The sequence below is a fragment of the Streptomyces sp. NPDC000075 genome, from assembly GCF_040301925.1.
Lineage (GTDB): Bacteria > Actinomycetota > Actinomycetes > Streptomycetales > Streptomycetaceae > Streptomyces > Streptomyces polychromogenes.
The window spans coordinates 196,007-310,511 of sequence record NZ_JBEPFL010000001.1 but is presented as its reverse complement, the minus strand read 5'-3'; the positions used below and the strand labels follow the sequence as shown (position 1 = coordinate 310,511).

Annotated in this window: 91 protein-coding genes and 3 pseudogenes (1 of these 94 only partly in view); 39 read left to right on the top strand and 55 right to left on the bottom strand. The window is 73.3% G+C overall.

What is annotated here, in order from left to right:
* The first annotated feature begins 269 nt into the window (after positions 1-269).
* Positions 270-1,694 (top strand): amidohydrolase family protein, encoded by a 1,425-nt coding sequence (locus tag ABT403_RS01230; protein WP_344167397.1) that lies wholly within the window; start codon positions 270-272, stop codon positions 1,692-1,694.
* Between the two features lie 70 nt (positions 1,695-1,764).
* On the opposite strand, the gene ABT403_RS01225 is transcribed toward ABT403_RS01230, so the two are convergent.
* Positions 1,765-2,601: a hypothetical protein gene (locus ABT403_RS01225; protein WP_344167400.1), complete on the bottom strand. Its 837-nt coding sequence runs from the start codon at positions 2,599-2,601 to the stop codon at positions 1,765-1,767.
* A gap of 310 nt (positions 2,602-2,911) precedes the next feature.
* Positions 2,912-3,193, bottom strand: a complete 282-nt coding sequence (locus ABT403_RS01220) for a hypothetical protein (protein WP_344167403.1) — start codon at positions 3,191-3,193, stop codon at positions 2,912-2,914.
* Positions 3,194-3,449: 256 nt separating this feature from the next.
* Here ABT403_RS01220 and ABT403_RS01215 point away from each other — a divergent pair, with 256 nt between their 5' ends.
* Entirely contained in the window at positions 3,450-4,592 is a 1,143-nt protein-coding gene (locus ABT403_RS01215) for a PP2C family protein-serine/threonine phosphatase (RefSeq protein ID WP_344167406.1), read from the top strand.
* 55 nt (positions 4,593-4,647) lie between these two features.
* On the opposite strand, the gene ABT403_RS01210 is transcribed toward ABT403_RS01215, so the two are convergent.
* A complete protein-coding gene (locus ABT403_RS01210) occupies positions 4,648-5,388 on the bottom strand; it encodes a class I SAM-dependent methyltransferase (protein ID WP_344167409.1) in 741 nt (246 codons plus the stop codon).
* A 255-nt stretch (positions 5,389-5,643) separates the two neighbouring features.
* Here ABT403_RS01210 and ABT403_RS01205 point away from each other — a divergent pair, with 255 nt between their 5' ends.
* Both ABT403_RS01205 and glpK read left to right on the top strand, forming a co-directional pair.
* Positions 5,644-6,492 (top strand): MIP/aquaporin family protein, encoded by an 849-nt coding sequence (locus ABT403_RS01205; RefSeq protein ID WP_344167412.1) that lies wholly within the window; start codon positions 5,644-5,646, stop codon positions 6,490-6,492.
* 38 nt (positions 6,493-6,530) lie between these two features.
* Positions 6,531-8,048: a glycerol kinase GlpK gene (glpK, locus tag ABT403_RS01200; RefSeq protein WP_344167416.1), complete on the top strand. Its 1,518-nt coding sequence runs from the start codon at positions 6,531-6,533 to the stop codon at positions 8,046-8,048.
* 52 nt (positions 8,049-8,100) lie between these two features.
* Here glpK and ABT403_RS01195 read toward each other — a convergent pair whose 3' ends face one another.
* The 3 genes from ABT403_RS01195 to ABT403_RS01185 are packed head-to-tail and all read right to left on the bottom strand — an operon-like array spanning position 8,101 to position 11,677.
* Positions 8,101-9,321 (bottom strand): MFS transporter, encoded by a 1,221-nt coding sequence (locus tag ABT403_RS01195; protein ID WP_344167419.1) that lies wholly within the window; start codon positions 9,319-9,321, stop codon positions 8,101-8,103.
* On the bottom strand, positions 9,318-10,625 hold the full coding sequence (locus ABT403_RS01190) for a DegT/DnrJ/EryC1/StrS family aminotransferase (RefSeq protein ID WP_344167422.1): 1,308 nt from the start codon (positions 10,623-10,625) through the stop codon (positions 9,318-9,320). Before ABT403_RS01190 ends, ABT403_RS01195 begins: the two co-directional genes overlap by 4 nt.
* On the bottom strand, positions 10,619-11,677 hold the full coding sequence (locus ABT403_RS01185; RefSeq protein ID WP_344167425.1) for an NAD-dependent epimerase/dehydratase family protein: 1,059 nt from the start codon (positions 11,675-11,677) through the stop codon (positions 10,619-10,621). The genes ABT403_RS01190 and ABT403_RS01185 overlap by 7 nt, the downstream gene beginning before the upstream one ends.
* 721 nt (positions 11,678-12,398) lie before the next feature.
* Between ABT403_RS01185 and ABT403_RS01180 the strand changes: the two genes are divergently transcribed.
* From ABT403_RS01180 to ABT403_RS01160, 5 genes are all read left to right on the top strand, one after another.
* Entirely contained in the window at positions 12,399-13,604 is a 1,206-nt protein-coding gene (locus ABT403_RS01180) for an acyl-CoA dehydrogenase family protein (protein ID WP_344167428.1), read from the top strand.
* Between the two features lie 108 nt (positions 13,605-13,712).
* Positions 13,713-14,171 (top strand): RrF2 family transcriptional regulator, encoded by a 459-nt coding sequence (locus tag ABT403_RS01175; protein ID WP_344167431.1) that lies wholly within the window; start codon positions 13,713-13,715, stop codon positions 14,169-14,171.
* A 138-nt stretch (positions 14,172-14,309) separates the two neighbouring features.
* A complete protein-coding gene (locus ABT403_RS01170) occupies positions 14,310-14,408 on the top strand; it encodes a putative leader peptide (RefSeq protein WP_351647471.1) in 99 nt (32 codons plus the stop codon).
* Positions 14,409-14,646: 238 nt separating this feature from the next.
* Positions 14,647-15,762 carry an aliphatic sulfonate ABC transporter substrate-binding protein gene (locus ABT403_RS01165; protein WP_344167434.1) on the top strand — a complete coding sequence of 372 codons (1,116 nt, stop codon included), beginning with the start codon at positions 14,647-14,649 and terminating at the stop codon, positions 15,760-15,762.
* Between the two features lie 437 nt (positions 15,763-16,199).
* Entirely contained in the window at positions 16,200-17,066 is an 867-nt protein-coding gene (locus ABT403_RS01160) for a glutathione S-transferase C-terminal domain-containing protein (protein WP_344167437.1), read from the top strand.
* 22 nt (positions 17,067-17,088) lie between these two features.
* Here the strand turns inward: ABT403_RS01160 and ABT403_RS01155 are convergent, their stop codons facing one another.
* Positions 17,089-19,155 carry a nuclease-related domain-containing DEAD/DEAH box helicase gene (locus ABT403_RS01155; protein ID WP_344167440.1) on the bottom strand — a complete coding sequence of 689 codons (2,067 nt, stop codon included), beginning with the start codon at positions 19,153-19,155 and terminating at the stop codon, positions 17,089-17,091.
* A gap of 356 nt (positions 19,156-19,511) precedes the next feature.
* Here ABT403_RS01155 and ABT403_RS01150 point away from each other — a divergent pair, with 356 nt between their 5' ends.
* The 3 genes from ABT403_RS01150 to ABT403_RS01140 all read left to right on the top strand — a co-directional run bounded on the left by ABT403_RS01150 (position 19,512) and on the right by ABT403_RS01140 (position 22,723).
* On the top strand, positions 19,512-20,915 hold the full coding sequence (locus tag ABT403_RS01150) for a sulfatase family protein (protein WP_344167443.1): 1,404 nt from the start codon (positions 19,512-19,514) through the stop codon (positions 20,913-20,915).
* Between the two features lie 62 nt (positions 20,916-20,977).
* Positions 20,978-21,898 carry a formylglycine-generating enzyme family protein gene (locus ABT403_RS01145; protein WP_344167446.1) on the top strand — a complete coding sequence of 307 codons (921 nt, stop codon included), beginning with the start codon at positions 20,978-20,980 and terminating at the stop codon, positions 21,896-21,898.
* Positions 21,899-22,003: 105 nt separating this feature from the next.
* Complete coding sequence (locus tag ABT403_RS01140; protein ID WP_344167449.1) at positions 22,004-22,723, top strand: DUF4232 domain-containing protein; 720 nt, start codon at positions 22,004-22,006, stop codon at positions 22,721-22,723.
* A gap of 15 nt (positions 22,724-22,738) precedes the next feature.
* On the opposite strand, the gene ABT403_RS01135 is transcribed toward ABT403_RS01140, so the two are convergent.
* The 4 genes from ABT403_RS01135 to ABT403_RS01120 all read right to left on the bottom strand — a co-directional run bounded on the left by ABT403_RS01135 (position 22,739) and on the right by ABT403_RS01120 (position 32,291).
* Positions 22,739-24,976, bottom strand: a complete 2,238-nt coding sequence (locus ABT403_RS01135; RefSeq protein WP_344167452.1) for a sulfatase family protein — start codon at positions 24,974-24,976, stop codon at positions 22,739-22,741.
* Positions 24,977-25,135: 159 nt separating this feature from the next.
* Positions 25,136-26,110 carry an ABC transporter ATP-binding protein gene (locus ABT403_RS01130; RefSeq protein ID WP_425580316.1) on the bottom strand — a complete coding sequence of 325 codons (975 nt, stop codon included), beginning with the start codon at positions 26,108-26,110 and terminating at the stop codon, positions 25,136-25,138.
* Positions 26,107-29,022: a hypothetical protein gene (locus ABT403_RS01125; protein ID WP_344167455.1), complete on the bottom strand. Its 2,916-nt coding sequence runs from the start codon at positions 29,020-29,022 to the stop codon at positions 26,107-26,109. The genes ABT403_RS01130 and ABT403_RS01125 overlap by 4 nt, the downstream gene beginning before the upstream one ends.
* Positions 29,019-32,291 (bottom strand): FtsX-like permease family protein, encoded by a 3,273-nt coding sequence (locus ABT403_RS01120; RefSeq protein WP_344167458.1) that lies wholly within the window; start codon positions 32,289-32,291, stop codon positions 29,019-29,021. Before ABT403_RS01120 ends, ABT403_RS01125 begins: the two co-directional genes overlap by 4 nt.
* A gap of 197 nt (positions 32,292-32,488) precedes the next feature.
* On the opposite strand from ABT403_RS01120, the gene ABT403_RS01115 reads away from it, so the two are divergent.
* Entirely contained in the window at positions 32,489-33,238 is a 750-nt protein-coding gene (locus ABT403_RS01115) for an ABC transporter ATP-binding protein (protein WP_344167461.1), read from the top strand.
* A 187-nt stretch (positions 33,239-33,425) separates the two neighbouring features.
* Here ABT403_RS01115 and ABT403_RS01110 read toward each other — a convergent pair whose 3' ends face one another.
* Positions 33,426-34,739 carry an ankyrin repeat domain-containing protein gene (locus ABT403_RS01110; protein WP_344167464.1) on the bottom strand — a complete coding sequence of 438 codons (1,314 nt, stop codon included), beginning with the start codon at positions 34,737-34,739 and terminating at the stop codon, positions 33,426-33,428.
* Positions 34,740-35,014: 275 nt separating this feature from the next.
* On the opposite strand from ABT403_RS01110, the gene ABT403_RS01105 reads away from it, so the two are divergent.
* Positions 35,015-36,298 carry an IS701 family transposase gene (locus tag ABT403_RS01105; protein WP_425580329.1) on the top strand — a complete coding sequence of 428 codons (1,284 nt, stop codon included), beginning with the start codon at positions 35,015-35,017 and terminating at the stop codon, positions 36,296-36,298.
* A gap of 40 nt (positions 36,299-36,338) precedes the next feature.
* Here ABT403_RS01105 and ABT403_RS01100 read toward each other — a convergent pair whose 3' ends face one another.
* Positions 36,339-37,835, bottom strand: coding sequence for an APC family permease (locus tag ABT403_RS01100; protein WP_344168401.1), 1,497 nt, complete (start codon positions 37,833-37,835; stop codon positions 36,339-36,341).
* A 258-nt stretch (positions 37,836-38,093) separates the two neighbouring features.
* On the bottom strand, positions 38,094-38,804 hold the full coding sequence (locus ABT403_RS01095; protein ID WP_344167467.1) for a TetR/AcrR family transcriptional regulator: 711 nt from the start codon (positions 38,802-38,804) through the stop codon (positions 38,094-38,096).
* Between the two features lie 124 nt (positions 38,805-38,928).
* Between ABT403_RS01095 and ABT403_RS01090 the strand changes: the two genes are divergently transcribed.
* Positions 38,929-40,155 (top strand): saccharopine dehydrogenase family protein, encoded by a 1,227-nt coding sequence (locus ABT403_RS01090; RefSeq protein ID WP_344167470.1) that lies wholly within the window; start codon positions 38,929-38,931, stop codon positions 40,153-40,155.
* 11 nt (positions 40,156-40,166) lie between these two features.
* Here the strand turns inward: ABT403_RS01090 and ABT403_RS01085 are convergent, their stop codons facing one another.
* Entirely contained in the window at positions 40,167-41,564 is a 1,398-nt protein-coding gene (locus tag ABT403_RS01085) for a helix-turn-helix domain-containing protein (RefSeq protein WP_344167473.1), read from the bottom strand.
* Positions 41,565-41,641: 77 nt separating this feature from the next.
* Positions 41,642-41,830: pseudogene (locus tag ABT403_RS01080) on the bottom strand (PucR family transcriptional regulator ligand-binding domain-containing protein); the annotation flags it as partial.
* A gap of 315 nt (positions 41,831-42,145) precedes the next feature.
* Between ABT403_RS01080 and ABT403_RS01075 the strand changes: the two are divergent.
* Positions 42,146-44,536, top strand: coding sequence for a xanthine dehydrogenase family protein molybdopterin-binding subunit (locus tag ABT403_RS01075; RefSeq protein ID WP_344167479.1), 2,391 nt, complete (start codon positions 42,146-42,148; stop codon positions 44,534-44,536).
* A gap of 50 nt (positions 44,537-44,586) precedes the next feature.
* Here the strand turns inward: ABT403_RS01075 and ABT403_RS01070 are convergent, their stop codons facing one another.
* A complete protein-coding gene (locus ABT403_RS01070; RefSeq protein ID WP_344167482.1) occupies positions 44,587-46,203 on the bottom strand; it encodes a purple acid phosphatase family protein in 1,617 nt (538 codons plus the stop codon).
* Between the two features lie 155 nt (positions 46,204-46,358).
* Here ABT403_RS01070 and ABT403_RS01065 point away from each other — a divergent pair, with 155 nt between their 5' ends.
* On the top strand, positions 46,359-46,523 hold the full coding sequence (locus ABT403_RS01065) for a hypothetical protein (RefSeq protein ID WP_344167485.1): 165 nt from the start codon (positions 46,359-46,361) through the stop codon (positions 46,521-46,523).
* Positions 46,524-46,597: 74 nt separating this feature from the next.
* On the opposite strand, the gene ABT403_RS01060 is transcribed toward ABT403_RS01065, so the two are convergent.
* The 5 genes and pseudogenes from ABT403_RS01060 to ABT403_RS01040 all read right to left on the bottom strand — a co-directional run bounded on the left by ABT403_RS01060 (position 46,598) and on the right by ABT403_RS01040 (position 52,800).
* Positions 46,598-47,938 (bottom strand): serine/threonine-protein kinase, encoded by a 1,341-nt coding sequence (locus ABT403_RS01060; RefSeq protein ID WP_344167488.1) that lies wholly within the window; start codon positions 47,936-47,938, stop codon positions 46,598-46,600.
* Positions 47,935-49,854, bottom strand: coding sequence for a caspase, EACC1-associated type (locus ABT403_RS01055; protein WP_344167491.1), 1,920 nt, complete (start codon positions 49,852-49,854; stop codon positions 47,935-47,937). The genes ABT403_RS01060 and ABT403_RS01055 overlap by 4 nt, the downstream gene beginning before the upstream one ends.
* Positions 49,855-49,856: 2 nt before the next feature.
* Positions 49,857-50,309: an effector-associated constant component EACC1 gene (locus tag ABT403_RS01050; RefSeq protein ID WP_344167494.1), complete on the bottom strand. Its 453-nt coding sequence runs from the start codon at positions 50,307-50,309 to the stop codon at positions 49,857-49,859.
* Positions 50,310-50,446: 137 nt separating this feature from the next.
* A pseudogene (locus ABT403_RS01045) lies at positions 50,447-51,933 on the bottom strand (CehA/McbA family metallohydrolase).
* Positions 51,934-52,050: 117 nt separating this feature from the next.
* A complete protein-coding gene (locus tag ABT403_RS01040; RefSeq protein ID WP_344167497.1) occupies positions 52,051-52,800 on the bottom strand; it encodes a DJ-1/PfpI family protein in 750 nt (249 codons plus the stop codon).
* 261 nt (positions 52,801-53,061) lie between these two features.
* On the opposite strand from ABT403_RS01040, the gene ABT403_RS01035 reads away from it, so the two are divergent.
* Entirely contained in the window at positions 53,062-53,790 is a 729-nt protein-coding gene (locus tag ABT403_RS01035) for a hypothetical protein (RefSeq protein WP_344167500.1), read from the top strand.
* A gap of 145 nt (positions 53,791-53,935) precedes the next feature.
* A complete protein-coding gene (locus tag ABT403_RS01030) occupies positions 53,936-54,631 on the top strand; it encodes a sigma-70 family RNA polymerase sigma factor (protein WP_344167503.1) in 696 nt (231 codons plus the stop codon).
* Here ABT403_RS01030 and ABT403_RS01025 read toward each other — a convergent pair.
* Genes ABT403_RS01025 through ABT403_RS01005 form a run of 5 tightly spaced genes read right to left on the bottom strand, consistent with a single transcriptional unit; the run spans position 54,582 to position 57,432 of the window.
* Entirely contained in the window at positions 54,582-54,761 is a 180-nt protein-coding gene (locus tag ABT403_RS01025; protein WP_344167506.1) for a hypothetical protein, read from the bottom strand. The genes ABT403_RS01030 and ABT403_RS01025 overlap by 50 nt on opposite strands.
* 13 nt (positions 54,762-54,774) lie before the next feature.
* Positions 54,775-55,548, bottom strand: a complete 774-nt coding sequence (locus ABT403_RS01020) for a metallophosphoesterase family protein (protein WP_344167509.1) — start codon at positions 55,546-55,548, stop codon at positions 54,775-54,777.
* Complete coding sequence (locus ABT403_RS01015) at positions 55,545-55,805, bottom strand: hypothetical protein (protein WP_344167512.1); 261 nt, start codon at positions 55,803-55,805, stop codon at positions 55,545-55,547. Before ABT403_RS01015 ends, ABT403_RS01020 begins: the two co-directional genes overlap by 4 nt.
* The gene (locus ABT403_RS01010; protein ID WP_344167515.1) at positions 55,792-56,394 is read right to left on the bottom strand and encodes a nucleotidyltransferase family protein; all 603 of its coding nucleotides are present in this window, start codon (positions 56,392-56,394) and stop codon (positions 55,792-55,794) included. Before ABT403_RS01010 ends, ABT403_RS01015 begins: the two co-directional genes overlap by 14 nt.
* A 3-nt stretch (positions 56,395-56,397) precedes the next feature.
* A complete protein-coding gene (locus ABT403_RS01005; protein ID WP_344167518.1) occupies positions 56,398-57,432 on the bottom strand; it encodes an NAD-dependent epimerase/dehydratase family protein in 1,035 nt (344 codons plus the stop codon).
* A 219-nt stretch (positions 57,433-57,651) separates the two neighbouring features.
* Here ABT403_RS01005 and ABT403_RS01000 point away from each other — a divergent pair, with 219 nt between their 5' ends.
* Complete coding sequence (locus tag ABT403_RS01000) at positions 57,652-58,014, top strand: STAS domain-containing protein (protein WP_344167521.1); 363 nt, start codon at positions 57,652-57,654, stop codon at positions 58,012-58,014.
* Positions 58,015-58,076: 62 nt separating this feature from the next.
* Here the strand turns inward: ABT403_RS01000 and ABT403_RS00995 are convergent, their stop codons facing one another.
* The 5 genes from ABT403_RS00995 to ABT403_RS00975 form a co-directional block, all read right to left on the bottom strand.
* Positions 58,077-59,342 (bottom strand): cytochrome P450, encoded by a 1,266-nt coding sequence (locus ABT403_RS00995; RefSeq protein WP_344167524.1) that lies wholly within the window; start codon positions 59,340-59,342, stop codon positions 58,077-58,079.
* Positions 59,343-59,441: 99 nt separating this feature from the next.
* Positions 59,442-60,008 (bottom strand): cysteine hydrolase family protein, encoded by a 567-nt coding sequence (locus ABT403_RS00990; protein ID WP_344167527.1) that lies wholly within the window; start codon positions 60,006-60,008, stop codon positions 59,442-59,444.
* Positions 60,009-60,032: 24 nt separating this feature from the next.
* Positions 60,033-61,502, bottom strand: coding sequence for an aminotransferase class I/II-fold pyridoxal phosphate-dependent enzyme (locus ABT403_RS00985; protein ID WP_344167530.1), 1,470 nt, complete (start codon positions 61,500-61,502; stop codon positions 60,033-60,035).
* Between the two features lie 71 nt (positions 61,503-61,573).
* On the bottom strand, positions 61,574-61,987 hold the full coding sequence (locus ABT403_RS00980; protein WP_344167533.1) for a CBS domain-containing protein: 414 nt from the start codon (positions 61,985-61,987) through the stop codon (positions 61,574-61,576).
* 189 nt (positions 61,988-62,176) lie between these two features.
* Positions 62,177-62,644, bottom strand: a complete 468-nt coding sequence (locus tag ABT403_RS00975) for a nitroreductase family deazaflavin-dependent oxidoreductase (RefSeq protein WP_344167536.1) — start codon at positions 62,642-62,644, stop codon at positions 62,177-62,179.
* Positions 62,645-62,740: 96 nt separating this feature from the next.
* Between ABT403_RS00975 and ABT403_RS00970 the strand changes: the two genes are divergently transcribed.
* Positions 62,741-68,044, top strand: coding sequence for a sacsin N-terminal ATP-binding-like domain-containing protein (locus tag ABT403_RS00970; protein ID WP_344167539.1), 5,304 nt, complete (start codon positions 62,741-62,743; stop codon positions 68,042-68,044).
* Here the strand turns inward: ABT403_RS00970 and ABT403_RS00965 are convergent.
* From ABT403_RS00965 to ABT403_RS00955, 3 genes are all read right to left on the bottom strand, one after another.
* Positions 68,033-68,695 (bottom strand): HAD family hydrolase, encoded by a 663-nt coding sequence (locus ABT403_RS00965; RefSeq protein WP_344167542.1) that lies wholly within the window; start codon positions 68,693-68,695, stop codon positions 68,033-68,035. The genes ABT403_RS00970 and ABT403_RS00965 overlap by 12 nt on opposite strands.
* Before the next feature lie 39 nt (positions 68,696-68,734).
* Positions 68,735-70,243, bottom strand: coding sequence for a DUF4246 domain-containing protein (locus tag ABT403_RS00960; RefSeq protein ID WP_344167545.1), 1,509 nt, complete (start codon positions 70,241-70,243; stop codon positions 68,735-68,737).
* 152 nt (positions 70,244-70,395) lie between these two features.
* The gene (locus ABT403_RS00955) at positions 70,396-70,794 is read right to left on the bottom strand and encodes a hypothetical protein (protein WP_344167548.1); all 399 of its coding nucleotides are present in this window, start codon (positions 70,792-70,794) and stop codon (positions 70,396-70,398) included.
* Between the two features lie 198 nt (positions 70,795-70,992).
* Here ABT403_RS00955 and ABT403_RS00950 point away from each other — a divergent pair, with 198 nt between their 5' ends.
* The gene (locus ABT403_RS00950) at positions 70,993-71,550 is read left to right on the top strand and encodes a hypothetical protein (RefSeq protein WP_344167552.1); all 558 of its coding nucleotides are present in this window, start codon (positions 70,993-70,995) and stop codon (positions 71,548-71,550) included.
* A gap of 39 nt (positions 71,551-71,589) precedes the next feature.
* On the opposite strand, the gene fabG is transcribed toward ABT403_RS00950, so the two are convergent.
* A complete protein-coding gene (fabG, locus tag ABT403_RS00945; RefSeq protein WP_344167556.1) occupies positions 71,590-72,381 on the bottom strand; it encodes a 3-oxoacyl-ACP reductase FabG in 792 nt (263 codons plus the stop codon).
* A 547-nt stretch (positions 72,382-72,928) separates the two neighbouring features.
* Here fabG and ABT403_RS00940 point away from each other — a divergent pair.
* Positions 72,929-73,519, top strand: coding sequence for a snapalysin family zinc-dependent metalloprotease (locus ABT403_RS00940; protein WP_344167559.1), 591 nt, complete (start codon positions 72,929-72,931; stop codon positions 73,517-73,519).
* Positions 73,520-73,992: 473 nt separating this feature from the next.
* Positions 73,993-74,778, top strand: a complete 786-nt coding sequence (locus ABT403_RS00935; protein ID WP_344167562.1) for a hypothetical protein — start codon at positions 73,993-73,995, stop codon at positions 74,776-74,778.
* A 45-nt stretch (positions 74,779-74,823) separates the two neighbouring features.
* Here the strand turns inward: ABT403_RS00935 and ABT403_RS00930 are convergent, their stop codons facing one another.
* The 3 genes from ABT403_RS00930 to ABT403_RS00920 form a co-directional block, all read right to left on the bottom strand.
* Positions 74,824-75,777 carry a virginiamycin B lyase family protein gene (locus tag ABT403_RS00930; RefSeq protein WP_344167565.1) on the bottom strand — a complete coding sequence of 318 codons (954 nt, stop codon included), beginning with the start codon at positions 75,775-75,777 and terminating at the stop codon, positions 74,824-74,826.
* A 233-nt stretch (positions 75,778-76,010) separates the two neighbouring features.
* Entirely contained in the window at positions 76,011-76,853 is an 843-nt protein-coding gene (locus ABT403_RS00925) for a DUF4232 domain-containing protein (protein WP_344167568.1), read from the bottom strand.
* Positions 76,843-77,370, bottom strand: a complete 528-nt coding sequence (locus ABT403_RS00920; RefSeq protein WP_344167571.1) for a SigE family RNA polymerase sigma factor — start codon at positions 77,368-77,370, stop codon at positions 76,843-76,845. The genes ABT403_RS00925 and ABT403_RS00920 overlap by 11 nt, the downstream gene beginning before the upstream one ends.
* A 116-nt stretch (positions 77,371-77,486) precedes the next feature.
* On the opposite strand from ABT403_RS00920, the gene ABT403_RS00915 reads away from it, so the two are divergent.
* Positions 77,487-78,194 (top strand): DUF4232 domain-containing protein, encoded by a 708-nt coding sequence (locus ABT403_RS00915; protein WP_344167574.1) that lies wholly within the window; start codon positions 77,487-77,489, stop codon positions 78,192-78,194.
* 40 nt (positions 78,195-78,234) lie between these two features.
* On the opposite strand, the gene ABT403_RS00910 is transcribed toward ABT403_RS00915, so the two are convergent.
* Positions 78,235-78,942 (bottom strand): SDR family oxidoreductase, encoded by a 708-nt coding sequence (locus ABT403_RS00910; RefSeq protein WP_344167577.1) that lies wholly within the window; start codon positions 78,940-78,942, stop codon positions 78,235-78,237.
* A gap of 68 nt (positions 78,943-79,010) precedes the next feature.
* A complete protein-coding gene (locus tag ABT403_RS00905; protein WP_344167580.1) occupies positions 79,011-80,171 on the bottom strand; it encodes an acyltransferase family protein in 1,161 nt (386 codons plus the stop codon).
* Positions 80,172-80,415: 244 nt separating this feature from the next.
* On the opposite strand from ABT403_RS00905, the gene ABT403_RS00900 reads away from it, so the two are divergent.
* Complete coding sequence (locus tag ABT403_RS00900) at positions 80,416-81,324, top strand: LysR family transcriptional regulator (RefSeq protein ID WP_344167583.1); 909 nt, start codon at positions 80,416-80,418, stop codon at positions 81,322-81,324.
* A gap of 287 nt (positions 81,325-81,611) precedes the next feature.
* A pseudogene (locus ABT403_RS00895) lies at positions 81,612-82,620 on the top strand (transposase); the annotation flags it as partial.
* Positions 82,621-83,129: 509 nt separating this feature from the next.
* On the opposite strand, the gene ABT403_RS00890 reads toward ABT403_RS00895, so the two are convergent.
* The 3 genes from ABT403_RS00890 to ABT403_RS00880 all read right to left on the bottom strand — a co-directional run bounded on the left by ABT403_RS00890 (position 83,130) and on the right by ABT403_RS00880 (position 85,883).
* Complete coding sequence (locus ABT403_RS00890; protein ID WP_344167586.1) at positions 83,130-83,594, bottom strand: bacteriocin immunity protein; 465 nt, start codon at positions 83,592-83,594, stop codon at positions 83,130-83,132.
* Positions 83,595-83,686: 92 nt separating this feature from the next.
* Entirely contained in the window at positions 83,687-84,163 is a 477-nt protein-coding gene (locus ABT403_RS00885) for a cupin domain-containing protein (protein WP_344167589.1), read from the bottom strand.
* A gap of 154 nt (positions 84,164-84,317) precedes the next feature.
* Entirely contained in the window at positions 84,318-85,883 is a 1,566-nt protein-coding gene (locus ABT403_RS00880; protein ID WP_344167592.1) for an alpha-L-arabinofuranosidase B, read from the bottom strand.
* Positions 85,884-86,158: 275 nt separating this feature from the next.
* Between ABT403_RS00880 and ABT403_RS00875 the strand changes: the two genes are divergently transcribed.
* The 4 genes from ABT403_RS00875 (at position 86,159) to ABT403_RS00860 (ending at position 89,361) form a co-directional block, all read left to right on the top strand.
* Positions 86,159-86,521 carry a DUF1304 domain-containing protein gene (locus ABT403_RS00875; RefSeq protein WP_344167595.1) on the top strand — a complete coding sequence of 121 codons (363 nt, stop codon included), beginning with the start codon at positions 86,159-86,161 and terminating at the stop codon, positions 86,519-86,521.
* Between the two features lie 87 nt (positions 86,522-86,608).
* Positions 86,609-87,022 (top strand): guanyl-specific ribonuclease, encoded by a 414-nt coding sequence (locus ABT403_RS00870; RefSeq protein ID WP_344167598.1) that lies wholly within the window; start codon positions 86,609-86,611, stop codon positions 87,020-87,022.
* 195 nt (positions 87,023-87,217) lie between these two features.
* Positions 87,218-87,436 carry a hypothetical protein gene (locus tag ABT403_RS00865; protein ID WP_344167601.1) on the top strand — a complete coding sequence of 73 codons (219 nt, stop codon included), beginning with the start codon at positions 87,218-87,220 and terminating at the stop codon, positions 87,434-87,436.
* Between the two features lie 122 nt (positions 87,437-87,558).
* On the top strand, positions 87,559-89,361 hold the full coding sequence (locus tag ABT403_RS00860; RefSeq protein ID WP_344167604.1) for an ABC transporter ATP-binding protein: 1,803 nt from the start codon (positions 87,559-87,561) through the stop codon (positions 89,359-89,361).
* A gap of 55 nt (positions 89,362-89,416) precedes the next feature.
* Here ABT403_RS00860 and ABT403_RS00855 read toward each other — a convergent pair whose 3' ends face one another.
* Together ABT403_RS00855 and ABT403_RS00850 are read right to left on the bottom strand one after the other, a co-directional pair.
* Complete coding sequence (locus tag ABT403_RS00855) at positions 89,417-90,649, bottom strand: cation:proton antiporter (protein WP_344167607.1); 1,233 nt, start codon at positions 90,647-90,649, stop codon at positions 89,417-89,419.
* Positions 90,650-90,770: 121 nt separating this feature from the next.
* On the bottom strand, positions 90,771-92,021 hold the full coding sequence (locus ABT403_RS00850) for a DUF418 domain-containing protein (RefSeq protein WP_344167610.1): 1,251 nt from the start codon (positions 92,019-92,021) through the stop codon (positions 90,771-90,773).
* A 313-nt stretch (positions 92,022-92,334) separates the two neighbouring features.
* Between ABT403_RS00850 and ABT403_RS00845 the strand changes: the two genes are divergently transcribed.
* Together ABT403_RS00845 and ABT403_RS00840 are read left to right on the top strand one after the other, a co-directional pair.
* Complete coding sequence (locus ABT403_RS00845) at positions 92,335-92,958, top strand: response regulator (RefSeq protein WP_425580330.1); 624 nt, start codon at positions 92,335-92,337, stop codon at positions 92,956-92,958.
* Entirely contained in the window at positions 92,955-94,079 is a 1,125-nt protein-coding gene (locus ABT403_RS00840) for a sensor histidine kinase (protein WP_344167616.1), read from the top strand. Before ABT403_RS00845 ends, ABT403_RS00840 begins: the two co-directional genes overlap by 4 nt.
* A gap of 61 nt (positions 94,080-94,140) precedes the next feature.
* Here the strand turns inward: ABT403_RS00840 and ABT403_RS00835 are convergent, their stop codons facing one another.
* The 4 genes from ABT403_RS00835 to ABT403_RS00820 form a co-directional block, all read right to left on the bottom strand.
* On the bottom strand, positions 94,141-95,613 hold the full coding sequence (locus ABT403_RS00835) for a non-reducing end alpha-L-arabinofuranosidase family hydrolase (protein ID WP_344167619.1): 1,473 nt from the start codon (positions 95,611-95,613) through the stop codon (positions 94,141-94,143).
* Between the two features lie 100 nt (positions 95,614-95,713).
* Entirely contained in the window at positions 95,714-96,544 is an 831-nt protein-coding gene (locus ABT403_RS00830; protein ID WP_344167622.1) for a carbohydrate ABC transporter permease, read from the bottom strand.
* Entirely contained in the window at positions 96,541-97,455 is a 915-nt protein-coding gene (locus ABT403_RS00825; protein ID WP_344167625.1) for a carbohydrate ABC transporter permease, read from the bottom strand. The genes ABT403_RS00830 and ABT403_RS00825 overlap by 4 nt, the downstream gene beginning before the upstream one ends.
* 4 nt (positions 97,456-97,459) lie before the next feature.
* A complete protein-coding gene (locus ABT403_RS00820; protein WP_344167628.1) occupies positions 97,460-98,752 on the bottom strand; it encodes an extracellular solute-binding protein in 1,293 nt (430 codons plus the stop codon).
* 230 nt (positions 98,753-98,982) lie between these two features.
* On the opposite strand from ABT403_RS00820, the gene ABT403_RS00815 reads away from it, so the two are divergent.
* The 5 genes from ABT403_RS00815 to ABT403_RS00795 all read left to right on the top strand — a co-directional run bounded on the left by ABT403_RS00815 (position 98,983) and on the right by ABT403_RS00795 (position 106,295).
* Positions 98,983-99,996, top strand: a complete 1,014-nt coding sequence (locus ABT403_RS00815; RefSeq protein ID WP_344167630.1) for a LacI family DNA-binding transcriptional regulator — start codon at positions 98,983-98,985, stop codon at positions 99,994-99,996.
* A 9-nt stretch (positions 99,997-100,005) separates the two neighbouring features.
* A complete protein-coding gene (locus tag ABT403_RS00810; protein WP_344167632.1) occupies positions 100,006-102,225 on the top strand; it encodes a beta-glucosidase in 2,220 nt (739 codons plus the stop codon).
* Complete coding sequence (locus tag ABT403_RS00805) at positions 102,222-103,691, top strand: glycoside hydrolase family 43 protein (protein WP_344167635.1); 1,470 nt, start codon at positions 102,222-102,224, stop codon at positions 103,689-103,691. The genes ABT403_RS00810 and ABT403_RS00805 overlap by 4 nt, the downstream gene beginning before the upstream one ends.
* A gap of 81 nt (positions 103,692-103,772) precedes the next feature.
* Positions 103,773-104,744: a glycoside hydrolase family 6 protein gene (locus ABT403_RS00800; protein WP_344167638.1), complete on the top strand. Its 972-nt coding sequence runs from the start codon at positions 103,773-103,775 to the stop codon at positions 104,742-104,744.
* Between the two features lie 108 nt (positions 104,745-104,852).
* Positions 104,853-106,295, top strand: a complete 1,443-nt coding sequence (locus tag ABT403_RS00795) for an endo-1,4-beta-xylanase (protein WP_344167641.1) — start codon at positions 104,853-104,855, stop codon at positions 106,293-106,295.
* 48 nt (positions 106,296-106,343) lie between these two features.
* Here the strand turns inward: ABT403_RS00795 and ABT403_RS00790 are convergent, their stop codons facing one another.
* Positions 106,344-108,818, bottom strand: a complete 2,475-nt coding sequence (locus ABT403_RS00790; protein WP_344167644.1) for a glycoside hydrolase family 9 protein — start codon at positions 108,816-108,818, stop codon at positions 106,344-106,346.
* A 357-nt stretch (positions 108,819-109,175) separates the two neighbouring features.
* A complete protein-coding gene (gene araD / locus ABT403_RS00785) occupies positions 109,176-109,913 on the bottom strand; it encodes an L-ribulose-5-phosphate 4-epimerase AraD (protein ID WP_344167647.1) in 738 nt (245 codons plus the stop codon).
* A 237-nt stretch (positions 109,914-110,150) separates the two neighbouring features.
* On the opposite strand from araD, the gene ABT403_RS00780 reads away from it, so the two are divergent.
* Positions 110,151-111,227: a LacI family DNA-binding transcriptional regulator gene (locus ABT403_RS00780; RefSeq protein ID WP_425580317.1), complete on the top strand. Its 1,077-nt coding sequence runs from the start codon at positions 110,151-110,153 to the stop codon at positions 111,225-111,227.
* Positions 111,228-111,316: 89 nt separating this feature from the next.
* Here the strand turns inward: ABT403_RS00780 and yjfF are convergent, their stop codons facing one another.
* The 3 genes in view from yjfF to ABT403_RS00765 are tightly spaced (each overlapping or abutting the next) and all read right to left on the bottom strand, a layout consistent with a single transcriptional unit that may run on beyond the window.
* Positions 111,317-112,339 carry a galactofuranose ABC transporter, permease protein YjfF gene (yjfF, locus tag ABT403_RS00775; protein WP_344167653.1) on the bottom strand — a complete coding sequence of 341 codons (1,023 nt, stop codon included), beginning with the start codon at positions 112,337-112,339 and terminating at the stop codon, positions 111,317-111,319.
* Entirely contained in the window at positions 112,336-113,433 is a 1,098-nt protein-coding gene (locus ABT403_RS00770) for an ABC transporter permease (protein WP_344167656.1), read from the bottom strand. The genes yjfF and ABT403_RS00770 overlap by 4 nt, the downstream gene beginning before the upstream one ends.
* Positions 113,430-114,505, bottom strand: partial view of a sugar ABC transporter ATP-binding protein gene (locus ABT403_RS00765; protein WP_344167658.1) — the 3' portion only. It continues 487 nt past the right edge of the window; only the last 1,076 of its 1,563 coding nucleotides appear in the window; the start codon falls outside the window, past its right edge; it ends in the stop codon at positions 113,430-113,432. Before ABT403_RS00765 ends, ABT403_RS00770 begins: the two co-directional genes overlap by 4 nt.

Below are 114,505 nucleotides of genomic sequence, written 5' to 3'. Positions count from 1 at the left end.
CTTCGATACAACGTTCACGGGTCCCACCTCCTCAGGCTCTGTCACGGCGTTCCGCACACTACCCGGTGCGGCGCCGTCCGCCCAACCGGTTTTCGCGGGCGGTGCGAGCCCGCGCCGAGGCGTTTGCGGAAAAAGTTTTCCACCGGCGTCTATCGAACGGTCATCCGCTGGGCATGCTGCGTGTACTCGCTCCCGCCCCGGCCCGACGCCTCCGCCGGCGTCCCGCCCCGGCGGGCCTTCCGTTCTGAGCCCCCGGGAGGTAACACGCCATGCAGTCGTCCCCCACCGCTCCCCCGGCCCCCACCCGCCGCCGTCTCCTCGCCGGACTCGGCCTGGCCGCCGCCGCCCCGCTCACCCTCGGCGCCGCCGCCCCCCGCCCCGACCGGCCCTCCCGGCCGCCCGTCCAGGGGGGCGGGACGGTCCTGCTCCGCAACGCCTCCCTGGTGCTCACCATGGACCCCGCGCTCGGCGCCGGCCCCCTCGGCGCCGTCGAGGACGCGGACGTGCTGATGCGCGGCGGCGCCATCGCCGCCGTCGGCCCGGCGCTGGCGGCGCCGCCCGGAGCCTGGGTGGTGGAGGCCTCGGGCAAGCTGGTCATGCCGGGGTTCGTCGACACCCACAACCACCTGTGGCAGGCCATGATCCGCGGCGGCTGTACCGACCGGGACTTATTCGGCTGGTTCCAGGCGTGTACCGACCCCCAGCGCGGCCTGCTGACCCCCGGGGCCCTCCACAGCTTCGTCCGGCTCGCGGCCCTCGACGCCGTGCAGTCGGGGGTGACGACGCTGGTGGACTGGGTGGACATCTTCTCGTACGACCTCGTCGAGAGCTACGTGCGGGCCCTGGCCGGGACGGGGCTGCGGTTCACGTACGCCATGTTCCCGCCGGCGCCCGACGGGGCGCTGGCCGCGAAGGTCAAGCGGGAGCTGGTCGACCCGGTACCGCTCGGCTCCTTCCAGATCGCCACCCATGCGGCCCGGGCCGCCGAATCCCTCAACCGCGCCCACTGGGAGACCGCGCAGGGGCTGGGGGTCATGCTCAACTCCCATGTCCTGGAACGCCCCGAGCAGCGCGCCGACGACCCCGTCGGCGTGCTGGCCGACATCGGCGCGCTCGGGCCCCGGCTCCTGATGAACCATGCCGTCCACCTGACGGACGCGGAGATCGCGGCCGTCGCCGCACACGACGTGCGCCTGGCCCACTGCCCGCTGAGCAACATGCGGCTGGCGTCCGGCATCATGCGCCTGTCCGACCTCGGACGCCGTGGCGTCAAGGTCGGGCTGGGCCTGGACGGCGGGACCAACGACACCTCCGACTTCCACACCCTCATGAAGACGGCGATCGGCCTCCAGCGCGCCCGCACCACCGAGGCCGGGGTCTTCCCGCAGGTGCCGGACGTCCTGCGGATGGCCACCCTGGGCGGCGCCGAGGTCCTCGGCCTCGCCGACCGGATCGGTTCCCTGACCCCCGGCAAACGGGCCGACGTGCTGGTCATCGACCCGGCCGCGCTGAACTTCGCGCCGCGCTTCGACTGGGTCGGCCAGATCGTCTTCAACGGGCGGCCCGAGAACATCGACGCCGTGTTCGTGGACGGCCGGGCCCTGAAACTCGGCGGCCGGCTCGTCGACGTCGACACGGCCCGCGTGGTCCGCGAGGCCGAGGCGGCGGCCACCCGCCTGCGCGCGGCCGGTTAGGGCGTCCGTCGCGGAGCGGGAACCGCACCGGCCGCCGCACGGGCCGGCCACCGCACGGGCCGGCCGCCGCTCAGGCCGGGTAGACGACCGATCCCAGCGGCGGGCAGGGGCCGAGCACCCGGCCGGCTCCGGGGCGTTCGACGAAGGCCCGCGCCGCCGCGTCCCGTTCGCGCCGGGCGTCCAGTTCGTCGGCGTGCCAGGCGTCGCGCCGGGCACGGCCGTAGTCCCACCCGCCGTCGATGAGGTCGAGGCTGGTGTTGCCGGAGCTGCGCTGGAACTCCGCCTTCAGCGCGGACTGCTGGAGCGCCGTCTGCACGGCGGCCAGCTCGATCCGGGTGGCCAGGACGCCGGGGCTGTCCGGCTCGCGGGTCGGCAGGGGGGCCGCGGGGAGCGACGACACCCCGGTGTCGGAGCGGCCTATGTTGTCCACCGTCGCGTCCTGGGCCTCCCGCACCATGACGTGCATCTCCCGGTGGAGCCAGTAGAGCTCGTCGAGATCGGCCGCGGTGACGCGCATCCGCTCGTACACGAAGCGCAGGCGCGGGTCGTGGTGCAGGGGGCGCAGGGGGCCGGCGTGGAAGGCCACGCAGTCGTTGTAGCCGAACGTCACCGCGGCGTCCAGGTGGTAGAGGGTCCGCTCGGCCTCCCCCCGCGTGAGGGCCATTCCGGCGAGGCTCGCGTGGCCGGCGGCGGCGAGCCACGCGGCGTCGGGGCCGAGGGCGGTGGCGCGCGCGACGAGGTCGTGGAGTCCGGCGGCGACGTCGACGGGCTGCGGGGCGCCGAGGAAGGCGTGGGCGAGGGAGGAGAACGCGTCCCGCGCCCGGTTGGCACCGGTGGCCTCCTGGGTCAGGTGCGTCACCAGCAGTTCGTGCAGACGGGGGATCAGTGAGTGGACGGTGTCGGCCATGGATCTCCTCGGAGCTCGACGGTGAAGCGCCGACGGGGAGTTGAGTCCGCGCCGGGCTCCCGGCCCGGCGGAACCGGGCCTCGTCGCAGACCTTACGGGAGGCGGCGCGGGGCCTTTTCACGGGTGAGGGGGGATACGCGGGAGCCATACCGCTCCACCCACCCCAGACGAACTCCGGCTCCCGGGCCGACAGTTCGCGCAGGACCGGGCCGAGGGCCTTGAGGGCGTCCGCGACCGCGCCGGCGCAGTGCACGGCGAGCTGGTCGACCAGGGCCTGTTTCGAAAGTGATCAGGACAGTTGCCGGACGGCTCACAGTCCTCGGATGGCTTCGTCCAGATCAGAGCCGTAAGAGGCCCAGCAGATGACCGAGCCGTCGTCGTCGAGCTGGCCCATGAACCAGTCGTCGTCAGCTCTCACGAGGCACAGGTCGTGGAAGGAGAGGATGACGGCGGGCTGGAGAAGGACGTAGTCGGCGAGGCCGTGAACCTCGACGACGACGAGTCGTTCGAGGGATAGCAGGGCCGCTTCGGGATCCCCTGATGCCGAGCGCACCCGCTCGATCGTCCACCCGTCGGGGAGGCCTGTGTTCACTGCCGCATAATCGCACCGGATGGCGTCTCACAGCCACTCGTTTATGTCGGCTACCAGCACGGTTGCTTCGTAGCGAACGGCCAGCCTGTCATACGGGGTGGCGACCGCGCGGTGGCGCTTGAGGCGGTTCATAGGCGCGCTGCCGTTCGGCGCGGGCCGGGATCGACCGCCCGTCGGCCACCGGTGCGCCGGGCGCGGGGCGCGGGGCGGCGGTGGGCGACAGGACACGCTCCGGCGCCTGAGGTATCCCTTGGACATGGGCCCCCGCCGACGCACCACCGCCGCGCGCCCCTCCCGGCGCGGCGGGCGGCTGCTGCTGGCCGCGCCGCTGGCGCTGATCGCGGCCGTCACGACGGTCGACGTGCTGGCTCCCCCTGAGGTCCATCTGGGGCCGTTCCTGATCGCCGCGCCCGCGGTGACGGCCTCGTTCGCGGGGGCGCGCACGACGGCCTGCGTCGGTGCGCTCGCGGTGCTCGCCCAGTCGGTGGTGGCGCTGGTCCGGACGAGTCTCACGGACCTCAACCACACGTTCCAGATCATCGCGCTGGTGCTGATCTCGGTCATCGCGACCTTCTTCGCCCACCTGCGCGAGCGGGACGAGAACCGGGTGGTGCGGCTGCGCTCCATCGCCCAGGCCGCGCAGAGCGTCGTCCTGCGCCCGCTCCCCGACCGGGCGGGGCCCCTGCACATCGCCTCGGTCTACCTGGCGGCGGAGGAGGAGGCGCAGATGGGGGGCGACCTGTACGCGGCGGCCCGTACGGCGTCCGGCACTCGGCTGCTCATCGGGGACGCCCGGGGCAAGGGGCTCGACGCGATCAGCGAGGCCTCGCTGGTCCTGGGCGCCTTCCGGGTCACCGCGCGCCGCGAGGAGGAGCTGCCGGAACTGGTCGGGCACCTGGAGGCGGGAGTCGGCTCGGCGGAGGAGGCGGGGGGTGCGGCGCGGGCGGGGCCCGGTGCCGGGGAAGGCGCCGAACCCGCGGAGGAGGCCTTCGTGACCGCACTGGTCCTCGACGTCCCCGACGGGGAACCGGTGGTGCGGCTGGTGAACTGCGGCCACCCGCCGCCGATCCTGCTGCGGGCCGGGCGGGTGATCCCCCTGGAGACGGCGGGCGCGAGCCCTCCGCTGGGGCTGGCCGACCTGGTCTCGCCCGAGGTGACGGTGGAGACCTTCCCCTTCGGGGTCGGCGACGTGCTGCTGCTGTACACGGACGGCGTGGTCGAGGCCCGCGACCGCTCGCGCGCCTTCTACCCGCTGAGACAGCGGCTCGCCGCCTGGTCCGGGGACGACCCGCCGGCCCTGCTGGAGCATCTGCGGGCCGATCTGGAGGCGTACGCGGGCGGCCACCTCGGCGATGACGTGGCGCTGGTCGCGGTCGAACGGCTCGCGCCGAAGCCGTAGCCGTGGGAGCGGGCCCGGAAGGGGCGGGGCCCGGCCGGCCCCGCCCCCGTGCGCGTCAGGCGGTGCAGCGGATCATCGTCAGCGGCGGGTTGCCGTCGTGGTCCGCCCAGAACTCCTCGCCGAACTTCTCCACGCCGGCGGCCGAGACCGACAGCGGGACCCACTCGACGCCGGTGAACCCGGCGGCCGCCAGGGCCGACTCGTAGGTCTCCCGCGACGGGACGACCGCCTCGAAGGAGACCGGCGGGTCGAGCAGGGCGGTGAGGCGGATGCCCTTGCCGATCTCGTTGTCCTTGCCGGTGCCCTCGAACAGGAACCCGTACTTCTCGAGCGACGGGCCGTCGAAGTCGTAGGCCGGGTTCTGCACGAACAGGTAGAACCCGCCACCGGGCACGATGCTGCGGCGGATGTTGCGCGTCATGCGCTCGACCTCGGCCACGTCGGCCGCGTAGTTGAACGCCTGCACGGCGACGGCGACGTCGAACGGCTGGTCGAACTCCCGCAGGGTGGCGGTGTCGCCGACCTCGTAGTCGATGCCCAGGGGCTCGGCCGCCTCCAGGCCCTTGGCCGCGTCGACCATGGCGCCGGAGATGTCGAAGCCGAAGACGCGGGACGCACCGCGCCGCTTGAGCTCCCGGCTGTAGAAACCGGTACCGCAGGCGATGTCGAGCACGGACTTGCCCGTGACGTCACCCACCAGGGCGAGGAAGCTCGGCACCTCGCCGTAGCGGATGAGGGGAAGGGTCTTGAATCCCTCGAACGCTTCCCCGATACCGTCGTACAACTGACCACTCATCGTGGTTCCCCCTCGATTTGCGGCGTCGGCTCCCATGACGAGCCGCGGCCCTCGGTGGAGAGTCTCCTGCCCCGGCGGCGGGAGTTCGCACTGGTGGAACGTACGAAGATCACGGGGAGTTCGCCCAGATGACTCCAACGAGCCACGGCGCCGTCGCCGTCTCCCCGCGCCCGATCACCCGGCCGGACTTACGATGTCGCTAGAGCACTCGGGGCAGTCGACGGCCGGTCCCTGGCCGGCGGGAAGAGGGCACCCATGGCTGAGCGGCTCAAGAAGTCGGGCCTGATCGGCGAGCTCTCGGCGGAATTCGCCGGGACCATGATCCTCATCCTCTTCGGTGTCGGCGTGGTGGCCCAGGTGGTCGCCGGCGGCGGCCTCACGAATCCGCCCGGCGGCCTCGGGAACCACGACAGCATCGCCTGGGCCTGGGGCCTCGGCGTCACCCTCGGCGTCTACGTGGCCGCCAGGCTGAGCGGGGCCCACCTGAACCCCGCGGTGACCGTCGCCCTGGCCGCGTTTAAGGGGTTCCCCTGGAAACACGTGGCCCCCTACGCACTGGCCCAGACGGCCGGCGCCTTCGTGGCCGCGCTCATCGTGCGCTGGAACTACTCCGAGGCGCTGGCCAAGGTGGACCCCACCCACACCATCAAGACGCAGGGCGTCTTCTCCACCCTCCCGGCCAACGGCAACCCGAACCTGCCGGTCACCGAGTGGGGCGCGCTGCGCGACCAGATCATCGGCACCGCGATCCTGCTCCTGCTGATCCTCGCGGTGACGGACCTGCTCAACACGCCCCCCGGCGCCAACCTCGGCCCGTTCATCGTGGGCCTGATCGTGGTCGCCATCGGCATGGCCTTCGGCACCGACGCGGGCTACGCCATCAACCCGGCGCGCGACTTCGGGCCCCGGCTGGCCAGCTTCCTCACCGGCTACGGCGGAGCCTGGCGCGACCAGTACGGCCACTTCTACTTCTGGGTCCCGATCGTCGGTCCGCTGATCGGCGCTCTGCTGGGAGCGGGTCTGTACAAGTTCTTCATCGGCCGGTTCCTGCCGACCGCCGAGCCGGAACCGCCCGGACGGGTACCGACACCGGACGAGAGCTGAGCCGATCCGCACAGCGGACCCGAGAGAGGCGGCACCCCATGGCTGACTTCGTCGGCGCAGTGGACCAGGGCACCACCAGCACCCGCTTCATGATCTTCGACCATGCGGGCAACGAGGTGGCCAGGCACCAGCTGGAGCACTCCCAGATCCTGCCCCGTTCGGGGTGGGTCGAGCACGACCCGGTCGAGATCTGGGAGCGCACCAACTCCGTGATCCAGAACGCCCTGCGGCACGGAAACCTTTCCGCGACCGACCTGGCGGCCATCGGCATCACCAACCAGCGGGAGACGACCGTCGTCTGGGATCCGCGCACCGGCCGCCCCTACTACAACGCCATCGTCTGGCAGGACACCCGGACCGACTCCATCGCGGCGGCGCTGGAGCGCTCGGGCCGGGGCGAGGTGATCCGGCGCAAGGCCGGGCTGCCGCCGGCGACCTACTTCTCCGGCGGCAAGATCCAGTGGATCCTGGAGAACGTCGACGGGGTCCGTGAGGCCGCCGAGCAGGGCCACGCCCTCTTCGGCAACACCGACTGCTGGGTCCTGTGGAACCTCACCGGCGGCCCCGACGGCGGCATCCACGCGACCGACGTCACCAACGCCAGCCGCACCATGCTGATGGACCTGGAGACCCTCGACTGGGACGACGAGCTGCTGGGCTTCTTCGGCGTGCCCCGGTCGATGCTGCCGTCCATCAACCCCTCCTCCCACCCCGAGGCGTACGGGCACGCCCGCACCTCCCGGCCGCTGCGCGCCGCCATCCCCATCACCGGGGTGCTGGGCGACCAGCAGGCGGCCACGGTCGGCCAGGTCTGCTACGCGCCGGGCGAGGCCAAGAACACCTACGGCACCGGCAACTTCCTGGTGCTCAACACCGGTACCGAGCTGGTGCGTTCGCAGCACGGCCTGCTGACCACCGTCGCGTACCAGTTCGCGGGGCAGCCGGCGGTCTACGCCCTGGAGGGGTCGATCGCCGTCACCGGCTCCGCGGTGCAGTGGCTGCGCGACCAGCTGAAGATCATCACCGATGCGGCGGAGACCGAGCGCCTGGCCTCGGCGGTCGAGGACAGCGGCGGCATCTACTTCGTGCCCGCCTTCTCCGGCCTGTTCGCCCCGTACTGGCGCTCCGACGCCCGCGGCGCGATCGTCGGCCTGGCCCGCTACCACGACAACGGCCACCTGGCGCGGGCCACCCTGGAGGCCATCTGCTACCAGAGCCGCGACGTGGTGGAGGCCATGGAGCAGGACTCCGGCGTCCACCTCGACGTGCTCAAGGTGGACGGCGGCGTGACCGCCAACGACCTGTGCATGCAGATCCAGGCCGATGTGCTGGGGGTCCCGGTCAGCCGTCCGGTCGTCGCCGAGACGACCGCGCTCGGCGCCGCCTACGCCGCGGGCCTGGCGACCGGCTTCTGGCAGGACACGGACGAACTGCGCACCCACTGGCAGGAGTCGAAGCGGTGGGAGCCGCAGTGGTCCGAGGAGCGGCGCGCCGAGGGGTACGCGGGCTGGAAGAAGGCCGTGGAGCGCACCCTCGACTGGGCCAAGGTGGAGTAGCCGCACCCCTGCCGGCCCGCCCACCTGACCCCACGGCCGTCCGGCCGTGGGGTCAGGTGCGCCGCAGGCGTGGGGCCAGGGCCGCCATCACCGCCATGAGCGCCGGCAGCACCAGCATCGCCCACCGCAGGGTCGTCGCCTCCGCGAGGGCGCCGATCACCGGGGGTCCCGCGAGGAAGCCGACGTAGCCGACCGCCGAGACGGCGGCGATGGAGGAGCCGGTGCGTTCGGGGCGCAGGGCGGCCGCGTGGGCGAAGACCAGGGGGATGACCGCGGCCATGCCCAGGCCCAGCAGGGCGTAGCCGGCGAAGCCCGCCTGCGTCGTGGGGGCGAGGATCGGGATGAGGGCCCCGGCCCCCGCCAGCAGGGCGCACAGCAGGGTGAAGCGGACGGTGCCGAGGCGGGCCCGCAGCCGGTCGGCGGTGAGCCGGCCGATGACCATGCCCGCCGAGAAGACGGCGTACCCCAGGCCCGCCGCGCCGGGTGAGGCGCCGGTCTCCTCTTTCAGGTACACCGCGCCCCAGTCGTTGACCACGCCCTCCCCCATCAGCGCGCAGAAGGCCACGAGGCCGGGGATCCACAGGCCCGGCCCGGGCAGGGCCAGCAGGGGGTCCGGCCTGCCCCGGCCCCCGGCCCCCGGCGGGTCGGGGGCCAGGGCCGTGGCCGCGGCCCCCGCCACCACCAGCAGGACGAGGGCCGCCACGGTGAAGTGCGCCCGGATGCCGACCCCGGCGGAGGCGGCCAGTCCGCCGGCGGTGGCGCCGGTGATGCCGCCGAGGCTGAACATGGCGTGGAAGCCGCCGAGGACGGGGCGGCCGTAGGCCCGTTCGACGAGGACGCCCTGGGTGTTCATGGCGACGTCGACGGCCGTGTTGCCGCAGGCGAACAGGGCGAGGGCCGCCGTGAGCACCGCGAGGTCCGGGACGTGGGGCAGGCTCGCCAGGGCGCCCAGGTAGGCGGCCATGCCCGCGCACAGGACCGTGCGGCTGCCGTACCTGGACACCAGGCCGCCGACCAGCGGGAGCCCGAGGAAGGCGCCGCCGCTCAGGCCGACGAGGGCCACGGCCAGTTCCCCGGCGGACAGGTCCAGCCGGCTCTGGACGGCGGGCACCCGGGCGGCCCAGGTGGCGAAGGCGGCCCCGGTGACGAAGAAGACCGTGCCGACGGCCAGCCGCATCGTCCGCGGACTGCGGCCGCCGTGGCGGCAGGCGGCCGGGGCGTGTCCGCCCAGGGTCTCGGGCTCGTCGCGCATCCGGTTCCGTCCGTCCGTCATCGTGCCGAGTCGGCCGTCCGCCGGGTCAGGGCGATCAGTCCCTCGCGTTCCTCGACAAGGACCTTGTACAGGACATCGGCGTAGCGGCGCATCGTCGCCGTGTCGTTGGGCGGGCCGAAGGAGCTGAAGCTCTGTCCCAGGACGAGGCGGCGCAGGCAGACCTCCTCGGCGACGGGGTACTCCGCCGGGTCGTAGTGGTGTCCGGGGCGGGCGTGTCCGCAGCTCCAGGGGCAGCCCCGGCCGTAGCCGCGCATCTCCCGGAACAGGGTCTGGCCGGGGACCGGCTGGGGCTGCCAGCGCATGATGCCCAGTCCTTCGGCGTTCACGGCGCGGGCGAGGGCGTCGCGGAAGGCGGCGACGGGGAGGTCGTCGAGGCCGAGTTCCTCGGGCCGTACGAGGAGCGGGTAGAAGAAGTAGACGTGCGTGCGGTCCTCGGGGACGACGGGCGTGCGGATCCCGGGGACGCCCTCCAGGGCCCGGGTCAGGGCCGCCCCGTTGGCCTGCCGGACGAGGGACATCTCGGGCAGGCGGGTGAGCTGGGAGCGGGCGAAGGCGGCGGCGAGGACGTCGATGCGGTAGTTCCAGCCCATCATGCGGGCGTTGTAGTCGCGGCTCTGGCCCGGGAGTTCCTCGCCGAACATCAGCACCCGGCGGGCCAGCCGGTGCCGTTCCTCGTCGCGGGTCGCGAAGAGGCCGCCCTCGCCGAGGGCGGAGAGGGTCTTGGACCCGTTCAGGCTGGCGCCGCTCATCGCGCCGAGGGACCCGACGGGGCGGCCCCGGTACTCGGCGCCGTGCGCCTGGGAGGCGTCCTCGATGAGGACGAGCCCGTGCCGGTCCGTGACCGCCCGCAGGGCGTCGTGGTCGGCGGGCAGGCCGTTGAGGTCCACGGCGACGACGGCCCGGGTGCGGTCGGTGATCCGCTCCTCGATCCGGGCGGGGTCGATGTTGAACGTGGCGAGGTCGGTGTCCACGAAGACCGGGATCGCGTTGGCCTGGAGCACGCAGGAGGCTGAGGCGAGGAAGGTGTCGGCCGGCACCAGTACCTCGTCGCCGGGCTCGACGCCGGCGGCCGCGATCGCCATGTGCAGGGCCGCGGTGCCGGAGTTGGCGGCGAGGACGTACGGCATGCCGGTGAACTCGGCCCATGCCGCTTCCAGTTCGGTGACGGTGCGCATGGGCCAGTGCCAGGGGGTCGCCTGGTCCAGGGCGTCGAGCACAGCCTTGCGGTCGGCGTCGAGGACCTGCGGCCAGGGGGCCGGCCCGTTCCCGGCGAGCAGCGGGGAGCCCCCGTCGACGGCTAGCACGTCCCGGCCTCCTCACGGGCCCCGACGGCGGCGGGTGGCGTGAGCCTGCGGCGGGCCGGTGCCTCGCGGCGGAAGACCGCCCTGGCGGTGGGCAGTTCGGGGAAGGGGCCGAGCAGGGCGGCCAGGCCGGTGAGCCCCTCGGCCAGGGTGACCCGCGGGGTGAAGCCCAGCCCGCGCAGGCGGGTGACGTCGGCCAGGAGCGTGAAGCTGTCGGCCAGGCTGGAGGTGTCGGCGTCCAGCAGGGCCGGGCGGCCGGTGGCCGCGCCGACCGCACCGGCCAGCTCGCGCATCGAGACGGCGGTGCCGGTGCCCAGGTTGTAGGTCTCGCCGTCGGCGCCGCGTGCCGCGAGGGTCAGCAGGGCCCGGCACAGGTCCTCGACGTGGATGAAGTCGCGGCGCTTGCGGTCGATGTCGCCGACCACGGGGATGGGCCGCTCGTTGAGGTGCCAGCGCAGGAACTGGGAGACCTCCCCGCCGGCCCGGCGCGGGTCCTCGCCCGGGCCGTAGACGACGAAGGACCGGCCGATGACCACGGGCAGTCCGGCGGTCGCGTACAGGCTGCGCAGGGCCAGTTCGCCGGAGAGCTTCGAGGCCCCGTAGGGCAGGAAGGGCCGGGTGGGGTGGTCGTCCTCGCGGATGGGGCTGTGGCTCGGGGTCCCGTAGACGATGGCGGAGGAGAGGTAGACGAGGCGGCGCACGCCCAGTTCCAGGCAGGCGTTGCCGACGTTGCAGGTGCCGAGGGCGTTGAGGCGGAAGTCGCGGCGGGGATCGGCCACGGACTCGGTGCCGCTGGCGTTGCCGGCCAGGTGGAAGACGGCGTCGGCGCCCTGGAGCGCCAGGAGGGTCTCGCCGTAGTCGCACAGGTCGGTGCGGACGTGGGAGACGCCCGGCAGGGTTTCCAGGCCGGGGGGCAGGGGGGCCTGGTCGACGACGGTGACCTTCCGGGACAGCAGGCTGAGGGCGGTGACGAGGTGGCGGCCGACGAAACCGGCTCCGCCGGTGACGGCCACTTCTTCGTAGGGGGTTTCGGGGATGTCGGGGCCGTGGTGCACGATCGCTCCGTTCGGGGGTCAGGGCGAGGGGGGCGGCGGCGGGCGCGGACGGGCACTGACCGGAGGTCACCCGGGGCGCACCGGCCGGCGGGCACCCGGTGGTGCCCGGTGCGGCGGTGCCGTTCAACCCTGGCCCGGACCCGCGGTGCTCACGCCCCTGATCGGTTACGGCCCGACCAGTTGACCACGCGTCCTCCCCGGCGGCGCAAGGGGTGCCGGGCGAACTGGCCGAGACCGTCCGCCGGACGGCCGCTCGGGGGCGAGAAGAGCGGAGCCGGTCTGTTTCGGCGACGGCCGAGCCCGGACGGAGGCATTCCGCCCGAACCGGAAGCGGGTGCCGGGCCCTGCGGCGGGAGATCCCGGATGGCCGGTTCGACGGGGTTGACCTCGGCCCCGCCGCACGCGGCCGCCGCCGGGCCGAACTCCCCAAGGCGGAGGGGGCCCTGACGGCGCGTCTCACATGGCGGGACCACGCTGTCCGCGATCCGGTCACGGTCTTGCAGACGGCCGGGCCGGGCAAGTATTCCTATCAATCCGATGGGAAAAGTGGGGATAGGGCCCCGCCCCAGCCCCCGTTCACCGCCCACGCCTCCCGGCGGCCGGCGGGCACCACCCGACAACGTCCCGGAGCAGCCGATATGACCACCACCGTGCCCGCCGAACGCGCCCTCCGCCCGACCCCCGCGCCCCGGTGCGGCGCCCGGGCACGCCGGTGACGCCCGTGCCGACGACGACCCCGGGCACCGCGGGCCCCTCGCCCTCCGCCACCCGGCGGCGCGCGCTGCTGCGGACCGCCCGCGACGTGGCGGACGACCTGGCGGCGGACGCCATAGCCCGCGACCAGGCGGGCGAGCCGCCGGCCGACGAGTCGGCCCGGCTGCGCGAGGCCGGCCTGCCGGCCGCCCTCACCCCGCCCCGCTCCGGCCGCGGCACGGACTGGCGCACCGGATGCGCCGTCATACGGGAGGTCTCCGCGGCCGACAGCGCCATCGGCGAGCTGCTGGCCCGCCACTACGTCCACGCGTGGAGCGGACGCTTCTACGCGACCGACGAGCGCGCCGCCGCCCTCGAAGAGGACTCGGTGCGCGAGCAGTGGCTGTGGACCGGCTCGGTGCGCGCCCCCGCACCCCAGGACGACACCGAGCGGCCGGACCTGACACTGCGGCCGCGCACCACGGGCTACGTCCTGGACGGCCGCCGCCCCCTGGACACGGCACTGACCACCGCCGACCAGCTCGTGCTGGACGCCGTGTGCACGGCGACCGGTGACGTCCTGGTCGTACGGATCCCGCCCGGCACCCGGGGCGTGAGCCTGGAACCCGCCCGCGACCGCCTCGGCCAGCGCGCCGCCGGCGCGGGCGAGGTGGTCCTCGACCGCGTCGCCGTCGCGGCCGGGCAGGTGCTGGGCCGCCGCCCGCGCGACGAGGAGACGGCCGCGCCCTTCACCGCGCTGGCCGAGCCCGCGCTGCGGCTGGCCCTGTGCCACGTGGGCCTCGGCATCGCCGAGGGCGCCCTCGTCGAGACGCGCGACCTCAGCCGGAGCGGACGGGCGCACCGGCTGCCCGGCGAGGACCCGGACCTCTTCCTCACCTACGGGGAGCTCGCCTCCGCGGCCCAGACGGCCACCGCCGTCGTCGACCGGGCGACGGAGGTGACGGCGCAGGCCCTCGACGCCGGGACGCGACTCGACGCGGAGGAGGCGGCGGGCGTCGCCGCCCTGGTCGCCACCGCCGAGACCGTCACGTCGAAGGCCGCCCTGCACGTCACCGCCCGGGTACTGGAGTTCGCCGACGCCCCGGGACTGGACCGGTTCTGGCGCAACGCCCGGGTCCTGACCTCCCAGCGCCCGGTCGCGCACCGCCTGCGCTCCATCGGCGAGCACTACCTCAACGGCTCGCACCGCGCCGTGGCGGCGGCCTTCCGCTGACGCCGCGCGGCCCCGGCGGCCGTGGCGGCGGCCGGGGCCGCGCACGAGCCCGGCGGCCGGGGCCACCCGTGCGGGACGGCGGCCGGAGCCGTACGGGATAATGTCCGCATGCGGATCTCAGCCAGGGCGGACTATGCGGTACGTGCCGCGCTGCAGCTCGCCGCGTCCCAGGACGACGGCCCGGTGAAGGCCGAGGCCATCGCCGAGGCACAGGACATCCCGCACAAGTTCCTCGAGGGCATCCTGGGCGACATGCGCCGGGGCGGCCTCGTGCTCAGCCAGCGCGGCGGCAACGGCGGCTACCGGCTGGCCAGGCCGGCCGGGACCATCAGCATCGCGGACATCATCCGCGTCGTGGACGGACCGCTCGTCTCCGTGCGCGGGGTCCGCCCGCCGGACCTCTCCTACACCGGCCCCGCCGAAGCGCTGCTCCCCCTGTGGATCGCGCTGCGGGCCAACGTGCGCGAGATCCTCGACGGGGTCTCCCTCGCCGACGTCGCCTCGGCGGACCTGCCCGCCGACGTGTCCGCGCTGGCCCACACCCCGGGCGCCTGGACCAACCCCTGACACCCTGATCCACCTGCGGTTTCCCAGTCTGCGAGACGACGGCGTCCAGTATGTGGTCAGCCTCTTGGGGCGGGTGCCCCCGTCTGCCAATATGCCTACCAACCAGGTGGGAAAACTAGGAATCCAAGGGAGGCGATCATGCGCGCACCACATCGTGCGGACCGGACGCCGTCCCTGATCTCCCGCCGGCACATCGATCTGGTCCGTACGTCCAGCGCCATCTGTCAGCCTTCCTGACACCCTCCTCACCGGGCCGGGCCCCTGGCGGAACACCGCCCCGGCTCCGCGCCGGCCGCACCCCGCGCCGGGCGGACACCTCCCCCGGCCGCCCGACGGCCCGCCGTTCCCGTGCCACCGCGATCCCGCCGAACCCGGCCGGGAGCAGGCGCCCCGCGCACCGACGGCCTCCGGCGCCCACCACCCGCACGTCCCCGTACGCACGTCCCCACCACCCATCCCCCGAAAGGACACCTCCGTGTCTGCCGCAAGATCGCTCACCGCCCTCCGCGCCCTCGCCGTCACCGCCGCGCTCCCCCTGCTCCTCACCGCTTGCGGCTACGGCTCCGAGGCGAAGAAGGAGGACGAGCCGAAGGCGGCCGGCGCCAGCGCGGACGGCGGCCAGAAGCTCTCCGCGTCCGAGGTCCGCATCGGCTACTTCCCGAACCTGACCCACGCCACCGCCCTGGTCGGCCTCCAGGAAGGCCTCATCGCCAAGGAGCTCGGCGGCACCGCGATCAAGCCGCAGACCTTCAACGCCGGCCCCTCCGAGATCGAGGCCCTCAACGGCGGCTCCCTCGACATCGGCTTCATCGGCCCCTCCCCGTCGATCAACGGCTACGTCAAGTCCAAGGGCTCCAACCTGCGGATCATCTCCGGATCCGCCTCCGGCGGCGTCAAGCTCGTCGTGAACCCGGACAAGATCAAGACCCTGGACGACCTCAAGGGCAAGAAGATCGCCACCCCCCAGAAGGGGAACACGCAGGACATCGCGTTCCTCAACTGGATCTCCGAGAAGGGCTGGACGGTCGACCCCGAGTCCGGCAAGGGCGACGTCTCCGTCGTCCGCACCGACAACAAGGTCACCCCCGACGCCTTCAAGCAGGGCTCCATCGACGGCGCCTGGGTCCCCGAGCCCACCGCCTCCAAGCTCGTCTCCGACGGCGGCTCCGTCCTCCTCGACGAAACCTCCCTGTGGCCCGACAAGAAGTTCGTCATCACGAACATCATCGTGTCCCAGAAGTTCCTCAAGGAACACGCCGACGTCGTCGAGGCCGTCCTGCGCGGCACCGTCAAGACCAACGAGTGGATCAACGCCAACCCCGACAAGGCCAAGGCCTCCGCCAACGCCAAGCTCAAGGCCGACAGCGGCAAGGAACTCGACGCCAAGATCCTCGACCCGGCCTGGCAGTCCATCCTCGTCACCGACGACCCCCTCGCCTCCACCCTCAAGACCGAGTCCGACTGGGCCGTGAAGGCCAAGCTCCTGGAGAAGCCCGACCTCACCGGCATCTACGACCTCACCCTGCTGAACAAGGTCCTCAAGACCGCCGGCAAGCCCGAGGTCTCCGACGGCGGCCTCGGCACCAAGTAACACCCGGTCACGCCCGGCACGGCGGCACCGGCTCCCGGGGCACGGCCCCGCACGGAGCCGGTGCCGCCGTGCGCGGCGGACACCGGCCGGCGCCCGCCGTGCGGGCGGCACGGCGGTCTTGACAGCGCCCGGGCTCCGGCCGAGACTCCAGAACGGCGAATCCTGGTGAACCGGTAGGGAATCATGGGCTGTTCTGCGCGGAACCACGGCACCGACGGCGGGCGCACCGCCGTACCGCCGCTGCCGCGCCCCCTGTTGACCTCCCGCCGCCACATCGACCTCCTGCGCGTGTGCAGTGCGGCGAATCCCCCGCACCACGGCGGCCCCGCGCCCCGTCCCTGACCTTCCGCGCACGCATCCGCCGGTCCCGGCCGTACCGGAGCCGTCACCGGCCGTCCTCCTCGCACGCCCGTGAACGAGCACCCCCAGGGAGACGCATGTCCGCCATTTCCCCGAAAGCCGTGCCGTCCTTCCGCAGCAGGATCGGCCGTGACGCGCGCAGCGGCTACCCGGCCGTCCCGCACCGCTACCGGCTGCACCTCTCGCCCTCCGGGCCGTCCTGTCTGCGCATCGCGATCACCCACGGTCTGCTCGGCCTGGACGAGGCCCTCCCGGTGACCCCGCTGCCCGCCGTGCCCGACGCACCCGACGGCGGGCACCTGGCGCTGCGCCCGCTGTACCAGGCCAGCGCGCACCTGTACCCCGGACCGGCCACGGCCCCGGTGCTCAGTGACGACTGGACCGGACGCATCGTCAGCACGCACGCCCCGGACATCCTCGAAGACCTGGGACGCCGTTTCGACACCCGTGGCCTTCGCCTGCACCCGGACGGCGCCGACCGGCGGATCGAGGCCGTGGGCCGGCTCTGCGAGCAGGGCGTCAGCGCGGCCGCGCAGCGCGCCGGCCGCTCCGGCACCGACCCGGCGGTGCGCGAGACGGCTCTCGCCGTCCTGCTGCGCTCACTGGGCGCGCTGGACCGGCGGCTCGCCTTCGCCCCGTACGTCCTGGGCGATGAACTGACCTCCGCCGACGTGCAGTTGTGGGTGACCCTGGTCCAGCTGGACACGGTGCACCGCTGGCACCTGGACGCGGAGGCGGTGTACCGCCTCACCGACCACCCGCGTCTGTGGTCCTACGCCCGGCGGCTGGCGGCGCATCCGGCCTTCGCGCCCCACCTCGACCTCGACGCCGTCGCCCGCCGCCACCACGCCCAGTGCCGGGGCGAGGAGGCGGCCGGGGCGGCGGTGCGCATCGTGGACTGGCCGGAGCGGGTGACCGGCCCGGCCGCCGTCACCGGGCCCTGACCGCAGGGGCGTCACGCGGGTGTCACGCGGGCACCGCCCGGCCGCCGACGCTGCCGAGCCACAGCAGGTCGCGTGCCCGGGTCATCGCCACGAAGAGCCCGCTGCGCAGCAGTTCCGCACGCTCCAGGGCACTCTGCGGGCTCTGCGTGCCGGCCGGCGTCCCGCCGGCCTGCGCTCCGTTGGCGATGCCCGCGTCGTACCGGGGCAGGAAGACGTTCTTGAACTCCAGCCCCTTGGCCCGGTGATAGGTGCCCAGCTTCACCGCGTCCACGGGACGGCCGTCGTAACGCTCCAGCGGGCACACGCGGACGCCCGACCGCTCCAGCAGCCGCCGGTAGTGGGAGACGCCGCCCGCCGAGGGGCACAGGAGGGCGGTGTCGGCGAGCGCTCCGGCGGGCAGGGAGCGCAGGGCCTGCACGAGTTCGCCGTCGTGGGCGTCGGCCGTGGCCCCGGTGACGCGGACGACGTCCCCGTCGTGGTGGGTGAGGTCGACGTCGCGGCGGCCGGGGGTGCGCACTCCGTCGAGGTCCTCGAAGGAGTCGTCGGCCACGAGGGTGAGGGCCGCGTCCAGGATCCGGCCGCTGTTGCGGTAGTTGGTGCGCAGCACCTGCCCGCGGTCGCCCCGGATGTCGATGCCCGCGTCGGTGAGCCGGAAGCCCCCCGGGTACACGCTCTGCTGTCCGTCGCCGACGAGCAGCAGGCCGTTGGCGGCGTCGCCGACGAGGGCGTGCAGGAGCCGTACGCCGACGAGCGTGAGGTCCTGGACCTCGTCGGCGATGACGGCGGCGTACGGGGGCCGCTCGCGGGGGCGTGCCGCTTCGGCGAGGGCGAGGGCGAGGACGTCGTTGAAGTCGTGGACGTCACGCTCGCGGAGCTGTGACGCGTACGCCTCGTACAGCTCCCACACGGCTTCCCGTTGCGTACCGCTCAGGCTCACTTTCCGCCGTCGCCTGGGGACGGTCCTGTACTCCTCGAAACGGGTCAGGCCCCGCCCTTTGATGACGTAGTCGATCTCCTCGCGCCAGTAGCCGGGCGCCGGGTCGATCCGGGCCAGCGGGCCCTCGCGGCCGACGTCCTTCCAGGCGAGGCCGAAGGCGGTGTCGGCCTTGTCCTTGTTCAGCCGCACCGGTACGCCCCGCTCCTGGAGGAACGTCCGCGCCCAGGAGTGGAGGCTGCTGAACTCCACCCGGCCCGCGACGGCCGGGGCCATGGTCTCGAAGAAGGTGGCCTGTACCCGGGGCAGGTTGTTGGCGAAGGTGACGTACAGGAGGCGGCCCGTGGTCCGCCGGGCCAGGTGGGCCGTCCGGTGCAGGGCGACGACCGTCTTGCCGGTGCCCGTGGGTCCGCTGATGCGTGCGGGGCCGCCCCAGTCCCGGCGCACGAGGCCCACCTGATCGGGGTGGAGGAAGGTCATCCACTGCTCGATCGGCGCCCCCATGGCCTCCTTCAGGGGCTGGTCCCGCAACCCCTGAAGGTCGAACAGCCCCTCCGGGACGCCGTGTCGCGGGAGCCCGGACGCGGCGTGCGCGCGCCGGTCCACCGACGCGCCCTCGTGCTCCGGGAACATCCGCTCCAGGTGGTCGGCGATCGCCCGGACCGACGCGGGCCGCAGCCGGTTCCGCTGCGCCAGCAGCACGGGGCCGGCCTCCTGTTCTCCCAGGACCAGGATCCGGCCTCGTTCGGTGGGGGCCCTCCGCCCGGCGAGCACCATGACCGGCTGGACCGCCACCGGTGACATCCCGAGGGCCGCCACCGCGCTCTCGGCGGCCTTCGTGCCGGCGAGCAGCGCGGCCGCGCGCTCCTCCCTCGGCTCGTCGCCGGCCGTGACGTCGATGACGAAGACGCCCCCGGGCCCCACCAGCAGCACGTCCGCCCCCGGGGCCCGCGTCCCGGGCCACCGCCGGGTCACGAGCAACCGCCATCCGCGCGCGGTCAGGACCAGTAACCGCGCCAGGATCCGCTGCCCGTCCTCCCCGGCGTCCGTCCACCGCAGGGCCTGCCGGCGGGCGGCCTGCCAGTCCTCCCGGAGCAGCCGCTCCCGGCGCCGCTCCTCCTGCGCCCCTCGCGGTGCCGTCCCGAACGTCCCCATACCGAGCCCCCCTCGTACGCGGAGCAGAGAGCATAGGCCGGAACGGGACGGGAAGGCAGGGCGCGTGCGGAGGCACGGCGGGGTCCGTCATTTCATCCGCCGTACATGGAACCGGGGTTCCGCCGCGCCTACGCTCGTCGCCATGGCAGCAGGAATCCCCGCCGCGCGCCGCCACGTCGACCACGGGCCGGCGTCCGGCGCCCGCTGTACGGCCGCACCGGCGCGCTGACCGCGCCCCTCGGCCCTCCCCACCGGGACCCCCACCGGCCTCCGCGCCCGGCTCCCGCCTCTTCCCCCGCGCACCGCGCCCCCGCCGTGCGCCCACGCGCGCCTTCGCATCCAGGAGGAACAGCAGCATGAGCGAGAACCGACGACACCCGGTGAGCCGCCGGGGCTTCCTCGGCGGCGCCGCGGCCGTCGCGGCCGCCACGGCCGTCCCCGCCGCCGCACAGGTCGCCGCGGCCGGTCCCGCAGCGGCCGCAGGCCGTCCGAACATCCTGCTGATCGTCACCGACGACCAGCCCAAGCACACCGAGTGGGCCCTGCCCAAGACCGTGGCCTGGCTCGCGGACCAGGGCGTGAAGTTCACGCACGGGCACGTCACCACCCCGCTGTGCGCCCCCTCGCGCTCCAGCGTGTTCTCCGGACGCCACGCCCACAACCACGGCGTCCGCAACAACAAGGCCGCGCACGCGCTCGACCAGAGCACCACCGTGCAGAAGTACCTCCGGCAGGCGGGCTACCGCACCGGCCTGTTCGGCAAGTACCTGAACTCCTGGACCCTGGCGGACAACCCGCCGCACTTCGAGGAGTTCGCCCTCCTCCAGCCCGCGTACGTCGACGCCCAGTGGAACGTCAACGGCACCGTCCAGACCATCAACGGCTACACGACCACCATCGTCAAGAACCGCACCCTCGCTTTCCTCGACAAGGCCGCCACCGACACCCGGCCCTGGTTCGCCTACGTCACCCCGTACGCCTCGCACGGCCCGCGGACCCCCGAGGCGAAGTACGCGGACACCGCCGTACCGGCCTGGAACGGCCGCCCCTCCGTCCCCGAGGAGGACCGCGCCGACAAGCCCCCGTACATCCGCGAGGCCACCGGCACCCTCGCCGACGGCCGGGCCATCCGGGCGGAGCAGCTGCGGACCCTGCTCTCGGTCGACGACGCGGTGCAGGCCTTCAAGGACAAGCTCCAGGCGCTGGGCCAGCTGGAGAACACGCTGGTCATCTACATCGGCGACAACGGGTTCAGCTGGGGCGACCACGGCTGGACCGCCAAGTCGGTGCCCTACCGCCCGGCGCACGAGGTGCCCTTCTACCTCTCCTGGCCGGCCGGCGGCCGGGGCGCGGGGACGCAGGACGACCGGATCGTCGCCAACATCGACATCGCGCCCACCCTCCTCGACGCGGCGGGCATCACCCCCGCCGCGCCCCAGGACGGCCGCTCCCTGCTCTCCTCCCACAGCCGCGACCACCTGCTGGTGGAGTGGTGGAAGCAGGGCACGGCCACCGGCGGGACCCCGACCTGGTCCTCGTACGTCGCCAAGGACGAGCAGTACACGGAGTACTACGACCTGAGGACCGACGCGAGCGGCACGGTGTCCGGTACCGGGCAGGTCACCTTCCGCGAGTACTACGACCTGGCCGCAGACCCCTACCAGTTGACCAACCTGCTGCACGGGGCCACCCCCGCGCAGGAACAGGCCCTCGGCATCCCCGCCCTGGCCGACCGGCTGCACGCCGACCGCACCGCCTGATCACCCGCCGGCCGGACACCCCGCCCCGGGGTGCCCGGCCGGGCCCGTCCCATGGAGCCGACATGCCCGACTGCTGCACCCCCGGCCACGCCCACGCCCCCGTGCTCACCCTCGCCCCGCCACCCCGCGCGGCCGCGCCCTCGCGGGTGGCCCGGCAGCTGGTCGCGCTGCCCGGCGGCCGCTTCCTGATGGGGACCGACGACCCCGACGGGTTCCCCGCCGACGCCGAGGGGCCGGTCCGCGAGGTGGCCGTCAGGCCGTTCCGGATCGCCGCCACGACCGTGACCAACGCCGCCTTCGCCACCTTCGTCAAGGCCACGGGACACGTCACGGAGGCCGAGCGCTTCGGGTTCTCGTTCACCTTCGGCGCCTTCCTCGACGACCGGGTCGCCGCCGTCTCGCCTCCGGTGGCGGGCGTTCCGTGGTGGCGGGCCGTGGAGGGGGCGTCGTGGCGCAGCCCCGAGGGGCCCGGCTCGGACGTCACCCGGCGGCAGAACCACCCCGTCGTCCACGTCTCCTGGAACGACGCCCTCGCCTACTGCGCCTGGTCCGGCACCCGGCTGCCCACCGAGGCCGAGTGGGAGTACGCCGCCCGGGGCGGACTGGAGCAGCGGCGCTACCCCTGGGGCGATGAACTCACCCCCGGCGGCCGCCACATGTGCAATATCTGGCAGGGGGAGTTCCCCGTGCGCAACACCGCCGCCGACGGCTACGTCTCCACCGCCCCCGTGAAGTCCTTCCGGCCCAACGGCTTCGGCCTCTACAACACCGTCGGCAACGTCTGGGAGTGGTGCGCGGACCCGTTCACCCCCGGTGAGGAGGCCTCCCGCGCGATGCGCGGGGGCTCGTACCTCTGCCACGACTCCTACTGCAACCGCTACCGGGTGGCGGCCCGCAGCTCGAACACCGCCGACAGTTCGACGGGGAACATCGGGTTCCGGGTGGCGGCGGATCCCGTCGGGGCTTCCGCCGTCCTCCCGTGACGAGTTGACCGGCGGGGCCGTGCGTGCCGGGGCCGCCGTCCGGGTCATAGTGGATCACACCCGGGCGGCTTTCCGCCCCGCACGTACGACACGGGGAGTTCTCTCATGCGCATCCACCGGAGCCGGACCACGGCCCTGGCCACCCTCGCCGGGCTCGCCCTGGCGCTCACCGCCTGCGGGGGCTCCGGCTCCGCGGGCGGGGCGGCCGGGCCGCCGGCCACGAGCCCCGCCCCGGCGCCGTCCGGCTCCGCCCCGGCCCCCGGCCCGGACCCGGACCCGGCGCCGTCCGGCACCGCCACCCCGACGGCCGCCACCCCGACGGCCGCCGCAGCGAGCCCGTCGCCGGACGGCAAGGGCACGGGCGCCGCCGGGGCCGCCACCGACGACTCCTACGCGTACACCCACCCCTGTTCCGCGCGGAACATCACCGTCAAGGTCACCGCGCCGCAGGGCTTCCCGGCGACGGTCCGCGTCGTGACGGTGACCAACAACGGCGCGGCCACCTGCGGGCTCGACCTCCACCCCGCCGTCGGCTTCAGCGCCAAGGGCGCCGCCCTCGGTGTCCAGGCGACGCCCCCCGACGGCCTCGGTGGCGCGCCGGCCCACCCGGTGCGCCCGGGGGCCACCGCCTACGCGGCCGTGGACCTCAATCCGTCGGGGGGCGCCGGGCCGGTCGCCGACGAGATCAACATCCTGGCCGACCCCGCGCACATGCCGAACGCGGACGCCACCAGCCTGCCGCTCGCCACCCCGGCGGCCGTGTCCCGTCCGAGGGTCGGGGTGTACCACTTCAGCGCCCGGGACTCGTTCAACTCCCTCCGGTAGGAGCCCCGGACGGGCTCAGGCCACCGTGACGCGGGCCAGGGCCCAGGAGGTGTGGTCGAAGGACGTGCGGTTGTTGGCGTCCTCGACCACCAGGCGCAGCACGCGTACGCCGCGCACGTCCAGGTCGACCGCGACCGGGCCGCCGGCCGCCGTGAGCGTGGGGGTGGTCAGCAGCAGGCGGCCGTCTCCGTAGACCTTGGCGCGGGTGGCGCCGAGCGTGCTCTGCCGGGCGGAGAAGTCGTCGATGCCGACGAGGGCGGTGAACCGGGCGGCGGCCCCGCCGAGGTGGTAGGCGATCTCGCTGGGCGCGTGGACGCCGAGTCCCTTGGGGTAGGTGGTGCCCCCGAAGGAGATCGGCGGGCCGTCCCCGGCGGCGTTCTTGCCGTTCGAGGCGTCGCGTTCCACCGGTCCCCAGCCGTTCGTCGCGCTGATCCAGGTGAGGTCGGAGAGGTAGGAGTCGCGGGTGGGGGCCGGCGGCGGGGTGGGGACGGTCCCCGTGGCCGGGTAGCGGACCGGACCGCCCGGCGCGAGGGCGGTGCCTTCGGCGGTGAACGTCCAGGTGGTCGCCGGGGCGGCGTCCGCGGGCGGGGTGACCTGCCAGGACGCGGTGAGCCGGCCGCCTGCCGGGAGTTGCTGGGCGGTGGTCGGGGAGGCGGGGGTCACGGTCCATCCGGCGGGGGCCCGCAGGGTGAGCCCGGCGGTGGTCCAGGGGCGCGCGGAGCCGTTGTCGAAGGTGGCGGTGACGGTGAGGGCCTCGCCCGGGACGGCCAGGGCGGGCAGGGTCAGGCGGGTGCCGAATCCGGCACGGGGGTAGGGGTCCTTCCAGGAGGCGCGCATCAGTGCCACCAGTTCCGCGGTTCTGGCCGGGTACGTGGCGGCGAGGTCGCGGGTCTCACCGGGGTCGGCGGCCAGGTCGTACAGCTCGACCTGCCACTTCGCGTCGGGCAGGGCGTGGTCGCGTTCGGGGGCGAAGCGCACGGCCTTCCAGTTCTCGCGGCGGAGGGCCTCGGCGAGCCAGGTGGCGCGCTGGGCGTCCTGGGCGTTGGCGCGGCTGGTGACGCCGAGCTCGTCGCGGAACCAGTACAGGTGTCCGTGGCGGGCGGCGTCGGGGCTGCCGGCGAGCAGGGGCGCGGCGGAGAGTCCGTCCACGTCGGCGGGGGCGGGGGCCCCGCCGAGCTCGGCGAGGGTGGGCAGGACGTCGGTCAGGGGGGTGGGGCGGTCGGTGGTGCCCTGCCGGACCCGGCCGGGGCCCCAGGCGATGAGGGGGATCCGTACGCCGCCCTCGTAGAGGTTGCGCTTGTAGCCGCGCAGCGGGCCGTTGGCGTCGAACAGGTCGGGGTTGACGCCGCCCTCCTCGTGGGGGCCGTTGTCGCTGGTGACGAGGAGGACGGTGTCCTGTTCGAGGCCGAGGGCGCGCAGCCGGTCGACGACCTTGCCGACGAGGGCGTCGAAGTAGCTCACCTGGGCGGCGTGCCCCTTGTTCGCGGCGCTCCAGCCGCGGTCGGCGTAGGCGCCGGTGTCGGGGACGTCGCTGGGGGCGTGCGGCACGTTCGGGGTGAGCAGGAGGAGGAAGGGCTCCGCCGCGTGGTCGTCGATGAACTGCAGGGCGTGGCGTTCCAGCAGGTCCGGTGCGTACACGGCCTTCGCGCCGCCGGCGTTGGCGGGGATGGCCTCCTTGGCGTCGTTGTGCCAGAGGTACTCGGGGTAGTACTGGTGGGCGTGGCCGTGGTCGATGTACCCGTAGAACTCCTCGAAGCCGCGGGCGGCCGGGTGGCTGTCCTGGCCGGGAGCCTCCGGCCCGAAGCCCCATTTGCCGATCACGGCGGTCCGGTAGCCACGGGCCCGCAGCACCTGGGCGAAGGTGGTGTCGGCGGCGGTGAGGGAGCCCTGGCCGCCGGAGGACGGGTTGGCGCGGACGGTGGCGTGGCCGGTGTGGAGTCCGGTCAGGAGGGAGCCGCGTGAAGGGGCGCAGACGGCGGCGGTGGAGTAGGCGTCGGTGAAGCGGAGCCCCTCGGCGGCGAGCCGGTCCAGGCGGGGAGTGGTGATCAGCTTCTGTCCGTACGCGCCGAGTTCGCCGTAGCCGAGGTCGTCGGCGAGGACGACGACGAGGTTCGGCAGCCGGGCGGCGGGGGCGTCCGCCGGGGCCGTCACCGGCGTGGTCACGGCCCGGGCCGCCGGCGCGGCGGTGGCGGTCGTGGCGGTGAGGCCGAGCGCTGCGGTCGTACCGGCCAGGAACGTACGGCGGCTGGGCATGGCGGGATGCTCCTCTGGTGCGGGTCGCGGACGGGGCGGGTGCGCCGATCATGGGCCGCGCGGGGCCGCCGGAACCATGCACGGGGTATGAAGACCTTGTGACGGCGGCCATCCCCAGCCGTCCGCCCCCACGGCCCCCGCCGGACACGGGCGGCGGGGTCAGCGGCCTCCGTCCGGCCTCAGCTCGATGTGGTCCGCGGCCAGGTCCACGGCCACGCGGTGTTCCATGCCCAGGGCCGCCAGGAACTTCGCCGGGAGCTGGACCCGTCCGGAGCGGTCGAGGACCACGTACTCGCGTTCGCTGACGGACTCCTCGCCGTGCTCGTCGGTGACCAGGCTGCGCAGGACCTCGCTGCTGGTGCGGCCGTCGCGGATGGCCACGGTGCGGCGGACCTCGCCCGCCACCATGGGGTCGTGCGTCACGATGACGACGGTCACGCCGAGTTCCTTGTTCACGGTGCGGAAGGTCTCGAAGACCGCGGCGGCCGTCTCCGAGTCCAGCTCGCCCGTGGGCTCGTCGGCCAGCAGCACCTTGGGGTCGTTGGCCATCGCGACGGCGATCGCCACGCGCTGCTGCTGCCCGCCGGACAGCTGCGCCGGGTGCCGGTGCGCCAGGTCGCCGATCCCGAGGGCGTCCAGCACCTCCGCGACCCGGGCGGCGCGGCGCGCGCCGGCACCGCGCCGGCCGCCTCCGCCTCCACCTCCGCCTCCCCTCAACTGCATGGGCAGGGCCACGTTCTGGGCGGCCGTCAGGAACGGCAGCAGGTTGCGGGCGGTCTGCTGGAAGACGAAGCCGACGGCCTCGCGCCGGTAGCGCAGCCGGTCCCGCGCCGAGAGCTCCAGCAGGTCGTAGCCGGCGACGGCCGCGCTGCCCGCCGTCGGGACGTCCAGGCCCGCCAGGATGTTCAGCAGGGTGGACTTGCCGCTGCCCGAGGCCCCGACGAGGGCCACCAGATCACCCTGGGCGACGGTGAGTTCCAGTCCCTGGAGGGCCTGGACCTCGACGCCGTCCGCGCTGAAGATCCGTACCAGGCGGTCGCAGGCGATGGCGGCGTCCACGGCCGGGGTGCGGGACTCCGTGGCGGCCTCCGCCCGGCGGCGCAGTTCCTCGTACGTCGGCTGGTCGGTGTTCAACGCTGGTCTCCCGCTCTCAACTCGGTGGTGATCTGCCGTCGCCCGGACGTCGCCGCCTCGACGAGCACGGCCGCGGCGACCAGGGCGGCCAGGCCCAGCGCCGGTGTCAGTACGGCTCCGGCGAAGAGCCCCACACCGGTCGGCGCGCTCGCGCCGACCAGCGTGGACAGGTCCATCGCCGGGCCCAGCAGCGCCACCGCGGCCGCCGCCGTCAGGGCCCCGCCCAGCGTGGCGGCCAGGGTCTGCGGCAGGGCCTCGGCGAGGATCAGCGCCACGCCCTGGCGGCGGCGCAGCCCCATCGTGCGCAGCCGGGCCAGCAGCGCCGCGCGTTCGGGGACACTGCGGAGGAGCGTGAGCAGGACGGCCAGCAGCGCGAAGCCGGCGGCCGCGGCCACGCAGGACCAGAACAGGCGCTCGGCCGAGCCCTGCAGGGGATCGGCGCCCAGCTCGGCGACGTACTCGGCGCTGGTGCGCACCAGGTACCGCTCCCCCGCGTCCGGGTCCTGCCGCGCGGCGGGCTCCGGGGCCGGGTCCGGCGACGGGGTCGACGGGGCGGCCGAGGGCGCCGGGGAGGCCGCTGGAGGCGTCGCCGACGGCGCCGGGCGGGCGGCGCGGGTCAGGGCGCGCAGCCGCTCCGCGTCGACGGAGCCGGTGGCGAGCCACCGGTTGGGGTGGGCCGCGCCGCGGATCAGGGCCGTGGCGGGGCCCGCCGGCAGGACGACCGTCTCGCCGCCCGGGCCCGAGGGGGCGGGGGTGCAGTCGATCACGCCGGCGGAACGCACGCGCAGTTCCCCGCCCGTGCCCGGCCGCAGGGTGTGGGTGCCCGGGGCGGCCTGCCGGGCCAGGCCGGCGCTGAACAGCACCGGCACCGGGGCCTCGGCGGAACCCGTGCCGCCCCCGCCCAGCAGGGCGGGGGCGAAGGCGCCGCAGCCCAGGGCCCGGGAGAGGGCCGCGTAGGCGGCGGGCTCCGCGACGACGAGGGTGACGCGGGTGCGGTCCCGGGAGGTGCCGAGGACCCAGGAGTCGTCGTCCGTCCACAGCGCCACGGACGTCCTGACGCCCGGCAGTCCGTCCGCGGCCTTGACCAGCCCCTCGGGGAGGGTGCCGGCGCCGACGGCGGAGATCGCGGCGTCGCCGCCGATCGTCCGGTGCGCCCCGGCCAGGCGGGCGGCGTCCACGGATCGCAGGACCGAGGCCCCGAACCCGCCGGTCGTGACGGCCAGGAGCAGCGCGATGAGCGGCAGGACGGAGGGTCCGGTCCGGCCCCGGGCGGGCGCGGCGGAGCTCCGTCCGCCCGGGCCTCGGGCGGCGCGGGCCAGTCCGAGGAAGCCGACCAGCCCGCGGCTGCGGCCGGCCGCCCGGGCCAGCCCCGCGGTGACGAGGGGCAGGATCCGGGCCAGCAGCAGTCCCCCGCACAGGGCGAGCAGCAGCGGGGCGGCGATCAGCAGCGGGTCCACGCCGCTGCCGGAGGGGGCGACGCCCCGGCGGCGGACCTCCAGTACGGCGGCGCCCGTGGCCGCGAGGACGAGCAGTTCCGCGACGGGCCTGCGCCACCGCGCGGCCGGGCGCGGCGGGGACAGCAGGACGGCCGCGCGGACGGGGAAGGCCAGCAGCGCGAGCAGGGTGACGGCGGCGGCGGAGATCAGCGAGGCCGCGAGCCGGGGTGTGGGCAGCAGCAGGACGGCGAGCGCGGTGGCCGCCGCGGCCGCCGGGAGGACCGTGACGGCGCCCTCGCCCAGGAGCCGGCCGACGATCCCGGCCCGTGAGCCGCCCCGGGCCAGCAGCAGCCTCAGCTCGGGTTCCCGGCGGTCCGCGGCGAGCGCGCCCGCCAGGCACAGGACGACGAGGGCGACCCCGGCGACCCCGGCGGGTCCGATGGCGGCGAGCGGAGCGGCGGCCCGGGCGCGGGCCCGGGCCTGGGTGAACAGCTCGGGCAGCCGCGAGTTGGTGCGGAGCATCTCCCGCCCGGTCTGTGAGACCAGTTCGGCGGCGACGGGCCCGGTGACGTACGAGGCGATGTCCCGCTCGGTGGCGGCGAGCCGGTCGGCCCGCAGCCGGCCGGTGTCCACCGGAAGCCGCCAGAAGTCCTCGGCGGTGGAGCTCCAGCCGTCCAGGCGGGGCAGGTCGGCGGCTCCGACGAGGGCGTCGGCGGCCCAGTAGGCGTTGTCCCCCTGGTGGTACGCGCAGGCGAAGGCGAGGCAGCCCAGGTCCACCCAGAAGTCCTCGGTCTCGTCCGCGACCGCGTAGAGGCCGACGACCTCCGCGCGGGGACCGCCTCCGGGCACGGGCGAGGTCGTCAGGACCGATCCGAGGCGGGCGCCGATGGTCCGGGCGGCGCGCTGCGAGAGCGCGATCTTCAGGGGAGGTCCGTCCTGGGCGGCCGTGCCGGGGGCCGCGGGGGCGTCGGCCGGCCAGTTCCCCTCCACCAGCCGTACGTGGGCCCGGGCGTCGCGTACGTACAGCAGGCGCATCACGGGCGGCAGGCCGGACGGGGCGTCGAGTTCCGGGTTCAGCAGTCCCCGGCCCTTGACGGTCCAGGTGCCGTACACCACGGTGTCCGGGTCGACGTGGAAGCTGCCCCCGGTGTGCGCGAGGAGGGTTCGCCGCGTCGTGTCCAGGAGGTCGGTGCCCTGGTCCCGCTCCGGGGGCGGCGCGGTCGCGGTCAGGCTCGTGTAGCCGGGCCCGCCGCGCTGGAGGAAGGAGCGCAGTGCCTGGTCGGCGCCCCGGTCCTGGGCCCTCGGCAGCGCGGCGGCCAGCAGGACGGCGACGAACGCCAGCACGGCGGCGAGCAGGGTGCCCAGTTTGGCCGCCCGCAGCCGGGTGGCGACCCACGGCGCGGGCCCTGCGGCGGCCGGGGCCGGCCTCGGGGTGGCGGAGGGCCGCGGGGTCGTGGGCGGCGGCAGGGTGGTCACATCTCCTCCACGGGGCGCAGCCGGGCGGCGATGTCGCGGCCCCGGGGGCCGCTGAAGGCGGCGGCGAGCAGGGGTACGGCGGCGATGGCGGCGGCCGTCAGCAGGGTCTGCCAGAAGGGCATGTCCACCCGTACGGGCGGGAACGGCCGCTGGGCGGCGGGTGTCAGCACGACCAGGGGCGCCATCAGGTGGACGAGGGCGACCCCCAGCCCGGTCCCGACGGCGGTCCCGAGGAGGATCAGCACGCCCCCCTCGGCGGCGGCGGCCCGGGCCAGCGACCGGCGCGGGGTGCCGAGCGCGAGCAGGACCGAGAACTCCCGGGCCCGTACGCGTCGTTCGGCGGCGGTGGCGGCGGCGAAGCCGATGGCGGCGAGGACCGCGCAGGCGGCGGCGAGGGCGGCCAGCGCGCTCTGCGGGCCGGCGCTCAGCGGGTCGTCGAGCAGGCCCGCGGTGATCTCCCCGCTCAGCTGGACGCGTTCGGTCCGCACCCCCCGGCGGAGCGCGTCGGCGGCGCGGGCGGGGACGGGGTCGGCGGCGGAGACGGCGGGCAGCCACCATTCGGTGGGCTCGGCCGGCTGCTGTCCGGCGGTCTCCAGCAGGAACCGGCCGAGGGTGCGCAGGTCGACGGCGAGCGCGGTCCGTCCGGCCGTGGGGAGGGCGTCCACGGCTCCGGTGATCCGCAGCGGGACGGTCACCCCGTCGAGGGTGATGTGCACCGTGTCGCCGGTGGCGGCGCCGAGGGAGCTCAGGTAGCGGGTGGTGGCGACGGCCGGGACGGGGGTGGCGGGCGGGGCGGCGGGCGTGGGGAACAGCAGGGCGTGGACGCCCTTGTCGGTGCCGAACCCGCCCCAGTAGCGCAGCTTCAGCCAGTCGGTGGAGCCGTCGGCGGCGGGTGAGAGGACGGGGACTCCGGCGGCGCGGGGGCCGTCCGGGGGCGCCAGTCGCCAGCCCCCGGCGGGGCCGGGTGCGGCCGGTGCGGGGACGGCGGTGGCCGCACCGTCCACGGTGTCGGAGACGGCGATCCGGCGCAGGGTCAGCTCGGCGCCGTCTCCGGCGGGGCCGCCGTCCCCGGCGTACGTGAGGTGGACGCCGGCCAGCGCCAGCGGGGTCGCGGCCGAGCCGATGGGGGCGTCGGTCAGGGCGTCCAGCGGGAAGCGGAGGGTGGTGTCGCCGCCGGGGGGCAGGGTGGCCTGCGGTGTCGTGTGGGTGGCCCCGTACCGGTCGCGCAGGAGCAGGCTCACGGCGGCCCGGCTCATCCCGGTGGACCGGACCGTCACGTCGAGGTCGACGCGGCGGGGGGAGCCGGGCAGGGGGACCCCGGGGGCCTCGGCGGGGGTGGCGAGCGGGGCCAGCAGCTCCCGCAGGTCGCGTCCGCCGCGCAGGTCCGCGCGCAGCGGTACGTATCGGCCCGTCTTGGCGGAGTCCAGCGCGAGGAGTTCTGCGGTGCCCCCGCCGGGCAGCGGCTGGTCCCGGCGGACGACGGGGATCAGCCGGTCGGCGCCGGGGAGGGCCCCGTAGCGGCCGCCCTGTCCCATCGGGGACATGCCGCTGCCGGAGATCCGCAGTCCGCCGGCGGTCGCGAAGTCCGCCTGGTCGCGCTGGGAGGTGGTCCAGGCGGCGTGCTGGCCGAGGGCGAGGACCCCGCTGGAGACGGCGAGCACCAGCAGCAGCACGGGCCCGGTGGCCCGGCCGGGCCGTCGGGCGAACTGCCAGCCGAGCAGGGCGGGGCCGAGGCTGCGGCCGCGCGCCGCCAGGCGCCCCCCGGCCCGGGTGGCGAACGGCAGCAGCCGCAGGACCAGCAGCGTGCCCGCGCACAGGGCGAGGACCGGGGCGGCGACCAGCACGGGGTCCACGCCGAGGCCGCCGTCGGCGGGGGCGGCGCCCGAGGGGGCGTCGTCGGTGCCGCCGTGCTGTGAGAGCTGCTGGTGGCAGAGGACGGCGAGGGCCACCACGGCCAGGTCCAGTCCGGAGCGGGCGGCGCCCGTGACCAGGGCCTGCCGGCCGCCGGCCCGGCGCAGTACGGCGGCCGAGGCCCCGCGCAGGGCGGAGGGGAGGGTCGTGAGCAGGACGCAGGCCAGGGCGCAGCCGGCCGCGACCGGCCAGACGAGCCAGGTGTCCGGGATCTCCAGGTGGACGCGCCCGACCGGTCCGAAGCGGCCGAAGAGGCGCAGCAGGGGCGGTGCGAGCAGTGGTGCCAGGACGGCGGCCGGGAGGGCGAGCAGCAGTGCCTCGGCCGCGCTCAGCACGCCGAGGCGGCGGCGTGAGGCGCCGCGGGCGGTGAGCAGGACGCGCTCCGGTTCCTGGCGGACCGTCATCAGGTGGGAGACGAGCAGGAGGGTGGCGGCCGCGAGGACGGCGAGCTGGAGCGCGCCCACCAGGAGGGTGGAGCGGGCGACGAGCAGTCCGGAGTCCAGCCGGGCGAGCAGTTCGGGCAGGTCGGTGGCCACCTGGAGCGAGCCGGTGCGCTTCAGCGCGGCGCCGGCGGGGCCGGTCGCGGCTCCGACGGCCCGGGCCTCGGCGGTTCCGATCGTGCCCAGGTCCGGGGTCAGGAGGGTGCCGCGGTAGTTCTGCGGGAGGCCGCCCGTGGTGAAGGCGGTGTCGTCCACCATGAACGGGCCGTAGGTGGTGAAGCTCGCGACGTGGATCTCGCGGCCGCCGAGCGGGTCGAGCCGCCAGTACCCGGCGTCCGGATCGGCGGCCCGGTACACGCCGGTGACCAGGACCGTCAGCGGGGACCCGCCGAAGCGGTCGTCCAGCCGGACCTGCGCGGGCAGCGCGGAGTCGGTCAGGCCGAGGCGGGCCAGGGCCGCGCGCGGGACGGCGGCCTGGGGCGGCGCTCCGGATCCGACGGCGGCGGTCACCGGCTGCGGCCACCGGCCGGCGAGCAGCCGTACGCTGTCCCGGCCGAGGGCGGCGAACAGGGTCAGGTCGGCGTCGCGGCCGGAGACGGCGGGGCCGGGCAGCCCGTAGGAACGGCTGAGCGCCACGCTCCGCGAGTCGACCGGGAACCGTCTGAAGACCTGGTCGGCGTAGGCCCGTACGGCGGCGTCGTCCTGGGCGCGGGCGGAGGCGGGGCGGCCGCTGGTGATCACGACGGCCGTCCCGGCCCGTTCGGGGCCGGTCAGGGCACGGCGCAGCCCCTCCTCCCCCACGCCGCGGGTGAAGGCGGTGAGCGCGGTCAGAGCCGTCGCGGTGATCAGTACGGTGAGCAGCGCGGCGACGGCGAGCGGCCATCGCCCGCGCAGCCGGCGCACGACGAAGCCGAGCACGTGTTCCGTTCCTCCCCCGTCCGGACTTTCGGTACCGGATAGCGGACGATGCTGTCAGATTCGGACGGAGAGAGGAAGGGACTTGCGTGACGGGAGTGGCGAGTGCGCAAATGTGAGCACAAAGCGACAGCGGCGCCGTACGCACGGGAGGCGGGCCCGGGGCGCCGCTCGGACAACTCCCCGGGGGACCACATTTCATGACGCAGAATCAGCCATCACCCACGGCCACGCCGGAGCGGGAGGCCGCCGGCACGCCGATCGTGGTGGTGGACGACGTGCACCACAGCTTCGGCAGCGGACCGCAGGCCGTCCACGCCCTGCGCGGCGTGTCCTTCGAGATCCGCCGGGGCGAACTCATCGCCCTCCGGGGCCGGTCGGGCTCCGGCAAGACCACCCTGCTGAACCTCGTCGGCGGCCTCGGCACCCCGACCGGCGGCCGGATCACCGTCGACGGCACCGACCTGGCGTCACTCGGCGAGACGGGCCTGCTCGCCCTGCGGCGCGACCGCATCGGCTTCGTCTTCCAGTCCTTCGGCCTGATCCCCGTCCTCACCGCCGCCGAGAACGTCGGCGTGCCGATGCGGCTGCGCCGCCTGCCCGCCAAGGAGCGCGAGGAACGTGCCCGGACCCTGCTCGCCCTCGTCGGCCTCGCGGACCACGCCGAGCAGCGCCCCGGCGAGCTCTCCGGCGGCCAGCAGCAGCGCGTCGCGGTGGCCCGCGCCCTGGCCAACGACCCCGACCTGATCATCGCGGACGAGCCCACGGGCCAGCTGGACCTGGAGACCGGCCGGTCGATCATGGAACTGCTGCGCGCGGTGGTGCGCGGCAAGGACGTCACCGTCCTCGTCGCCACCCACGACCCCAACCTGATCGAACTCGCCGACCGCGTCGTGGAACTGCGCGACGGCCGCATCGTGGAACCCGGCGCGAACGACGGCACCCCTTAGTACTCCAGTGCGACTTCGCGATCTTGTGTTGGTCGCATGTGGCCGAGGGCTTCGTTGGTGGGTTCGGGGATCGAGGTTCGTGAGCGTCGGGGCAGGCGCCAAGCCGCATCGTGTACCGGATGGGCGGAGCAGAGCCGGCCCGGATGACCACAGCCGGCACACGATGGGATGCAGAGGCGAGCGTTCGCTACTCGGTCGCGGCTGGCGCTTCCCGCTCCCTCTGGCGCTCCTCGTACCGCGAGGGCGCGCGGAGTATCCAGGACCACGACTCGTACTCGTCGACGGGTCCCACCCGCTCGGCGCCCTCAATGCAGCGCGGATCGTCCCGCTCGGCCAGTCCGTAGACGGCCCAGATCCGGGTCTGCTGGTTCTCGTCATCGAGCAGACCGGCCAGAGTGTCTCCGATGACGGGTTCCGGATTCAGGCTGTAAGCGAGCCCGTAGCCGGCGACGTGGCGTACGGAGGAGTCGGTGTCCCGGGCCAGTGCAAGCAGGGCATTCAGCCCCTCGGAGGTGAACGTCTTCCGCCCAGACCTCTCCGAGTTCACGACGCTCAGGGTCGAGGGCACTCGGGCACGTACCCGCGAGGCAGGGTGGGCAAGGTAGGAGAGCCCCAGCGGCTCGATCCTCGGGTCCTCATGGTGGCTCAGGCCGGCCAGGGTCTCGGCCAGGACGTCCGGGTGTCCCTCTTCCCGTGCCCAGGAGAGGAGGAGCTCGAGCGTGCACTGCTCGAACGGACTCGGGACGTCCGTCAGCTCAGCCTCGAGGTTGAGGCAGACCAGGACCTCCACGCCGAAGCGGCGATGCAGGGGATCGGGATGGTTCCGCAGTGCCGCCGCGGCCTCCCAGGTCTCGTCGTCCTGCCTGCGGGCAACGGTGTGGACGATCTCCGACCAGACGGCGTGTTCATAGTCCGGGTAGTCGAGTGCGCACGCGCGGGCCGCCAATTCGTCAATGCCCAGGTGTAGTCCGAAGTGCTTCTCGAGGAGAGTGAGGATCCCTGTGTGGCCGTCGCGGACGGTCAGTCCGCCGAGCCGGAGCTCGTGGTACTCGGTGGTCCATTCCCTGTCCCGGATGCGAACCCGCTCGACCTTATCCGAGGTGCCGGTCCGCTCCCGGAGCATGGCGACCGGGCCCTTCTCGTGCCACCGCCGGGCGTGTGCCAGCAGTTCCGCGCGGGTGGCCTCGCTGGTCAGCGCCGCGTCACCGAGCAGGGAAAAGACGAGACCGATGGAACCGCTGTCGGTGCCCTGCAAGAGGGGCGTGGTCCCGTCGGGCAGCTGGCGGTCTGTATCCGCGCCGCCCTTCACCAGATAGCTGGCGATCGTCGAGTTGAACGCTGAGATGCCCAGGCAGAGTGCGGGGGTGCCCTGCTCGTCGAAGACGTCGGGGTCCGCCCCGTCCTCGAGCAGTATCCTGACCGCGTTCTCGTCCCCGTTCCGCACTGCTGTGACGAGTGGATCCTCGCCCATCCCCAACCCCCTGTTGCACTCGATCGCCACGCAGCCGCAGGCCGGGAGAGGCATAGTCGGTCGAGTCCGTGACGCCGTCCCGGGCCGGAGCCATGGGCTGAATATCTGAGTGTCGGGCCGCTGACGGCATGTCGCATCGGCGGTCGATCCCGAGCCTCGTCCTACGCGGATCCCACCGGCTGAAGCAGCCTGCCGCATCCAGTGGATCTGGAGCGGCCACCGCGTGAGCATCAAGGGTGGTGTGGACTCCTGAAGATCGTGCTGTGGCCGCGGACCACAGCATAGATGCCGCCCGTTGGCGTGCCATGTTCGACCAGGCCATGGCCCGGATCGCGGGCCGGTTCAAGCGGGTGGAGCCCCTAGCGACGGCCCGCGCCTTCGTGCTCGCCCTGCTGTCCGGCGTCGAGCGGAAGAACTGCTGGCGGCTGGCCGAGCAGGCCGGTCACGCCCGCCCCGGGCCAATGCAGCGGCTGCTGCGAAGCACCCGCTGGGACGCCGATGCGGTCCGCGACGACATCCGCACCTACGTCCTCGAGCACCTCGGTGCCGAGGACGGCGTCCTGATCGTGGACGAGACCGGCTTCCTGAAGAAGGGAACCGCCTCGGCCGGCGTGCAGCGTCAATACACCGGCACCGCAGGCCGGGTCGAGAACACCCAGGTCGGCGTCTTCCTCGCCTACGCCTCCAGCAGAGGACGGGCGTTGATCGACCGTCGGCTCTACCTGCCCGACGCCTCGTGGTGCCAGGATACCGAGCGCCGAATCCGCGCCGGCGTGCCCGACCAGGTGGAGTTCGCGACCAAGCCCACGCTGGCCGGACAGATGATCACGGCAGCACTGGACGGCGGGATCGACGTCTCCTGGGTGACCGGCGACGAGGCATACGGCCAAGACCCCGGCCTGCGCGCCCTGTTGGAGTCCCGTGGCATCGGCTACGTGCTGGCCGTCGCCTGCAGCACACGGGTGCAGATCAACCACGGGCGAACCACTGCCCGCGCGGATGCCGTCGCCGACCGCCTGCCCGCCTCGGCCTGGCACCGGCAGAGCGCCGGAGCCGGGGCGAAGGGGCCGCGCTACTACGACTGGGCCTGGATCGAGACCGGCACCGACGGCCATCGACACCTGCTGATCCGCCGCAACCCGCACTGCGGCGAACTCGCCTACTACCTGTGCTGTTCCCCGAGGCGAGTGCCGCTGTCCGAGCTGGTCAAGGTGCCCGGGACCAGGTGGTGCATCGAGGAGTGCTTCCAGGCCGCGAAAGGCCAGGTGGGACTGGACCACTACCAGGTCCGCCACTGGACGGCCTGGCACCGGCACATCACCCTGGCCATGCTCGCGCTGGCCTTCCTGGCCGCCCTCGCCGCCGACGCGACACCGGCCAGGACCGCCGATCCGAACCGACCCGCCCGCAGCACCGACCCGATCGACCTGACCGTCCCGGAGATCCGTCACCTGCTCGGCGCCCTGCTGATCCCGGCGAACACCTCCCCGCGCAGGCTGCTGCACTGGTCGAACTGGCGCAGACACCACCAGGCCACCGTCCGCCGCAGCCACTACCAACGACGACTCGCGGCCCCCTCAACCGGATAGATCACGAATTCGCACTGGAGTATTAGGCGTGTTGTCCGGGTCAGGCCGGAGGGACCGCGTCGCCCGGGCCGGCCCCGGTCGGTGACTCCCGGTGTGTGCCCGGCCGTTCGCGCCAGAAGGCGCCCGAGGCCGCCCGGCGCAGCAGCATGAGCACCACTCCGGCCCCGGCCAGGAAGAGGGCGATGACCAGGGGTGCGCCCAGCCCGAACCAGGCCGTCGAGGTGGCCGCGTTGCGGGGGTCGGCCATGTCGGCGACGGACTCCACGAGCAGCCAGACCAGCAGCGCCGAGCCGATCAGCGGCCCGGCGCCGAGCAGCAGGAAGGGGCGCAGCCCCCGGGTCAGCCGCTTGCGGTACCAGACGGCGCAGGCGATGCCGGTGAGGGCGTAGTAGAAGGCGATCAGCAGCGACAGCGCGGTGAGGGAGTCGGCGAGGGCGTTCTCGCTGATCCGGTGGATGACGACGTACCAGACGGTGGCGGTGCCGGCGACCCACCAGGTACTGGTGCCGGGCGTGCCCCGGCGGGGGTCGACGGCGGCGAAGCGGGCGGGCAGCGCGTGGCGGCGGGCCATGGACAGGGCCGTGCGGGAGGCGGGGATGATGGTCGTCTGCGTCGAGGCGAGGGCCGAGGTGCTGACGGCGAGAAGCAGGATCCAGTCCCAGCCGCCGAGCACCTCGTGGGCGAGGGCGGCGAAGACGTCCTCCTCGGTGTCGGCCCGTCCCGCCAGGTAGGCCGTGCCGGCGTAGGCGACGACGGCGAAGGCCACGGACAGGTAGGTGGCGAGCAGCACGACCGTCGACCAGATGCCCGCCCGGCCGGGCGCGTTGGCGGAGTCCTTGGTCTCCTCCGTCAGGTTGAGGGCGGATTCCCAGCCCCAGTACGCGAACACGCCGAGCAGCAGCCCCCCGGTGAGCGCGGATCCGCCCGCGCCGAAGGGGTTGAGCCAGCCGGCGGCGGGGCGGACGGCGTCCAGGCTGCCGGTGCCGGCGTAGACCCGGTACAGGGCGACGGCGGCGAACACGACGAGGCAGACGACCTGGAGCAGGACGAGCGCGTTCTGGAAGCGGGCGGAGGCCTCGGTGCCGCGAACGCACAGCCAGGACATGACCAGGATCAGCAGGACGGTCAGGGCCTCGCGTGCCAGTGCGTTCCCGGCCAGGCCGTCGGCGCCCACGGCGAGCAGCCCGAAGCCCACGGCCACGTCCGCGAGCGAGCCGACGACGAGCACCCCGGTCATCGCGATGGCCCAGCCGCCGAGCCAGCCGGTGGTGGGGCCCAGGGCGCGGGTGGCCCAGGAGAAGGTCGTACCGCAGTCCGGGTCGGACCGGTTGAGGAAGTGGAAGGCGGAGGCGATCAGCAGCATCGGGACGAAGGAGGCGAGCAGGACGCCGGGGGCGTACACGCCGGCCAGGGCGACCAGGGGCCCGATGACGGCGGCCAGCGAGTAGGCGGGCGAGGTGGCGTTGAGGCCGATGGCCAGTGCGCCGAAGAAGCCGATCGCGTCCGCCTTGAGCGCGCCGGCCGGGACGGCCGCCATAGGAGCGGTCGTGGCCGTGGTCGTAGCCGTGGCCGTGGTCGTGGCCTTCGGGGCGGTCGCGGTGGCGGTTCGGGCGGCCGTCTCCGGCGGGGTGTCTGCGGCCATCGTCCCTCGCTGTACTGAGTGCGGTGTGCTGGCTGCGCCGCTGCCGGGCGCGGTGTGAACAGGGCGTGAACTGCGACGAGGAAACCCGTGCGGCCGCTCGGGGGTCAATGGTGTTGGCATAAGGCTCCCGGCGGGCGGGACGGGCGGCCGGGTTCAGCGGGCGCGCAGGGCCTGGAGCCGGGCTTCGGCGCTCGTCAGGAGCATGTCCAGGGCGACCGGGTAGGCGCTGTGGTTCATCCGGGCGGCCAGCAGCCGCCGGGTGGCCGCGATGTGCGGGTACTCGTCGGCGGGCAGCCGGGCGTAGGTGGACTCCCACTGCCGCTCGTCGGAGATCCGGGCGGCCTCGGACAGGGCCAGGGCGCCGGCGTCGAGGGCGGCGAAGGCCAGGCTCTGGTCGATGAAGGCGTGGTAGATCAGGACCGCCTCCGGGTCCGGGAAGCCGGCGGTGCGCAGGATGCCGAGGACGGCCTCGTCGGCGGCGATCTCGCGGGGGCGCCCGGTGACGCGGCTCGCGGTCAGCACGGCGGCCTGCGGGTGGGCGAGGTAGGCGCCGTGGATGCGCAGCCCGAGTTCGCGCAGGTCGGAGCGCCACGTCCCGGAGGCCGACCAGCCCTCCAGGGCCCGTCCGATCAGTTCCTCGCCGATGGCGAGGGTCAGGCCGTCCATCCCGTCGAAGTACCGGTAGAGGGTGCTGGGGTCGGCGCCGAGGGCGGCGCCGAGCCGGCGGGCGGAGAGGCCCGCGCTGCCGTGTTCGCGCAGCATGCGCAGGGCGGTGTCGACGATCAGCCGTTCGGACAGGACGACGCCCTGCCGGGTGGGACGCCGCCGCTTGCGGGCGTCCTCGGGGACCACTTGCTTCGCCATCGGGAACCCTCCGACCGTACGCCGATCCTTATGCCAACACCATTGACCTTATCTTGCGGGCCCGGCTTTCATCCCTCCCATGGGGCACGGACCTCCGTGGACCCCGCCGAGAGAGGGTTTCGTCATGCGTGTTCTGCTTGTGGGCGCCGGCGGCGTCGGTACCGCGATCACCCGGATCGCCGCCCGCCGGGACTTCTTCGACCACTTCGTGGTCGCCGACTACGACCTCGCCCGCGCCGAGGCCGCCGTGGCCGCGCTCGACGACTCCGCCGGCCGGTTCACGGCCCGCCGGATCGACGCCTCCGACGAGGCGGCGGTGGCCGCGCTCCTCACCGAGGAGCGGTGCGACGTCCTGCTGAACGCCACCGATCCCCGCTTCGTGATGCCCCTGTTCGAGGCGGCCCTGGCCGCGGACAGCCACTACATGGACATGGCGATGTCGCTGTCCCGGCCGCACCCCGGCCTGCCGTACTCCGAGTGCGGGGTCAAGCTGGGCGACGAGCAGTTCGCCCGGACGGAGGCGTGGGAGAAGTCGGGCCGGCTGGCGCTGGTGGGCATGGGCGTGGAACCCGGCCTGTCGGACGTGTTCGCCCGCTACGCGGCGGACGAACTGTTCGACGAGATCGAGGAGATCGGCATCCGCGACGGGGCGAACCTGACGGTCGAGGGCTACGACTTCGCCCCGTCGTTCAACATCTGGACGACGATCGAGGAGTGCCTGAACCCGCCCGTGGTTTACGAACGCGACCGGGGCTGGTTCACCACCGAGCCCTTCAGCGAGCCGGAGGTGTTCGACTTCCCGGAGGGCATCGGCCCGGTCGAGTGCGTCAACGTCGAGCACGAGGAGGTGCTGCTGGTCCCGCGCTGGGTGGAGGCGCGGCGCGTCACCTTCAAGTACGGGCTGGGCGAGGACTTCATCGGCAAGCTCCGGACCCTGCACGCGCTGGGCCTGGACTCGACGGCACCCGTCACGGTGCGCGGCGCGGACGGCAGCCCGGTACGGGTCTCCCCGCGCGACGTGGTGGCCGCCTGCCTGCCCGACCCGGCGACGCTCGGCGAGCGCATGTCCGGCAAGACCTGCGCGGGCACCTGGGTGAAGGGCACCAAGGACGGTCTGCCGCGCGAGGTGTACCTGTACCACGTGGTGGACAACCGGTGGTCGATGCGCGAGTACGGCTCCCAGGCCGTCGTGTGGCAGACCGCCGTCAACCCGGTGGTGGCGCTCGAACTCATGGCCGGCGGCGTCTGGGCGCGGTCCGGGGTGCTCGGCCCGGAGGCCTTCGCACCGCGCCCGTTCCTGGACCTGCTGACGGAGTACGGCTCCCCGTGGGGCCTGCGCGAACAGGGCTGAGCACCCGGTCCTCAGCCGGCCTTGAGGGCCGCAAGGAAGTCGAGGCGGGTCTCCAGGAGGGCCAGGTCGCGGCCGGTGAGCTGCTCGATGCGGGCGATGCGGTGGCGCAGCGAGTTCACGTGCAGGTGGAGCCGGGCGGCGCAGGCCGTCCAGGACGCGTCGCAGTCGAGGAACGCCTCAAGGGTGGCCAGCAGGTCGGTCCGGTGGCGGCGGTCGTGCTCGCGCAGGGGGCCGAGCAAGCGGGCGGCGAACGCCCGGCGGGCCTCGGCCGGGATGAGCGGCAGCAGCGTCAGGATGTGGGCGGTGAGGTCGTCCGCCCCGCGTACGGCGACCCGTTCCGGGGTGTCGTGGGCGATCCGCAGGGCGTGGCGGGCCTGTTCCAGCGCCCGGCGCGCGTTCCCCGGTTCGTCCGCGGGGGCGCCGAGGCCGACGGAGACGCTCTCCGCCGGGCCCAGCCAGCGCCCGAGCACGGCGCCGAGCCGCTGCTGGAGGGCGCCGGCGTCGAGGGCCGGGCCGGGGAGCGGCGACGGGGCTTCGGGGACGAGGACCAGCAGCACGGCGTGTTCCCCGTCGACGGTGCCCGCGATGTCCTGCGCGGTCACCGGGACCGGGCCGTCCGGCTGGATCAGGGCTTCCTCCAGGAGCGCGCGCAGGGCGGCGGCGGGAACGGGGCGGCCGCCGTTCCAGCGGCCGCCCGCGACCACGAACTGGCAGCGCTTCCAGGTGGACACCCCGCTGACGACGGCCTGGGCGGTGGCGCTGAGCCGGACGGGTATCTCCTCGGCCGGGATGGGGCTGCGCATCAGGTCGAGGGCCCGGCCCGCCAGGTCGTGGAGCGCCGCCTTGTCCCGCTCGTGCGCGGACCGCGCGTCGGCCAGCACCTCCACGACCCGGTCCAGGAGCCGTGCCTCGTGCACGGGCCAGGCCGAGGTGTCGGCCTCCACGGCGAGCAGCCAGTCGCCCAGTTCGGCGGCGTACTCCGCCCCGGCCCGCGGCCCGGCGGTCGCCCCGTCGGGTACCGGCAGGAGCGAGTGGAGCCGGTTCCCCACCGTGACGCGGTGGGGTGCCGCCGCATCCGAGCGGCGTGCGGCGAGGTACCTCGCCGCCAGCGCCCTCGCGGTCCCCGCCCGCAGGGCGGGCCCGGCCCCGGCGATCTGACGGCCCGCCGGGGACAGGACGCGCACGTCGTGGCCGAGGTCCTGGCGCAGGAGCTCCAGGACGGAGGCGGGGGCGCTCCGGTCGGCCAGCATCCGCCGGTGGCGCTCGACCACGGCCGCGAGGGTGCCGGTGTCCCGGCGGTGCAGCCGGCCGAGGACGAGTTCCGTGACGGCCGCGAACGAGGTCTCCGGCCGCACGGCGAGGAGCGGCAGGCCGTGGCGCCGGCAGGCGCGGACGAGGTCGTCCGGCACCGTCCGTGTTCCACCTCGCCGGCCGCGAGGGCCGTGACCCCGGCGCGGTCGAGGACGCTCACGAAGGGCTCGGCGTCCCCGTCGCGGCGCCACCAGGCCAGCCCGGTGAGGACGAGTTCCCCGCCCTCCAGGAACCGCCCCGGGTCGGCCAGGTCGATGACGGGGACGGCGCGCACGGGCCGGTCGAGCGCGCCGTCGCCGCCCTCCCGCCCCACGAGGAGCACCAGCCCCAGCTCTTCGGCGTCGAGGAGGTCGCGTAGTCGCATGATCGCCAGCTTCTCACACCGCATTCCTCGCCGGACCTACGTCGTCGCAGCTCAACGCGGTGCGGCGGTGGGAACGCACGGTCGTCCACAGCCGGGGGGAGAGCCGGTTTCGAGCGATCGGTGACTGCCTCGCCCCCGGCCCGCACGGTCTACTTCTGGACGTGCGGCCGGGCCCGGGAAGCCCCGCCGAACGGCGTGCCGCGCACGGGGGTCGCGGCACCGTCGGGCCCCTGCCGCCGCACGGCAACAGGAAGATCCCGGACGCGGCCGCGCGGCCGCGGCGCGCCGGGTACCTCAGGAAGAGACGGTCTGATCATGGCTGAAACCACCAACGGCATACCCTCCGGAGTCACTCAGGGCTCCCGCACCCGGGGCGGCATCGGCGAGTCCACGCTCCGCCCGGACGGCACGCTCAAGGTCACCGGCGAGTTCGCGTACTCCTCCGACATGTGGCACGAGGACATGCTCTGGGGCCAGATCCTGCGCAGCACCGTCGCCCATGCCGAGATCGTCTCCATCGACACCTCCGACGCCCTGACCGTGCCGGGCGTCCACGCCGTGATGACGTACGACGACCTGCCGGCCGAGGTGAAGTACTACGGCATGGAATTCCGGGACACCCCGGTCCTGGCCCACCGGAAGGTCCGTCACCACGGCGAGCCGGTCGCCCTCGTGGCCGCCGACCACCCGGAGACGGCCCGCCGGGCCGCCGCGAGGATCAGGATCGAGTACCGGGAGCTGCCGCTCGTCACCGACGAGGCCTCGGCGCTGGCGCCCGGCGCGGTCCTCGTCCACGAGGACCGCGACGACCACCACAGCGCGTACGTCCCGCACCAGAACATCGTGCACCACCAGCCGGTCGTCCGCGGCGACGTGGAGGAGGCCCGCAAGCGGGCCGACGTGATCGTCGAGGGCGAGTACACCTTCGGCATGCAGGACCAGGCCTTCCTCGGCCCGGAGTCCGGCCTCGCGGTGCCCGCCGAGGACGGCGGGGTCGACCTGTACGTGGCCACCCAGTGGCTGCACTCGGACCTCCGGCAGATCGCCCCCGTCCTCGGGCTGCCCGAGGAGAAGGTCCGGATGACGATGGCCGGCGTCGGCGGCGCGTTCGGCGGCCGCGAGGACATCTCCATGCAGATCCTGGCCAGTGTGCTGGCGCTGCGCACCGGCAAGCCGGTGAAGATGGTCTACAACCGGTTCGAGTCCTTCTTCGGCCACGTGCACCGCCACCCCGCGAAGCTCCGCTACGAGCACGGCGCCACCAGGGACGGCAAGCTGACCCACATGAAGTGCCGGATCGTGCTCGACGGCGGCGCCTACGCCTCGTCCACGGCCTCGGTCGTGGGCAACGCCGCCTCGCTCTCGGTGGGTCCGTACGTCATCGACGACGTGGACATCGTGGCGGTCGGCCTCTACACCAACAACCCTCCCTGCGGGGCGATGCGCGGGTTCGGCGCGGTCCAGGCCTGCTTCGCGTACGAGGCCCAGATGGACAAGCTCGCGGCGAAGCTGGGCATGGACCCGGTCGAGTTCCGCCGGCTGAACGCCATGGAGCAGGGCACCGTCATGCCCACCGGCCAGCGGGTCGACTCCCCCGCCCCGGTCGCCGAACTGCTGCGCATGGTCAAGGACCGCCCCCTGCCGCCCGAACGGCAGTGGGAGACCTCGGACGGCGAGGCCGACCTCCGGGCGCTGCCGGGCGGCCTGTCGAACACCACGCACGGGGAGGGGATCGTCCGCGGCGTCGGCTACGCCGTCGGCATCAAGAACGTCGGCTTCTCCGAGGGCTTCGACGACTACTCCACCGCCCGCGTGCGCCTGGAGGTCGTGGGCGGCGAGCCCGTCGCGATGGTGCACACGGCGGCGGCGGAGGTCGGCCAGGGCGGTGTCACCGTCCACGCCCAGATCGCCCGTACCGAGCTCGGCGTCCAGCGGGTCACCATCCACCCGGCGGACACCCAGGTCGGATCGGCCGGTTCCACGTCCGCCGCCCGGCAGACGTACATGACGGGCGGTTCCGTCAAGAACTCCTGCGAGCACGTCCGCGCGAGGGTCCTGGAGATCGGCCGGCGCAAGTTCGGCTCCGCGCACCCGGCATGGGCGGCTCCCGGCCTCCTGCTGGAGGGCGGCAAGGTGGTCACCGCCGGCGGCGAGGTCCTCGCCACCCTCGTGGACGTGCTGGAGGACGAGGTCGTCGAGGTCGAGGAGGAGTGGCGGCACTTCCCCACCGAGGCCTTCGACCGGGTCACCGGGCAGGGCAAGGGGCACGTCCAGTACTCCTTCGCCGCGCACCGCGCGGTGGTGGAGGTCGACACCGAACTCGGCCTGGTGAAGGTCGTCGAACTGGCCTGCGCGCAGGACGTCGGCAAGGCCCTCAACCCGCTGTCCGTCGTCGGCCAGATCCAGGGCGGCACCACCCAGGGGCTCGGAGTGGCGGTGATGGAGGAGATCATCGTGGACCCGAAGACGGCGAAGGTGCGCAACCCCTCCTTCACGGACTACCTGATCCCGACCATCCTCGACACCCCGGTCATCCCGGTGGACTACCTGGAACTGGCCGACCCGAACGCCCCGTACGGGGTGCGCGGCATCGGCGAGGCCCCGACCCTGTCCTCCACCCCGGCCGTCCTCGCGGCGATCAGGAACGCGACGGGGCTCGAACTGAACAGGACCCCGGTCCGGCCCGAGCACCTCACCGGGCTCTGACGGACGGCGGCGCGCGCCGCCGGGCCGCCGCGCGCCGCCGCACCACCGGTTCAGTGCCGGGCGTCCGCCCGGGGCCGCTCCAGGGTGAAGGTGTCCACCGGGGTCAGCTCCCCGTAGGGGCCCTCGAAGGTGTAGTACGTGACGTGCATCCGGGTACGGCCGCTGCCGCGGGTGCCCGGGTCGACGTCGAAGGCGGCGAAGCCGTGGCCGTGGACCCGGTCCTGGACGGCCCGCCAGGGGGCGTCCTCCGTGATGTAGACGGGCTTGCGGTGGCGGCCCTCGGGTTCCTTGCTCACCTCCACCACGACCCGGCCCTTGGGTTCCTCGAACAGGTCGTCCTGGGTGGTGGCGAAGTTGCCGCCGCCCCCGATGATCATGTGCACGGTCCCCTTGCCGGTGTCGGCGGTGTCGGTGGCGGTGGAAACCGGGAGCGGGGTGCGGACGTCGCCCGGCAGGACGCCGCGGACCGGGAGCGAGCGCTCGTAGTAGTGCTCGTGGCCGCAGAGCACCAGGTCGACCCCGTAGGCGTCGAAGAGCGGGCCCCACTCCTGGCGCACGCCGAGGTCGCTGCCGCCGCTGCGGTGGCTGGAGATCATCGGATGGTGCATGAAGACGACGATCCAGTCGATGTCCCTGCCGGCCCGGGCCGCCTGCAACTCCCGCTCCAGCCAGCGTCGTTGGGCGCCGCCGGAGTATCCGCGCAGATACATCTCGCCGCTGTCCACGATCGCCACGTCGTCGTTGGCCAGGCTGATGAAGCGGACCGAGCCGACGGTGAAGGCGTACCACAGGCCCCGGGTCTCGGCCTCGCCGGCGGACGTCGCGCCCGGGAGCGCGAAGTAGGTCTGGTAACCCGTGAGCCCCAGGGGGCCGTTGCCCTTCTCGGTCTCGCCGTTGCCCACGCAGGGCATCCAGGGGCGCAGCCGTGCCGAGCGGCTGTTGCCGATGAACCAGTCGGCCCAGGTCGCCACCCGGTCCTCACCGATGGCTCCGGCGACGCCCGCGTAGCACAGGTCACCGTTGACGAGGTTGAACAGCGGGCCGACCCGTTCCACCGCGGCCACGATGTCGGAGGACGCCTCGGTGCCGCCCTGGGTGCTGGTGTACAGCGGGAAGGGGCCGAGCGGCGGCGGCGTGTCCTTGGTGGGCCACTTGAGGGTCCGGCGCAGGTTGGGCGTGCCCTGGTCGCCGAAGCTGGTGAAGGTGAACGCGGTGCGCCCGCGCGGCGCCGTGGTGAACGATCCGGTCTCCTGCGCGGCGCCGTCGTGCCCGGCGGAGTACAGGTAGGTGGTGTCGGGCCGCAGCCCGGTGATACGGGCGTGGTGGACGTACACCTCGCGCTGGGAGAGCCCGTCGCGGTAGGTACGGGTCTCGGCGTCGACGGCGTGTCCGGCGCCCCCGTCCGGTGAGCCGAGGTGGACGCGCGGCCGGCGGACGGACTGGGGGCTGATCCAGGAGACGGTCATCTCGGTGGCGGGATCGGACCCGAACTGCAGGTGCAGCCCGGCCACCCCCGGCACCCCGATACGGCTGGGCGTGCGCTGGAGCAGCGGCGACGCGGCGGCACCCGGCGGCCCGGCCGCCCCGGCGCTTCCCGCACCCCCGACGACGGCGGCGGCCGCACCGGCGGTCGAGCCCGCCAGTAACGCCCTGCGCGGAATGGACATGGAACCCCCGTTCCTCAAGGAAATCGATCGTGTGCACCCTAGGCCCGATCGACCGCCACAACGCCCGCCGGAACCACTCTTGAACGAAAATTTTCCGGCGTCCGCCCGCCGCAGGCGTCTTGACGCGCCCGTGTCCCACCGCGTCCGATGGCCGGATGACCATGTGGGGAGTGTGCGTGTTCGTGAGCGGCGGCGTGGTGCTCATGGCGGGGAGCAAGGGGGACCGCGGCTGGGGGAACTGGTCGCACGGGCAGCGCATCGTGTGCTCGGCCGGTCTCGTCCTCGTACTCGTGGGACTCGCCAGCGGCTTTCCTGGCTAGGGGTGTTGTCCACGGCCGGATTCCAGGCACGCGTCCCCGCCCCCGGCACCGGGGCCGGCGGAATGCCGCAGTGGTCAGCGCCTGCCGCGCCGGACCGGCAGGAAGCGGTGCCAGGGGCGGCGCGGGAGCCGCGGCAGGGGTGGCAGGTCCGCGGGCAGCAGGGGCGTGTGGGTGCGCAGGGCCTCGCTCGCCGGGAAGGGCTCGGCACCGTCGGCGCCGCCCGCGCTCTGGGCGCCCGGGGCGGTCGGCGGACCGCCGTGGGGAGGTGCGGCGGCACGGCCCCCGGGCGTGGTCGCGGGCTCGGGGAGCGGCTCCCGCCCGGGCCCGTACCCGTCCGCGGCGCGGATGGGCCCCGTCCGCGAGCTCGGGTCCGGCGGTGACGGCGTCTGTTCGGAGGACGTCCCGGCGTGCACGTCGGGGCCGGGTGCCGCGGGCAGGGCGGAGGGGCCCGCGCTGTCCCACGCGAAGACCCTTCCCGCGTGTTCCCGCGTCTGGCGCCGGATCGCCTCGGGCAGCCATTTCCCGTGGGCCAGCAGCCGGGACACCTCGTCCGTCTCCGCCGCGGGCAGTGCGTTGATCAGATCGGCGACGGAGGGCCGGGACACCGGATCCTTGTCGAGGCAGGGGCGGATCAGGGAGGCCATCTCTTGCGGCAGGCCACTGAGTTCCGGTTCGTCGTGAACGATCCGGTACATCACCCCGTAGGTGTTCCCCCCATCGAAGGGACCGGCACCCGTGGCGGCGTACGTCAGGGTGCACGCCAGGGCGAACACGTCGCTCGGGGGGCCCGACTTGTGGCCCTGGAACTCCTCCGGCGACATGTATCCAGGGGTTCCGAGGACCATCCCCGAGCGCGTGAGGTGGGTCGCGCCGCCGAGGGCGGAGATACCGAAGTCGATCACGCGCGGGCCGTCCTCCGCCAGCAGTACGTTCGACGGCTTCAGGTCGCGGTGCACGATCCCCGCCTCGTGGATCGATTCCAGTGCGCTGAGCAATCCCAAGCGCAGGGCCAGCAGCGCCTCCCGGGGCAACGGTCCGAAGGTGCGGACGGCGTGGTGCAGGGAGGGGCCCGGCACGAACTGGGTCGCCATCCACAGACGTTCCTCGTCCTGGCCTCCGGATGCCAGAACCGCCGCGGTGAAATGCCCGCCGACCCGCGACGCCGCCCTCAGTTCACGCTGGAACCGGGCACGGAACTCCTGGTCTTCCGCGAGCTCCTCGCGCAACACCTTGACCGCGGCCAGACGACCCCCGCCGGAACGGCCGAGATACACCTTGCCCATGCCGCCGGCTCCCAGCCGGCCGAGCAGCCGGTAGGGGCCGATCCGCGCCGGGTCCGAACGCTCCAGCGGGGAGGCGTCCCCGGGCCCGGTCCCCGCCCCGTCCGGTACGCCGCGCGTCTCCCGCCCGCTCACCGCGTGCCTCCGCGCGGGCCGGCGCCGAAGAAGATCTGGTCCTTGAGCCGCCGGTCCGCCTTCCGGCGCCAGAAGGCCAGCAGGACGCGGTTCTCGACGGTTTCGGGAGCGTTCGGGCCCAGGACGCGGGTGAGCTCCGGAAGAACGGCGTGGAACTGGCGGATGGCCTCACCCACCTCACCCCGGACCCCCGTCCAGTGGGCCAGCCGCGCCCTGCTGACCAGCGTGGCCCGGTCATCGGAGCCGAGGACCCAGGCGATGTCACCCACCAACAGGCCGAAGAGCCGCACCGCTTCCGCGGCCTGCCCCGTCTCCCCGGTCCAGTGGGCGAGCTGGCTGCGTGCGAGCAGGGTCTCGCGGTCGTCGGGGCCCAGTACCCGTTCGAGATCCGGTACCGCGGCCGCGAAAAGCCTCCGCGCCCGGCGACGCCGTCCCGCCGCACCCGACCAGTGGGCCAGTCGCGAGCGGCTGAGCAGGGTGTGCCGGTCATCGGGGCCCAGGGCCCAGGAGACGTCCGGCACCAGGCCCGTGAGCAGCCGCACCGCGGCCTTGCTCCCGCCGGCCCGGCCCGTCCACTGGGCCTGGTTCACGCGCCCGGTGAAGGTCTCGCGGTCCTCCGCGCCCAGGACCCGTGACAGATCGGGTACGAGGTCACCGGTCATACGCGCCGCCGCTGCGGGGTCATCGGCCTCACCGGTCCAACGGGCCAGCCGACCACGGCCGATGAGGGTCTCACGGTCGTCGGGACCGAGCACGCGCGACAGGTCGGCGAGAACGGAGGAGGCGAGGCTGAGTGCCTCGTGATACCTGCCCGACTCACCCGTCCAGTAGGCGAGTTGGCTCTGGCCCGCGAGCGTGGCGCGGTGGTGCGGGCCGAGCACGCGCGTCATGTCGCCGACGGCGGCGGCGGACAGCCTGAGCGCCTCGTCGGTGTCCCCCTCGCGCCCGGTCCAGTAGGCGAGGTCGATCCGCCCGACGAGGGTGGCGGGATCGTCCGGCCCCAGCATGCGCGTGAGATCCGGCACCACTTCGCTGAGCAGACGCATGGCCTCGCCGGTCCGGCCTTCCTCACCACGGCGTCGGCCGAGGTCCCACCGGGCCAGCAGCCCTTCCCGGGAGCCGGGGGCCCCGCCCGCCGCCGCCTCGGAGACCGGTCGGCGTCCGGGTCGTGGACGGGGCCGGGACAGAACCAGGAACTCCGCCGTGTCCGTTCCGCATTGCTGGGGCTCCGGCAGGCCTTTGGCCGGCAGCACCCGCCTGAGGTGCCGGAACAGCGCGCCCAGCGTGACCTCGGCCGACGGCGTACTGGGGATGCCGTCCCGCAGGGCCAGCAACAGCTCTCCGGTGAACGCGGTGTGCCGTTCGCCGTCCTGGAACCGTGCGGGCTCGTTGGCGGCCGCCGACGTCAGCGTGTAGGTGCCGGCGATCTCCATCTGTTCGATGAGCGGCTCGTACGTTCCGGACAGCCCACCCGTGATGGCACGTCCGGAGAAACAGCAGTCGAGGACGAGCACCCGGTTGCGCGCCGGACTGGCCAGGAACGCCTCGCGGATCCCCTGGAAGGGGAAGGCCGTGAACGACGGTGCCTCGCTGACGGACTTGGCCAGCCCCAGGTACAACTCGCGCCGCTCGTGGCCGATCAGGCCGTGACCCGCGTAGTAGACGAGGAAGACGTCTTCGGCCTGGCGCGCGGCCTCCAGCAGGGGCAGCCCGAGGTCCCTCGGTGTGGCCGGGTCGAACACGGTGCGGGTCGTCTCGGCGGAGAAGGCCCCCGGCCGGCCTTCGGTGAGCAGGCGCTGAAGGTCCCGGACGTTGTTGCGTACGGCCGGGACGCCGGGCAGCAGGTCGTCCTCGGTGTACTCGGCCGTGCCGACCAGAACGGCCCGCGAACGGGCCGGGTCGGGCGGGCGCATCATGCTCAGCCCTCCGCTTCGGACGCCTCACCGAGTGCGGGGGCCGCTCCACCGGGGAGCGCCCCCCGGCCCGTATCGGGGTCCGGATGCAGCGCCGTGCGCAGGAGCCTCTCGACCTCGTCCAGGTCCTTCGCGTGCTGGACCGTCAGTTCCGTACGCGTTCCGTCGGGGGCGACCACGTTGACCCGCACGTTGCTGCGGCGCGGCTGGCGCACGTAGACCGCGACCGCCCTGGCCAGTGCCGTCAGTGCGCCTCCGGCGCCGACCGCCACGATGAGGGTGTCGCTCCAGGCGCCCAGTTCGCCCGCACCGGGCGCGGACGGCGCGATGTTCACCCGTCCGCGTAACGGCGCCTCGTCGCTGAGCCAATCTCTCAGGTCGGCAAGGGAGTCGGGCCCTCCGGAGCCTTCCGTCGCCAGCAGGGATCGCAAGGAGACCGCCTCTCCACAGCACGTCATGTCTCACCGGGCCCGAGGATGGACGGCCCCGTGTTCCGCTCCTCGCCAGTGTGCCACCGGGAGGATCACGGCGGGAGCCGAAAGGTCCGCGCGCCCGTTTCAGGCCGCCCGGAGCCTCGGGCCCGGCCGTCGGGTCCTCAGGGGCGGAGCAGGATCGGGTTGGTGAGGGCCGCCGGTGGGCCGGGGAGGGGTGGGGTCGGGGAGGGGTGGCGGACTTCCGCGCGGACGTAGGCGGTGCGGGCGGGTGTCGTGCGCCATTCCAGGGAGGCCGCCGCGGGCACGGTGAGGGCCGGGCCCTGGTCCGTGACCAGGCGCAGCTCGCAGCCCTCCGCGCCGGTCACCGACAGCCGGACGACGACCTCCGTGTCCGGACCGGGCGCGGCCAGGGTCTCCCCGATGCCGGCGTGGGCGCCGCGCGGGGTGACGGCGGTGAAGTCCACGCGGACGGCGGAGGATTCGGCGGCGTAGGCCCGTCCGGCGCGCAGTCCGGCCAGGATCGCCTCGCGCGACAGGTCGTCGGCCAGGACGACGGTCTGGGGTCCGCCGATGCGGTCCGGGTCGCGGTGGTAGTCGCTGTGCGCGAGGGCGGGCAGCCGGCGCTCGCCGGTCGCGCCGGACAGCGTGGCGTCCCAGGAGGCCAGGGACATCTCGTCGTCGGCGGTCCAGGGGCCGTTCCACACCTCGACGGCGTCGGCCTCGCCGAAGCCGAACTTCCAGGCGCAGCCGATGCAGCCGGCGTGCGGGTGGGCGGGGACGACGAGGCCGCCCGCCTGCCGGACGGCGCGGGCGAAGCGTGCGAAGCGGTGGTCGCGGGCCCGGTAGCGCCAGTCGATGAAGGTGCCCGGGTCGGTGCCCACGGCGAGGACGTGGCCGGTGCGCGTGGTGACCTCCTCGCCGGTGAGGACGAGCAGACCGGCCGCGGCGGCGCCCGCCCAGGCGGTGTGGGAGCTGTGGGTGTTGTGGTCGGAGGTGTTGATGAAGTCCAGGCCGGCGGCGCGCGCGAGGGCGATGATCTCGGTCGGGGTGCGGCGGCCGTCGGAATGCACGGAGTGGATGTGGCAGTCCCCCCGGTACCACGCCCTGCCCCGTCCGGGGATGCGCCGGGGCGGGTAGACCGCGGGGACGGGGGTGCGGGTGTGCCGTGGACGAAGGTGACGGTGATCTCGTAGGACAAGCCCTGCGGGGCCACGGTGTAGGGGCCGAGGGCCACCTGCCAGCGGCCGGGGTCCAGCGGGCCCGGCAGGTAGCCGGGGGTGGCCTCGTCCGTGCGGAGGAAGAACTCGCTGCGGGCGCCGCCGGACCAGCCGCGGAAGCCGCGGCCGCCGAGCGCGGTGCCGTGCTGGTCGAACAGGCCGATGTCGAGGGCGTTGCCCGGCGTGCCGGGCGGGGTGGGCGGCTTGTCGTAGCGGTAGGAGACGCGTAACTCGCGGACGCCCGGCGGGACGTCCACGGGCACGTACACGAAGTCCGGTGCGCCGGGCGGGATGGTGCCGCGCAGGGTCGTCGTGGTCGTGTCCGGCTCGGGTTCCGCGCCCGCGCCGGCGGCGGGCCGGAGGGAAGGGGCGGCGACGGCACCGGCCGAAGCGGCCGCCTGTGCCAGGAGTGCTCGTCTGCTGAGGGCCATGGGGCCGAGGGTCGCGGAAGGAGGTGAATCCGGTGTGAACGCCCGGGCCGGCGGCCGCGTGACGAGGGGGCCGGGCGGACGCCGGGCGCGCCCGGACCGGCCCCCCTCAGGGACGGCTCAGCGGGACCACACCGTGCCGCGGGCCTCGTGTTCGAGCATCGCCTCGACGCTCGTCGCCGTGTCCGCTCCCAGTTCACGGCGGACGAGCCACAGGGCGAGTTCGAGCCCCGAGGTGACGCCGGCGGCGGTGACGAGGTCGCGGTCGTCGACGACGCGCGCGTTCTTCAGCACGCCTCCCTGCGCCTCGAGGTCGGGGCGTGCCTTGTGGTGGGTGGTGCAGGGGCGTCCCCGGGTCAGTCCGGCGGCGGACAGCAGCATGACGCCGGTGCAGAGCGCGCTGACGGTCAGGCCCGGGCGGGGTGCCTCGCGCAGGGCGCGGATGAGCGTGCCGCGCCGGATCTCGGCCCAGACGCCCGGTTCCTCGCGGCGGGCGTAGCCGCCGCCCGGTACGACGATCACGTCCGCCTCCCCGGGGGCCCAGCCGTGGTCGACCGGGACGCGGGTGCCGTACGCCGCCTGGACGGACCCGGGCCGCGAGGAGGTGACGTAGCGGACCTCCACGGGGCGGTCGGTGAAGAAGCCGGCGGCGGAGAAGACCTCGTACGGGGCGGCGAAGTCGAGTTCCTCGACGCCGTCGAACATGACGACGTGGACGCGCAGGGGGCGCCCGTCCCGTGCCGGTGCGGGCGAGGACGCGGTGGTCGTGGTGGCCGCCGTCGCCGGTGCGGCCGCGGCCGTCGCACCCGCGAGGCCCATGCCGGTGGCGCCGATCGCGGTCGAGGCGCGGAGTAAGTCCCGTCGGTTCATCCGGGGTTCCTGTTCCCTTTCCTGTGGCTCTTCGGGGCGGCGGCACGCGTGGGCCGACCGGGAAGGCAGTCGGGCGGCGGGGCGCCGCGGTTCCCCCGTGCCGCTGTGCCGTGCGCCACAGGGCGCCGCAAGCGGGGCCCGTCGGCAGCCGGTTGAGGACCCGTCAGGAAGTGCCAGACCCCCCTGCCCGGTCCGGGACGTCGGTGCGAGGATGAACTCGCCATGAAGCCAGGCCACTGTTCCCGAGCCGCACGGGCTGCGATGTTCGCAGTCCTCTGCGTGCTGCTCGCGACCACCGGCCACGTCCTCATGTCGGGCCGGAACGTGCCGTGGTGGGCCGCGCTGGCAGCGCTCGCGGCGACGTCGACGGCCGCCTGGGCCACGGCGGACCGCGAACGCGGGCTGCTCGCCGTCACCACGGCGACGGTGGCGGTGCAGGCCGTGCTCCACACGGGGTTCACCCTGGCCCAGTCGCCTTCCGGCTCCCCACCGGCTCCGGCCGGTGCCCCGGCGGGCGGGCACGGCCGTCACCCGATGCGGTCCATGCACGACATGCACATGGACGGCATGGACGGCATGGATGGCGCGCACGGCATGGACGGCGCGCAGGGCATGGGCGGCATGCACGGCATGGACGGCATGGACGGCGTCGACGGCATGACCTCGTCCACGGCGGACGCCGTGATGCCCGCCGCCGGGCATGACATGGCGGGCATGTCCCCCGTCGGGATGCTGGCCGCGCACCTCCTGGCCGCCCTACTGTGCGGCCTCTGGCTCGCCTACGCGGAGCGGACCGCCTTCCGTCTCCTGCGCGCCGTCGCCGGATGGCTCCGCGCGCCCCTGCGCCTGCTGTTCGGCCCCGTACCGCCGGTCCCGCACCGGCCGCGCGTCCGCATGCGCCGGGTCCGGGAACGGCAGGCCCTGCGCCGCCTGTTCCTCGTCCACGCCATCACCTCACGGGGTCCTCCGACGGGAACCGCTGTCCTGTGACAGCCGGCTCCCCGAGCGGACGCTGACGGCACGCACCGCGCCGTCGCGCCTCGGGCATCGGCCATGCCCTCCGGCAGGCCGCACCCCTTCATCGGCTCCGCCGTGCGCGCGGCCGAACCTCCCCTTGCCCTAAGGACCTTCGGCGATGACCCCTGCCCTGACCGAGCAGCTCCCCACCTCCGGCACGACCACCCGCCCGGCCGCCCCGGACCCCGAGGCCGATGTGACCCGGCTGGCCCTGGAGGCCCGCGACGGCGACCCGGCCAAGGCCGACCGTTTCGTCCGCGCCCTCCACCGCGACGTCTGGCGTTACGTGGCGTACCTCAGCGCCGACCCGCAGGCGGCCGACGACCTCGCGCAGGAGGTCTTCCTGCGCGCGCTCGTGGCGCTCCCCCGGTTCGAAGGCCGTTCCTCGGCCCGCACCTGGCTGCTGTCGATCGCCCGCCGCACCGTCGTCGACAGCCTCCGCCGCGCCGCCGCCCGCCCCCGCCTGTCGGACCACCAGGACTGGCAGGCCGCGGCCGAGCGGGCACAGCCGCGCGGCGTACCCGGATTCGAGGACGGCGTGGCCCTGGCCGAACTGCTGGCGCTCATCCCGGCCGAGCGCAGGGAGGCCTTCGTCCTCACCCAGCTCCTCGGCCTGGGCTACGCGGAGGCGGCCGAAGCGGCCGGCTGCCCGATCGGCACCGTCCGCTCCCGGGTGGCCCGCGCGCGTACCGACCTCGTCGCGCTCCTGACCGACACGGGCCCTGCGCGCCGGGCGGAGGGCTGCCGCCCCGCTGCCGCAGAGGTCAGGAGTCGTCGTCTTCGCGGGTCATCGCCCGCTCCTGCCGCCGCCTGAGCTCCTCGGAGCTCTTGCCCGGCACCGGCTTGCTGGCCTCGGGGTGTACCGGGTCCGGGCCCGGGTGCTCCTGTATCTGCTCCTCGCGGCCGATGCCGGGCTCCTGACGCTTGTGCTGCATGCCTTTCATGGCGGCTGCTCCTCTATGTGTGCGGGGAAGCGGTGCTCCCCGGGCCGGCGGGCGGGGCGGGGAGGCGGGGGGTGAGGTGGTAGACGGCGTACGCGCGGTCGATGACCGGCATGGCCACGTTGCGGACCCTGACCCCGCCCGCCGTGATCCCGTGCTCGGTGCCCAGGTGGGCGTGGCCGTGCACGGCGAGGTCGGCGCCGGCCTCGTCGATCGCCTCGGCGAGGAGGTAGCTGCCGAGGAACGGGTGGATCTCGGGGGGTTCGCCGGCCAGGGTGTCCGGTACCGGGGAGTAGTGGGTGAGCGCGATCCGCAGGGCGGTCCCCACCTCCGCCAGGTCGGTGAGCGCGCGGCGCAGCCCGTCGGCGCAGGTCCGGGAGTGCCGCATGAAGGCCTTCATCTCGGGTTCGCCGAAGTCGCTGCCGCAGCGGCCGGCGTATCCCCCGCCGAATCCCTTGGCCCCCGCCACCCCCACGCTGGTGCCGTGGAGGTCCAGGACGACGGCCTCCCCCTCCAGGACGGTCACCCCGGCCTCGGCGAGGACGGCGGCGAGTTCCCCCGGCCGGTCGTCGTGGTGGTCGTGGTTGCCGAGTACGGCCACGACGGGCACGGGCAGCCCGGCGACCTCACCGGCGACGACGGCCGCCTCCCTGGGGGTGCCGTGGCGGGTGAGGTCACCGGCGAGGAGGAGCAGGTCGGCGTGGTCCCCCAGGGTCTCGAAGGCGGGCCGGAGGGTCCCCTCGCAGCCGGGCGCCAGGTGGATGTCCCCCACGGCCGCGACGCGGATCACGGCAGGTCCTCCTCACGGTCGGGCGGGCGGGCGCTGACGACGGTGAGGTCGTGGCGCCAGGGAAGCGGGTGCAGGGATTCCGCGGCCATCCGCAGGACCGTGTCGCGGCAGTCCGGGCTGGCGACCGGTCCCCAGACGAGGACCGTGGGGCCGCGCAGCTCGACGCGGACCCCGAGTTCGGCGATCTCCTCCCGCGCGAGCCGGTCCCGTAGGTGCTGGGCCCGGTACTCGGGCAGGACGGGGTCATGCGTGCTCATGGCGGGCCTGCTTTCGGGGCTCGATCACCCGCAGGCGTTCGAGGAGGTACAGGAAGGCGTCGGGCAGGGGCTGGTCACGGTGGCGGCGGTCGAGGAGTTTCCAGTCGATGCGCTCACGGAGCATCCGGGCCATGGGGAGCAGTTCGGCGAAGTCGCAGTAGTGCTCGCACAGGGCGGCCAGGCGGCTGTCCATGAGGTCGGTCGGGGCGAGGACCGGCATGCGTACGGAGTCCACGGCGCGGACGTCCGCGCGCTGGAGGAGCTCCCCCGCGACGGGCCGGCCGGCGAGGTCCAGGATGAGGTCGATCTCCTCGTCACCGTCGCGCCCCTTGATCAGCCAGTCCTCGGGGGCGTCGACGACGGTGATGCCCCCTTCGGCCAGTGCGGCCACGGCGGCGGCCGCGTCCTCGCGGCGGAGGCAGAAGTCGGTGTCGTGCCGGAATCCGGCCGGCAGCCCGTGGGCGAACGCGGCGACGCTCCCGGCGAGCGCGAAGGGCACTCCCGCCTCCTTGAGGAGCGCCCCGACCCGCTTGGTGGTCTCCAGGATGGCCTGGGTGTGATCGCGCGGGAGGTTCACGGATTCGCTCACGGCTCACCTCACCGCGGATCCGCCCGCGCCCGCCGACGCCGGGTGCAGGGGCGCGGTGGCGGCGCCGGCTCCCCGGCGGAGGCCCTCCAGGAACTCCGCGACGGCTTCGGTGGCCGTGGCCCCCGGCACCCAGCCCAGCGCGTCGCGCGCGCGTCCGGCGTCGAGGAGCGGCAGTCGCAGGACGGCGTCGAGGAGGCCGGGGGCGGCCGGTACGAGGTGCATCCGCCAGGCCGCGGCGAGGGCCGCCCGGGCGGCTCCCGCGGGCAGCGGCACCGTACGGGCGTGCAGGAGCGCGGCGATGGCCGCGGTGTCCAGCACCGGGTCCGCCACCAGGTTGAAGGGGCCGTGGACCGGGCGGACCACGGCCGCGCGGTAGGCCTCGGCGGCGTCGTCGGTGTGCAGGGCCTGGAAGCGCAGGCCCCGCACGGCGGGCAGCGCGGGCAGCAGGCCGGGCCGGATCAGGCGCCACGGCAGGAGCGGGCCGGCGAAGATCCGGCGCTGCTCGCTCGCGGACTCCTCCTTGAAGAGGAACGCGGGCCGCATCCGCACCAGGCGGATGCCGGGGTGGGCGGCTTCGAAGCCGTCCAGGTAGCGCTCCAGGTAGGCCTTCTCACGGGTGTAGGCGGCGCCGGGCCAGCCGTGGGTGGGCCAGGACTCGTCGACGGGACGTCCGTCGGCGGGACCCGGCGAGTAGGCGCCCACCGAGGAGGCGTGCACCAGGGCCGGCACTCCGGCCCGGGCGCAGGCCTCGAAGACCCTGACGCTTCCCAGCACGTTGGTCCGCCAGGTGGCGACGGGGTCGTGGGTGGGCTGGAACTTCCAGGCGAGGTGGACCACCGCGTCCGCTCCCCCGAAGAGCGCGGTGAGGTCCTCGTGGCCGGGGTCGACGTCGGCCGCGGCCCAGCGCACGCCCGGGACGCGGAGTTCCGGCAGCCTGCGGGCCACCCCCAGCACGTCGGTGACGGCGGGATCGGCGGCCAGGGCCCGCACCACGGCGGTGCCCGCGTTGCCGGTGGCTCCGGTCACGACGACCTTCATGGCGCCTCCCTCGTCCTGCCCGGCCGGCTCGCCCGCCGGTCCGGGTTCGGTTGGCGCGTGCCCGGGACCGTCCGGCACAAACCCGTCGGGAGGAGCGGCCCGCGTATGGAACCCGCTCACGCGGGCAGAAGCCGTGTGCCGGGTACCGACGCCGAGCGCGTCGTGACGGGCCGCGGCCGGCGGTGCCGCGCGGGGGGCCAGGAGGCGAGGAGGCCTCACATGAGCAGCGAATTCGACGTGCGGGCGGGTGACCGGGCCGGGGACGGCGACGGGCCGGCTCCGGTCGTCGTCCACGTGACCGGCGAGATCGACATCCGGCACGCGGGAGAACTCGAGAGCATGGTGACGGCGGCCCTCTCCGGCGCGCGGTCCGCGACCTCGGTGATCGTCGACCTGACCAACTCGTCCTTCTGCGACTCCGCCGGACTCAGTGCTCTGATCCGGGCGCGCGAGGCGGCCCTGCGCACCGGCGGCACCCTCAGCCTCGCGGCTCCCAGCCACCAGATGCTGCGCCTGCTCGACCTGACGGGCACCGCCGGCCTCTTCCCGGTCCGGCCGGCCGTCGGGCCACCGCCGCGCTGACAGCCGTCGGGCTCCCACCGCGCTGACACCGGGCCGCCGCGCCGACACCGGGCCGGGCCCGGCTACGCGGCGGGTTCCTCGGGCCTGGAGCGGGACGGCACCCGCACGATCACGCCGCTGCGGGGCCGGGTCGGGATGCGGCCGACGGGGATGCCCAGGTCCTGGTCGGGCAGGTCGAGCCCGAGGCCGGGCAGGGTCGCCGCCAGAGTGGCCAGGAGGTGGACGGTGATGTCCTCGCCGGGGCAGCGGTGCCCGGTGCGGGCGTTCCCGCCGCCCTGGGCGATGAGCTCGCCGGGGCCCGGCTCCCGGCCGAGGAAGCGGCGCGGGTCGAAACGGTTCGGCTCGGGCCAGAGGCCCGGGTCGCGGTGGTGGCCGGGTACGTCGAGGAGCACCAGCGTGCCCTCCGACACGTCCTGCCCGTCGAAGCGCAGGTCGCGGGCGGCGAGGCCGCCGACGAACGGCACGAACGGGTAGCAGCGCCGCACCTCGTGGGCGAAGGCCCGGGCGTACCGCCCGTGGTCCGCGCGCAGTTCCTCCCGGACGGCGGGGAAGTGGTGCAGCGCGTGTGCGGCGAAGGTGGTGAACCAGGTGATCGCCACGATGGGGCGCAGGACGTTCAGCAGTTCCACGGCGGCCGTGTGGAGGTCGAGCGGGGTGCCGTCGGCGTCCCGGTGCGCGGCCACCGCTTCCAGCACGGTGGGCCGGTCGCCGGACGACAGGGCCACCGCGCCCCGGCGTACGTCCGCGACGGCGCGGGCGAGGGCGGCCTCCTGGCGGCTGCGGGCCCGGCGGGCCTTCCAGTGGCGGGGTCCGGGGGTGGCGAACCCGTCCACCATGGCCACGCAGTCCTCGGCCAGACGGCGCACGGCGGCCCCGTCGGCGACCGGTACCCCGCTCCATTCGCAGACGGCGGCGGCGAGCGCCACGGCCATCTCGTCGAAGAGGACGGCTCGCCGTCCGCGCAGGCCGTCGACCGTGCGCAGCCAGTGTTCGCGGGCGAGCCGGCCGAGGTCGTCCACCCCGTCGGGCGTCATGAGCCGGGTCGTGAAGAGCTCTTTGCGGACCCGGTGGGTTTCCCCGTCCAGCGTGTGGACGGCTCCCCTGCCGAAGAGGGTGTCGAGGACCGGTCCGGGCAGGGCGCCGTGCCGCAGCACGTGGCGTTCGTCGTAGAAGAAGTCCACGGCGGCCGGGCCGTGCAGCAGGAGGGCGGGCCGGCCCATCAGCCTGGCCGGGACGGCCGGGCCGTCGCCGTGCCGTCGGCGCAGTCCGGGGGCCCAGGCGTAGCCGCTGGTCAGGAGGGTGAGCGTGCTGTCGGCGAAGGGATGCATGGCCGTCGTCTACCCGGTCGCCCCGGCCGCACGCGCCCCCGAACGGGCGGCGCCGTACCCCGGTGGCCCCGGGGCAAGGCACCCGGGCGCGGGCCGGTGTCAGTCCGACGGGACGTCTTCCTCGAAGGTGATCTCGCCGCTGGGGCGGAGTTCGGCCCCCATGTTGCGTTCCATCATGCGCAGGGCGGCCTCGGCGAGGCCGGCGTCGATGTGGGCGACGGCGTCGAGGGCCACGGTGACGTCGAGGTGGCGGATGTGGGCGTCCAGGGCCGAGTAGAGCACGCACTGCTCGGTGACCTGCCCGCACAGCACCACCCTCTGGACCCCGAGCTGGCCCAGGAGGTAGGCCAGGGGCGTTTCGTAGAAGACGGAGTGACGGGCCTTCACGACGAAGAGGGCGTCCTCGTCGGGTGCGACCGGCTCGACGAGGTCGGCGTACCGGCCCGCGAGGGCGGCTTCGAGGATCTCGCCGTGGTGGGAGCGCCAGCGGCCGAAGTTGTCGTTCACGTAGACGACCGGTGCGCCGGCCTTCCGCGCCCGCCGCAGGAGCGACCCGACGCCGGGAAGGGCTTCGCGGACGGACCGCACGAGCACCTCCGCGTCCTCGTGCTCGTAGGTGTTCAGCATGTCGATGACGACGAGTGCCGCCCGTGCCGTCCGGCCCATGCCACCACCTCCCACCACGGGCCGTCAGGGCTCTTCGCGCAGGACCCTGACGCTCTTCACGTCGGTGTCGACGGCGTCGGGCACGACCATGCCGGCCTCGACGCCGGTGCGGAGGTAGCGCAGGACGTCCGCGTTCAGGCGCTCCCCCGGCAGCGCGGCCGGGATGCCGGGCGGGTAGGGGGTGAGCATCTCCGCGGCGACGCGTCCTTCGGCCCGCTCCCAGGGGACCTGCTCGGTGCGGCCGAAGAACGCGTCCCTCGGCAGTACCGCCTGCTCCAGCCGGAGTCCGGCGGGCGGGGGGACGTGCACGGGCTGTCCGGTGCGCAGTCGGGGGGCGTGGGCGGCGAAGTCGCGGAGGGCGCTGATCAGGGCGTCGGCGGTGCGGTCGTCGTCGGCGTGGGTGAGCTGGGCGCTGATCCGGCGGTGGTCGCAGACGTGCAGGTTGACGCGGTGCTCGCGGCGCAGCCAGTCGGCGGCGCGGTAGCCGGTGACCTGATGGGCGCTGATGTCGACGGTGATCTGGAGGGGGTCCAGGTCGGTGGCCCTGCCGGGGCCGCAGAAGTCGGCGCGGTCGTGGACGTGCAGGCCGTCGATGCCGGAGATCCGGTCGCGGGTCCGGCCGGCGAGGGCGAGGGCGTCGTCGTAGAGGGCCTTGCCGTACTCGGCCATCTGGCGTCGCCAGCCGTCGAGGGCCGCGTACACGAGGACGGACGGGCTGGTGGTGCCGAGCAGGTCCTCGCGGCACTTGAGGACTTCGGGGGCGACCAGGTCGCCCTGGAGGTGGAAGACCGAGCTCTGTTCGAGTCCGGAGCCCATCTTGTGCACCGAGGTCACGCAGACGTCGGCGCCGGCGTCCATGGCCCAGGTCGGCAGGTCGGGGTGGAAGGGCAGGTGGGCGCCCCATGCCTCGTCGACGATGAGGGGGACGCCGTGGCGGTGGCAGACCTCGGCGATGGCGGCCAGGTCGGAGCAGGTGCCGTACGGGGTCGGGGTGGTGACCAGCGCGCCGCGTGCGTCGGGGTGCTCGGCCAGCGCCCGCTCGAAGGCCTCCGCGGACGGCGGGTGGGCCAGGTGCCGTTCGGGGTCCCACTGCGGGTCGACCCAGACGGGGCGGATGCCGGACAGGACCAGCCCCGAGACCACGGACTTGTGCGCGTCCCGTCCGAGCACCAGCTTCTCGTGGGGGCCGGCGACCGACAGCATGGCGGACTTCACCGACAGCGAGCTGCCGCAGGTGGAGAAGAAGGCGTGCTCGGCGCCGACGGCCTCGGCCATGAGCGCCTGCGCCTCCTCCACGATGCCGTGGGAGGAGGTGCGGTCGTCCAGGCCGCTGGTGGCCAGGACGTCCGAGCGGAAGACGGCGTCGCCGAGCACGGCGCGCACCCGGGGGTCGGCCCCGCGTCCCTGCTTGTGTCCGGGCGGGGTGAACGGTGTCTGGCCGGCCGCGTGGTAGGCGGCCAGTGCGTCCAGTACGGGTGTCCTCGACTGGTCCATGCTGCCCGCCTGCCCACCGCGACGGTACGGAAACACCGGCCCCGCGATGGGCGGCGGCGCACGGGCGTCCGTCAGCTGGAGAGGGCTTCGAGGAGTTCGCCGACCTGCGCGTCGGGCAGGGCGCGGGCGACGTCGGCCTGGGCGACGACGCCGACGAGGGTGTGGCCGTCGATCACGGGCAGCCGGCGGACCTTGTGCTGGGACATGGTCCGCAGGATCTCGCCGGCGTCGTCGTCGGCGCCGATGGTGACCGCCTCGCCCTGGGCGAGTTCGCCGGCCGTGCAGGTGGCGGGGTCCTTGCCGGCGCCGAGGACCTTCACGACGATGTCGCGGTCGGTGAGCATGCCCTTCAGGAGCTGGTCGGTGCCACAGATCGGCAGCGCGCCCACCCCGAGGGCGGTCATCTTCTTCGCCGCCTCCAGGATGCTGTCGTCGGCACCGATGCAGGTGGCGTCCGGCGTCATGATCTCGCGTGCGGTGGTCATGGTGGGTCTCCCGAGGTTGGATCGGCCGGGCCGCCGGGACCGGCGGCGCGGTATCCGCGCGCCTGCCCGCTGCCGGTCCCGCCAAGCGGCCCGCGCCCGGCTCCTTCGGCGAAGGACGCCCGCGCGGGCCCGCACCCGGCTCCGGGACCGGCCCGTCCGGCCCGTCCGGCCCGTCCGGCTCGTCCCGCCTCAGGCTGCCGTCGGCGGTCCGGCCGGAGGCACGGGTTCGAGTACGAAGACCGGGATCAGGCGGTCGGTCTTCTCCTGGTACTCGGCGTAGGCCGGATACGCGGCGACCGCGCGCCGCCACCACCGGGCCCGCTCGTCCCCGTCGAGCTCCCGCGCCGTCATGCGCTGCCGTCGCGGGCCGTCCTGGAGCTCCACCTGCGGCTCGGCCCTGAGGTTGAAGTACCAGTCGGGGTGGCGCGGGAAGCCGGCCTTCGAGGCGACCGCCGCGTACCGTCCCCCGTCCTCCACGCGCATCAGCGGGACCTTGCGGATCCTGCCGCTCTTCGCGCCGCGCATCGTGACGATGACGACCGGCAGGCCCGTGTCCCAGAGCGTCGTGCCCCGCGTGCCGCCCGAACTCTCGTACAGCTCGACCTGTTCGCGGATCCACTGCGCCGGACTCGGGTCGTACTCGCCCTCGAGAGGCATCACGTTCCACCGCCTGTTCGTCGTGCCCGCACTTCGTCCTGACAGTCCAGCACACCTCACGCCCGCCCGGTCCGGCCCACGGGCTACGGTCGTGCCGTGAAGAACACCTCCATGCCGGACCGCCGTGCCGAGGTGCGGACGAAGACGCTCGACCGCATCGCTTCGTACCGCGAGGCCAAAGACCGCTGGAACCTGTTCGGCAGCCTCAAGAACCTCATCGAGCAGGCCGTCCGTGACTACGAGCACCGCGCCCTGGTGGAGCTCCTGCAGAACGCCCACGACGCGCATGCCGCCGACGGCTCGGGGGGCCGGGTCCTGATCAGGCTCGACCACGACGAGGGCCCGCACGGCGCGGTGTACGTGGCGAACACCGGACGGCCCGTCAGCCGCAGCAACTTCGACGCCATGACGGACGTCGCCCGGTCCGACAAACGCCCGGAGGAGGGCATCGGCAACAAGGGCATCGGTTTCAAGAGCGTGCTCCAGCTGACCCGATCGCCCCAGGTCTACTCCGTCGCCGAGGAAGGCCGCCGGGACTTCGACGGCTACCGCTTCACCTTCGCCGACGAGGCCTCGCTCAAGGACCTCCTGGACGGTGACGCGGCCCTCGCCGGGGAAGTGGCCGCCGACGTCTTCCACCTGTGTCTGCCGGTGCCTCTGGACGACGTCCCGGACACCGTGAGCGCCTTCGCGGCCGAGGGCTACGTGACCGTGCTGCGCCTGCCACTGAAGAGCGAGGAGGCCCGGGCCGAGGCCGCCGAACAGCTGGCCGCCCTGTCCGTCGGCCCGCCGGTGCTGCTCTTCCTGCGCCGGATCGGCTCGCTGATCGTCGAAGAGCGGCGGGACGGCGGCGTCGAACGGCACACCCTGGCCCGGACCGAGCGGACGGACGCCGAACTCGACCGGCTCACTGTCAGCACCGTCACCATCGGCGACGTCGGGGCCTTCGTCCTGTTCGACCGGCAGGTGACGGCCGGGGCCTTCGGCGACGCGGTCGAACGGAGCGTGCTCGGCGGCCACATCAGCGAGGGCTGGCGCGATTGGGAGGGAGACGCCCGGGTCACGCTCGCGTTTCCCCTGGACGAGGAGCTGGCCGAAGGGCGCCTCTACACCCACCTGCCGATGGGCGAACAGGCCGTCGCCCCCCTGCCGGCCCATGTGAACGCGCCCTTCTTCGCCAAGCTCGCCCGCGTGGACCTCGAGAAGACCGTCCCGCTCAACGACTTCCTCCTCGACGAGCTGGCCCTCCTCGGCGCCGATACGCTCCTCGCCTGCTCCGCCGGGAAGCTGGAGCTTCCACCGGCGCTCTGCGCGGACCTGCTGAGCTGGGACACCCCCATGTCCGACCGGCTCGCCTCGGCCTTCGCACGGCTCGGGCACGAGGTGGGCGCGGCCCCGATCGTTCCCCTGGCGCCGGGCGGGCGTCCGTGGGCCTCTCCCAAGGAGGCCCTGCTCTGGAACGACGAGGGCCGGACGCTCTTCACGACCGAACGGCTGACCCGGGACGCGGGCGCCGTTCTCGTGCACCCGTCCGTCGCCGGGCAGCGTGCGTCCCGGTTCGGGAAAGCCTTGACCACCCTCGCCGGCCGCTCACTGCGGCCCCCGGACGAACTCCTCGCGACCTGGGCGGAGAGCCTGGCCCGCAGCCTCGCCGGCACACCCTTCCAGCCGGACGTGTGGGCCCGTTTCTACGACGAGCTCGCCGGCTGCGTCGAGCGGCCCCGCGCACTCCAGGACCGCCGCATCCTCATGGACGACGACGGAAGGCTCAGAAAGGCGAACCGGGCCGACGGCAAGGGCAAACGTGCCACGGCCTTCTTCCCGCCCAGGGCCGACGGCGACGAACAGGCCGGCCCGACCCCACAGGGCCCCCGCCTGCCGCGGTCGCTGCGCCGTCGGGTCTTCTTCGTGTCCCGGGACATCCCGTGGAAGAACCGGCTCGGCAGCGTCACGAGCAAGCAGCCGGGCCGCCGGATGCTCGAAGACGGCGGCCTGGTCAACGAGTACCGCGCCGACGAACTGCTGGCGCTGGTCGCCCGCTCCCTGCAGGACGATCCCACCCCGGAACTCGCGGCGGAGGTCCTCACCTGGGCCTTCCGGCTGTCCCAGAGCGATACCGCGCCATGGCGCGACATCCAGGCGATGGGGCTGCTCGTCCCCGGCGCCGACGGCTCGTGGATACCGGCCTCGAAGGCCCTGTTCTGCGCCGAATGGGGCGACGCGCGAGCGAAGATGCTCGGCGAGCTCATCGACGGCGCGCAGGACGTCTCGGAGGAACTCGCCTCGCTGCGGTCCCGCTTGACCGCTGCCCCGGCGCATCAGGTCTTCCGGGGCGCGGACCTGGCGGAATGGCGTAGCTTCCTCGAGCGCCTGGGGGTCGGCGCCGGCCTCCGTCCCGTGCCGGTGCCGCGCTCCGCCCCGAGGGCGGACGGCCGTCACTTCATGGAAGGAACGCCCCCGGCGTCGTCCCTGCCGCAGGCCACTGCGGACGTCTGGCTGCGCCACGTGGTGAACAGCCGCCCCACGGACCTGCGCCCCTACACCCAGTACGTGGGCACCGCTCCTCTGTACCGGCTGCCCGGCCAGGACGACCACCCCCATCTGCCCGACGCCGCGAAGCGCGTGTACGCGAGGCTCGTGGCCGCCGGCTGCTCCGAGTGGGCCGCCGAGGCGCTGCACGTCACCGTGCGGCGTTACAACGACCGATGGGACTCCTTCAGCCTGCCCACGCCGGTGACCGCCTTCCTCGCCGAGGCCGAGTGGATGCCCGTCACCTCACCGCGTGAGCGCGCCGACTGGCGCTTCGTCCGGCCCGCTGCCGCCTGGACCTACGGGGACGAGGCCGCCCCGCCGTTCGTCCCCCTGGTGCCCCCTTCCCTGCGCCGGGCGTTCCAGGCGCACGACCGGGCGGTGCGCCGCACGAGCGCCTGGGGACTCGAACGGTGGGACTCCCCGGACACCGCCGCGCGTCGTGTCCGCGAGCTCACCGGGCTGTTCACCGCCGGCGCCGTCCCCGAGACGATGCTGGCCACCTTCCGCCGGGCCTACGAGGACGCCTGGGCGGAGTGCGCCCAGACGGGCCAGGTCCCCTACCCCCGGGGTTCCGGGGCGACCGTCGTCATCAGCCGGGGCGGCCGGCTCGAACCGGTCACGCTCACCGACGCCACGGACCCGGCGACCGACGTGGATCACCTGTACGTGGAAGACACCGACGCGCGCCAGCTGGTCCAGCTCCTCGAGCAGCGCGGCGCACCGCTGCTCCGCATGCGCAACGTGCACGGCGACGCGGTGGCCGCGCTGCTCGAGCGGCGCTTCGGCTCCCGCGTCCGCAGGGTCTCCCGGGCCCGGGTCGAAGTCCGTGTGGACGGCGAGCCGTTCCTTCCGGGCTCGGCGGGCGAGCCGTTGATCACGCCCGACCGCGAATGGCTCCTGACGCTCGTCGCGGCCGTCATCGACCTGCGTGCCGGCCGTTTCCGCCGCCCCACCACGGAATCGGTGCGGCGCGGTTGCGCGATCGCCAAGCGCGTTCGCATCGTTCACGCCTGCGTCCTGACCTCCGTGGTGGACGAGATCACCGAGCGGCCCGGTCACGGCGGCAGACGATGGCTGGCCGTCCCGCACGAGGACACCCCGACCCTGCTGCTGGAGGGGCCGAGCCAGGGCGAGGAGGACCTGCTCCAGCGGTCCGCTCCGGGGATCATGGAACTCCTCCACCACCCCGAACTCGCCGACACCCTCCGCATGGCCCTTCTCGACCTCGGCGCGGCCGGGTGGGACCAGGGCCAGAGCCCGGACGCCGACGCGATCGCCGATGTCCTGGGCGAGGACCGGGCCCGGGTGCACGAGATCGCCTCGACCCTGCGACAGCCCCTGGACGCTCTCCTGGACGTTCTGGTGCCGCTGCTGGCGACGCTCGACCCCGGAGCGGCCCGTGCCCTCCTGTCCGAGGACGAGGCCACCGCTTCCGAGACCGCACTGGACCGCTGGCTGGCCGCCCGGCTGACGCCGACGGACCACCGGGCCCTCCGGGCGGCGGCCCGCCACCCCGACCTGGACACGGCCCGCAGGGCCATGTCCCTGTCGCTGCCCGAGCTCAATGCGGCGATCTCGGCCCTCGGGTCACCGTACCGGCCGCTGCGCAACGCCGAAGGCATCGAGCAGGAGTTCCGGCACTTCGTCGTCGGCCGGCGACAGGGCATCCTGAACGCGCTGCGGGCCGGCTTCCTGGAGGCGTTCCGGTCCGGAGCCCCCCTGACCTCGTACACCGAGAACCGGCATCTGGCCGCCCTCGTGCCGGACCCCACCTGGGCGGACGAACGGCTTCACGTGGAGACCGCCCTCATGCGGGCGCACGTCGACCGCTGGCTCACCGGTCTCGGCGCCCCGCCCCTCGGCACGGACGCCCGGCTGCCGCCGGTGGACGAACTCCGGCTCACCAACCGGCCCCTCCTCCTGGGTCAGCTGAAGCGGGCACGCGCGCTGGTCCACGCGTGGGAGGCAGCCCACGATGAGCCCGCCTCCGGCCTGCCCGGGGACCCGGAGGGCGTCGCGGCCGAAGCGGCCGCAGCCGGCCTGCTCGACTTCCTCCCGCTCGACGACCCCACGACGCTGCGCTGGCTCCGGGCCGGGGACCGATGGCCTGCCGCCATCCCGCTCGCCCTGACACCCGAGGCACTCGGCCTGACGACCGGCCAGCTGGAGAACGCCAGACGGCAGGAGCGGAGGGAACGGCGCCTGCGACAGGAAGAGCAGCGGCACATCATGGTGGACCGCGTCAGGATGTCGGCGGAGGAGGACAACTACCACGCGATCGTGGAAGCCGTACGGGGCGGCCTCACCGCCGAGTTCCTCCACTCGGCCGGCGACGATCCGCTCGTCGAACTGGGTCCGCGTGCACAGCGGCTCCCCGGAACCGGGCGTCCCGGATTCTCCGCCGGCCGACGGCGCAAGCTCTCCGACACACAGGCACTCGCGGTCGGTCTCGCCGGAGAGGTGGCCGCCCTCGCGTGGCTCAAGAACCGGTACGACGCCGTGAACGACGGCGCCTGGGTGTCGGGCTACCGCAACAAGGTTCTGGGTGACGGCCTGGGCGACGACTCGCTCGGCTACGACCTCGTCGTCGAGACGAAGCGGGCGAGCCTGCTCTTCGAGGTCAAGTCATCAGCCGGAAGCGAGGGGGAGTTCGTCCTCTCGCCCACCGAGATCGCCCGCGCGCGCTCTCTGAAGAAGCGGGAGACGTTCCAGGTGCTGTACGTCTCCCACGCCCTCGACGCCGACTTGCGCAGGATCCACCTCCTGCCCAACCCGCTCCACCCACGGTCGGCCCGCTTCTTCCGCTCGGTCGGCGAGGGCCTGCGCTACCGGTTCCAGCTGTCCTCGGGCTCCGGCTCAGGCCGGTGAGCCGGAGCCCGTGGCGAAGGCGAGGATGGCGTCGGCCGCTTCGCTCAGGGTGGCGAAGTGGCGGTGCACGCCGTCCACCGGGGTGGCGGTGTTGACGCCCCACACCGCCATGCCGGCACTCAGCCCGGCGCGCACCCCGGACGGTGCGTCCTCGATGACCAGGCACTCCTCCGGCCGGGCACCGAGCAGCGCGGCCGCCCGCAGGTACGGCACCGGCGACGGCTTGCCCTCCGTGACGGCGGCCGCGTCCACCACGACCTCCGGGACCGGCAGGCCGGTCCGCGCGAAACGGCCGCGCACCCGGTGCTCGTAGTTCGACGTCACCAGCCCCCAGGTCCCGGGCCGCAGGGCACCGAGGAGTTCCGCGGCGCCGTCGAAGGCCCCGTAGACGCCGGTGCGGACGTCCTCGTCTTCCAGCGCGTGCAGCGCGGCGAGGCACTCGTGCGGGTCCCGGTCCGGGGCGACCTGCGCGAAGGTCTCCATCGGCCGGGTCCGCAGCGCCACCCGGTGGACCTCGTCGGGGTCCAGGCCGTACCGCGCGGCCCAGGTCCGCCAGACCAGGCGCTGGTTGTCCAGGGCGTCGATCAAGGTGCCGTCGACATCGAACAGGACGTACCGCTTGGCGCCGGACGGGCGGGGTTCACTGATCACGTGCCGATCATGCCATCAGGCCATCCGGCCGGAAAGCGATCAGTGCTCGCAGAGGGAGAACTCCCGCTCGTAGAGCTGCTCGTTGTGTTCGGCCACGAAGAACTTCCGCTCCCGCATCAGCTGTTCGCGGTACTCCTCGGCCTGTTCGAGCGTCATCGTGGAGGTCTCCGACCACGGCTGCTGCGGCGGTACGTCGGAGGTCGAGACGACCGTCGTCGACGGGTCGACGAGGAAGAACGCGAGGATCTTGCGGTGCCCCGGCCGGGTGGGGTCCGCGAGGCGGAACGGGCCGACGCGGTGCTGCAGGACGTTGGGGAACGCCAGGCAGCGCCCCGCCGGCGTCAGCGCCGATCCCAGCACCTGGTTGAGGGCGTCCTCGTCCTCCAGGCCGTAGACCTCGCGCAGCCCGTCGTCGTCGTTCTGCTGGTACTCGGGGTCGTCGAGCGCGGCGCGGAAACTCAGCCGGCTCTCGGTGATGTTCTCGCTGTCCCAGTAGTAGATGCCGGTCGACACGATCCGCTCGTTCAGCATCCCCTCGACGTGCCAGGAACCGCCCGCGTACTCGGGCTTGTCCGGGGTGAGGTGGATGGTGGCGAGCTTGACGATGACCTGGAGGCGCCGGCCGCGCAGACCGACCCGGGCGTCCGCGCCCGGCACCTCGGGCGGGGTGAAGTCCGGCGCGTCCGGGACGACCGGCCTGCGGTTCTCCGTCCAGGCCTCGTAGGCCTCCCCCCAGGCGTCGCGGGCTTCCGCGTAGGCCCCGTCGTCACTGAAGGCGGATCTGACCGGGTACGGCGGCTCGGAGTCGTACCATCCGTAGGGGTCGACGTCGATCCGCGGCGGCCGGGGGTGGCGCAGATCCGTCAGCACGTTCTCCCAGAGCGGCAGCATGCGCGCGAACAGGTCCGGGAGGACGGCGGCGAGTTCGCGGTGGGTCTCGGGGTGGACGTTGTTGACGTACGAACGGAAGGCGACCTCGCCCTCCTCGCTGACGTCGACGTCCGTGGGAAGCCACTGGAACTTCTCCGAGAACTCGTGCTTCGAGTAGTGGTTCGTCGGGTTCCGCCAGGCCTCCTCGGGCCCCCCGCTCACGCCCCGCACCAGGCAGAACAGCGAGGGGTGCACCAGGTCCAGCACCTGCCCGTCCGATCCCGGGTGCCAGTCCCGCTCCGCTTCGGGGACGTCCTCCAGGACCCGGACCGCCTCGCGCAGCCGGGCGGCGAGTTCGTCGTCCACCAGCGTGTCCGACTGCCACACCCCGTCGACGGCGGACACCTCGATACCGGTCCGCGCGTCCCGCAGCGCGGCGTAGTACGCGAGTTCCGCGAGCACGTACCGCACCTGCGCCTCGGTGAGCCCCTGGGCCAGGGCCTCCCGCGTCCACCGCGCGACGATCCCGGCGTCACCCCTCTTCTCGAACCACCCCTGCTTCGCCCGGATGTGGGCGCTGCACTCCATCATCTGGAGTTCCCGCAGGGTCCGGGGTTGCGCGAACGCTATGGAACGCGACGCTTCGAAGGGCAGGGGAAAAGCAGACATGCCGGTCAACGCTGGTGATCCCTACGGTCGGGTGAACGGTGCCGGAAGGATAGCCCAGCGGTCCGACAGCACGGCCGCGGCCGCCCGCCTCCCCCGTTCGCGCCCGTTCGCGTCCGTTCCCGCCCGGGCGGGAGTGACGGGGAAGGCGGGCCGCCGGGGTGTCAGCTGACCGTGACGGTGACGCTGGGCGAGGAGACCTCGCCCGACTGCACCCTCAGTTCCTCCGCGCCCTTGGTGTTGAGCTTGGCGTCCAGGGCGTAGCTACTGCCGTTCTTGACGACGGTTTCGGCCTTGAGCGTGGTCCACTTCCCGTTCTTCTTGTGCTGGAGGACCACCTTGCTGCCTATCTTCAGGCCTTTGGTGCGTCCGGTGACGTGGACCTTGTCCCCGGCCTTGACCTCCGTCTTGTCCACGGTCACGGTCAGGCTGGCCTGTTCGGCGCTCGCGCTCGCGCTCGCCTTCGGGGAAGGCGTCGCGGCGGCGTACGAGGTTGCGGCGGCGCCGGTCAGCAGCGTCGCGGAGAGGGTGGCGGCGGCAAGGGCACGCAGGGTGGACTTCACGGTGGCTCCCGTCTGGGGCTGGGCAGGACTCCCCCCTCGCGCCTCCGAGGCTAACCACCCGCCCGCCCGCGCACGCCGCGATACTGGGCCGAACGGGTGGCCCCGCCCGGGGCGAGGCCGTCAACATGGCGTAGCCGTCACGTCAGAGGTGCGTCAGGGGCCGGCCGCACCGCCGCCACCAGCCCTAACGTCGTTCTCATGGGACGACGTTTCACACCTGCCGCGCCCGGCGCCCACGACGCCGACGCGGCGTCTTCAGGCCCCTGCGCACACGACCTCCACTGGGCCGGAGAGATGCGCGCGGCCCTCGGTGTCGCGTCCCTCCTGTGCACGGCCCTGTTCGCCGTGGACGCCGCTTCCGGAAGGCTCGACGTGACGCGCGGCGTCCTGTGGACCGGCCTGGCCCTCCTCGTCCTCGCCATCATGCTGCCGCCCCGGGTCTCCGTCCGCCCGGGACTGCTGTGCACGCGAAGGATGCTGACGACGGACACCGTCCGTACCGACTCCCTCGTCTCGGTCCGCTGGTCCGACGGGGTGTCCCAGCGGATGATCCTCCGGGACACGGAGGGGAGGCGGGTCGAGATCGACCCGACGGTCCTGGCCCGCAATCCGGCGATGTGGCACCTCCTGGACACGGACGGCCGCACGTCGGTCCGGCGCGGCACCCTGCGCGAGGGCACGACGGCCCTGCGGGAGCTGGCGCGGCGCATCGACCGCGAGACGGCCCACACGGTCTTCCGGGTCTCCGGTCTGTGACCTGGCCGTCCATGGGCGGCGATCCCCGCCGTCACCCGGTCACCCGGTCGCGGGGGCGAGGGCGTCGAGGGATTCGGGCACGGTCTGGCCGCCGTCGACCGTGAGGGTCTGGCCGGTGATGAACGCGGCTTCGTCCGAGGCGAGGAAGGCCACGGCGTGGGCGACATCGGCGGTCTCGCCCAGCCTGCCGAGCGGGATCGAGGCGGCCATCCGGCGAAGGTAGTCCTCGCCCAGCGCGTCCAGGCCCTCGGTGCGGACGTTGCCCGGCAGGACCGCGTTGACCGTGATGCCCAGCGGGGCCAGCTCCAGGGCCGCGCCGCGCAGGAACCCGAGCTGGCCCGCCTTGCTCGCGCCGTAGTGGGACCAGCCCGTGTACCCGGTGGTCGGCCCGGTGATGGAGGAGGTGAGGACGATCCGGCCGTGCCCGGCGCGTTCCATCGCGGGCAGGCACGCCCGTACGGCGAGGATGGAGCCGCGCAGGTTGACGGCCAGGACCTCGTCGACGTCGGCCGCGGTCATCTCCCGCAGCGGCTTCTCGGGGAAGATGCCGGCGTTCGCGCACAGGACGTCGACGTGTCCGTGGAGCCGCTCCGCCTCCGCCGCCATCGCCTCGGCCGCGTCCGGGTCGCGCAGGTCCACGCCCGTCGCGGCGACGCGCCCGCCGGTGGACCGGGCCAGGTCGGCGGCGACCGCGCGGGCCGCCTCCCCGTCCTTGCCGGTGAGGAGCACCGCCGCGCCCCGCCGGGCGAAGAGTTCGGCGATGCCCCGCCCGATGCCGCGCGTTCCGCCGGTCACCACGACGGACCGGTCTCGCCAGGGGGTGCGGGTCATGGTCCGTCGTACCTCGCCGTTCGCCAGTGGTCGCGGTCCCCGGGCCGGCTCGCCGGGGGCGTCTCACCGTAGACGCATCCCCGCCGGCCGGCCGGCGTCGCTCCCCTGCGCCGGTGCCGGGTCCGGTGGGCGGACGGCCACGGGCGGCGGCCGACGGGGCCGGGCGGGACCGGGATCCGGCTCCCGCGACGGATGCCCCGGGCCGGCCCGGCGCACCGCCCTCACGCCCCGTCGGACCGGCCCGCCGGTCACACGAAAGGGGCACTCGCCGACGGACCGCACCGGTCACCCGGCCGGGCACCGGCCCGGTGGCGGGCTCGGGGAGGGCGCCGGGACCGGGGTCGCGCCCGCTGACCGGGCACCGGCTGGACCGCCCGCCGGAAATGGCTGGCAGGTGCATGACGAATAGACGCCCCGCAGGGCTACCTTCTTAGGGCTTCGAGGGGCGGCTGCCCGAACGCCCGTGCCACAGAAGGGCGGTGGCGCTGCCTCCGACGCCCCGGCTCCGCCCCAGGGGCCGGGCCCCCACGGACGAAGGAGCACCACCATGTTCCTGGGCACCTCCCTGAAAGCCGCCACCTGCGCCGCCGCCCTGCTCCTCGCCACGGCGACGGCCGCGACCGCGGCACCCGCACCCGCCCCCTCGGCCTCGGCGATACCCGGCGCCACCGCGGCGGCCGTGACGCTCCGGTACGACGACAGCCGGGCCGGCGGCTGGGAAGCCGCCGTCGCGGCCGGGGTCGCCTCCTGGAACGCGAACGTCAGCAACGTGCGGCTGGTGAAGGCCGCACCCGGCGCGCGGGCCGAAATCCTCATCGTGGCCACCACCGGCTGGCCCCAGGCCACCCTCGGGCCGGTCCGTCCGGGGCGGCAGGTACGGGTCGAACTCGGCGCGCAGGCCGTGACCGACGGGTACGACAAGACGCGGATCGCGGCGCACGAGCTGGGCCACAGCCTGGGCCTGCCGGACACCAAGCCGGGCCCGTGCACCCAACTGATGTCCGGATCGAGCGCCGGAACGGCCTGCACCAACGCCGTACCGGACGCCACGGAGCGTTCGCGCGTGCAGTACGCCTACGCCAACGGGCTCGCGGCAGCCGTTCCGGCCGACGGCCGGCTCCTCATCGACGCCCCCTGACGGACGGAACGGCCTCGTCGCCGTCAACGCCCTCAGCCTGCCCGGGATCTCCGGAGCGGGCTGAGGGCGTAGATCACACGGTCTGAGGCCTCTGGCCGTACACGAGGCGGCAGCGAAGGGTCGCGCCTCGCCGTCCGGCCGACCCGGAACCGGGCCTGGGCGGCCACCCCGCGCACGAGGAAACTCCCGCGAGTTCGGCCGCCTGCGGCAGCGCCGGGACCGTGAGCCGAGGGCCTCGCCGAACCGGGCGGACTGCTGCCCGGGCTCGCGCACACGCGCATCGGAAGCGCCGGCTGGCCGGGACCGGCATCAGCCGCCCTCAGCACGGGAACCGCGGAACGGCAAACGGACGGTGCGGGTCCCGGCGGACGGGTCGGTCACCCTTTCGGCCCGCCCGGGCGGGCGGCCCTGTCGAGCGGGGCGGATGGTTGTAGCGGCCGTTGCGCGACTTCTCCCCGGCTCACGGAGGCCCCATGCGTTGCCTCGATCGCCGTCTCCTCGTCTGGGCCGTGGCAGCGGGCGTGTTCCTGACGGCCTGCGGCGGCCGGGAACACAACACACTGGCCGGTCCCGCCGTGGAGCCGACGGGCAGCGGCTGGATCCGCGCCTGGACCGACCAGGTCGAGCGGAACCCGGCCCGGGACGTGGGAGCCCAGGACCTCGCCGCCCCCTCCTACCAGGAACTGCTTTCCAGCTGGCGCACGCCGCAGGAGGCCGAGGACACGCTCGCCCAGGCGTTCCGCCGAGCCGCGCCGCCCGCCGTCGGCGCCGCCGCTCGTCCCGAGAACGTGCGCTGGCTGCTCTTCCGGGGCGAGGACCTGAACGCCTTCGCCGAAAAAGCCTGCCGCGCCGACGCGGTCCAGGCCGCGCGAGACCTCGTCGCGAAGCTGCCCGGCCTTGCTCCCGAACACGCTCCCCTCGTCGACCAGACGATGCAGCTGATCCCCCGCCACTGCACAGTCGTCCACCCTGACGCGGTGGACAGCGCGAGCAACGTCCTGTTCATGGCCATGGTGCGGACCGCACAGGCCCGACGCGCCGAAGCCCCCGCGGCGAGTGCGACACCGGCACCGCCCGCCCTGACACCGTCCGGCGCCGCCGACCAACTGCACTACAAGGCCGTGTGCGGCATGGGGTCAGCACTCGGCGGGTACTTCGCCGGCCGCGCGGAAGCCGGCAGGGCAAAGGCATTCGGGCTCGTCGCCATGGCCGGAGCCGTCGTGTACTGCCCGGCAGCCCTGAAGTATCTGTTCGACTGACTGCGCGGCTCAGGAGGGCGCGTGGGTGGGGGTGAGGGCGCGGAGTTATCTGTCCGCGCCCGTGCGCGGCGGGAAGGCGAGGCCGGTGGGGGTGTTGAGGCCGGTGGGGTTCAGCACGGTCTGGGTGCCGTTCGGGCGGAGGCGGAGCACGCGGTTGTTGAAGGCGTCGGCGACGTAGAGGGTGCCGCGGTGGTCAACGGCCAGACCGAGCGGGTTGCTCAGACCGGTGAAGGGCACGGTGGTCTGCGCGCCGGTCCCGGCCGCGATCATCACCACGCGGTTGTTGCCGCTGTCGGAGACGTACAGGTCTCCGGCGGCGCTCAGGGCGAGCCCGGTGGGCTGGGAGAGTCCGTCCACGGGGACCGTGGTCTGGGCGCCGGCGGCGGACACCCTGACGACGCGGTCGTTGACGAAGTCGGAGACGTAGAGGTCCCCGTCCGGTGCCAGGGCCAGTCCCCAGGGGTGCAACAGCCCGGTGGCCGGCACCGTGCTCTGGCCGCTGCCGTCGGCGGCCACCTTCACGACGCGGTCGTTGAAGCTGTCGGCGATGTAGAGGTCGCCGGATGCGTCGACGGCGAGGCCCAGCGGGCGCGAGAGCCCCTCGGTGGGAACGGTGGCCTCCCCGCCCCCGTCCGGCAGCAGCCGCAGGACACGGTTGTTGCCGGTGTCGGCGATGTAGAGACTGCCCGCCCGGTCCCATGCGAGACCCGTTGGCCGTACCAGGCCGTCGAGGACGAGTACGCTCTCGCCCCCGCCACGGGTGGGCAGGGCGACCACCCGGTTGTCGCCGTAGTCGGACACGTACAGCCGCTGGCCGGTGTGACGGTGGTGTACGTCGTGCGCTTCGGCGGCGTGCGCGGTCTGCGTGGTCTGCGCGGGCGACACGCACAGGAGCAGCAGTCCGGCGAGGGCGGCGCGTCGCCGGATCGGCCGCCGCCGCGTCCCGTTCGAGGGGACCGGGGGTTCGTCTTCGTACGGCCTGACCGTGATGCGTTCCACGATTCACCCACCCACCTGTTCCGTGACCGGCCGGCAGCCCTCCGGCCTGCCGGCCTGCTCCCGCCGACCCTAGGCAGCCACCGCCGGTGTCACGAGAGCCACGCCAGCGACCGCGCCCCGCGCCACTCCGATGCGCGGCTCCGGCCACGCCGGTACGTGCGCCGGGCGCGCAACGGGCTCCGTGCGATCGGGGCTTGCGGGCTCGGTGGTCCGGTCGGTGGCCCTGCCGTCGGTCAGGAGGACATGATGAAGCGCAGGGCGAGCCCGGGAGCGGTGATCCAGTAGGTGACGCGCGCTTCGTCGTCGAAGGCCACCTGACCGGGCAGGGTGACGTTCACCGGCTCGCCCGGCTCGCCCGGCTTGCCGCCGGGCCCGGGGCCCTGGAGACCGACGGGAAGGCTGTCCGTGTCGTAGGTGTCCATACGGCCACCGTGCGCAAGGAGAGCCGCGTACGCCTTCTCACCCGGAGCGAGGACGGCGGGCGCGTCCTGGCTGTCCTCGATCACCGCGATCGGGGCCCTGGCGTAGGGGAACTTCAGGTACGGGTACCCGTACAGACCGCACTTCCTCTTCCCCGTGTTGGTGACGGTGAGGAGGAGATGCCTGACCGGCTCGCCCTTCCCGTCCTCACTCGTCACGGAGAACCCGAGATCGGCCACCGCACACCCGGCCACCGAGGCAGGCGCGACGGAGGACGCCACACCGGAGGCGGGAGCGGTAGGGGCGGCGGGGGCGGTGGGAGTCGGCCCGGCGAGGGTCGGCGCGCTGGGGGAGGGTGTGGTGGGCGAGGGCACGCCGGCGGTGGGGGCGGCCGGGGAGGCCGCGTCGGCCGTGGGCGCCGCGAGGGAGGCGGCGGGTGGCGGTGCGGGGCGCCGGTGGGACTCCGGGCCGCCGAGGACCGTGGTCAGGCCGAACGCGAGGGCCGCGACCACCGCGACGGTGCCCGCCGCGACGGCGGAGTGCCGGCGACGTCGCCGGGAAACGGCCCGGCGGCGGACCTCCGCGCCCGTCGTGGGGGCGGGGGCGGCGGCGCTGTCGGCCAGCTCGCGCAGTGCGGAGGACAGGTCATCGGCCACGGTCTTCCTCCTTCTCCTCGCCACTTCCGCCCACCACACCGGCCTCACTCGCCGGCAGCAGCTCGGCGAGGGCCGCCCGGCCGCGTGACAGGCGGGCCTTGACCGTACCGACCGGTGCGCCGGTCTCGGAGGCTACCTGCTCCACGCTGAGGTCACACAGGTGGTGCAGCACTATCGCCAGCCGTTGGGGCTCCGGGAGCCGTCGCAGCGCCGCGACGAGGGCGACGTGTTCGGGACCGGGGCCAGGGGCGTGCCCGGGTGGCGGGGTCCGGCGTACCAGCTCCAGCCAACGCCGCGCCCGCCGCCAGTGGCTGACCGCGAGACGCATCGCGACGGTACGGATCCAGGCTTCGGGGGCCTCGCCGGCGAGGAAGTCACTCCGCCGGTCCCAGGCACGTACGAAGGCTTCCTGGACGACGTCCTGGGCTTGGGCGTGGTCGCCGGTGAAGGAGTACACCTGGCCGACGACCCGTGGGAACGCGGACGCGTAGAACGCGTCGAACTCGTCCTCGGTCATACCGCCCCCCGCGGTCCCAAAACTTTTCCGATCCGCATGCAACCCGTCGGCTCCTGGCGTGCGTACAGGTCGTGCACAGGTCGTGCACAGCGAAGAACACCACACAGGGGGCTCTGTTGACCAGGGGAAACAAGGCAATCGGGAAGGCGGCGGCCGCGGCCGTCCTCGGTGCGCTGCTGCTCGCGTCCACGGCATGCGAACCGAGCGGGGCCGACGCGTCGGGCGACTCCAAGACCTCGGGGCGGCCGAACGCGGCGAACTCGCCGAAGGCGGCGGAATCGGCTACGGCGAAGCCGGGTGAGGTGTCGGCGAAGCCCGGCGGTGGTCCGGCGAAGCCCGCCGCCCCTACCGCTCCCGCCTCCGGTGTGGCGTCCTCCGCCGCGCCTGCCTCGGTGGCCGGGTGTGCGGTGGCCGATCTCGGGTTCTCCGTGACGAGTGAGGACGGGAAGGGCGAGCCGGTCAGGCATCTCCTCCTCACCGTCACCAACACGGGGAAGAGGAAGTGCGGTCTGTACGGGTACCCGTACCTGAAGTTCCCCTATGCCAGGGCCCCGATCGCGGTGATCGAGGACAGCAGGGACGCGCCTGCCGTCCTCGCTCCGGGTGAGAAGGCGTACGCGGCCCTCCTTGCGCACGGTGGCCGTATGGACACCTACGACACGGACAGCCTTCCCGTCGGTCTCCAGGGCCCCGGGCCCGGCGGCACGCCGGGCGAGCCGGTGAACGTCACCCTGCCCGGTCAGGTGGCCTTCGACGACGGGGCCCGCGTCACCTACTGGCTCACCGCCCCCGGGCTCGCCCTGCGCTTCATCATGTCCTCCTGACCAACGGCAGGGCCACCGGCCCCGGCCACCGGGTTCTCCTTCACCAGGCCAGCGGTTCGCCCTTCCGGAAGAAGCCGCCGGTGGGACCGGAGTCGGGCAGGGTGGCGGCCCAGACGACGGCGGCGGCACCCTGGTCGACGGGGTCGCCGCCGGGGCCGCCCATGTCGGTGGCGATCCAGCCCGGACAGACGGCGTTCACCAGGATGCGCTCGGCGCGCAGCTCGTCGGCGAGTTTGCGCGTCAGGGCGTTGAGGGCGGCCTTCGAGACCCCGTAGGCGGGGGTGCCGCCCGACATGAGCTCCAGGGAGCCGGATTCGCTGGAGACGTTCACCACGCGCGGGTGGGACGAACGGCGCAGCAGCGGCAGGAACGCCTGCGCGGTCCGCCAGGCGCCGAAGAGGTTGGTCTCCAGGGTCTGGCGGACCTCGTCGAGGTCGACGGAGACCGCTCGCCGGGCGGTGTCGTAGTTGACGGCCGCGTTGTTGACGAGGACGTCGAGGCGCCCGAACTCCTCGTCCACCCGGCGGGCGAGGGCGCGGACGTCGTCGGCGTCGGTCACGTCCAGCCTGCGGGGCAGCAGCGTGCCGGGCACTCCGGGGGCCAGTTCGGCGACGGCCCGTTCGGCGTCCTCCGGACGGCGGGCGGACAGCAGGACGGTATGACCGAGGCCCGCGAGCTGGCGCGCGGTTTCGCGGCCGATGCCCCTGTTGCCGCCCGTGACCAGCGATACCGGTGCAGCGGTGCTCATGTTCTCTCCCCTGAGGCGGATGATCCGGAGTCGGACAGCACGTTATGCCGTCGTCCCGCGCGGGGGGATCAGGCCCGGGGCCTGGTCGGGCTGCGGCTTTGGACGTAGTCCTCACGGGGCGGCCCGAGCCGGCGCACCACGACCGGGAGTGGCGCCGTGGCACGGGGGGAGCCGGCGGCGCGGATGTCCTCCAGGCCCCGGTGCAGGCCGGCCCGGAGCAGCCGGGCGGCGGGGCGCTCGACGTAGCGCTGGATGAGCCAGGCAATGATGATCATGACGACCGCCAGGCCGGTGGCCAGCGGCACCGGCGGCACCCTGTCACGGAAGTGGTGGATGACGGTCAGTCCCGCGATCATGTGGATGAGGTAGAGGGGGTACGTGATCCCGCCCGCGGTCCGCAGCCAGCGCCACTGGACGCGGTCGAAGGCACCGAGGGCGATCGCCGCCATGGCCGCGAAGGCCAGGGCGATGACGAGGCGGGCGGGCCAGACGTTCGCGTCGTGGTCCACGTTCGCGTCGAGGCGCGCGGCGACGTAGGTCTGCGCCAGCAGGAACTGCAGGACGACGATCACCCACAACAGGTGGGTCGGCCGGAAGCGGCGCATCAGGTGGAAGGCGATGCCCGCGACGAAGTACGGGGCGAACTGCGGTATGGCGAAGAAGTCGAGCAGACCGGAGCCGGCGGTGGGGGCCATGACGCCGGCGGCCGTCCACAGACCGCAGAACAGCACGCAGTTGCGGTAGGTCACGCCCCGCAGGACGACGAGCGCGAAGAGCACGTAGAACTTCAGCTCCACGAAGAGCGTCCAGTAGCCGTCGTCCAGGTTCTGGACGTGGAGACCGCCCTGCATCATGGAGAGGTTGACCAGTACGTCGCTCCAGTGCTCTACGCGCCGCACCTCCGGCCACAGCCACAGCACACCGGCGGTGAACGCGACGGCGGCCCAATAAGCGGGGTAGAGACGGGAGATGCGCGAGATCGCGAAGTCTCCGAGGGTGCGGCCCCAGGTGCTCATGCAGATCACGAAGCCGCTGACGAGGAAGAAGACCTCGACCCCGAGCCAGCCGTATTCGGCGACCGGCTGGGCCACCGGGAACACGGCCGAGCCGGGCCGGCCCCAGGCGGAGGCGAGGGTGACGTAGTGGTAGAAGACCACCATCAGGGCCGCCACGATCCTGAGTCCGTCCAGAGCGGTCAGACGTATGCCCGTTAAGGATTTCTCGCTCATCCCGCTCCCGTTTCCCCCACGTTCGACCGCCGCAAAGCTACTCGAATATTGCCGCGAACATGTCAATCCATGGGGATGTCGCGCCGGTCCTCAGGCTCTCAGGCTCTCGTCTGAAGATCGTCCGGACAAGGCTCAATTCCAGAACCGGTGTTTAGCCCGGCTCAACACACGACCGACCGGACCCTCTCGAAGGAGAGATACTGGAACCTTCGTTCGACCAGGGTGAACAAGGGGTGGTGGCCGGGTGCTCGAACGCCTGGAGCTGGAAGCGTTCCTCGGGCTGGCCGCAGAGCTGCACTTCGGACGTACCGCGGAGCGCCTGCACGTGACCACCGGCAGGGTCAGCCAGCTCATCAAGACGATCGAACGCAAGGTCGGGGCTCCGCTGTTCGAGCGCACCAACCGCAGCGTTCGCCTGACTCCGCTCGGCAACCGGCTGTGCGACGAGGTCCGGCCCGCGTACGAGGAGATCCAGGCCGCCTTCGCCCGCGCCGTCAGCAGCACCCGGACGACCGTCGGCGTCCTGCGGGTGGGCTTCATCGGTGCGGCCGCCGGCCAGATCGTCCACCAGGCGGCCGGCATGTTCCCCGAACGCGAGCCCGGCTGGCGCGTCCGCCCCCGCGAGGTGCAGCTCTTCGAAGCCCTCCCGCGGCTTCGCGATCAGGAGGTCGACCTCCTGATCCTGCACCTGCCGGTCACCGAACCCGGTATCGCCGTCGGGCCGGTGATCCTGACCGAGGCGCAGCTGCTGGCGGTTCCCGCGAACCACGCCCTGGCCCGCCGCGAGAGCGTGACCATGGAGGACCTCGCCGAGGTCGCGCTCTTGCGGGTCGCCGGCGTACGGACCGGAACGGGGCTCTCGGACCGCTGGCCCGACCGCACGCCCCAGGGCCGTCCGATCGCCCCGGGCCCGGAGATAGAGACGTTCCTCGAAGCCCTGCAGGTGATCGCCACGGGCGCCGGCGCCGGCATCGTCGGCGAGCAGGCCACCCGGTTCTACAGCCGTCCCGACATCGCCTATGTGCCGATCACCGACATGACGCCCAAGGGCTGGGGCCCCGTCTGGCTGAGGTCGTACAACTCCCCCGCCCTCCGCCCCTTCGTCATCACCCTCCTCGAGGCAGCCCGCCTCCTCCACCCGGCCAGCCACTGACCGGGCCCGCTCGTCACTCTCTCCCCCCCCATTATGTTTTTCGCGGTCCTGCGAGAGGGCCGCTGGCCTCCGGGCCCGGCATGACTGTTGCCCCCTCTCGATCGGATGACCTGGAGGTGCTGTCACCGGTCCCGAGGGGTGCCGTCGGAAACGCTGATGAGAAATCCGACCGCCGCCTGGCCGGGCGCAATGCCCGGCCGTTCGCGGGCGGCAGGTCTGCATAACGTGGATGCGCGAGAACGGCCCCGACGCCCAGGCCGGCACGGCATCGAGTGAGTGGGGGCACGGTGATCGACACCAGCGGCGTGGGGGGCTTCCTCGGCTTGGACGTCGGCAAGAGCACGCACCACGGCCACGGGCTGACCCGGCCGGGAAGAAGGTCTTCGACAAGCCCTTGCCCAGCAGCGAGCCGAAACTGCGGGCGGTGTTCGACAAGGTCGCCTACCTGCCCGGACTGGCGATGCGGCGGATCGCCGACCTCTACCCGGGCGAGGCGAAGACCGACGCGAAGGACGCGGCCGTGATCGCGGACGCCGCCCGCACCATGCCGCACACCCTGTGCTCCCTGGAACTGACCGACGAGATCACCGCCGAGCTCACCGTCCTCGCGGGCTTCGACCAGGACCTCGCCGCCGAGGCCACCCGCACCTCCAACCGGATACGCGGCCTGCTCACCCAGTTCCACCCCAGCCTGGAGCGCGTCCTGGGTCCCCGCCTTGACCACCAGGCCGTCACCTGGCTGCTGGAACGCTACGGATCCCCGGCCGCCCTGCGGAAAGCCGGCCGCCGCAGACTCGTCGAACTGGTCCGCCCGAAGGCCCCGCGCATGGCCACCCGGCTCATCGACGACGTCTTCGACGCGCTCGACGAACAGACTGTCGTCGTCCCGGGCACCGGCACCCTCGACGTGGTCATCTCGTCCCTGGCCCGCTCGCTCGCGGCCGTCCACGAACAACGCCGGCCCCTGGAAGCCCAGATCAGCCAGCTGCTGGCGGCCCACCCTCTTTCCGCCGGCCACCTCGCCTCCCACGCAGGCCTCGCCCCGGCCACGAAGCAGTCGGGAACCTCGATCCACGGCGAACACGCACCCAGAGGCAGAAACCGCAGCTCAAACGCGCGATGTTCCTCTCCGCGTTCGCCGCCCTGCACGACCACGCTTCCCGCACCTACTACGACCGCTGCCGGGCCCGCGGCAAGACCCACACCCAGGCCCTCCTCCGCCTCGCCCGCCACCGCATCAGCGTCCTGTTCGCCATGCTCCGCGACGGAACCTTCTACGAGGCACACGGCCCCCAAGCGACGGTTGTGCCGTCTGTCCACGCCGAGATTTCTGCGGCACCCCGACGCACTGCTTCTTCCTGGTCTCGGGCGAGCTTCCGGCAGGTCGCTGCGACGTCCGGCACGCCGTCTGGGTCCACGAGCGCGTCATGCACCCCGGTCTGCACCCAGTCAGCGTGGTTGTCGTCAGCCTCGGCAACCGCAAGAGCGATGAGCCTTACGGCCGCCACCGTCCCCACCCGGGCCAGGGCCTCGGCGGTCTGCCGAGTCACCGCCGTGTCCTCGACGTCCAGCAGCAGCCCCACCAACGCTTCCGCAGCCTCAGGCACATCAGCGAAGAAGGCAAGGTCACGCCCGGCACGAGCACGTCGCGTCCACGAAGGAGACGACGCCTCAGCCAAGGCCGCCTCCAACCCACTCATCATCTCTGGCACGACCAGACGATGTCATGCCCCACGAAGAAGATCGAACCTCGGGGCCGAAGCTGCCCCCACGCTTGACGAAGAACATAGAGGCCCCCCCGCAGCTCAGAGCGCGATCGGCCGATACGCCAGAGCCATGTCGACGATCTGTTCCGCAGAGGGGTCCCGAAGGCTGCCCGAGGGGTGGAAGACCAGGTCACTCACCCGGGGATGGGACACGTTCGCCTGCAGGAGCCGCAGATAGTAGTCGCTCTCCGCGGAGGCGGTCAGCAGTCTGCGAACGATCTCGACGAGCTCGTCCCGGGTGATGTCCGCGACCACCGGGCGAGCCGGCCGGGCCGCCTCCCTGGCGAACTCCTCCAGGCTCCTGCTTCCGTCGTACTCGGCGAAGTCGAGGGCCCGGTAGTCGTGACCGGTCATCGCGTTGAAGGCGGTGATCGCCCCGCCCGCCGCCTCCGGGCAGGTTTCCAGCAGCTCGACGATCCGCTCCACCTCGGCGCACAGCTCGTCCAGCCGTCGCCTGCTCACGGACGGCGGCGACAACTCAGGTCTCAGGTCCACAGCCCGCATTATGTCCGCCGGCGCCGGCCACCCCCGCTCGATGGCAAAGCCCCAGGTCAGCGACCTGGGGCTGGTGGGTTTCCCCCGGCGCCCGCCGGTGGTCAGGCGTGCTTGTCCGCGGGGTGGTGAGTGGGCTGGACCGACCAGGCCGGGGGTTCGTCGTTGCCCGACTCCTCGTCGCGTTCCGCGTCGGCGAAGGTCGCCTGGATCTTGTCCGGGGCGTGGTGGACCGGGGCGTAGACGGCGTAGAGCCGCATGGGCTCGTCGCCGGTGTTGGTGATGTTGTGCCACGTGCCGGCCGGTACGAGGACAGCCCAGCCGTCCTCGACCTCCTGGTCGAAGTCGAGGCGGTCCTTCGCGCTGCCCATCTGAACGCGGCCGCGGCCCGCGTCGAGCCGCAGGAACTGGTCGGTCTCCGGGTGTGCCTCCAGGCCGATGTCCTCGCCCACCGGGATCGACATGAGGGTCAGTTGGAGGTACTTCCCGGACCAGGCGACCGAGCGGTAGTTGGTGTTCTCCAGCGTCGCCCGCTCGAGGTCGAAACTCTGAGGTTCGGGCCCGATGTCCTTGATGGTCATGCTTCTCTCCCGGTCGACGGAGGTGGTACGCGTTCAGGCGCGGGTTTCGCGCCGGACCAACCCTTCCAGATCCACCGGGGTGTTGTGGCCCGACGCCAGTGACACTCGAGCGGGACGGTCACGGGCGCCGGGACGCGCGGGCGGGCGCGGGCCTTCAGCCCCAGGGCTGCTGGACCAGCCAGCTGGTGTCGGCGGCCCAGTCGGTGGCGCTGTCCCAGCTGTTGCTTCCGCCGTTGCTCGCTATGTAGGCCGTGTACGCGTAATGGCGCAGGTATTTCGCCGGGTAGTTGACGGACTGGAACGAAGTCCCCTGGCCGCTGTTGCCCGGGGTGGGGCAGAAGGTGGCGTCCTGGGCGAAGCCGCCTCCGCCGTCATCCGCGTTCAGGTAGAGCTGGAAGTTGCGGTGGCGCAGGAACCGGCCGGGTGCGTCGGCGGACTCGAAGGAGAGGCAGGAGGTGTTGGCCAGACCGGCGCGGACGGTCCAGGTGGCCGCGGCCTTGGCGGCGGCGGGGCTGGAGGAGTCGAGGGTGGAGAGGACGACCTTCGCGTCGGTGTCGTCGTGGCGGAGGTAGCCGGTGGTGCAGCAGGAGGTGGTGGCCCGCAGGGAGATCCGCGAGCCCGGCGTGAGGGAGCCGGGCGTGCCGGTCGGGGCGCTGCTGTAGCCGGCTGCGGCGATGTTGGCCTGGACGGCGTTCTCGGTGGCGTCGGAGGGGTATCCCGAGGTCATCACGCCTTCGTAGAAGGTGCCTGCGCTCCCGTTGCTGTTGTCGCCGCCGATGCCGAGGATGATCGCGCCCTGCTTCTTCATCGGGTTGTAGCCGGGCACGTTGGGGCGCACGCCGCTGTAGTAGGTGGACAGGCCGCCCCCCTGGGCGTTGCCGCCCCGGATGGCCCACTGGTTGGGGCCGCCCTTGACGAGGGCCGTCTGGAAGCGGTTGGTGATGCTCGGATCGTTGGCGTTGTAGCCGCGGTTCACGCCGGAGAACAGGCCGTTCTCCAGGTCGGCCATGACCCAGGGGCCGCTGCCGCTGCCGTAGCCCCAGCCCTTGTTGTCGCCGAAGTAGATGGCCTCCATGGTGCCGTTGCCGTCGTCGTTGCCGGAGGTCTCGGCGTTGCCGTAGTCGAAGCAGCAGCCGCCGTTGAAGTGGGTGCCGTCCAGCACCGCGTACATGCCCTCCGGCTGGTCTCCGGTCGCGATGCCCGTGGTGTGGTTGTTGCGGTAGCCGGTGCCGGGGGCCACGTAGAGGCCGTACGCCTTGTGGCCGGCGAGGGTGACCGGCGCCTCGACGGCGTTGGCCACGTTGTCGCTGCCGCCCGCGGCCGGGCCGGGGAAGTGGCCCCGGGGGGCCTGGGTGAGGTGGTTGCCCTTGCCGGTCTGGTCGTACAGGGCGGTGATGACGCAGCTGGTGCCGGCGCAGAACGCGTCCTGCGCCGCCGCGTCGGCGTAACCGCCGCTGCCCAGGGGCCCTATGTCCGCAACCGCGTTGTCGGAGGCACGCCTCACCTGGTAGAGCGGGCCGCCGTACGTCGCGTACAGGGCCCGGGTGGTGCTGTGGGCGGCCACGCAGGGAGTGGCGCCCGCGGCGTAGATGTCACAGGGGCCCTGGGTGACGGCCTGCGAGGGGCTGGTCGCGGCCATGAGCAGCCCGGCGGCGAGGACTGCGGCGGAGCAGGCCGCGCGCACGGTGCGCCAGCCCTTTCGGATCCGTGGTCCGGTCATGGGGGTCTCCTTCAGTGGGGGGAGAGCGGAACCGGCGCATCCCCGGTACGGGACCGTGCCGGCTCCTCACCGTATTGTTAGCGCTAACAATTCATGCCGAGGCGACGTGCACGGAATGACGACCTGAGGGGCCCTCACTATGGCCACCGCTCCGAAGCACCGTCAAGGCCCCTGCACCGAAGGCGCTGTCGCCCGATTCTGTGAGCGCTCACACCAACTCACCACCACCGCCACCGGCGTGGACGCGGCGGCGGGGCTGTGCCAACCTGAGCCCCATGTCGATCACCGCCACCGTCGCGGCCCTGCTCATCGCAGCCGTGCACGTCTACATCATGGTCCTGGAGATGTTCCTGTGGACCGGCCCGAAGGCCCGGGCCGCCTTCGGGACCACCCCCGCCTTCGCCACCGAGACGAAGACGCTCGCGGCCAATCAGGGGCTGTACAACGGATTCCTCGCCGCGGGCCTGGTGTGGGGTGCCGTCGCGTCCGATCCGGTGGGTTTCCAGGCGAAGGTGTTCTTCCTGGCGTGCGTGGCCGTGGCCGGAGCGTACGGTGCCGCCACGGCCAGCCGGAAGATCCTTTTCGTCCAGACCGTTCCCGCCCTCGTCGCGCTCGCCCTGGTGCTGGCGGCCCGGTGACGACCGGCGGGCGCCTGGCCAACTAGTAGAAAAATAAAGTGACTTGGCCTTGACGGGTCTCGCTCTACGCGCGTCATCATGGGCCGCATGAGGATTCCCCCACGGATCGCGGCCTTCGGTGGAGCCACCGCCGTCGCCGCCACTCTCCTCGCGGGACCGGTCGCCCACGCCGCCCCCGCGTCCGTCACCTCCACGGCCTCCGCCGCCGTGAAGGCACTCGGCAGCGTCTGCTACTCCGCGCTGCCTTCCCAGGCCCACGACACCCTGACCCTCATAGACCGGGGCGGCCCGTTCCCCTATCCCCAGGACGGCGTCGTCTTCCAGAACCGCGAGCGTCTGCTGCCCGCGCACACCACCGGCTACTACCACGAGTACACGGTGATCACCCCGGGCTCGCCGACCCGGGGAGCACGCCGGATCATCACGGGGCAGGCGGCGCACGAGGACTACTACACCGCGGACCACTACGCCTCGTTCCGCCGGGTGGTCTTCGGCTGCTGAACGCCGAACGTCGTACGTGTGCGGGCCCGCCCGGGCAGCCGGGCGGGCCCGCACACATGGGCAGGGCCCGCACACGTCGGCAGGGCCCGTACACGCGACGGCACTCCTGGTGCGGGCGGCTCCCGCCACTCGGCGGGGGTGTACCCGACGATCGCCGGATGGCCTCCGGAGCGCCCGGGCCTCCAGGCTGGTGACATGACACACCGTAGGCGCGAGGCAGAACCCGACACGGCCCGCCGGGCCCCGGCCGAAGCGGCGGGCCGTCGTGGCACCGGGCGGCGCGGAGGCGCGCTGTGGGAGTTCCTCGGCATGACGTTGGCGGCCGGCGGCCTCTGCCTGGCCGTGCTGCGCCCCGAACTCCTCGAAGCCGTGGTGGACACCCTCGCCGCGACGGCCGCCGGACTGGCGCACTGAGCCCCTCCCCCGAAGGCCCCGCGCGGGCCGAGTGCCGCCGCCGTCGACGCGGTGCGCGGCCGACCACGGCGGCGCGCGACGACCACGGCGGCGCGCGGCCGACCACGTAGGAAAGGAATCCTGTGAACACCGCATCCGCCCCGGAGGCGACGGGTGCCGAATCCCCGCGCGTCCGCGAGACGCTCAGAGCGCTGTACGGGTATGTCCGCCCGCACCGGTGGGCCGTCGTACTCGGCCTGCTGCTGGCGCTGGCGGGGGCGGCCGGGGGGCTGCTCCAGCCGCTGGCGACGAAGGCCCTGGTCGACCGGCTCTCGTCCGGTGGCACGATCGCCACGATCCTGCTGGTCCTGACCGCACTGGTGCTGCTGAGCACCGTCGCCGAGGCGTTCGGCACCTACGTGCTGGAGCGGACGGCGGAGTCGGTGGTCCTGGCCGCCCGACGCGGCCTGATCGGCCGCCTGCCGCGGCTGCGGCTCGCGGCGGTGGACCGCATGCAGCCGGGCGACCTGATGTCACGGGTGACCTCCGACACCACACTCCTGCGGGCCGTCAGCACCAAGGCGGTGGTCAACGCCGCGACCGGGACGGTCACTCTGGTCGCGGCGGTCGTGGTGATGGCCTTCCTGGACGCCGTCCTGCTCGGCGTCACCCTCCTCGTGGTCGCGGTCGTCGGCGCGGGCGCCGCCCTGGTGTTGCCGAGGATCGGGCAGGCCGCCGAGCGCGCCCAGGCCGGGGTCGGGGAGATGTCCACCGGCCTGGAGCGGATCTTCGGCGCCTTCCGCACGGTGAAGGCCTCCGGCGCCGAGGAGCGGGAGGCCGCTCGCGTCGAGGCGGCGGCCCGGCGGGCTTGGCGCCACGGCGTGCGCGGCGCCAAGTGGGAGGCCCTGCTGGGAACGGCGGACAACCTCGCCGTCCAGCTGGCGTTCCTCGCGGTGCTCGCCGCCGGCGGGGCGCGGGTGGCGTCCGGGGACATCCCCGTCTCCACGCTCATCGCCTTCCTGCTGTACCTCTTCTACCTCATGGAGCCGGTGTACAAGCTGGTCGACGCCGCCACCGCGTACCAGGAGGGCGCGGCGGCGATCTCCCGGATCAAGGCGGTGGACGGCCTGGAGGCGGAGCCGCCGGCGACGCGGCGAGCGGCGCGGCCCCGGACGGCGGCGGCCGCGCGGCGCCCGGCGTCGGTCCGCTTCGAGGAGGTGTCCTTCCGCTACGGGCCCGGGCTGCCGTACGTCCACCGGCGGGTGGACTTCGAGGTACCGGGCGCCGGGATGACGGCCTTCGTGGGGCCTTCGGGGGCGGGCAAGTCGACGGTCTTCTCGCTCATCGAACGGTTCCACGAGACGAGCGGCGGCCGGATCCTGGTCGACGGCGAGGACGTACGCCGGTGGCCGCTGTCCGGCCTGCGGTCCGTCATCGGATACGTCGAGCAGGACGCTCCGGTGCTGGCCGGCACCCTGCGGGAGAACCTGGTCTTCGCGGCGCCCGGCGCGACGGAGGGCGAGCTGCGCGCCGTCCTCGCCCGGACCAGGCTCGACGGCCTCGTCGAACGTCTCCCGCACGGCCTGGACACCTTGGTCGGGCACCGTGGTTCGAAGCTGGCCGGCGGCGAACGCCAGCGCGTCGCGATCGCACGCGCGCTCCTGCGCAAACCCCGGCTGCTGCTCCTGGACGAGGCGACCTCGCAGCTCGACGCCGTCAACGAGCTGGCGCTGCGGGACGTCATCGCCGAGACGGCACGCGAGACCACCGTCCTGGTGGTGGCGCACCGCCTGTCGACGGTGATCGACGCCGACCGCATCGTCGTCATGGACGCCGGCGAGGTCCGGGCCGTCGGCACCCACGAGGAGCTGGTGACCGAGGACGAGCTCTACGCACGGCTCGCGGCCACCCAGCTCCTGCTCCCGGCGGCCCGATCCCGCGGGTGAGAGGAGCGCTCTCCACCGGCTGCCCCCGCCGTACGGCGGGGGCGGCCCTGCCGTGTCACCGCGCGGGGGCCGGCCCGGTGAGCAGGCGTGCGACGGGCATCGAGCCGAGGCCGTGGAGCAGGACGCTGCCCAGCACGGTGATGGTCATGGCGTACAGGGCGGTGTCCGCGTAGGGGCCGTCGGGGAGGGCGTTGAAGGCGAGCAGGCCGAACACGATGGAGGTGGTGCCGCGCGGCCCGAGGGCTCCGAGCATGAGCCGTTCGCGCCAGGTGAAGTGCGATCCGAGAAAGGCGAGCAGGATCGGAACAACGCGTACGACGGTCAGCGCGGCGAGGCAGAGCGACAGGGTCGGCCAGTGGACGCCTTCACTCAGGGCGAGCACGGCGGCGTTCCCGAAGAAGAACCACATGCACATGGTCATGATCGAGGTGGTGTCCTCGATGAGGCTGAAGTCCGAGGCGTCGGGGGCATGGGCCTCGTCCTGCCGGGCCGGTGTCCGGCGGACGTAGCGGAAAGCGATGCCGCAGACGAACGCGGCGACGAAGCCGTTGCCGCCGGCCGCCACGGTGACGGTGTAGACGAGCAGGGGTGTGACGAGAACCAGGATGCGGCGGGACTGTCCGGTCATCCAGTGCCTGCGGTCGGCCGTGATCATCAGCCATCCGAGCGAAGAACCGAGGACCACACCCACCACCAGTGCCTTGACGGCGAACGGAACGGCCGTGGCCAGTGCCTGCACGGGGGTGTGCGCCTGTGAGGTCGAGCCCGCCAGGATGAGGGCGAAGAGGAAGAGGGGGGAGACGACGCCGTCGTTGTAGCCGCTCTCCACGTTGAGGACGTTGCGTACGCGTGCCGCGATGCGGGTGTCCCGCACCAGGGTTTCGGCGGGAGCGAAGTCGGTGGGGACGATGATGCACGCGATGAGCAGCAGGACCACCACGGGCAGCGCGGGAAGCATCAGCGTGCCGAGCAGGACCACGGCGGCCAGGCTGAGGGGCAGCGCCACGAGCAGGGCGCGGGCGGCCGCGCCGGGATCGCTGCCGAACAGCCGGCCGCCGGGCAGTTCCGTGGCGTCGACGAACAGCAGGACGGCCAGGATGACCTCGGCCACGTGCTGGGCGGTCTCCGAGTTGAGAGTGGCCGCGATCTGGCTGTGGGTGAACATGCCGGTGACGACTCCTGCGGAGACCAGCACCAGAGGGGCTCTGACATGCCCCCGCTCCAGCCATCGGGCGACGAGGGACCACCCGGCGGCGACGGCGGTGATCACGATCAGGACGAACGTCATGGGGATTCCGGTTTCGGGGACAGCACGTGGAACGGCACGTAGAACGGCAGGTGGAACGGCACGTAGAAACGGCACGTAGGGACAGCGGCCGGGACCAGGCCCCGCCGGGAGGGGAACTACGTCAACGGAGGTACTGCGCCGGCCTGGTGGCGGCGTTGAGCAACGCCTCCAGCGGTCCCCGGCGGAAGAAGCGGGACCAGAGCGCCGCGAACACGATCGCCCCGAGGATGAACAGGAGCACCGGCACCCAGGACGTCTGGGTGCTTTCGCCGGCCGGTACGCCGAGCAGGGACTGCACGAGGAAGTGGCCGACGTACGCCGTCAGGGACATGGTGCCCACCGCGATGACCGGACCGGCCAGGCGGCGCAGACGCGGCAGCCGGTCCATGAGCACGGTCGCGCCGACGATCACGAGGATCGCGACGCCCACGCTGCCGATCACGTCGAACGTGGTGCCGGTGTGCGGCCCGGCGGACAGCAGGTCCGAGGCACCCCCGTGCGAACCGAGGGATTCGCCGGCCGAGGACGCCGCCCCGGACCCGGAGGACGACTTCCCGTCCTCCGCCCTGCTGCGCAGCGCGTCCGTGCCCGCCAGCAGCAGGGACAGGCCGTAGGCGCTGGCGGTCAGGGCCGCACCGAGCCCGGCCAGGCGCCGCCGGACGGTCGCGGCGGACAGGTCGAGGCGGGCGAGCGCCATCCCGGCGACCACGAACGACATCCACGTGATCGTCGGGTAGAAGCCGGTGAGCAGCAGGTCGAGCATCCCCACTTCGCTGAGCCCCTTGAGCGGGTCGTGGGCGTTGATGCCCTGCTGGACGGACTCGCTCAGCAGTGAGTTCAGGACGAAGGCCAGCTGTGGTGTGACGAGTGCCAGGCCGGCCGCGATCGCCGCGAGCGTCCCGGCGCGCAGGCGCAGCAGGGGCAGGGCGAGGAGGAAGTAGACGCCGTAGAAGCCGAGGATGATCACGCCGCCGTACTCCATCGCCAGGACGGTGCCCAGCGCCAGCAGGACCACCGCGCGGATCGCGATCCGCGCCTTCGCCTGCCGGCCCGCCAGGCCGGTCTTCGGTTCACGGCGGCCGGCGATCAGCATCAGCGAGAACCCGGCGAGGGTGGCGAACAGCACCGACGAGTGGCCGTCGGCCAGGTACCGGACCCAGGTGCCGACGCCGTGCGTGGCCGACAGCACCGGGCCGATGTGGACGATGTACATGCCGAACACCGCCAGCGCCCTGGCCAGGTCCACCCCGACCAGACGTCCCGTCGAGGGCCCGGCCGAGGCCGTCCCGGCCGGCGAGGGTGAGGCGGGGGGCCGCGCAGGCGGGTTCTCGTCGGCGGCCTGCATCCCCTGCGGCGACTGTATCCGTGTCATACGGACAATCTCCGGATGCCGTACGGGGACGGCCATCCGGCGGGCGTCGGTGACATCCCCGCCGACCGGCCGGAGCACACCCCCCGAACGGCTGGATCATGTCCGCCGGGTGTCCGCGGTCCGTTCGCGACCGTGCGACCGCGTACCCTCCCGGACGTACGGTCGACGTCAGGCGAACACCGTACGAGAAGGCGGAGCCCCGGGGTGCGGGGGTCGCCGGGACGCGGGACAGAGCAGACGAGTGTGAGGCGGGACGCCGGTGATCCGGGTAGTGGTGGTGGACGACGAGGCCCTGGTGCGGTCCGGGTTCCGGATGATCCTGAACGCGTCCGGCGGCATCGAGGTCGTGGCGACGGCGCAGGGCGCGCAGGCCGTCGAGGTCATCCGGCGCGAGCGGCCGGACGTCGTGCTCCTCGACATCCGCATGCCGGACGTGGACGGCCTCACCGTGCTGCGGCAGATCCAGGAGCTGCCCGCACCGCCGCACGTGGCCATGCTGACCACGTTCGACACCGACGAGTACGTCCTGACCGCGCTGCGCTCGGGGGCCTCCGGCTTCCTGCTCAAGGACACCGAGCCCGAGCAACTGGCCCAACTGGTCCGCACCCTGGCTGCGGGCGGGGTGGTGATGTCACCGAAGGCCTCCCGCGCGCTGCTGCGCGGCCACCCGGGTGCGGGGGCACCCCAGGACGCGGACGTGGCCCGCGTCGGGCTCCTCAGCGAACGGGAACGCGATGTCCTCGTCCTGGTCGCGAGCGGTCTGTCCAACGCCGACATCGGCACGCGCCTCCATCTCAGCGCCGGCACCGTCAAGGACCACGTCAGCTCGATCCTCACCAAACTGCGGGTCACCAGCCGCGTCCAGGCCGCACTCCTCGCCGAGCGCGCCGGACTGCTCGGCCGCGGTGGCGACGACGCGACGCGCGGCGACGGATGAGGGGCACGGGCCGGTCGCCGTGGCGGCGCGTGCCGCCCTGGGCCGTCGACGCAGGCCTCGTGGCTCTGGCCGGGCTCGACGCCTGGATCAACCTCTTCGGCGAGGCGACCCCGCTGATGTGGGCCTGCGCCACCGTGGGCTGCGCCGGACTGTTCCTGCGCAGGCGCTTCCCGCTGGCCGTCTTCCTGCTGACGCTGCCCATGGCCCTGTTCATGGACGTGGCGGTCGCCCCGATCGCCGCCCTGTACACACTGGCCGCTTCCACCCGCAACCGCCCGCTGCTGGCGGGCTGCGCCCTGCTGAACGCGGCCGCGGACACCCTGGTCTGGCCGCTGCCCGGCGCGTTCGGCGGCGACCGGGCCTGGACGCTCGTCCAGTTCGTCTACACACTGGCCACGGCCGTCGCTCCCGTGCTGTTCGGCCAGCTCGTCCAGGCCAGGCACGACGTGGCCCGCCGGCTCGCCGAAGTCCAAGAGGCCCGGGAACACGAACGCGCCCTGTACGCCCAGACCGTCCTCGCCCGCGAACGCGCCCAGCTGGCCCGCGAGATGCACGACGTCGTCTCCCACCAGGTCAGCCTCATCGCGGTACAGGCCGGAGCCCTCCAGGTCGCCGCCAAGGACCCCGACGCCCGCGAGGCCGCCCGCACCATCCGCACCCTCAGCGCGAACACCCTCGACGAACTGCGCCACATGGTCACCCTGCTCCGCGCCTCCGGCGGCAAGGCAACCGAACTCACCCCCCAGCCCACCCTCGCCGACCTCCGGCAGCTCATCACCCACAGCGGCATCGAGACCACGCTGACCGGCGAGTTGCCGCCGCACATCAGCACGACCGCCCAGCGCACCGTCTACCGCACCGTCCAGGAAGCCCTCACCAACGTCCGCAAACACGCCCCGGGCGCCCGCGCCGACGTACGGCTGTGGCACGACGCGCACCACTTCGGCGTCACCGTCACCAACACCGCCCCCACCCGCCCGTCGGTCCCCCTGCCCAGCGCCCGCCACGGCCTCATCGGCCTGGGGGAACGCGCCGAGCTGCTCCACGGCACCTTCAGCGCCGGACCCACCCCGGAGGGCGGGTACGCGGTCGAGCTGCGGGCCCCCGTCCGGCCCGACTGAACGGCCGGCCGATGGCGTGGCGCGGCGGGCCCGGTCTTCTGCCGGGCCCGCCGCGCCGGATTCACCGCCCCAGTGTCAGCAGGCCCGGCCGGTAGGGCCACAGGCCGTAGTCGCCGCCCACCCTGGGGTCACGCCCCTGGTAGAGGAACCGCAGGTTGCAGGGATCGACGGTGAAGGTCTGGTCGGCGCTGGTGCGGATCAGTTCACCGTGGCTGATGTCGTTCGTCCAGCCGGCGCCGCTGTTGGCCTTGCCGGCGAAGGGGTTGCTCTCGGTCGCGGCCTGGGGGGTCCAGGAGCCGTCCAGACTGGTGGCCGTGAACGAGCGGAAGTAGCGGCCCTGCGCGCCGATCGCCTCGACGATCATGAGGTACCGGTTCTGGCCCTGGAGCTTGTAGACCTGCGGGGCCTCGAACAGGTTGTCCGTCGTGTCGCTCATGACCACGGTCGAGGTCGTGCCGAAACTGCCCGGGAAGTTACCGATCGGCATGCCGGCCCGGTAGATCTTGCCGTTGTCGCCGGCGAAGAACAGGTACATGTTCGTCCCGTCGCCGATGAGCGTCTGATCGATGGGCCCGGTTCCGGGGCCGGCGATGCTCCCGGAGAAGAGCTCCCGCTCCGCCGACCAGCCGTTCGGGTTGGCCGGGTCGGTCGACGTCCGGTAGGAGAAGGCGGTCCTGCCCCACTGGTAGGCCAGCACCCAGATGTTCTTCGGTGCGAAGTAGAAGAGCGTGGGCGCGACCGCCGAGGAGGACATCCCGTTCTGGGCGGCCGAGGCCATCTGCGGCCAGTCGGTGAACAGGCCGAAGTTCATCGAGCCCCAGTTCGCCCCCGTGTCGTGCGTGGTCGCGTAGACGAGCTGCCGGCCGTTGTAGGGCGCGACGGTGAAGTCCTTGAGGGAGGCCCACCCCGCCTTGGGTTGTGCCAGGGGGCCGGTCGACGTCCAGCGGTACGACGACGGGAGGGCGCAGGTGCCGGGGGTGCCGCCGCCGACCCGGACGAGCTGCCACTGCTGGTTGGTGCCGCCCCAGTCGTCGTACTGGACGACGTTCGCGTTGTCCGCGGTGGAGCCGCCCTGCACTTCGAGGGCCTTGCCGCTGTGGCGCGCGATGAGCCGCACGTAGCCGTCGGGGCCGTCGGCGAGCCGCCACTGCTGGTTGGTGCCGTTCACGTCGGTCCACTGGACGATCGGGGCGCCGTTCGCGGTGGACCCGTCCCGGACGTCCAGCACCTTGCCGGAGTGCCGGGACGTGATGCGGTAGTAGCCGCCGCCGGCGTCGGTGAACCGCCACAGCTGCTGGTTCTGGTCGTTCCTGGTCCACTGGGTGATGCGGGCCCCGTCACCGGTGGCCAGGTTGTAGACGTCCAGGGCCTTTCCGCTGTTGCGGTTGACCAGCACGTACGAGGCCTCGGGGTCGACGGCCGCCGCCGCGCCGGCGGGCTGCGCGCCGAGGAACGCGGCCAGGAGCAGCAGGGGCGCCAGCAGGGCGAGCAGCCGTCGTGCCGGGTGGGCTGGGGAGGGAGGGCGGAACCGCATCGGAGAGCTCCTTCGTGGATGGGGGCGAGATGAGACGGGGCCGATGGTGTTAGCGCTAACAATTTTGCGGTGGCCGGCCTGCCCGTCACCTGCGGACGGGTCAGCCCTTGGTGGCGCCCGCGGTCAGGCCGCCGATCAACTGCCGTTCGGCGACGGCGTAGAACGCGAGGGCGGGGACCATGGCGAGGACGATGTAGGCGAGGACGAGCGCGTAGTCGGTCGAGTACTGGCCCTGGAACTGCTGGACTCCGACCGGGACCGTCTGCCAGGCCGGTCCGTCGAAGACCAGCAGCGGCAGGAAGAAGTTGTTCCAGCTCGCGACGACCGCCAGCACGGACACCGTGCCGAGCGCCGGACGCGCCATCGGCAGCAGGATCCGCCAGAAGAAACGGAAGGACCCGCAGCCGTCCATGACGGCCGCTTCCTCGATCTCCGCCGGGATGGTCCGGAAGAAGCCGCGCAGAATGACGATCGTCGTGGGAAGCCCGAAGGCCGCCTGCGGCAGGATCACTCCGAGCGGGTTGTCGAGCAGGCCGAAGGTCCGCAGCAGCAGGAACAACGGCAGGACGGCCACCGAGAACGGGAACATCAGCCCGATCGTGAACAGCGTGTAGAAGAGCTCCCTGCCCCGGAAGGCGTAGCGGGCCAGCACGTACGCCGCCATCGCGGAGGCCGCCACCGTGCAGCAGGTCGTGCCGATCGCGATGCCCGCGCTGTTGGCGATCTGCCGCCAGAACATGCCGTCGCCGAGAATGCCCGTGTAGTTGCCGGTCTTCCACCGCTCGGGCAGCCCGAACGGGTTGGCCGTCAGCTCCCCGGTGCTCTTGAACCCGGACACGACCGCGTAGACGAGTGGCGCGGCGACGAACGCGCCGATCAGCCAGACCAGGGCGTGCAGGGACAGGCCTCGTGCCGTCCTGCGGGCGTTCATCGGCCACCTCCCGGGGTGAGGGCGCCGCTGAGGTCCCGGCGGAGTACGTAACGCTGGTAGAAGAGGGAGAAGATCAGGCAGATCATGAAGAGCACCACGCTGATCGCACTGGCGTAGCCGACCTGGTGGCGCTTGAACCCGAACTGGAACATCGAGATCGCCATCGTCTCGGAGGAGTGGTTGGGTCCGCCCGCGGTCATGACCCACACGAGGTCGAAGAGCTGGATGGCCCCGATGATCGACAGGAAGGTGCTGATCCGGATCGTCGGGCCGAGCAGCGGCAGCGTCACGTGCCGGAAGCGCTGCCAGGGGCCGGCGCCGTCGAGGGAAGCGGCCTCCAGGACCTCGCCGGGGATGCTCTGCAGTCCGGCGAGGAAGAGCATCATGTGGAAGCCGAAGTACTTCCAGGTCATGACCACGAACAGGGTCGGCACGACCGTCGAGGGATCGGCGAGCCACCTCCCCCGCAGCCCCTCCAGGCCGAAGGCGCCGGCGAGATGGTCGGCCATCCCCGCGCCGGGGAGGAAGACCATCGTGAAGAGGACCGCCGTGACCACCTCGGACAGGATGTACGGGGCGAAGAACAGCATCCGGTAGACGGCCCGCCCGCGCAGCCTCTGGTTGAGGAGGACGGCCGTGAACAGCGCGAAGGGCAACTGCACCGTGACCGACAGGAGGATCAGGTACAGCCCGCGCTCCAGGTCACCGAGGAAGACCTGGTCGTGGAAGAGCCTGGCGTAGTTCCCCCACCCGACGAAGTCGTCCATGGGGCCGGCCCCGCTCCACTTGAAGAGGCCCGTGTAGACGGCGACGGCGATCGGGGCGAGGACGAAGACGAGGAAGAGGAGCAGGGCCGGGACCAGGAACCAGGCCACCGAGGCCCAGCTCCGCAGCCCGCGATGGGCGGACACGGAGTCAGGCACCCTTCGCTGCCTCGGTGATCGCGGTGGTGACCTGTTCGGGGGTCTTCTTGCCCGCGATGAGGTCGGCGACGCTGTCGTTGACTTCCTGGCCGACCGCCGGGGGGTAGGCCTGGTCGAGGAAGAGCTGGAAGCCCGTCGCCCCGGCGAGGGTGTCGGCGACGGCCCTCCGGTTGGCGTCGGTGAGCCCGCCCTCCGCGCCTTTGACCACCGGCAGGTAGCCGTTGGAGGCCAGCAGCCTGGACTGGTTCTCCAGGACGAAGAACTTCAGGAAGTCCAGTGCTTCTTTCGGGGCGCCCTTGCGCAGCGCGAAGCCGCCGCCCCCGCCGAGCACGTCGGTGCTCCGGCCGGCGCCGCCGTCGACCGTCGGGAAGGGAAAGAAGCCCAGGTCCGCCCCGAGGTCCGCGCCCGCGTCCTTCTGGACCGACGGCGCCCACTGGCCCATCAGCTCCATGGCCGCCTTGCCGTTGCCCATGGTCGCGGCCTGGCCGCCGGGAGTGGAGTAGCCGGCGCCGAGGAAGCCCGGCTGGAACGGCTGGAGGTCGACGAGTTCCTTGAGGTGGCCGCCCGCCCGGACGAAGCCCGCGCCGGTGAAGTCCTTGGCGGCGGCGGCCTGCCCCAGGGCGGGGAGTCCCGCGACGCGCATCGCCAGGTAGGCCCAGTAGAAGTGACCCGGCCATTTCTCCTTGCCCGCGAGGGCGATGGGCGTGACGCCCGCCGCCTTGAGCTTCCTGACGTCTTCGAGGAGCTCGGCCCAGGTGGCCGGCGGAGCGGTGATGCCGGCCTCGGCGAAGAGCTTCTTGTTGTACCAGAAGCCGACCATGCCGACGTCGTAGGGCACCGCGTAGGTCCGGCCCTCGAACCGATAGGCCTGGAGGGAGACCGGGGTGAGGTCGGAGGCCCAGCCGAACACGTCGGTGAGGTCCTCGACCAGCCCCGCGTCGACCTGCTGCCGCAGCACGCCGCCGCCCCAGGTCTGGAAGACGTCGGGGAGTCTTCCGGACGAAGTGACCGCCGCGAGCTTGGACTTGAACGCCTCGTTCTCCAACGAGGTCGTCTTGATGGTGATGTCGGGGTGGGCGGCCGTGAACGCCGTGGACAGCTGCGGGAACAGGGACTTGCCCGGTTCCGTGGTGGCGATGTTCCACCAGGAGAAGGCCACGGTGCCGTCGGCCGCCGGCACCGGACCGGAGCCGCCGGCGCCGCAGGCCGCGGTGAGTGAGGCCGACAGAACGGTCAGGCCCGAGAGCGCGAGGAAACGTCGTCGGCTCGGGGGTGTGCTCGCCATAGGACCTCCGGGGTGAGGAAAGCCGGTTCGAGTTCGAAATGTTTCGTAACTTTCTCGAATTCGCGCTGCCACAAACTAGGAACGTGCGGCGCTCCGGTCAAGCGTTCTTACCGAATCGCCTTTCATCGACGCCTACTTACTGCTTGACAATCGGGTCGCACCGACCGGAAACTCCTCGAAAGTTTGCGATACCCGTCGACAGCCCGAGGCGTCCGCGCGGAGGAGAGAAGTTGAGCGAGCAGCGTCCGACCCTGGCCGTCATCGCCGCCGAGGCAGGGGTCTCCCAGGCCACGGTGTCCAAGGTGCTCAACGGCCGTACCGATGTCGCGGCTTCGACGCGCGAACGGATCGAGAGCCTGCTGCGGTCCCACCACTACCTCCACCCCGGCCGGCAGGGCAGGGCCCGCAGGTCGGGTCTGGTCGACCTGATCATCGGCGGTCTGGACAGCGCGTGGGCGGTGGAGATACTGCGCGGCGTCGAGGCCGAGTGCGCCCAGCGCGGCGTGGGCACCGTCGTGTCGCTCGTCCCGCCGGGCGAGGCCACGCCGTCGAGCTGGGCCGCACTGCCGGTTCTGCACCACAGTGACGGCGTCATCCTCGTCACCGCCTCGGTCACCCGGGCCCAGCGCGCCCAGATCGAACAGGCCGGGGTGGCGCTGGTCGTCATCGACCCGATCGACCTGCCGGGCAACGGTGTGCCGAGCATCGGGGCGACCAACTGGGCGGGCGGCCTCGCCGCCACGGAGCACCTGCTGGAGCTGGGGCACCGCCGGATCGCCGCGATCGGCGGGCGCAAGGAGATGCTCTGCAGCCAGGCCCGCATCGACGGGTACCGGGCCGCACTGGAGCGGGCCGGGATCGAGGTCCGTCCCGAACTGATCCGGTTCGGCGACTTCCAGCACGAGGGCGGGTTCCGGCGCGCCCGGGAACTGCTCGCGCTCCCCGAACCGCCGACCGCGATCTTCGCAGGAAGCGACCAGCAGGCGATGGGCGTCTACGAAGCGGCCCGGCAAGGCGGACTGAGCGTTCCGGGAGACCTCAGCGTGGTCGGCTTCGACGACCTGCCGATGTGCGGATGGCTGTCACCACCGCTGACGACGGTGCGCCAGCCGCTGGAGGAGATGGGCCGCCTCGCCGCCCGCGCGCTCTTCCAGCTGCTGGACGGCCAGCCCCTGGTCAGCCCCCGGATGGAGCTCTCGACCGAGCTCAAGGTCCGCCTTTCCACCGCCCCGCCCCGTCTCTAGGAGAACTCCTTGACCGAGCCCTGGCGCGACCCCCTGCTGCCCGTGTCCGTGCGCGTCACCGACCTGCTGGAACGGATGACACTGGAAGAGAAGGCCGGCCAGCTCACCGCGTTCTGGGCGCAGCCCTCGGCTCCGGGGGCACCGGTCGCACCCGTGGAGGACGATTCCGGCGAGTCCGCACCCGGGCTCGACCACCTCGCCGTCCACGGAATCGGCCAGCTCACCCGGGTGTTCGGCACCGCGCCCGTCACCGCGAAGGCCGGGATGGAGCGGCTCGCCTCGCTCCAGCGGCAGGTGACCGCCTCGGGCCGCTTCGGGATCCCGGCGGTCGTCCACGAGGAGTGCCTGACCGGTTTCATGACGCGGGGGGCGACGGTCTTCCCCGCGCCGCTCGCCTGGGGCGCGTCCTTCGACCCCGGGCTCGTGCGGCGGATGGCCGCCGCGATCGGCGCGGGGATGCGGCGGGCCGGCGTCCATCAAGGGCTGGCTCCGGTCCTCGACGTGGTCCGCGACTACCGGTGGGGCAGGACCGAGGAGTGCATCGGCGAGGACCCCTGTCTCGTCGGGGCGATCGGCACCGCCTACGTGCAGGGCCTGGAGGGCGCGGGGATCGTGGCGACGCTCAAGCACTTCGCCGGGTACTCGGCCTCACGGGCCGGCCGGAACATGGCCCCCGTCTCGGTGGGGCCGCGCGAGTTCGCCGACGTGCTGGTCGAGCCTTTCGTACGGGCGCTGCGCGAGGGCGGCGCCCGGTCGGTCATGAACAGCTACACCGACGTGGACGGCGTCCCGGTGGCCGCCGACGAACGGCTGCTGACCGGGCTGCTCAGGGGGGAACTCGGCTTCACCGGTGTGGTCGTCGCCGACTACTACGCCGTCTCCTTCCTGGAGACCCGGCACGGCGTCACCGGTTCACGGGGCGCGGCCGGCGCGCTGGCGCTGACCGCCGGAATCGACGTCGAACTGCCCACGGCCCGCTGCTTCGGCGAGCCGCTGACCGAACTCGTGCGGTCGGGGAGCGTACCGGAGGAGCTCGTCGACCGGGCCGCGCGGCGGGTCCTGCTGCAGAAGGCCGAACTCGGCCTGCTCGACCCGGACTGGGAACCGGTCGCGCCCGAGGCGGTCGACCTCGACCCGCCGGCGAACCGGGCCCTCGCCCGGCTCCTGGCCGAACGCTCCACCGTGCTGCTCACCAATGACGGCACCCTGCCGCTGCGGCCCTGCCGGGTCGCCGTCCACGGGCCGCACGCCGGCGAACCGCGCTCCTTCCTCGGCTGCTACGCCTTCCCCAACCACGTCGCGGCTCCCGGCGAGCCCGGGCTGGAGATCCCCACGCTCGGCGAAGCGCTCGGCGCCGCCGGGTTCACGGTCACCCCGGACGACCCGGACGTGAACGTACTGGTGCTCGGGGACCGGGCCGGCCTGTTCGGCCGGGGCACCTCCGGAGAGGGCTGCGACGCCGAGACCCTCGACCTGCCCGGCGACCAGGCCGCACTCGCCTCCGCCGTCCTGGACTCCGGTGTGCCGACCGTCCTGGTCGTCGTCTCCGGACGGCCCTACGCGCTGGGCACGGCGGCCGAGCGCGCGTCGGCCGTCATCCAGGCCTTCTTCCCCGGGGAGGAGGGGGCGACGGCGCTGGCCCGGATCATCAGCGGGGCGGCGGAGCCGTCAGGACGGCTGCCCGTCTCCCTCCCCCGCCGGGCCGGCGGCCAGCCCGGCACGTACCTGCACGCCGGGCTCGGCGGGCGCACCGACTGGAGCTCGGTGGACCCGACCCCGCTGTTCCCCTTCGGGCACGGGCTGAGCTGGACCAGGTTCGCCTTCTCGGAGCTGACGGTGGATCCCGGGGCCGCGACGGACGGGGAGGTCGCCGTCTCGGCCACCGTGCGCAACGTCGGCGGGGTGGCCGGGACCGAGGTGGTCCAGCTGTACCTGTCCGACCCCGTGGCGTCCGTCGTCCGGCCGCAGCGGTGGCTCGCCGGATTCGCCCGGGTCGAGCTGGCTCCGGGCGCGGCCGCCCGGGTCACCTTCCGCGTCCATGCCGACCGGACCTCCTTCACCGGGCTGGACCTGCGCAGGAGGGTGGAGCCCGGGGAGATCGGGGTGGCCGTCGGACGGTCCAGCGGCGACCTCCCGCTGCTGGGCTCCTTCACCCTGCGGGGGCCGGTACGCCATCCGGCCGCCGACCGGGTGCTGTCCGTGCCGGCCGACGTCGTCCCGGTTCCATGACCGGCTTCTCCGGTGACCCGGTACTGCCCGGGTTCCGGCCCGACCCGTCCGTCTGCCGGGTGGGGGCGGACTACTACCTGGTGACGTCCAGCTTCGAATGGTTCCCCGGCCTTCCCGTCTTCCACAGCCGTGATCTCGTGAACTGGCGGCGCATCGGATCCGCGCTGGACCGGGCGTCCCGTCTCGACCTGGCCGGCTGCGCCCCGTCACGGGGCCTGTTCGCGCCGACGATCCGGCATCACGACGGGCTCTTCCATCTCGTCTGCACGCTGATGGACGGTCCCGGTCACTTCGTCGTCACGGCGACGGATCCGGCGGGGCCGTGGTCGCGGCCGATGTGGCTGGACGGCGAGGGCTTCGACCCGTCGCTGTTCTTCGAGGACGGACCGGACGCGAGCGACGTCCGTGCCTGGTTCACCGCCGCCCGTGTGCTGGACGAGGCCGCCGGCCGCACCGAGATCTGGATGCGCGAGTACCTTCCCCGCGAACGACGGCTCACGGGACCCGAGTACGTCCTGTGGTCGGGGAGCCGCCCGGGGGCCCGCTGGTCGGAAGCCCCGCACCTCTACCGGATCGACGGCACCTACCTCCTGCTGACCGCCGAGGGCGGCACCGACGTGGACCACAGCGTGGTGGCCGCCCGCGCCGACCACGTGACCGGCCCCTACGAGGGCGCCCCCGGCAACCCGGTGCTGCCACCCGCCGGGGGCCCGGTCACCTGCACCGGGCACGCCGACCTCGTCCGCACCCCCGACGGCGACTGGCGGGCCGTCCTGCTGGGCGTCCGGCCGGGCTCCGCGCTCGGCCGCGAGACCTTCCTCAGCCGGATCACCTGGGACGACGGCTGGCCGGTCTTCACCCCCGTCCACCATACGGGCCCGCGCCGCCCCCTCCACGACACGTTCGCCACCCTCTGCGCCGACTGGAGCACCCTGGGCGCCCCACCGGAGCCGTTCTGGACCACCGGCGACGGGCTGCGCCTGCGGCTCGGGCCCGGACGCCTCGGCGAGCGCACCACCCCGTCCCTCCTGGCCCGGCCCCAGGAACAGCCCGACTGCGACGTCTCCACGGAACTGCGCTTCGCTCCCGCCGCACCGGGCGAAGAGGCGGGCCTCGCCGTGGTCCTCGACGACGACACCCATCTCCTCCTCCTCCGCACAGCGGAAGGACTCAGCCTCCGCCACGGGCCCGAGGTCCTGGCCCGGGTTCCCGTCCCCCCGGGCCCCCTGCGCCTGGGGGTCCGCATCCGCGGCTTCCACCACACCTTCGCCCATGCCGCACCCGGCGGCGCCTGGCAGGACCTGCCCGTCGTCGAAGCCTCCTTCCTCACCCCGCTGTTCACCAGCGTCCAGCTCGGCCTCTACGCCACTTCCAACGGCCGCCCGTCCACCAGCCACGCGCACTTCCCGTGGTTCGACATCACCTACCCGGGCCGGGAACGATCGCCCGGCCCCCGGGGTGTGTGACGCGCGGCCCACGGCCCCGCCCCCGGGCAGCGCACTCCCCCAGCCGGAAGCGCTTCCCCTTCCCCCCACCGGAGGACCCTCATGCGCACGTCCGTCCGAGCCGCATCCACCCTGCTGGCCGCAGTCCTCGCCGGCGGTCTCGCCCTGCTCCACGCCGGGCCGGCGTACGCGGCCGACCCGACCACCATGACCAGCGGCTTCTACACCGACCCCGACAACTCCGCCCTGCGGTGGACCGCCGCGAACCCCGGCGACGGCCGGGCCGCGGCGATCCGGACGTCCATCGCCAACACCCCGGCCGCCCGCTGGTTCGGCAACTGGAGCGGCGACGTCGCCGCGGCCGCCGGCTCCTACGCCGGCCGCGCGGACTCCGCCGACAAGCTGCCGATCCTGGTCGCCTACAACATCCCCGACCGGGACGTCTGCGCCGGCCAGTCCGGCGGCGGCGCCGGGAGCCGCGCCGCCTACGAGAGCTGGATCACCGCCTTCGCCGGCGGCATCGGCAGCCGCCCGGCCGTCGTCATCCTCGAACCCGACGCCCTGGGGCACGAGAGCTGCATGACGGCCGGCCAGATCGCCGAGCGCAACGCCATGCTCCGGTACGCGATCGCCCAGTTCAACGCCAAGGCGCCCAACACCTGGGTCTACCTCGACGCCGGGAACGCCGGCTGGATCGGCGCGGCGGCCATGGCCCGGCAGCTCGCCGCCGCCGGGGTCGGCGGGGCGCACGGCTTCGCGCTGAACGTCTCCAACTACTACACCACCGACCAGAACAGCTCCTACGGCGACGCCGTCAACTCGGCCCTGCGCTCCTACGGCTACACGAAGCCGTTCGTCATCGACACCAGCCGCAACGGCAACGGCTCCGACGGCCAGTGGTGCAACCCCGCCGGCCGCCGGACCGGTACGCCCAGCCGGCGCGGCGGCGGTGCCGAGATGCTGCTGTGGATCAAGATCCCCGGCGAGTCCGACGGCAACTGCGGCGTCGGGGCGGGCTCCTCGGCCGGGCAGTTCCTGCCGGAGGTCGCCTACAAGATGATCTACGGCTACTGAGCCCGCCCGCGGATCCACTCCGCCGCGCTCCGCTCCTCCCGTGCCCTTCCTTCCGTGCTCTTCCTTCCCTGCTCTTCCTTCCCTGCTCTCTGTCCTGGAGGCTCCTTCATGGGATCGAACGCCCTTCCCCCGCCCCTCGTCCGCCGGAAGACCCGGGGTCCGCGCGCGGCCCTGGCCGTCGCCGTCCTCGGTGCCGCCGCCGTGCTGGCGGCTCCGCCGGCCTCACAGGCCGCCGAGGGCACGCTCGGTGGCGCGGCGGCGCAGAGCGGCCGCTACTTCGGCGCCGCCATCGCCTCCGGCCGGCTCGGCGACGGCGCGTACACGTCGATCGCGGGCCGCGAGTTCAACTCGGTGACGCCCGAGAACGAGATGAAGCCCGACGCCACCGAGCCCCAGCAGGGCCGGTTCAGCTTCGCCGCAGGTGACCGCGTCTACAACTGGGCGGTGCAGAACGGCAAGCAGGTACGCGGGCACACCCTGGCCTGGCACTCCCAGCAGCCCGGCTGGATGCAGAACCTCGGCGGCGGCGCGCTGCGCCAGGCGATGGTCAACCACATCAACGGCGTGATGGCCCACTACAAGGGCAAGCTCGTCCAGTGGGACGTCGTGAACGAGGCCTTCGCCGACGGGAGTTCGGGCGCGCGCCGGGACTCCAACCTCCAGCGCACCGGCAACGACTGGATCGAGGTCGCCTTCCGCACCGCCCGAGCCGCCGACCCCGGCGCCAAGCTCTGCTACAACGACTACAACATCGAGAACTGGACCTGGGCCAAGACCCAGGCCGTGTACTCCATGGTCAAGGACTTCAAGCAGCGCGGTGTGCCGATCGACTGCGTCGGCTTCCAGTCCCACTTCAACAACGACAGCCCCTACGACGGCAACTTCCGCACCACCCTGCGGAGCTTCGCCGCCCTCGGCGTCGACGTGGCCGTCACCGAACTCGACGTCCAGGGCGCCCCGGCCACGACCTACGCCAACGTGGCCAACGACTGCCTGTCCGTCCCGCGCTGCCTCGGCATCACCGTCTGGGGTGTGCGCGACACCGACTCGTGGCGATCGGAGCAGTCGCCGCTGCTGTTCGACGGCAACGGCAACAAGAAGCCCGCCTACACCTCCGTACTGGGCGCGCTCAACGCCGGCTCCTCCACTCCGACCCCGACCCCCTCCCCCGGATCCGGTCCGGTCAGGGGTGTGGGTTCGGGCCGCTGCCTGGACGTGCCCGGTGGCGTGACCACCGACGGCACCCGGCTCAGCCTGTGGGACTGCAACAACCGCGCCAACCAGCAGTGGACCTACACCGCCGCGGGCGAGCTGCGGGTCTACGGTGACAAATGCCTGGACGCCGCCGGTACCGCCAACGGCGCCGCCGTCCAGATCTACTCCTGCTGGGGCGGCGACAACCAGAAATGGCGCCTGAACTCGGACGGATCCATCGTCGGAGTCCAGTCCGGCCTCTGCCTGGACGCCACCGGCAACGGCACCGCCAACGGCACCCTGATCCAGCTCTACTCCTGCTCGAACGCGAGCAACCAGCGCTGGACCCGCACCTGAGACCCGTCACGGCGAGGGTGGCGACACCCTCGCCGTGACGGTGGCCGTTCAGGAGCAGACCGCACCGCCCAGCGTGAAGCGCGCCGGGGGCGCGTTGGTACCCGAATACGTCGCCTGGAAGCCGAAGCTCGCACTGCCGCCGGGCTCCAGCGTGGCGTTCCACCCGGCGTCCCGGGCGGTGACCGTGCCGCCCGACTGGCTCACCGTGGCGTTCCAGGCGCTGCCGATCCGCTGGTCACCGGCGAAGCTCCAGCCGAGGGCCCACCCGGAGACCGTCGAAGTGCCGGTGTTGCGCAGGCTGACCGTCGCCGTGAACCCGTCGCCCCAGGCGTTGTCGATCCGGTACGCCACCGTGCAGGAGGCCGTCGCCGTGTCGTCGTCCGCCTCCGTCGCCGTGAACGTCGCCGACCGCACGCCGGGACCGCCGGCCGTGAACGTGGCGCTGCCCGGCAACGCGTCGGCGTCCTGGGCGGCCGAGACCGGAACCTGCCGCGCCGTCGCCCAGTCGGCCGGCGTGAACACCAGCGTCGCGGCCGCCGAGAGGTCCTGGTCGCCGGAGCTGCGGGCCACCGTCACCGTGACGTCCCGCGCGGGCGCCGCCGACAGCCGTACGCCCACCGGCGCCGAACCGCCCTCCGGGACCGTCACTGCGGCCGGCGTCACCTGGACCACGGGCACCGCCGGGACGCCGCGCCGCTCGGCGGCGAAGGCCGCCAGCCAGGCCAGCGACGCGTTCCAGTTGATCGCCACCTCGTTGGTCGAGTACGAGCCGATGTCGTCCACGTAGCAGGCCGCCGGGGCGCAGCCCTGGAGCTTCTCCCTGGCGACCGGGTCCTCCAGCCCCGCGTTCGGGCCGCCCGCGAAGGAGCCGGCCGGCGGGTGGGGCAGGGAGGCGTCGTTCTGGTGTGCCCAGAACCGGTGGTGCTGGTTCTCGGAGTGGCGTTCGCCGTAGCCGGTGACGTAGGAGAGGTCGAGCGCGTTGCGGCCGAGCAGGTAGTCCAGGGACTCCAGCGCTCCGGCCCGGTAGCGCTGTTGACCGGTGAGCTCGTACGCGACGGCCATCACCATCGCGTTGTTGGTGACGGAGCTGTTGGAGCCCCACGCGTACCCGGTGGCCGGCAGCGGCACCGGATAGCCCTGTCCGGCCATGGTGGAGAGGTGGCCGTCGGCGGCCGTGGTGAGCAGGCCGCGCAGCCGGGCGATGTCGTCGGCGGGCAGGCCCACCCCGGGGACGGTGGCGAGCGTGATGCGGCCGAGGGTGGCCGTGCCGCCCCACCAGAACCCGTCGACGGGCTTGGCGTGGTGCGGGGAGGAGGTGACCGCCTCCCGGTACTGCGGCTCCCCGGTGGTGGCCAGGAGCTCCGCGGCCGCCCAGTAGAACTCGTCGGAGACGTCGGCGTCCTCGTACGCGCCGCCACCGGTGTTGTCGCTCGCCGGGGCGTACACGTTCGGGTTGGCCCTGGCGGCCGTCCAGGCGCGGCGGGCCGCGTCGAGGCAGCGCGCGGCGAAGGCACTGTCGTACGGCGCGTACACCCGGGCGCACTGGGCGGCCGAGGCCGCCAGGTTCAGCGTCGCGGCGGTGGACGGCTTGTGCAGCTCGCGCTGCTCGGCGTCGAGTTCGGGCCGGGTCGGCAGGGCGGTCCACTGGGCGTCGTGCATCTTGTGGAAGGCCATCCCGGCCATCGGCTTCCCGGCCGGGACCTGCATCCGCAGCAGGAACTCCAGCTCCCAGCGCGCCTCGTCCAGCACGTCCGGCGTTCCGTTGCCGCGCTCCGGCACCCGCAGCGTCGCGTCGCCGAGCGCCGCGTCGCCGCCCGTACGGCGCGCCCGCTCGAAGGAGTTGACCATCTCCCAGACGGAGATGCCGCCGTTGACGACGTACTTGCCCTGGTCGCCCGCGTCGTACCAGCCGCCGCGCGCGTCGACGCGGTAGTCGCAGACCCCCGCCTGGCAGGGGACGTCGGTGTCGCCCTTGTTCGGGGCGATGCCCAGGTGCCCGGCGGGGCGGGCGTAGGCGCTGCCGCCGGCCAGGGCGGCGTCGATCGCGATGCCGCTGCGCTGCTGGTAGAAGAACGACATGCTGTCCGCGCGCAGTGCGTCGTACAGCGACGGGGAGATGTCGAAGGGGTGGCTGGTGCGGCCGTCGACGCCGAGGGTGTAGCCGGTGCCGGTTCCGGTGTACGCGCCGAAGTCGACCAGGTGCGTCGACTGGCCGGACGCCTGGTCCGCACCGCGCACGGTGGTGGAACCGGAGGCGACCACCGCGCCTGCGGCGTCGCGCAGTTGCCAGCCGAGCGGGGCGGTCGCGGTGCTGGCCACGGTGGCCCGCTTGGGGCCGTCGGGCAGGTAGCCGAGCTGGTTGACCCGGACGGGTGTGTCGGCGACGGCGGCCACGGGGGCGGCCGCTGCCGGAACGGTCAGGCCGGCCGTGAACGGTCCGCCGACGGCGAGCGCGAAGCCGGCGAGTACGGCGGCCGCGCGGCGGGGCACGCCGCGCGGGCGCGCGGGGGTGACAGGAGGCACGGTGGAGCCTTCCTAGACTGGGGTGTGGGAGCGCTCCCAATCAAAGCCAGCAGCCGGACGGGCCGTCAAGTGAACTCACACAGAGGGGAGTTGACGTGGCTGGTGCCGGGCGCGGGTAAACCCATGGCCGGTCGGCGCGGGCGCCGGAGCGCAGCCGGCCTCAAGGGCGGCCACCGTGGCACCGACCTCGCCGGACCCGACCGCCAGCCTGCGGGACCCCCGGCTCCGGGGCGGCCCGCAGGGTGCGGTGACCCGCCGGGCGTCCCGCCCCGGCCTTGCCGCGCCGCGCCGCTCTGAGGGGCGTCCGGAGGCCGGCGGGGGCAGCGCTGCTCTTACGGCGCGAGGCGGTGCCCGGCCTCAGCTTCCCTCGGTGCGGGGGGCGTTGCCGTAGTAGGCGTCCGGTCCGTGCTTGCGGGTGAAGTGCCGCTCCAGGAGGTGCCTCGGCGGCTCCGAGACGCCCCCGAGGCGGAACCCCAGTGCCAGCGTGTGCAGCGCCATCTCCGCCACGGCCTCGCAGACGACGGCGTTCTCCAGCGCGGCCTCTGCGGTGGCGCCCCAGGTGAAGGGGCCGTGCCGTGAGACGAGCGCGCCGGGAACCTCCTCGGCCCGGCGGGGGTCGGCGCCGAGCCGGGCGACGATCACCTGGCCGGTGTTGTACTCGTAGTCCTTGGCACACTGCTCGGCGGTGAGGTCCTCCGTCACGGGGACGGGCCCGTTGAAGGTGTCGGCGTGGGTGGTGCCGAGCATGGGGATGGGGCGGCGCGCCTGGGCGAAGGCGACGGCGTGCGCCGAGTGCGTGTGGGTGACGCCCCCGATGGAGGGGAACGCCCGGTAGAGGCACCGGTGGGTTTCGGCGTCGGTGGACGGCCTGAGGTGCCCGTCGACGACCCTCCCGTCCTCCAGCGCCACCACCACCAGGTCCTCCTCGGCGAGGTCGGCGTAGCGCACCCCGGACGGCTTGATGACGAAGACGCCGGCGTCCCGGTCCACTCCGCTGACGTTTCCCCAGGTGAGAGTGGCCAGCCCGGCCTCGGGGATCCGGAGGTTGGCCGCGAGGACCTCGCGACGGAGCTTCTGGAGATGGGTCTCGCTCACTGCGCTCTCACCGTCTTTCCGCCACTGGACCGATCGCGGGCCGAATCGGCACCACGGCTGCGCTGCGTGTGCTGCTGCTCGCTTGAGATTGTGAACGCTAACAAACGATAAGCTCAAGAGGTTACGAGGAGATTGCCACTCACACCCTGCCGAGAACGCGGCATAATGTGAGCGCCAACATCGATACCCCGCCGACCGCCTCCCGGCCGGTTCGGTACCTTGGGGGAAGGCCGCTCGATGAGGAAAGGAAGAGAGTTGACCCAGCTCCCGGACGTCTCACGAGCGCCCACGATGACGGACGTCGCGCGCGTCGCAGGCGTGTCCCATCAGACCGTTTCGCGGGTGCTCAGCGACCACCCGAACGTCAGCGCCAAGACCCGGGCCGCGGTGACTCAGGTCATCGAGCAGCTGGGCTACCGCCGCAACTCGGCCGCCCGGGCCCTGGCCACGCGCCGGACCCACACGCTGGGCGTCATCGCGGTGAACACCACCCTGCACGGGCCCGCCAGCACCGTGGCGGGGGTTCAGGAGGCGGCCCGCGACCGCGGCTACCTGACGTCCGCCGTCACGCTGCGGACGGCCACGCAGACGGCCCTCGCCGAAGCCATGCAGCACCTCGCCGGGTGGGGGGTGGAGGGGATCGTCGCCGTCACTCCGCAACGCGCCGCGGTGCGGGCCCTGGCGGCGCTGGAGGCGCCGTGCCCGGTGGTCACCGTGGAAGGCGGCCACACCCTGGCCCTGCCCGGCGTGTCGCTGGACCAGAACCTCGGCGCCCGCATGATCACGGAGCACCTCCTCGCCTCGGGCCACTCCACCGTGTGGCACGTCGCGGGCCCCTCCGACTGGCTGGAGAGCGAGGCCCGCACCCAGGGCTGGGAGGACGCCCTGCGGGACGCCGGAGCCGAGGTGCCGCCCCTGCTGCGCGGCGACTGGAGCCCCCTGTCGGGATACCAGGCCGGCCAGCAGCTCGCGGGGCGGGTCCGGGCGTCACGAGGAGGGGGAGCGGGTCTCACGGCGGTGTTCGTCGCCAACGACCAGATGGCCCTCGGTGTCCTGCGCGCCTTGCGGGAAGCCGGACTGCGCACGCCCGAGGACGTGGCGGTCGCCGGGTTCGACGACATCCCCGAGGCGGAGTTCTTCCCGCCCCCGCTGACGACGATCCGTCAGGACTTCGCCTCGCTCGGCCGCGACAGCATCGGACTGCTCCTGGACCACATCGAGGGCCGGGCCGACGAGCCGACGCACCTGGTGGTGGCGCCCGAGCTCATCGTGCGCGCCAGCACGGCCCGCAGGATCCCCCTCCCCGGCGAGTGACCCCCGGCCTCGTCCGCCGCCCGGCCCCTCCCGCGAGGAACCGGGCGGCGGACGAGGCCGACGCCGACCGGAACAGAGCCCCTATGGCGTCAGCCCGTGGTGGGTCGGCGGCCGCCCACCAGGCGTTGCAGCACGATGAACACGAGCAGCAGGGCGCCGATGACGATCCGGGTCCACCAGGAGCTGAGGGTGCCCTGGAAGGTGAGCAGCGTCTGGATCATGCCGAGGACCAGTACGCCGAGGGCGGTGCCCAGGACGAAGCCGGATCCTCCGGTCAGCAGCGTGCCGCCGATCACGGTGGCGGCGATCGCGTCGAGTTCCATGCCCAGGGCGTGGAGGGCGTAGCCGGAGAGCGTGTAGAAGGTCAGCAGCAGGCCGCCGAGCGCGGAGCACAGGCCGCTGACGCCGTACACGGCGATCTTGGTGGTGCCCGTCGGCAGGCCCATCAGGCGTGCGGAGGACTCGTTGCCGCCCAGCGCGTACACGTTGCGGCCGAAGCGCGTGTGGTGCAGGACGACGAAGGCGGCCGCCAGCACGGCCAGGGCGATCAGCACGGGGATCGAGACGAACAGTCCGCCCGGGCCGTAGAGCCTGGTCTGGGCGACTCCCGCGGTGACGGGATCGTTGATCGTGATGGATTCGGTGCTGATCGTGTAGCAGAGCCCCCTGGCGAGGAACATGCCGGCGAGGGTGACGATGAACGGCTGGATCTCGAAGGTGTGGATGATCCAGCCCATGAGCGCCCCGCTCCCGGCGCCGACCAGGAGGACCAGGGGAATGACGGCGGCCAGGGGCCAGCCGTGCGACTCGACCAGCCAGGCGGTGATCATGGTCGAGAGGGCCACCATGGAGCCGATGGACAGATCGATGCCCCCGGTGAGGATGACGAAGGTCGCGCCGACCGCGACGACCAGCAGGAATCCGTTGTCGATCAGCAGGTTCAGCACGACCTGCGCGGAGAGGAACCCGTCGTAGCGCACGGAGCCGACACCGAACATGACGACCAGCAGGGCCGCGGTGACGGCCAGGGGGATACGGGTCCGGGTGCGCGGCGAAACCGTCCCGGAGGGGCGGCCCGTTCGCGCGGCGGCCTTCACGGTGCCGGTACTCATGCGCGTACCTCCTGCTCCTGCGGGGTGGGGCCCGCCGGGGCGGGGGGTCGGGGAGTGGCCGCCCGGCGGCGTACGACCTTGGCCCGGAAGACCGGGGACTGCACGAGGCAGACGATGACGACGACGAAGGCCTTGAAGACGAGGGTGGTCTCGGGAGGGACCCCGAGGGTGTAGACGGTGGTGGAAAGGGTCTGGATGATCAGGGCGCCCAGGACCGTTCCGCCGAGGGAGAAGCGCCCTCCGGTCAGGGCGGTGCCGCCGACCACCACGGCGAGGATCGCGTCGAGCTCGATCCACAGGCCGGCGTTGTTGCCGTCGGCGCTGGAGACGTTCGAGCTGATCATCAGCCCGGCGACGGCGGCGCACAGGGCGCTGAAGACGTAGACCAGGGCGAGCAGACCGCCGGCCCGGATGCCCACCAGGCGGCTGGCGGTGGGATTGCCGCCGACGGACTCGATCAGCATGCCGAGGGCGCTGCGGCGGGTGACGAAGGCGGTGAGCGCGACGAGGACGGCCGCCAGCAGGACGGCGAACGGGAGGAGCAGCCAGTAGCCGCCCCCGATCATCTTGTAGGGGGCGCTGGTCACGGTGATGATCTGGCCGTCCGTGATCAGCTGGGCGACGCCGCGGCCCGCGACCATGAGGATCAGGGTGGCCACGATGGGCTGTACTCCCAGGCCCGACACCAGCAGTCCGTTGGCCAGGCCCAGGACGAGGGCGACCGCGAGCGCGAGGGCGACGGCGGTGAGCGTGGTGGCGACGCTGCCGGGACGCGCCGCGTGGGCGAGGTGTCCGCAGGCGAGCGCGCCGGCGATGGCGACGGTGGAACCCACCGAGAGGTCGATGCCCCGGGTGGCGATGACGAGGGTCATACCGAGCGCCACGAGGACGAGGGGCGCGCCGAAGCGCAGGATGTCGACGAGGCTGCCGTAGAGGTGGCCGTCGCGCACCCGGACCGAGAGGAAGTCGTGGTGGAACGCGAGGTTGCCGAGGAGCAGGGCGAGCAGGACGAGCGCGGGCCACAGCAGGCGGTGGCCGGCCGTTCGCCGCCCGGGGCCGCCGGCGGCCCCGGAGGTGGCGGGCTGGGGGGTCATGAGTCCGTTCCGGTGGCGATGGTCGTCAGGAGGCGTTCGGGGGTGATGGTGCCGTCGTTGGCCAGGGTGGCCACCATGCGGTGGTCGCGGAGGACGGCGATGCGGTGGCTCAGGCGCAGGACCTCTTCGAGTTCCGCCGAGACGAACAGCACGGCGGTGCCCTCGTCCGCCAGGCGGGCCACGAGTTTCTGGATCTCGGCCTTGGCCCCGATGTCGATGCCCCGGGTGGGTTCGTCGAGGATCAGGAACCGGGGCTCGGTGAGCAGCCAGCGCGCGAGGAGGACCTTCTGCTGGTTGCCTCCGCTGAGGTGGCGTACCTGTGCTTCGGGGTCGGTTGGGCGGATGTCCAGGGCCTCGATCCAGTGCCGCGCCAGTTCGTCCTGTTTCGCTCGAGTCAGCGGTCTGGTCCAGCCGCGGGCGGCCTGCAGGGCGAGGACGATGTTCTCGCGGACCGTGAGCTCGCCCACCAGCCCCTCCGACTTGCGGTTCTCGGAGCAGAAGGCGATGCCCCGGGCGATGGCGTGGCGGGGGCTGCGCAGGAGCACCTTCCTGCCCTCGATGCTCACCTCTCCGCCGTCCGCGCCGTCCGCGCCGAACAGCAGGCGGGCCGCCTCGGTGCGGCCGGAGCCCAGCAGGCCGGCCAGTCCGACGACCTCGCCGGGGTGGACGTCGAGGTCGTAGGGTTCGATCGAGCCCGTACGGGTCAGCCGTCGGGCGCGGAGGAACGGCTCGCGGGTCTCCGCCCGTTCGGCCCCTGCTTCGTGGGCACGGCCCGACAACTGGTCGAGGGTGGCCAGTTCGCCGCCGATCATGCGCTGGACCAGCGTCACCGGGGTGAGTTCGCCGATGGGGTACTCGCCTTCCAGCCGGCCGCCCCGCAGGACGGTGACGCGGTCACAGAGGTCGAACACCTGGTCCAGGAAGTGCGTGACGAACAGGATGGCCACACCCCGGTCCCGCAGGCGCCGCACCAGCCTGAAGAGCTGGGCCACCTCCTCGCGGTCCAGGCTGGAGGTGGGTTCGTCCAGCACGAGCACCTTCGCCGAGACGTCCACCGCCCGGACGATGGCGA

Bases quoted from the DNA above. Each gene is read 5' to 3' on its own strand.
- ABT403_RS01230 (WP_344167397.1), top strand. From the start codon at position 270: ATGCAGTCGTCCCCCACCGCTCCCCCGGCCCCCACCCGCCGCCGTCTC.
- ABT403_RS01225 (WP_344167400.1), bottom strand. From the start codon at position 2,601: ATGGCCGACACCGTCCACTCACTGATCCCCCGTCTGCACGAACTGCTG.
- ABT403_RS01215 (WP_344167406.1), top strand. From the start codon at position 3,450: ATGGGCCCCCGCCGACGCACCACCGCCGCGCGCCCCTCCCGGCGCGGC.
- ABT403_RS01210 (WP_344167409.1), bottom strand. From the start codon at position 5,388: ATGAGTGGTCAGTTGTACGACGGTATCGGGGAAGCGTTCGAGGGATTC.
- ABT403_RS01205 (WP_344167412.1), top strand. From the start codon at position 5,644: ATGGCTGAGCGGCTCAAGAAGTCGGGCCTGATCGGCGAGCTCTCGGCG.
- glpK (WP_344167416.1), top strand. From the start codon at position 6,531: ATGGCTGACTTCGTCGGCGCAGTGGACCAGGGCACCACCAGCACCCGC.
- ABT403_RS01195 (WP_344167419.1), bottom strand. From the start codon at position 9,321: ATGACGGACGGACGGAACCGGATGCGCGACGAGCCCGAGACCCTGGGC.
- ABT403_RS01175 (WP_344167431.1), top strand. From the start codon at position 13,713: ATGCGGATCTCAGCCAGGGCGGACTATGCGGTACGTGCCGCGCTGCAG.
- ABT403_RS01170 (WP_351647471.1), top strand. From the start codon at position 14,310: ATGCGCGCACCACATCGTGCGGACCGGACGCCGTCCCTGATCTCCCGC.
- ABT403_RS01160 (WP_344167437.1), top strand. From the start codon at position 16,200: ATGTCCGCCATTTCCCCGAAAGCCGTGCCGTCCTTCCGCAGCAGGATC.
- ABT403_RS01155 (WP_344167440.1), bottom strand. From the start codon at position 19,155: ATGGGGACGTTCGGGACGGCACCGCGAGGGGCGCAGGAGGAGCGGCGC.
- ABT403_RS01150 (WP_344167443.1), top strand. From the start codon at position 19,512: ATGAGCGAGAACCGACGACACCCGGTGAGCCGCCGGGGCTTCCTCGGC.
- ABT403_RS01145 (WP_344167446.1), top strand. From the start codon at position 20,978: ATGCCCGACTGCTGCACCCCCGGCCACGCCCACGCCCCCGTGCTCACC.
- ABT403_RS01140 (WP_344167449.1), top strand. From the start codon at position 22,004: ATGCGCATCCACCGGAGCCGGACCACGGCCCTGGCCACCCTCGCCGGG.
- ABT403_RS01135 (WP_344167452.1), bottom strand. From the start codon at position 24,976: ATGCCCAGCCGCCGTACGTTCCTGGCCGGTACGACCGCAGCGCTCGGC.
- ABT403_RS01115 (WP_344167461.1), top strand. From the start codon at position 32,489: ATGACGCAGAATCAGCCATCACCCACGGCCACGCCGGAGCGGGAGGCC.
- ABT403_RS01105 (WP_425580329.1), top strand. From the start codon at position 35,015: ATGTTCGACCAGGCCATGGCCCGGATCGCGGGCCGGTTCAAGCGGGTG.
- ABT403_RS01100 (WP_344168401.1), bottom strand. From the start codon at position 37,835: ATGGCGGCCGTCCCGGCCGGCGCGCTCAAGGCGGACGCGATCGGCTTC.
- ABT403_RS01095 (WP_344167467.1), bottom strand. From the start codon at position 38,804: ATGGCGAAGCAAGTGGTCCCCGAGGACGCCCGCAAGCGGCGGCGTCCC.
- ABT403_RS01090 (WP_344167470.1), top strand. From the start codon at position 38,929: ATGCGTGTTCTGCTTGTGGGCGCCGGCGGCGTCGGTACCGCGATCACC.
- ABT403_RS01075 (WP_344167479.1), top strand. From the start codon at position 42,146: ATGGCTGAAACCACCAACGGCATACCCTCCGGAGTCACTCAGGGCTCC.
- ABT403_RS01070 (WP_344167482.1), bottom strand. From the start codon at position 46,203: ATGTCCATTCCGCGCAGGGCGTTACTGGCGGGCTCGACCGCCGGTGCG.
- ABT403_RS01065 (WP_344167485.1), top strand. From the start codon at position 46,359: ATGACCATGTGGGGAGTGTGCGTGTTCGTGAGCGGCGGCGTGGTGCTC.
- ABT403_RS01055 (WP_344167491.1), bottom strand. From the start codon at position 49,854: ATGATGCGCCCGCCCGACCCGGCCCGTTCGCGGGCCGTTCTGGTCGGC.
- ABT403_RS01050 (WP_344167494.1), bottom strand. From the start codon at position 50,309: ATGACGTGCTGTGGAGAGGCGGTCTCCTTGCGATCCCTGCTGGCGACG.
- ABT403_RS01040 (WP_344167497.1), bottom strand. From the start codon at position 52,800: ATGAACCGACGGGACTTACTCCGCGCCTCGACCGCGATCGGCGCCACC.
- ABT403_RS01035 (WP_344167500.1), top strand. From the start codon at position 53,062: ATGTTCGCAGTCCTCTGCGTGCTGCTCGCGACCACCGGCCACGTCCTC.
- ABT403_RS01030 (WP_344167503.1), top strand. From the start codon at position 53,936: ATGACCCCTGCCCTGACCGAGCAGCTCCCCACCTCCGGCACGACCACC.
- ABT403_RS01025 (WP_344167506.1), bottom strand. From the start codon at position 54,761: ATGAAAGGCATGCAGCACAAGCGTCAGGAGCCCGGCATCGGCCGCGAG.
- ABT403_RS01015 (WP_344167512.1), bottom strand. From the start codon at position 55,805: ATGAGCACGCATGACCCCGTCCTGCCCGAGTACCGGGCCCAGCACCTA.
- ABT403_RS01005 (WP_344167518.1), bottom strand. From the start codon at position 57,432: ATGAAGGTCGTCGTGACCGGAGCCACCGGCAACGCGGGCACCGCCGTG.
- ABT403_RS01000 (WP_344167521.1), top strand. From the start codon at position 57,652: ATGAGCAGCGAATTCGACGTGCGGGCGGGTGACCGGGCCGGGGACGGC.
- ABT403_RS00995 (WP_344167524.1), bottom strand. From the start codon at position 59,342: ATGCATCCCTTCGCCGACAGCACGCTCACCCTCCTGACCAGCGGCTAC.
- ABT403_RS00990 (WP_344167527.1), bottom strand. From the start codon at position 60,008: ATGGGCCGGACGGCACGGGCGGCACTCGTCGTCATCGACATGCTGAAC.
- ABT403_RS00985 (WP_344167530.1), bottom strand. From the start codon at position 61,502: ATGGACCAGTCGAGGACACCCGTACTGGACGCACTGGCCGCCTACCAC.
- ABT403_RS00980 (WP_344167533.1), bottom strand. From the start codon at position 61,987: ATGACCACCGCACGCGAGATCATGACGCCGGACGCCACCTGCATCGGT.
- ABT403_RS00975 (WP_344167536.1), bottom strand. From the start codon at position 62,644: ATGCCTCTCGAGGGCGAGTACGACCCGAGTCCGGCGCAGTGGATCCGC.
- ABT403_RS00950 (WP_344167552.1), top strand. From the start codon at position 70,993: ATGGGACGACGTTTCACACCTGCCGCGCCCGGCGCCCACGACGCCGAC.
- fabG (WP_344167556.1), bottom strand. From the start codon at position 72,381: ATGACCCGCACCCCCTGGCGAGACCGGTCCGTCGTGGTGACCGGCGGA.
- ABT403_RS00940 (WP_344167559.1), top strand. From the start codon at position 72,929: ATGTTCCTGGGCACCTCCCTGAAAGCCGCCACCTGCGCCGCCGCCCTG.
- ABT403_RS00935 (WP_344167562.1), top strand. From the start codon at position 73,993: ATGCGTTGCCTCGATCGCCGTCTCCTCGTCTGGGCCGTGGCAGCGGGC.
- ABT403_RS00920 (WP_344167571.1), bottom strand. From the start codon at position 77,370: ATGACCGAGGACGAGTTCGACGCGTTCTACGCGTCCGCGTTCCCACGG.
- ABT403_RS00910 (WP_344167577.1), bottom strand. From the start codon at position 78,942: ATGAGCACCGCTGCACCGGTATCGCTGGTCACGGGCGGCAACAGGGGC.
- ABT403_RS00905 (WP_344167580.1), bottom strand. From the start codon at position 80,171: ATGAGCGAGAAATCCTTAACGGGCATACGTCTGACCGCTCTGGACGGA.
- ABT403_RS00890 (WP_344167586.1), bottom strand. From the start codon at position 83,594: ATGCGGGCTGTGGACCTGAGACCTGAGTTGTCGCCGCCGTCCGTGAGC.
- ABT403_RS00885 (WP_344167589.1), bottom strand. From the start codon at position 84,163: ATGACCATCAAGGACATCGGGCCCGAACCTCAGAGTTTCGACCTCGAG.
- ABT403_RS00880 (WP_344167592.1), bottom strand. From the start codon at position 85,883: ATGACCGGACCACGGATCCGAAAGGGCTGGCGCACCGTGCGCGCGGCC.
- ABT403_RS00875 (WP_344167595.1), top strand. From the start codon at position 86,159: ATGTCGATCACCGCCACCGTCGCGGCCCTGCTCATCGCAGCCGTGCAC.
- ABT403_RS00870 (WP_344167598.1), top strand. From the start codon at position 86,609: ATGAGGATTCCCCCACGGATCGCGGCCTTCGGTGGAGCCACCGCCGTC.
- ABT403_RS00865 (WP_344167601.1), top strand. From the start codon at position 87,218: ATGACACACCGTAGGCGCGAGGCAGAACCCGACACGGCCCGCCGGGCC.
- ABT403_RS00855 (WP_344167607.1), bottom strand. From the start codon at position 90,649: ATGACGTTCGTCCTGATCGTGATCACCGCCGTCGCCGCCGGGTGGTCC.
- ABT403_RS00850 (WP_344167610.1), bottom strand. From the start codon at position 92,021: ATGACACGGATACAGTCGCCGCAGGGGATGCAGGCCGCCGACGAGAAC.
- ABT403_RS00845 (WP_425580330.1), top strand. From the start codon at position 92,335: ATGATCCTGAACGCGTCCGGCGGCATCGAGGTCGTGGCGACGGCGCAG.
- ABT403_RS00840 (WP_344167616.1), top strand. From the start codon at position 92,955: ATGAGGGGCACGGGCCGGTCGCCGTGGCGGCGCGTGCCGCCCTGGGCC.
- ABT403_RS00835 (WP_344167619.1), bottom strand. From the start codon at position 95,613: ATGCGGTTCCGCCCTCCCTCCCCAGCCCACCCGGCACGACGGCTGCTC.
- ABT403_RS00830 (WP_344167622.1), bottom strand. From the start codon at position 96,544: ATGAACGCCCGCAGGACGGCACGAGGCCTGTCCCTGCACGCCCTGGTC.
- ABT403_RS00820 (WP_344167628.1), bottom strand. From the start codon at position 98,752: ATGGCGAGCACACCCCCGAGCCGACGACGTTTCCTCGCGCTCTCGGGC.
- ABT403_RS00805 (WP_344167635.1), top strand. From the start codon at position 102,222: ATGACCGGCTTCTCCGGTGACCCGGTACTGCCCGGGTTCCGGCCCGAC.
- ABT403_RS00800 (WP_344167638.1), top strand. From the start codon at position 103,773: ATGCGCACGTCCGTCCGAGCCGCATCCACCCTGCTGGCCGCAGTCCTC.
- ABT403_RS00795 (WP_344167641.1), top strand. From the start codon at position 104,853: ATGGGATCGAACGCCCTTCCCCCGCCCCTCGTCCGCCGGAAGACCCGG.
- ABT403_RS00780 (WP_425580317.1), top strand. From the start codon at position 110,151: ATGAGGAAAGGAAGAGAGTTGACCCAGCTCCCGGACGTCTCACGAGCG.
- yjfF (WP_344167653.1), bottom strand. From the start codon at position 112,339: ATGAGTACCGGCACCGTGAAGGCCGCCGCGCGAACGGGCCGCCCCTCC.
- ABT403_RS00770 (WP_344167656.1), bottom strand. From the start codon at position 113,433: ATGACCCCCCAGCCCGCCACCTCCGGGGCCGCCGGCGGCCCCGGGCGG.